Here is a 115,343-nt window from a genome sequence, read left to right as displayed (position 1 = left end):
GACAAGCTTGGTTTTGTATTTCCTTTTCCATTGCCTGCCTATGGAGTTGAAAATGCCTTTTGTAAGGTGCGAGTAAACAATGGGATGCACAAACAAGGTTAGGTTTTTGTGGGCATGGCTTACCAAATAGTTCAATCTTTTTTCTATTTCATCTTCCAGCAGCAGGCTGGCAGTTACTTTGCCGGTACCGTGGCAAACTGGGCAAACCTCCGATGTGTTGATATTCATTTCCGGCTTCATCCGTTGCCGGGTTATTTGCATCAGCCCAAACTTAGAAATAGGTAAAACAGCGTGTTTTGCACGGTCGTTGGCCATCAAGACTTCCGTAGCGTCCTGTAGTTTCTTTCTATTGTCTGGCAGCTTCATGTCTATAAAGTCCACCACTATGATGCCACCTATGTCCCTAAGCCTTAGCTGCCTAGCTATTTCCTCGGCAGCCTCTAGGTTTGTTTGCAACGCATTTTCTTCTTGGCTATTGCTAACACTTTTGTACCCACTATTCACGTCTATTACATGCAGGGCTTCTGTATGCTCTATTACCAAATAGGCACCGCTAGGCAGGTTTACTGTTTTGCCAAAGGCACTTTTTACCTGCTTTGTAATATTGTAGGTATCGAACAATGGCACGCCATTGGCATAGTGGCTTACAATCTCGGCTTTGTCTGGGGCTATGCGTTGAATATAGTTTTTGGTTTCTGTATAAATATTTTTATCGTTAATAACGATCTTGTTAAAATCGGCACTTAACAAATCACGCAGTATGCTGGTGGTCTTGTTTTCCTCGCTCAGTATTTTAATAGGGGCTTCGGCATTCCTTAGGCTTTGCTGAATCTGTTTCCAAGTTTCTTCTAGCGCCAGCAGGTCCTGGTGCAGCTCGGCTGTACTTTTACCTTCGGCAGCGGTACGCACTATTACACCAAAGCCCTTTGGTTTTATCGCTTCTATTATCTTGTGCAGCCTTTTCCTTTCCTCGCCAGAATGTATTTTTTTAGATACCGCAACAATCTCGTTAAACGGGGTAATTACTACAAAACGACCCGGCAGGCTTATTTCGCAACTTAACCTTGGGCCTTTTGCAGCTATGGGCTCTTTCAAAATCTGTACCAGCACATTGGGCTTGCCATTTAGTACTTCATTTATTTTACCAGTTTTTACAATTTCCGGCTCTATCTGAAAATTAGACAGGGCAAAACCACTGCCGTCTTTGTCGTTTATCGCTGTTTGTGTAAATTTAAGCAAAGACTTGGCATAAGGGGAAAGGTCTGTATAGTGCAAAAAAGCATCTTTTTCAAAGCCAACATCCACAAACGCTGCGTTTAACCCTGGTATCAATTTCTTTACCTTGCCCAAATACAAGTCGCCCACAGCAAAACTAGCATTGGTGCCTTCGTTGTGCAGTTCTACTAGCTTCTTGTCTTCCAACAAGGCTATTTCCACGCCATTTGGCGTAGCATTTATAATTAATTCTTTGTTCACAAAATTCGCAACTTTAAATAAACAACTAAAGCATCCTTTGTGAGGGATGTATTATCAAAATCAACATCAGTAATCTTGCCGCCCTCTGGCAAATGGCAGGAGGAAGTAGGAGGTAAAGTTGCAATAATGGGTGAAATATCGGTAGGCAACAAGGAATGATGTGTATTAAATGCTGCAACTGCCGATAGTTTTTTAGCAGTTGCAGCATTTTTTATAAAACCTAGTATAAACTATTTCTTTTTATGACGGTTTTTTCTTAATCGCTTTTTACGTTTGTGTGTAGCAATTTTATGACGTTTTCTTTTTTTACCACAAGGCATACCCGAGTTCTTTTCTTTTGTTAAAAAATAATTGTTTGTCTATCAAAATAGCTTTTTGCTATTGTTTCAATATATTTATCCTTTCTGCCAATTCTTTTTGGGCATTCGGATTTTTTATTTTAGCCATTACTACTTTGTACCATTTTATGGCATCTTGCTTGTTGCCTTTTAGGTCGTAACATTCTGCCAAATGCAAATCTACCTCTACATTTCCTAGGTCTTTATTGGCAATAATGGTAAAATGCTCAATTGCTTTATCAAACTGCCCACTTTTTTTGCCACCCAAGCCCAAAATATATTGGGCATATAGGTTATCAGGGTTTTTCTGTGCTATTTCCCGCACAGGCAGTATGCCTTGCATGGGGTTGTCAGAAATATTGCCCAAAATGTAGCAGGCACCCAAGCCAATTTTGCTGCTGTCATTTGCTGGATTTATTGCTAAAGCCTGCTCTAAAAGAACTTTTGCATTGGATGCCAACCAGTTTTGCATGGCTGGATCCCCCTCAACCATTAGCTTATCTAAAAATTGATGGGCGGCGAAGGTGAGGTTTTTTTCTGAACTTTCCAACTTTGCTGCTTCGGCATTGTAATATGCGTATGGTTCAAACAGGTGCATACTGTCTTTCCAGAAATTGGCAAGCTGTTTATATACTTGTAATTGCTGCTGTTTTATGTCGCCACGGGAAATACTATTTTCTAACCGGGAAAGTTTTTCAGCCTGCCCAGCAGTTAGCCGCTGCTTTGCTTTTGCCAGCAAATCGGCAAACTGTATCGTTGGCTTTGTATTGGCAGCAGCCATGGCGGTGGCTGGGGTATTTTTTTTGGGCGGTATAGTATTGCCATAGAAAAATAATACTGCCACCACTAGCAGCCCTGCTAAAGATAAAATAACTTGTTCACGCTTCACTAACTACTAATTTTTGGCAAAGTTAGCCTTTTGCTTTTTTGCATTTGGTTTTTACATCGCTCAAAAATTCTTTTGCTGGCCTAAAGTCGGGCAGGTACTGTTCGGGTATCACCACTGCAACATTCCTTTTGATGTCCCTGCCTACTTTGGCAGCTCGCTTCCTAGGGTAAAAAGTGCCAAAACCACGCAGGAAAACGCTTTCGCCCCCTATCATGGCCACTTTTAGTTCTTTTACTAACGTTTCTATAGTAAGCAGCACATCAATTTTTGGGATGCCTGTTTTATCAGCTATTTCAGAAACAAGGTCGGATTTAGTCATATTATTTTTTTTAAAAGAAATTATTCATAAGAACACTCAAGTTGAGTTTTGCAAAACAGTTTTGCTGCAAAGAAAGCCATAATAAAATTAATTTACAAAAAATACTCATTTGATTTATTGTTGCTATTTGCCAAAAAGGTTGTTTTATTGCCACAAAGGCGCAAAAACACAAAGAAGCACAAAGGAAAAGAAGTTTAAATGATATTTTTAACAGAACGCTTAGTTACCACTAAGTTTTTTTTACCACATAGTACATATAGGCACTCAGGGCAAAAAAAGCGTAAGCATTGTTTTCTAAATACATTTGATGGCGATGGTATCAGCCCAAACAAACAAATATTTTTATCCTAACAGTTAGCCTGAAACTAGTAAAGTTAAAACCTTTATGCAACCTCTTTTCTTGGGTGCATAAAAGTTTTTCGCTTTGTGGCGATATTCCTTAATCTTTAAAAACCTTATCTTTGTGCCAGAAATGCCCTTGCTAAAAACTAGGTTAAACACATTTTACAAGCTATCAACTAGTATTTGCATCAATATTCTTTTTTTATAATATTAAGATAGTTTTAGCTTAAAAAATTAGCCTTGTATTGATGGCTGTAAAATACGCAAAAATTACGCACAAAATGAGCATAAAATACGCAAAAAGTATGCAGGAATCACTCACAAAATATGCACAAAATAGGCACAAAATACGCATTAAAATTTGCCTTTATTGTTGATAATCAATGATTTAAAGGCGAGGGGACGTTTTTTCAAAAAATCGCAAATAGGAAAAAAAACCGAAAATTGTCAAAACTGAAACTATTTTAATAAAAAACCCAGAAAAAGTAATAGTATAGAAATTGTATAAGTGTCCTCGTTTTGCATCCCATCTTCTTGCTCCTGGGGGTTTTTGTTCCGGCTTTTTGGGATAAGTGGCGGCAGGGTTATAGTAGGGTATTTTTTCACCAAAAAGCGAAAAACTTTTATGCACCCTCTTTTCTTCCTCATTATTTCCTTTTAGTTACTTTGTGTTACTTTGTGCCTTTGTGGCGAAAATAATAGCTGAGTAGATACAAAATTTTTAATGGAAGAAATAACCACATCATTGCTCATGGGCTGGCATAGCCTGCACAATACAAGGCAAATGCCTTGGAAGGGCGAGAAAGACCCCTATAAAATATGGCTGAGCGAAATAATACTGCAACAAACTAGGGTAGAACAGGGCTTGGCGTACTATGAAAAATTTGTGAGCCTCTACCCTACTATACAAAACCTAGCAGCAGCCAAAGACGAGGTTGTTTTTAAGCTATGGGAGGGCTTGGGGTATTACAACCGTTGCAAAAACCTGCTTGCTACCGCCCGGTATATTACGGATGAACTAGGTGGCCTGTTCCCTAGCGAATATAAGGACATTGTTGCCCTTAAAGGCATTGGCCCATACACTGCAGCCGCTATTGCTTCTTTTGCGTTCAACAAGCCTTATGCAGTATTGGATGGCAATGTGTTCAGGGTACTATCCCGCTTGTTTGCCATCGACTCTCCTATTGACAGCACCATTGGTAAACATCAGTTTGCCACGCTGGCTCAAGAAGTATTGGACAAAGAACAGCCTGCTTTGTACAACCAGGCCATCATGGACTTTGGGGCAACCGTTTGCAAGCCTGTGAACCCCCAATGCCATGCCTGTTATTTGCAAAATGCCTGTGCCGCCTATAGCAAGGTTTTGGTGAATAAGCTGCCTGTAAAAGAAAAAGTGCTGTTGAAAAAAAACAGGTGGTTTTATTATTTTATCATCCAGCATCAGGGCACGGTTTGGGTACAAAAACGCACCACGAAAGATATATGGCAAAACCTATACGAGTTTTATTTGCTAGAAGCCAACGAGCAGCAAACCTGGACTGATGCGGCAGTGCAAGCATGGCTTTACCAGCAGCTTGGTATTTCAAATGCGCAACTGCTACAAGTATCGCCATTGCAAAAGCAGCAACTTACCCACCAGCAAATCAGGGGGCAGTTTATACGGGTAAATATTGAAGCTGTACCAGCGAATATGCTAGAGCATCAATGGCAACCGATTGACTCCCTCTCTCAATTGGCGCTCCCTAGGTTTATTAACCAGTATTTGGAGGCGAGTGTTTGGCAGGGGGATTTGTTTTAATTTCTGTTGCTTCTCAATATTTTGCCACAACGGCACGAAAACAAGAAGAAGCACAAATAAGGTGGGTTGCGAAAATTAATACTATAAAAGGCTTTTAAGCCAATGGCAAGAAAGGCACATAAAAGATTTTTCGCATTTTTTAGTTAATCCCAACCCCGACCTCACCCCAGCCCTCTCCGAAAGGAGAGGGAGCAAGAACAAAGGCGAGGGGCAAAGCGAAAAGCCTTTATCAACCTGCAATAATCATCAAAATCAGGCAAATCATTTAATCAGTGGCATAAATATGGATAAATATGTTTCTATAGTAATGTGTACTTACAACGGCAGCAAGTACCTGGCCGAGCAGCTGGAAAGCATTGTAAACCAAGATTATCGGCCCATTGAAATGGTAGTTGTAGACGATTGCTCTACAGACAATACTTGGCAAATACTGCAAGGCTGGCAAAGCAAGTACCCATTCTTTAGGATTTTTCAGAATGAATCAAACTTGGGTTACAATAAGAATTTTGAAAAAGCCATCCAACTAGCTACTGGTGAGTATATTGCCCTGAGCGACCAAGACGATATTTGGATGCCCGACAAAATAAGTTTGCTTGTTGCTGCAATGCAGGCTAAGCCTGATGCAGTTTTGGCACACAGCAAAAACGTGGCAATGGAAAATGGCATACTAAAATATAACCATGCCAATTTGAGGAATTTTTTCGAGGGCACTGACCTTCGGAAGCTATTTTTGCATAGCCAGTTCTCGGGCCACGCCATATTGTTTAAAACAAGCTTGGTGCCAAGCCTTGTGCCTTTCCCCGAAGGGATTATTTACGACTGGTGGATCTCGGTAAATGCATGTGCTGCTGGCAGTATTGTGTTTGTAGATAAAATATTGGTACACCATAGGGTACATGATTCAAATGCCACGAAACAGCTTTCTAAAACCAATTTAACCAGTTCGCTGGATATTGACCAAATTTTAGCATTGTTCCTCACTATAAATGATATGCAACCAACGCACAAGCTATTTTTGGAACAATTGATTGCGGTATTTAAAGCCCATGAACTTAAAAGTGTAGGCACCATAGATTGGGATTTTTTCTTTTTTTTCTTGAAAAACAGAAAAATTATTTATGCACACAAAAAAAGGAAATTGCCCATTATTTCGCAAGTAAAACATGCTTGCCGTTTGGCAAAGAAAAATTTTAGAGGGGCGGGCGGGGAAATTTAGGGCTATGCATTCTCTGTTGAGCAGGTCTCTTGGCTTGTTCCAAAGCTTTACTTGATTTAACCCGGATTTTGCAGTTGAAATCTATTGCAATATCCAACTACTTCAAACACAAGCATTTGCTTGATTTTTTGGCATTGCCATAGTACACTATGTTTTCGACCAAAAATTCGGCTCAAATACTTGTCTTTATTGCATTTAAGCCTTTCATAACGAAGTCAACTGCAAGATCCGGGTTTAAGTGCTTACAACCAAAAGCGAATGTCTAGTATTTCCAAAATTGGAACAGGACATGAGCCAGCTCTAGTGGCTTCATTGAAATAACAGATTGTTTTACCTTTTTCAATAAGGCTGAACTATTATATTTGTTATTTCATGTTATAACTAATTTAAAATAGAAGCAAGATTTATTTAACCATAAATGCAAAAATGAATCAAGAAATTAACTTCAGCGTCTGTTTGTTCGATCACCATAATAATCCATATCCAATTGCAGGTTATGGAGGTGTAGAAAGGTTTAATCAATTACTTTTTAATAAATTAGGATTTCTTGGAATAAAGGTAACTTTAATTTGTGTTGATACTTCAACTATAGAGCCTTCTTTTCCGAATCAATCAATTATAAAATTGTCGCACAGAGGCTTAAAACGAATAAGGTTTGGTAAAACACCCGTATCTAAATATACAAATGCAGAAATATTTCATTCGCATACTTCTTCCGAAAGACACAGCAATTTTAATTTTAAAAAATTTTATGGAAAATGGGTAGCCACATGCCATGGCGACCTAGAAAGAGCAGGCGCACCTTTTTTATGTTTTGTGAGTAGGCAACAAATGGAGCGGCATTTTGAGTTGGATTTGTTGGATGAAGCAATGATAAAAAAAACATTTATTACCCATGGGTGCGTAGAATCCACGCACTTAAAGTATGATGAAACGGGTATTCGCAATAAGATAGTTTGGTTTGCAAGGATTTGCAAAGCAAAAGGCATAAATAGGCTTATAGAGATTTCCAAACGGATAAACGAACCAATTTTGGTAGCAGGCACAATAGACGAAAAAGAGGTGTTTGATGAATTAATAAAACGTGGGAACATAGACTATTATGGCCCAATAAATACAGAGGAGGACAAAGGTATTTTTTTTGCTAAAGCAAAATTGGCATTACACACTAGTGAATTCTTCGATCCATTTCCCCTATCTATCATAGAAGCACAACAATGTGGCGTACCTGTTGCCACATGGGCAAACGGGAGCGTGCTTGAGTCAAATTTTGATACTTCAAACGTATTCCAAAATATTGAAGAAATTGTAGATTACATAAATGAAAAAAGGTTTATGAAATTTAATAACAAAGAAATTGAAAATTGGGCAAAAAATAAATTTTCTGGAGATAGCTTAGTAAATGATTACCTAGGAGTTTATCAATTCGCAAATAATTTCCCTAAAGATGAATATAAAAACCCAATTCATAGTGGCGTTTTTGGAAACATCATCAAAAAATCACTTCATTTGGTAAAAACAATTGATAACTAAATCAATAATATTCAAATGGTAAACATTATTTTTAGGACTTGCGATGTTGTCTTATCTGTGCATCAAGTACCACGGCCATTTGGGCTGGACAAGAAACAAACAATAGAAGTTTCGTTTAAAAGCCTAGTGGCCGCCCTTATCGGCATCCCACACACCATAACGGTATTGGGCGACAAATTATCAGAAGATATGCGGGCTTTTTTCTCAAAATATCCTGTTCTAATGGTTGAGGGTGATTTTGGGAACGATGCTTCTATCAGGAAATCAATAGAATTGGCTTGTGCCTTCCCCCCAGATGAATGGGTATATTTTTGCGAGGACGATTACCTGCACAGAAAAGAAACATTCCGCTACATTTTTAATTTCACGGACAATCTTTCAACCATTATCGCCCCCCCAACTCGAAAAAAACTTTTCAGGAAAGGAAATGAAGAAATAGCCAATGCCGATATTGTGGTTTTCCCACCGGATTATCCAGACAGGTATTCACCCGACAGGAGAAAACAGTCATATATCTTTGTTTCTAAGGATTGCCATTGGCGACAAGTAAACAGCACTACTTTTACTTTCCTGGCAAAATCAGGCTTCATAAACAAGAACAAAAGCGTATTTTTAACAGCATCAAAAAATGCCGATGATGGATATATGAGCCGTAAGTTGTTTGGGAAAAAAAGGTTCGGGAGTAAGTCTCTTTGTGTTTCGCCCATCCCTTCCTTGGCTTGCCACCTTCACACTACCAGCATGTCGGCACTAATTGATTGGGAACAAATAGCATTGGATTGCCTTAAATGAAGTATAAAATATTTGCTAGATCAGGCCTCTTTATTAGGCAGCTTATATTCAAACATCCTTGCAGCAGCCATCGCCTTTCTCAAATCAAATCCCTTCTGCCTTGCACAATATGCCCAATGCTGGCTCATCAACTGGTGGCTCAGGTATTCTTGTTCTGTTTGCCCGGGCGTTGGTATCAGTATCATTTTTTTTTGCAATGCCAGAAGCTCCATTACCGATGTGTAGCCGCTGCGCGCAATAATGTATTCAGAAGCCTCTATAGCCTCCTGTAGTTCTTGCCCATGCAAGTGGTTGTGTACAACAACATTGGGGAGGTTTATCCCTATTGGTGCTGCATTCGGCTTGCCCCTTACCAACAAGCAATCTTGGGTTATAATGGCAAGTTGGCCAAGTATTATATTTTCTAAAACCGTCCGCTGTGGCTCTGGGCCAGACAGAATGATACAGTACGAATAGTAGGTGGGCTTTGGCTCTATGCTTTTTTTAAACCTTGCCAATGGACCAATATACTGCACGGACACCTTAGGCATTTGCCTTGGGTGCGATAATAGGCCAGCAATGTTTTTTTCGCCAGCATAGTCTGGTACCCAACATTCGGTAAACTTGTTTATATAACTGTAATTGATGCGTTGCAGCAGGTATTCCAACCATGCAAACGGGGCTTTTATTGTAAGCTGGTGCGTTATAAAGATACTGGGAACTTTGGTGGAACAAAGCCCATACCGGTTATCGCTTATAACGACATCTATTTGGTGTTTTTCAATTGTTTTTTGCAGCCAATAATGCTCTTTTGCAATGGCAATGGCTATTTTGGGAAATTGTGCCATTAACTTAAAAGGGAGCAGCCATTGCGCTTCACTATACCTAATATTATAGCCTTCCAAAGGCAAAAACTTAATACCAGGAAATTCATTTGTTAATATTGACTTTTGGGCATTGTTACATGCAACTATTACAGAACACTCATTGTCTAATAAATGCCGTATGATTGAAATACACCTTGTCGTGTGTCCCAATCCCCAATCAAGCGGGGCAATCAATATTCTTTTTTTGTTAAATTTTTGCATAAACATTTTGTTCTAAATATAGTGGGCATGTTTGGTTGTAGCTTTATCACCCAATTTTTATTATGGACAAGCAAGTAAACCGTTTGGTTTTTATTTTGTTGATTATAATGGTTACTTCGGTTTCATGTAATGTTTTTTCAAAGTCGCAGGAAAAAAAACAATGTATGTGCCCCACAAGAAAGGTTATTGATTGAAAAAATGAAAATATAGTCTTAAACAATTTAAACAAAGTTACCCCCCTTTGTTATGAAAACAGGAAATCGCGATTTGCTTGTGCTTACCAAATATGAAGTACCAGACCCCATTGCCATGGAACATGAAGTAACGTTGCTGAACAACTTACTTTTTACAGTAGAAAACCTACATACCTTTTGCATCGTAAATGAAATTATAGATGTAAATAGGTATAAGATTATACAAAAGCCTTACCGCATCCAGCAAATGATCCGTGAAAGGAGCATTAAGCCTTTTGTTTTTATTTTTAATAAAAACTAAGACCAGCGTATTTTGCTAACCGATTTGCTTTGCATCCTAATTTTATGCCTCCCTATTTATAAAATAAACCACCACCACAATACATTGCTTGCCACGGAATGAACCCGTGGTTAATATTATTCAACGCATTGCAAGGTTTTTTGAAAAACCTTAATGGGGTGATGTATTCAAAGTGCGTATTGCATAAGCCCCTAGATGCAATTTTCCATTGCTGTATATTCCTTTGGGGGATGCAAAAAAGTATCCCTATAAGCAACTGATATTTTAACTAATAGCAACCTGTTTATATAAACCATTAATGCTATTAGTGCATAAATGGGATGCTTTTTTCGAAGGGCTATACCCATCGCTAGTTATATTCCACCCCTTCGGGGCTTTACTAACCCATTTACCATGAATATTGTTTGGCAGGAGTTTTTCAATAAACAATAGGCTTCTGTTAACGGTGAACGGTCAACTGTCAGCTTCCATCACCTTCTTCCACAATGCAGGTATTCTTTTTACCCATACATTTTCTTTTTGCTTGTCTTTGGCATTCATTACCGGCGTGCCCCAGTAGGTTTTATTGCCTTCTATGGTTTTGTTTACCCCAGCCTGTGCCAGCACCACTGCATTTTCGCCAATAGTAAGGGTTTTGCTTACGCCTACTTGGCCCCAGAGTGTTACGCCGTCTTCCAACGTAGTTACGCCTGCTATGCCCACCTGCGAGCCAATCAAACAGTTTTTACCTATCACTACTTCGTGGCCTAGCTGCACCATATTGTCTATAATAGTGCCTTTGCCCACAATGGTAGATGCGCTCACACCCCGGTCAATGGTGCAGCTGCAGCCTATTTCTACATTGTCTTCTATTATCACATTGCCACAGCTATTCATGCGTTTAAACCAAGCCTCCCTGTTCTTTTTGGTGTTGTAGTAAAAAGCATCGCCGCCTATTACCGTACCTGCCTGTATTACCACGTTGTTGCCAATGATGGTATAGTCTAATATGGTAACATTTGGGTAGATAACACAGTTTTTGCCAATATTTACATGGTTGCCAATATACACATGGGGCATAATGGTGGTGCCTTCGCCAATAATGGCACTATCGCTAATACTTTTGTTGGATGGCTGAAACGGCCGGAAATGATTGGTAATTGTTTGGTATGCCTCAAAAGGGGAATCAACCACTAGCAATGCCTTCCCTTCTGGAACAGTAACATCTTTTGTGTTGATAATAATAAAACTGGCTGCACTTTCTAGGCAGGTGATGTAATATTTAGGATGATCCACAAAAACAAGATCGCCTGCTTCTACTTTGTGTATTTCGTTGATGCCCGTTGCAGGTTTGTCTGTAGTGCCAACTAGCTCGGCGTTGATAAGTGTTGCAACCCATGACAAGGATACCGGTGCAGGAAATTTCATTGTACTTTTTTAGGATGCCAAAGTTGGAGGAAATTTTGAATTTTGAATTTTAAATTTTCCTTTTGCTCAACAAATAGGCACAATAGGTATATAGTTTTGAGAGAAGAAAAGAAAAAAACATAGCCTTTACTACAAATGGTATTGTTCTTTTATCTGCTGCATCGCTTTGGTAAGCACGGCCGCTACTTTTTCAACTATGGCAGGTGTTTCTTCCAGCTCAATTTGGTATTTACCATTTGCTTCAATTGTCCTGATGTCTGCCTTAATACTGGCTATCTGCAAGGTCTCAATATTGCTTTTGAGGCTGTGCGCTTCATCGCCCATGGTTTTCCAGTCTTTATTTTTGCAGGCTTCTACCATCGATTCCACAACAGGAGGTACGGAGGAAATGAAAGTTTCTGCCAGTTCTTTCATAAATGCCTCGTCGCCCATTGCCATGTCTTCAATCATCGAAAGGTCATACAAGCGTTCTTCTCCAGTGTTCATAGCATTTTTTTTCTTTTTTCTATTACAGTGGTAATCAAATTGTATAAATCTTCTTCCTTAAAAGGCTTGCTAAGGTAACCATCCATGCCCAATTCTAAATATTTATCATTAATACCCATTTGTGTATTGGCCGTTAGGGCAATTATAGGAAGGTTATTTTTGGCTTGGCTAGGCATTGCCCTTATGTCTTTAGTAGCAGTTATGCCATCCTTATTAGGCATTTGTATATCCATCAATACCAAGTCAAAATCATTGTTTTCCACTGCTATTACGGCTTCCGCACCGTCTGGGGCAAGCGTAGTGGTGAACCCCCAGCGCTTAAGCACAGTTTTAGCAATGAGCTTGTTAATCTCATTATCTTCAGCGATAAGCACTTTTAAAGGACCAAGTGTATTGTTTACCATAATCTTACTGATGCAATAGAGCATTTATAATAACGAAAAAACAGGCGTAGTATTGTGTAAATCATCAAAATTATACAGTTAATATTTATTTAATGCCCTTTTTTATAAAAAATGTTGGCTGCATAGTGTTTCTTGTAGTTGCATGTTTTTCAAAATTAGTTAATTTGTAAGAACATATCAGCAACGATTAATATTTTATTGTGTTTCTAAACATTTATAAAAGGCTTATTTTTCATTTAGCCATGAAAGCAAGTGGCTAGTAAACGCTGCAAATGGGTGCATTTCAAATCTTCGCTTTTTATTCCCCTTTTTTGTTTATCAACAACATACATAATTGATGGTAATAGCCGCATTTAAATCTCAACCTCTCCCCAGTTATCTCCGAAAGGAGATGGGGCAAGAACAAAAGATGGAATAATAAGAACTAAGCGAATATTTGAAATGGATTTTTTTCCTTTTTTCCGTGATTTATTTTTTTTAGAATCTATCTTTTTGCCTATAACTCATTGATATTCAATTGTTTATATTTTTTAAGCCTCTTTTTTTATTATAATTTAAGTGAATTTTATGATAGTTTATTGATAGTAAAATGATAGTTTATTGATAATGGAATGATAATTTATTGATAGTAAACTGATAAGATTTTGATGGCGGATTATCATTTTCCCTAGTGATATACCAGCTGGTGAAGGAGCTAAAGCTAATGTGGCTAGTTGCTGTTTTAATGTAAAGTTGGCATGGAAAAATATATAGCCCAAAATAAAAATCCTATATGGGGGAAATATGCCCCCATATAGGGGGAAATTTGGGATGCTCATGGGGGCATATTTCCCCATATAGGATTGCGCTTTTCAATATCCCGTAAATTATTCCCAGTTTTACAGTACATGGCGCTCTTTGTCACAGTCAGGCCCCCCCAAACGAACAAGTTGTGCTTGCATACGTCCTTAGCCTTGTGGCACTATTTTTAACATCAAAATAAAAAAGTTATAATATGTACATTTCCCATTCAAAAAAACACGAAAAACACTCACTTTTCACTCACAAAACACTCACAAATCACCCACAAATCACTCATTTTTCACTCATAAAACACTCACCAAACACTCACTTATAAAAAACATAAAATACTGTATTTCAATGAGTTATGTTCGCGAAAGGTCTAAAATTTAAAATCAGGGGCAAAATACCCTGCCAAACAAATGGTGGCAATGCCTCCAATAAGGGTAAAAAAAGATGCATCAGCTCCGTAGCTCTTCTAAGGGGGGGAAAGTAGGTATAGCTATTTTAGGATAAACAATTAGCGAAGTTTTGAAATGCACCCCTGCAAATAAATAATCACCCATTCTTCCAAAGGTTCATTTATTTTTGTTTGCATGGAAGTAACAATTGCACTAGTAGAAAAGCTTGCCAATTTGGCAAGACTGCATTTTACCGATGAGGAAATGAAAAGTTATACTGCCGACTTGCAAAACATGGTTTCATTTGTTGACCAGTTGAACAAGGTAAACACAACAGGCGTAGAACCCGTTTTGCACATGGGCGATGCCGTGAATGCCTTGAGGGACGATGTGGTGAAAGGCAGCGTAACTAGGGAAGAAGCGTTGCTAAATTCGCCTGTGCATGACGCACAGTTTTTTAAAGTGCCGAAAGTGATTAAAAAATAAGTAATTTATAGCCACAAAGGCACGAAAGCTCTAATTATCACTAAGAACGAAGAAAACAGTATTGCACCCTTTGTGTTTTTTCTTTCCCTTAAAAACTTTGTGCCACTTTGTGTTTTTGTGCCTTTATGGCTATGTATAAAACCCTATCAAAAGGCTTTAAAACAATTTGTTATGGCATCTGTTATCTTGTTGGAAAGCATAATGAAATCTTATTTCATGGGTTCGCAGGCTATACCTGTGCTGAAAGGTATATCCCTGAATATTGAAAAGAACGAATACGTGGCTTTGATGGGACCAAGTGGCAGTGGCAAAAGCACTTTGATGAATATTCTGGGATGCCTAGATTCGCCAACTGGGGGGACTTATATCCTCAATGGCAAAGATGTAAGCAAAATGCCTGATGACGACCTTGCAGAAGTACGGAACACAGAAATAGGGTTTGTGTTCCAACAATTTAATTTGTTGCCACGCCTATCTGCCGCCGAAAACGTGGCTTTACCCCTTATATATGCTGGGGTAAACAAGAAAGAACGCATGGAACGTGCCATGGAGGCCCTGAACAAAGTAGGGCTGGCCGACCGTAGCCACCACAAGAGCAACGAACTAAGTGGTGGGCAGATACAGCGTGTGGCCATTGCTAGGGCATTGGTCAACAACCCTTCCTTATTATTGGCGGATGAGCCGACCGGTAACTTGGATAGTAAAACCTCTATAGAAGTAATGGAAATATTTGGCAAAATACAAGAAGCAGGCAACACGGTAGTGCTAGTAACGCATGAAGAAGATATTGCTTCTTATGCCCATAGGGTTGTGAGGCTAAAAGATGGCTTGCTAGAAAGCGACAAGACACAAAAGGAATTTTTGGCAGGGAGGATGTGAGGAGTGAGTGGTGAGGAGTGAATACTAGAATTACTACAAAAGTTTTATTTCACCACACAGAAGCAAAGCAAGATAGTTTTAAGCAGAGGAAACATAGGGATTGGTACGCTTTAAAATTGCTCTACAAACAAGAAAATGTAAAAAATTAGAAACATCATATATTCTCTCCCTTTTTCCCGCTTATTTGGCTAAGTGCCTACTGTACCTGTGTGGTGAAAATTAATAAAAATAAATTATAATGGCTTTTAAGATATATACCAAAACAGGGGATCTTGGCAAAACCGCGCTGATAGGCGGTACCAAAGTGCCTAAAAGCCATATTAGGATAGATGCTTATGGCACTGTTGACGAATTAAACTCATATATAGGACTTGTAAGCGACTGCTGCGAAGACGCACTAAGCCGTAATACTTTGAAAGAAGTACAAGACAGGCTTTTCACCATAGGCTCGTCTCTCGCTTGCGACCCAGACAAAGAGCCGAAAATGAAAATACCAGATTTGCTGGAAACGGACATTGTGTTTCTGGAAAATGAAATAGACAGGATGGAATCAATATTGCCCGTAATGCAAAACTTTATTCTTCCGGGTGGGCATGTGGCTGTTTCCACGGCACATATAGCTCGCTGCATCTGCCGCCGGGCAGAGCGGTGCTGCGTGAACATGCAGGAACATCAGTTATTTGTAGATCCTTTGGTTATTAAATATATCAACCGCCTGAGCGATTATTTATTTGTATTGGCTAGGTACATTGGCCACCAACTGCAAGTACTTGAAGTAAAATGGCAGCCAAGGATTACGGTACAGCAAGGTGCGCAGCAGCAATAAGTTATCAGCCATCAATGGTATGTGGTCAGTAAGTAGTAAGTAAATAAAAGTGTTGCTTGTGTACGCCTGTTGCGAGTATGCTTCGCTTCGTCCTAAAACAGCCAGCCATCCAAACTTTGTTTTACCTTTCAGGCTTTATATTATTTTACTCTTGGGCAAGGAATCATATACTTATTTTATAAAACAAACAGCACAACGCTTGGGTTTTGACTATTGTGGCATAGCACGGGCAGGGATACTGGAGAATGATGCCCGCAGGCTGGAGCAATGGCTAAGCAATGGCATGAACGGCAGTATGGCGTACATGGCCAATCATTTTGATATGCGGATAGACCCCACCAAGCTGCTGCCTGGTGCCAAAAGCGTGATTACCCTGCTAAAAAATTATTCCCCATCTACCATTCAAAACCCAAGTGCTACTAAAATTGCCAAATATGCTTATGGCAAAGACTACCATGAAGTAATACGTGCACAATTAAAAAATTTGCTCTACGAACTAAACCAACACATTGGGGAAGTGGAAGGCAGGGGCTTTGTTGACTCTGCGCCTGTGCTAGAAAGAAGCTGGGCAGTAAAAAGCGGATTGGGCTGGGTTGGCAAAAATGGCAACTTGATAACCAAGCAGCAAGGCTCTTTCTTTTTTATTGCTACACTTATTGTGGATGTGGAACTGGTTTATGACGATGTATATGCAAAAGATTTCTGCGGCACCTGCACCAAATGTATTGATGCCTGCCCAACAGATGCCATCCTTCCAAACAAAGTGGTGGACGGCAGCAAATGCATTAGCTATTTTACCATTGAGCTGAAAGAGCAATTAATACCCGAAAAAATGAAAGGTCAGTTTGACGGATGGATGTTTGGCTGCGACACCTGCCAAGATGTTTGCCCTTGGAACCGCTTTAGCAAACCCCATCAGGAACCTGCATTCACGCCCCTTAACGAAGTATTGAACTACACCGCCACTGACTGGGAAATGCTTACTGAAGAAAGTTTTAAAAGCATATTTAAACACTCGCCGCTAAAGCGATCTAAGTTTCAGGGCATTATGCGGAACGTAAAGTTTATTGAGGGATGATGGGTATGAATTTTAATAATTAGCCACGCATACTTTTTTTATACATTTTATTTAAAACAAAAGAGCCATGGCAATTTAAATTGCCATGGCTCTTTTATATTATCAATCAATTTTTCTTATGCCATCTTTTCTACTTGTATATAGTTCAATTCTACTGGCGTACTTCTGCCAAATATTTTCACGCTTACTTTCAGTTTCTTTTTCTCGTCGTTTACTTCTTCTATCACACCATTAAAATCGTTGAAAGGGCCTTCTATAATCTTGATAATTTCACCAATTATAAACGGCTCATTAATGGTTACCCCTTGGTCGTTCATTTCATCTACCTTGCCCAGCATTTTGTTCACTTCGCTTTTCCTAAGCGAGATAATATTGCCCTTGCTGCCTTTGCCATCTGTGAGAAAGTGCATTACATTGGTTACATTGCTAATGTGCTGAACCAAGTCGTCCTGTAGCTTGCCATCAAATACCTCTAAGAAAATATAGCCAGGATAAAGGTTTTTTTCCCTCATCTGCTTTTTTCCGTTTAGTACTTTGTATATTTTTTCGGTTGGCAGGAATACTTGTTTTACAATAGTAGTCCATCCATTACGGCTAATATCCTTGTCTAAATATTCCTTTACGCTTCTTTCTTTGCCGCTTACAACCCTAAGTGCATAATATTTAGTATTATCAATGGGTGCTTCTACTACTGCTGTATTTGCTACTGGTGTTTCTGCCATTGTTATTACTTAAATAATGAGTAAATCAGTTTTAATAATTGATTACTACTAAAATCCATTACCCATACGATACCTGTGATTAATACGGTGGCAACCAATACAATAACTGTGCTTTGGCTTAGTTGAGCCGTTGTAGGCCAAGTTACTTTTTCTACCAACTCCTGGTAGCTATCTTTGAAATATGCCGAAATTTTGTTCATGGTAATCAATTTAATAAACCCAAACGAAAATGGATGAATCCATGTTTCAAAAAATTAGTTAGTGCAAACTAACCTGTTTGCACGGGCACTAGGATTCGAACCCAGATCAAAGGTTTTGGAGACCCGTATGCTACCATTGCACCATGCCCGTGTAAAGCTATAACCTTTGCAAAGAAAGGCATTAGAAGCTGAAAATGTAAAAAGAACTTTAAAAAGCAAAGTACCCAAGCTTTTCGCCTAAGGTACTTTGCAATGTATATAAACTTTTTCCTATTATTATTTCTCTATTCTTTTCCAATTCTCCTTTAGGAAATATTGGGGTGGGAATTTAGGGGTAGGGTTATTTGATAACTTCAGTAACCTGACCAGCACCAACTGTACGGCCACCTTCGCGGATAGCGAATTTAAGACCCTTTTCCATCGCAATTGGTTGGATTAGTTTAACAGTTAAGTTGATGTTATCACCAGGCATTACCATTTCAGTTCCTTCTGGAAGCGTACACTCACCAGTTACGTCTGTAGTACGGAAATAGAACTGAGGGCGGTATTTATTAAAGAATGGAGTATGACGGCCACCTTCATCTTTCGATAGAACGTAAACTTCACCTTTAAATTCAGTATGTGGTGTAATAGATTTTGGTTTGCAAATAACCATACCACGACGGATTTGGCTTTTTTCAATACCACGCAACAACAAACCTGCATTATCACCTGCTTGGCCTTCGTCCAACAATTTCTTGAACATTTCAACACCAGTTACAGTAGAGGTAAGTGCAGATTCCATTAAACCTACAATTTCAACACCTTCACCAACTTTGATAATACCACGCTCAATACGGCCAGTAGCAACTGTACCACGACCAGTGATAGAGAATACATCCTCAACACTCATCAGGAACGGTAAATCTACCGGGCGAGGAGGCAAAGGGATATAGCTATCTACCGCAGCCATCAATTCCTCAATTTTAGCAACCCATTGTGGGTCTTCAGCCATAGCACCTGTTGCAGAACCTTGTATGATTGGTGTGTTATCACCATCAAAACCATTTTTGGTAAGCAATTCGCGGATTTCCATTTCAACTAGTTCCAACAACTCAACGTCGTCAACCAAGTCAACTTTATTCATGAAAACAACCATGCTAGGCACACCTACCTGACGAGCCAACAAGATATGCTCACGGGTTTGTGGCATAGGGCCGTCTGTAGAAGCAACTACTAAAATTGCACCATCCATTTGTGCAGCACCCGTAATCATGTTTTTCACATAGTCAGCGTGACCTGGACAGTCAACGTGCGCATAGTGACGGTTAGCAGTTTGATATTCAACGTGTGCAGTATTGATGGTGATACCACGTTCCCTTTCTTCTGGGGCACCGTCAATTTCATCATATTTTTTAGCAACATTACCCATGCCTTTTTTAGACAAGATCATTGTAATGGCTGCTGTTAAAGTAGTTTTACCGTGATCCACGTGGCCAATAGTGCCGATGTTAACGTGAGGTTTATCCCTGTTGAAACTTTCTTTTGCCATTTTATTTGTTTTTTTATTTTGTTATTGTTTATTGATTAGTTTATCGGTTAATAAGGCCGGCAAACTGTTTTTTTATGCTTAACTATCCATGATAAACTCATGTATAACAAGTAATTTTTCTTAGGGTTTAAGTAGATATTATCTTCTAAACCAAAGAGCCGTTAGTGAGAATCGAACTCACGACCTCTTCCCTACCAAGGAAGTGCTCTACCCCTGAGCTACAACGGCTTAGAAACCGTTAACAGGTGATAGTGCAAAAATGGCAGGTAATCCATTTTAATATATTACCTGCCAGATATTGCTAATGAGCGAGAGACCAGGCTCGAACTGGCCACCTGAAGCTTGGAAGGCTACCGCTCTACCAAATGAGCTACTCTCGCAAAACAACCACACTAATGTGCCAATAAAAATATTAGCAGAACTAAAAAGCATAGCTATTGCTATGCACTGAACAAAGAACCTAATTGGCTATCTACAATCTAAATAAAACCAAAAACTGTGGGCAGAGTAGGGTTCGAACCTACGTACTCGTGAGAGAACAGATTTACAGTCTGTCGCCTTTAACCACTCGGCCATCTACCCGTACAAAAAGAGCCGAAAACTGGAGTCGAACCAGCGACCTACTGATTACAAATCAGTTGCTCTACCAACTGAGCTATTTCGGCTTTTATAATCCCTATCAATGACCTTCCCTTATTTTGGGATGGCAAAGGTAGTAGATTTTTTTATTTTACAAAATTTAAAAGCTTTTTTTCCAAAACTTTTTTTTCAAACCCTGCCTATTCTATAGTCCTGCAATTTTGTAAAACGCAACCCTGATTATTTTTTCTATCAGAAAATTTCTCGGTGGGTTGCAAATGTAATGGGTGTTTAGTTAAGGAAAGTCAAAGATTTAAAAAAAATCGCTTTTAAAATATTAATTTAAAAATCTTAGTGCTGCTTTGAGCCTTTGTTTCTTAGTGGCAAAATAAAAAAGCCCCCAATTGGGGGCTTCGCAATGTTTTAAGCGGCAAGCTTTTCTTTTTTTCGTTTTATTTGGTTAATGATCGATTCTAAGGCCTGATCGAAAGACTCCTCGAAAGATTTTGATGACGTTTTCACAAAAAACTCGTGCCGGGGTACTTTTACCTTAATTTCTACAATCTTGTCTTTTATCTTATGCACCACATTGTCTAGCTTTAAAAAAACATCTGCTTTCACTATATGGTCGTGAAACGTGTTTAGTTTAGAAACTTTGCGGGATACATACTCAACTAATTTTTCGTCCGCATCAAAATGCACTGTTTGAAGGTTAACATTCATAAAACTTAGTTTTAATTAAAAAAAATGAATAATAAAAAATCCAAGTATTAATGCTACATAGGCACCTGCTTTTATTTCAGAGTACTAATGTAAACCATATTTTTTATGAAAAAATCATTTTTTCTTTTTTTCTAAAAATTTTATGCTTTTGGGTGTGCTTTTTTAAAAACGTTTTTCAGGTTTTCGATGGTGTTGTGCGTATATACCTGTGTAGAGGCTAGGCTACTATGGCCCAGTAGCTCTTTTACTGCATTCAAATCTGCCCCATTATTCAATAAATGCGTGGCAAAACTGTGCCTAAGTATGTGCGGGCTGCGTTTTTGTATAGTGGTAACGGAGGACAGGTGTTTATGCACAAAAGTATAAACGTTTCTCGGTTGCAAGGCTGCGCCTTTTTCTGTGGTAAACAGGTTGTTAAACCCTTCTTTCCTTAGTGGCTTCTCGGCTATGTATATTTTCAACCCTGCAAGCAACTCGACCGATATAGGTATTATCCTTTCCTTGTTGCCCTTGCCCAATACTTTTACTTGGGCATTGTATGTGTCAATGTCATTTTCTTTTAGCCCAATCAGTTCGCTAAGCCTCATGCCTGTGCCATAAAACAAAGCCAGTACCAGCCGCTCGGTTTTACCTTGCCAATCATTGGTAAATTCCACATGGTTAAAAAGCGTGGCTATATGGTTTTCTTGTATAAATTCTGGCAGGCGCTTGCTAATCTTGGGGGTAGAAACGGTGGCCATAGGGTTTACCTCTATTGCTTCCAGCTTCAATTGGTACTTGAAAAATGACTGCAAGGTAGAGGCTTTCCTGTTGATGCTTTTGGCAGTGTTGCCAACGCTTTTTATTCCTGCCAGCCAAGTGCGTATAAATGTGGGAAGGATGGAAGGGATAGAAGGAGCTTCGTAATCCGATGCTAAAAAATTGAAAAACTGCTCCAAGTCGGTTTGGTATGCCGCAACGGTATGGTGCGAATACCTTTTTTCAAATTGAAGGTAATCAAGAAAAGGTTGTATTTGCGGGTATTGCTCGTAGATTGTAGGCATAAAAAAGTAGCCTAAGGTATTGCACCAAGGCTACTTGAATATATTTTGGGAATAAATACCAACGGCTTAGTCTAGTTTTCCACTAGCTAGTTGCTGCTTGTAGATTGCTTTCAACACTTGGCCACGGCGCACAACGCTGGGCTTGGTGAACGTTTGGCGTTCCCTAAGTTGCAACAAGGTTTTGCTTTTTTCGAATTTCTTCTTGTACTTCTTTAAAGCCTTGTCTATGTTTTCGCAATCTTTTGAGTCAATAATAAGCATGATATATATACCTCCTTTGGTGAAAAATGGAATGCAAATGTAGGGGAATAATTTAGATTACCAAAGGTGAATTATTTTTTGTTGTGAATAGTTTAAAATGACAATAAGGAGCAACCACAATTATGTACACATCTAATAAATTTTCTTTTGCCCTTTCCTTAATACCCATCTCCGCTTGCGGCAGCGCCTTTTACTATGGCTACGCCTGCACTGCAACCAAGGCGAGTAGCTCCTGCATCTACTAATTCTTTGGCAAAAGCATAGTCCCTGATACCGCCCGATGCTTTTATTTGCACATCCGCTGGCAGGTGCTTCCTGAATAGCTGCACGGCTGCTACGCTTGCCCCTTTCTCGGCATAACCTGTAGATGTTTTTAAATAATCAATGCCTGCAGCACCATATAGCTGGCAACATTTAATGATTTCGTCATCGGTAAGTATGCCGCTCTCGATGATAATTTTTACCGTTTTCAGGTTTTGCTTGATAACAGGCATCAAATGGTTTATTTCATTAGCCAGATAAGCCCAGTCGTTGTTTTTGATGGCAGAAATATTAATTACAATATCTAGTTCGTCAACGCCATCTACCAATGCAAGCACTATCTCAGCTAGTTTTGCCTCCACGGCACTATAGCCAAATGGGAAGCCAATAACCGTGGCTACTTTTACAGTGCTGCCAGCGGTATATTCCTTGGCTTTTTTAATAAAGTTTGGCGGTATGCACACTGCGGCAAACTGGTATTCTATTGCCTCGGCACAAACTTTTTCTATATCGCTGATAAGCACGGTTGGCTTTAGGATAGTATGGTCTATATATTGGTTAAGCTGCATGAAAAATATTTTTTTTAATAAATAATAAGCAAAAGTATTCGCTTTCGGCAAATGACTGCACTTGGTGCATAAATACTGTTTGCTAGGAAGTAAATTGAATTGGGTACATTAAAAATCTTCGCTTTTATTGCCCTTATTTTTATGAGCAACAAAATTGATCTTGATAGCCCCATACAAACCCTTCAACCTCACCCCAACCCTCACCTTTTGGAGAGGGAGCAAGACCAAAGGAGGAAAATTGAAGAACTAAACGAAGATTTGAAATAGGGTCATTTTTCTTCTTTTTCCGTGATTTATTTTTTTTGCTATTTCTCCTTTTTGCCTATAATTCATTGATATTCAGTTGTTTGTGTTTTTTAAGCTTCATTTTTTATTATAATTTGAGTGAATTTTATGATAATTAGTTAATAATGGAATGATAGTTTTTCTATAGTAAATTGATAATTTATTGATAAGAAACTGATAAGATTTTGATAGTGTATTATCATTTTTACCAGCCAACTAACATCAGATGCGAGAGGCAAGGGCAAGATGCCCGTAGTTCCCCCTTTCATGTAAAATTGGCATGAATAGGTATATAGTCCAAAATAAAAATCCTATATGGGGGAATTTTTGGATGCTTATGGGGGAAAAATGCCCCCATATAGGATTGTCCTTTTGAATATCTCGTACATTATTCCCAATTTTACAGTAAATGGCTCCTTTGTCCCCGATAGGCCAACCACTTCGGTTGCCCCAGCCACGAGGCACTATTTTTAATATAAAATAAAACATCTTAATATGTTCATCCCCCACGCAAAAAAACATGAAAAAGCACTTATATTTCACTCATTTACCACCCACAAATCACTCATTAATCACTCAAAAAACACTCACAAATCACTCATAAAACACTCACTCAAAAAAGTATAAAAACACTGTATTTCAATGAGTTATAATTAATGATAGCCTGAAATTTAAAATCATGGGCAAAACGCCCCGACAAACAAGTGTGTAAACACTTGTATTCCTTGCGTGGCAGAGTGAAAGCACAAGTGGCCTTCACCATCAGCGATGTTTCACATGGACTAGCTAGGTCTTGCAGAATGAAATGCCTACTGATTCTTCTAAATAAAAAAAAGACCAATAAAAAGCGAAGATTTGAAATGCAAGCCCCATAACAAAAAATCAATCGTAAAATCCCCTACTTTGCACCTGCATGAAATGGCAGCAACGTTTACAGCAGATACATCAGCAAGATACCAAGGCATTGGCCCGTTGCATTTCCTTGGTTGAAAACGAAGCTGCTGGCTACCAGCAGTTTTTAAGCCAGTTACCCGTTGGTCATGCACCTGTTATTGGCATTACCGGCCCGCCCGGAGCGGGCAAAAGCACATTGGTAGATGCCTTGATTGGCGAAATGGTAGCCAACGGCAAAAAAGTAGCTGTACTGTGTGTTGACCCTTCCTCGCCATTTAACCTAGGGGCATTATTGGGCGACAGGATACGCATGAGCGATTGGTATAGCCACCCCAGTGTGTTTATCCGTTCGCTGGCTACCCGAGGCAGCCTCGGTGGGCTGCACCCGCAAATTATTGCCATTACAAGCCTTTTGCAAGCCGCTTGGTTTGACTATATTATAGTAGAAACCGTGGGCGTTGGGCAAAGCGAAATAGAAATTGTAGGGCTGGCAGACACTACTATTGTTGTATTGGTGCCAGAGGCGGGCGACGAAGTGCAGACCATGAAAGCAGGGCTTATGGAAATTGCCGATATTTTTGTGGTGAACAAAAGCGACCGCCCCGATGCTGATTTATTTGTCCATCATTTAAAACAAATGCTTGCCCCCACCTTTTATACCAAGCAGCAAGAAGTACCAATTATTAAAACCACTGCCTCGCAGAAAAAGGGGATTGCGGAGCTATATACCGCCATTGCCCATTACCAGCCTCTAGCCCATAACCAACGTCATAGCCGCTTGCTTGCAGAAAAAGCCTACCAGCTTATCCAGCAAAAAAGGATGAAGGACATAGACAAGCAAGTGCTGATGGAGGAAATAGAACGGCTTTCTTTGGCGGGGGAGTTTAATTTGTATGGGTTTGTGGAAGGTTTTGGGTGCTAACATATAATGCATCTTTTCCAATGGGTGGAAACTTATCTGAAATATGAATAACAATATTTTACCCAATCATCTCTTTCAACACCCCCCTGAAATCATGTTTCATTTCTTCGGTCATGCTATCCTTGGGAATCAAAAAAAAAGATTTTTCGTCAAAATACAAATGGAAAAAATGCGGGCTTTCAAAATACTTGGTAAAAGCCGCCCAAGGCCATGCGATGCGTCCTTGTTCATTATCAATCTTTACATCTATGCTGCCGATAGTGATGTTGAATTTTTCTTTAAAAGTGCTTGATTTTCGGTAGATGCTATAAGGCAGTATGTACCAAATGCTTAGCATTAGGGTTACCCATATAAAACTACCTAGCAAGAATGGCTCTGGCCTTATCATCTTGGAATAGAATAAAACAGCCGCCACAATGGCAAACACGTTCACCACCACTATCATCACTTTTATTTCCTTGCGGGAAAAAAAGTGGTAGCGCAGTGCCTGGATGGTCTTGTTTTTATCGTAGCTAAAACTGAATTGAATCATAAGGGATAAGTAATAAGTGATAAGTCGTAAGTCAATACACTTTGCATATCAAAAGTAGCATGTAAAAGTAAAATCAGTTGCTGGTAAATTAAAATTGTAGATTTATTTGTTCCTTACTACCCTGCCACTTACGACTTATGACTTACGATTTACCCAACACATATATAACAGAACTGCATCGCTTATTATCTACTAGTGCTTTAAGGTTCGATAACAAACCAATAAACAATGCTTTGGCTAGGTTAGGCTTGCCATTTTTGTATTGCTCGCTTAGCATACTCACATACACACTGTCGAACCACATCGGTTTGTAAGCACTAATGGAAAAACTTTTTTGCTTTGCCAGCAAAGCCATGCTTTCGGGCGAAAAATGGTATAGATGCCTAGGCACATCATAAGCAGCCCAGTATTTACCGTAAGCTTGGGCATCGTGGCTGGTATAGTTAGGCACGGCAATAATGAGCTTACCCCTTGGTTTTAGTATCTTGTGGAATTGCTCCATGTAGCCGTGTAGATTGTGCACATGCTCCAGCACATGCCACATGGTAATGGCATCAAACTGCTCGTCGGGTAAAACAAATAGCTTTTCGGGGTCGCTAAGTACCAATCCAAATTTTTTAAGTGCCACTTGCCGGGCAGTGCTGTCTGGCTCCAGCCCCGTAACATGCCACCCTGCTTTTTCCATTGCGTTGGAAAATGCGCCAGTGCCAGCACCCACGTCAAGCAACATGCCAATGCTTTTGCCGGTGGCCTTTAGAATCAATTTCTTTTTCTGCCCAAGGGTTATGTTGCGAACCCGGTGATAGACTTTGTTTATCAAGCCCTCCTGCGTGTCTGAATGCGACACATAGCTGTCTGCCTGATAATATGGGCCAATACGCTCCTCGTCTGGCACATGCTGCGTAAACCTGAGGGTACAATCGCTGCAATGCCAAACCTCAAATACTTCATGGCTCACGGTGTAGTCTTCCGCTTGTAACTGTGGTGCTATATGTGTGCCGCCGCAAGCAGGGCAATGAGTATAAGTAATAGTTGATGCCATCAATTGAAAGTTTTTGCCTCAAAGGCACAAAAAAGATGATTTTGCCGCAAAGGCACGAAGACTCAAAGTAGTACGAAGGAAAGGAATAAAAGATAATCTGCCATTAAGACACGAAGACTCAAAGCAGCACAAAGGAAGGAAAGAAGAAAAAGAAAGTAAAAAGTAGGTACTTTATATTATACAATAGCTTTTAAGACTTTTTCTTTGTGTTTCTTCATGTTTTTGTGCCTTTGTGGCCACTATTAAATATAATAATACAGCAATGCGCCCACGCCCATCAAGGCAAGTATCAGGGCATATACCCACCAATAGTCTTCCTCTTTATTCCTTACAATCATTTCCAGTTTGTCGTCTTCCGTTTCTTCTGTAAGTATCAGGTTTTCGCCTGTACTGTACAGCTCTACTAGGTTGGCGCGGGAGTCGTTGGTATTGTTTAGCTTAATATCTGGCGATGAAGTAGTAGTGGCATCGCCTTCTGGCACAAAGAAAATATCGCTGTCGTAGCTTTTTTGCAGCTTGCCAATGCCTGGCAATTCCACGGCTTTGTGGTTTTCAATATTTTGTTTTAGCGACTCGGTAAATTCCTGGAACTTTTTGGCTACTTCCCATTCCTCCACCTTCATTTCTTTACCTAAGTAAATAAAAAGGTTTTTGTCAATATTGTTGCTGTACTTGTTGCTAAAACTAATTTTAGCCTGTGGCGCCCTCAAAACACCTTTTACAAAATCGAGGGAGGCGGGTGTTTCCTGCAAGGAAAAATCACCAAGCCCGGGGAGGCTCATTTTTTTATTTACTAGAAAGTACTTATACAATAATGGGTACATAAAAATGATATATTATCTGAACGAATATACAACTCCTGCCAATAATTGAAACCCTAATACTTGATATTGGTTCCAACGCTGGTAATGGTTGTTCAAAAGGTTATTGAATTGTACCCATGCGTTTAGGTGTTTCATCACGGGGAACTCGCCTCCTAAATTCACGTCAAACGCTGGGTTTAGCTTGCCCTTGCCAAGGGTTTGGGTGCGGTAGCTGCCGGCATCAAAAAAAGCAATATCACTTTTCAACGTAAGCTCGTTTAATACTTTCCACCGCAAAGCTCCGTTTATTTCCAACGGCAGCAAGCCGTAGGCTTTCTCATAGCCACTCACTTTGGTAAACTGGGTATAAGTTGCCCCTGCTAAAATAGCAACTTTTTCCTGCACGGCATAGCTTATTTCGCCTTTTATGCGCAATGCTTGTATGGTGGGTGCATTTACTACAAGAAAGTTTTGATTTTTTCCAGTTGTTGTATCGTTTACAAACAATGGCATATCGTCCAGTTGAACAAAGGAAAGCCTTGCATTTGCCGTTAAATGCTTGCCCAAACTACCTTTCAAGCCTATATATTCCTCTATTGTTTTGGTGCTGCCCAAGCTGGTTGGTGGCACAATGTATGGGTTGATACCTGCAAGGGTACGATAAGTGTTTTGCTGAAAACTGCCTACCCATCCTGCTTCTACTATCAATTTTTTGTCTTTTAGCAACCTGCCTTCGGCCGTGAAGTTGGGCAATAAAGAAAAATTGCTATTGGCCCAGCCGGGTACTAACCCTAGGTTCAGCTTAAAGTTGGGGGTATTGAACAACACGCTTGTATTGAAATAGAATAAATTGTTATTGATGTTGGTAGAGTCATTTGCCAAGTGGTAGGTATAATGGTTAAGGCTAACCGTTGGGGCTAGGGCCAATGTAAATAACTTGCCAAACATTTTGCTCAAAGGCAGCTTTAGCAGCAAGTTGGTTTCCTTGGTGTTGCTGGTGTTGCTAAAAACATTGAAATGTACTTGTGGGTGATACACGATGCCATAGCCAGTAGGCAATTTGTTTTCCAAGCCTAGTTCTACGCCTATGGTGTTGAACTTTTGCCTAAGGCTATCCTTGGTAAATTTTAAACTATCAGGCTGGTAGCCATACCTATATACTGTATTGTTGTCCCAAAAAAATTTGCCGGTTATCTCTTGGTTTGTTTTGGTGGTGTAAATGCCCAAAACATCTATGCCCGCTTTGCTGTATTGCTGAAAAGGCAAGCTACCTTTGGCTGCTGTGTATTTGCCATGGGCTGTTATCATGCTTTGCGTGCCATTGCCCAAGGAAGCACCTGCTTCTAAGTAGGGCGAAGCATAGTTGCCATAGCCAAGTTTCACATATTGGTCGTGGTTCCAGGCAAGGGCAGAGTCTGGTGCCAAGGCCAATGGCTTTAAAGGCACAGGCTCGTAAGAAAAGAAAAGGTTTTGAGAAGGGATATTATAGGTCAATTGCAATAAAGTGGTATCTAGCAAAGGTGTTGCAGCCGTGAAATTTATTTTAGCAGCATTCCGCAAGGATGGCTTGAAGGAAGACGTAATAACCACTTCATTTTGAGATGGAGCAGTGTCCACAGGGTTAGCAGTGGTGTCATTTATCAATGTTACTTTTACGGGTTCATCCTTCCCATTTGGGCTTTTTGGCCTTGGCAATAATACTATTGATTTAACCTTGCCATTGTAAGTGCCGCTCAGCGTGTCTTCTACTATCCTGCTGGTTGTAGTGCCTTTTCTATACCTTCCCCTGCTTCTTACTGGCTTTACTGCGGCAGCATGGCTAACAGATGTTTTGGTATGCGTAGCCTTTTTTTTCTTTTTGTGCTGCGCCAATAAAGAAGTTGTGGGCAGAGCCGCTACCAATATAATCAACAATATATTTTTACAATAATTCATTATTATTCAAATTTTTAGCCCTTATCCCGTAAAGGGAGAAGAGAAATTACTATTTCTTTATGCCTTACGACTGACCACTGACAACTCACTGCGGTGTCTCCACTTTATTTGTTTTATTCTTTTCTTCAATTACTTGAGCCAGTTTGCTGGCGGCTTCTTGTTTCAGGTCGGCAATAGTGCTGTTTTCCGACACGCTTTTAAACGTGGCTTCTGCATTAAACAAATCATGCTGCTTTAAATATAGGTCACCTAGCAGAATGTAGCTTTTCGTTACCCAAAACTCATACGACCCCTCTTTTTTAATTACTTCGAATGCGGCTTTTTCTACCAAGTCTAATTTATTTTGAAGGAACAATATTTCTGCTATCCGGTATTGTGCCTCTGCGCTGTATTCACTTTTGCCAAGGCTTGTTACGTTTTTATACGCTGCCGTGGCACTGTCTAGCTGGTTATCGGCCTGGAAGCTTTTTGCCACTATCATGCTGGCCATCATTTTATCGTCTGTGGCAGCACTGCTTTGTGCCAGCAATTCTTTTGCATTGGCAAGGCCTTCTTTAAATTGCTGCAGGCGGTATTGGCAGCGGAGCAGCCCACGCATGGCTTCTAGCTTATTTTCCTGCTGTGTGGCTAGGGCTTTTACCTGCGTGAAATATTTGCCCGCATTGGCATAATCTTTAAGGTTGTAATAATATATCCTGGCACTTTGCAATGCACTGCGTTCTGCATATTTGTTGGGTGCTTTTGCGGCAACGGCATTGTAAAAAGGCAATGCCTTGTTTGCATCTTTGTCCGTGATATACATTTCTGCCGAAAAATAATTGCTTTCTATGGCATTCTTGCCATCTGGGTATTTGCTTATATAATTTGCGAAACCTATTTTGGCACTGGCAAAGTCTTTTGCCTCGTAGCGCAGCAATGCGGCACGGTAGGTAAGCGAGTCTGCTTCCGATGTGCTGATGGGCTTGCCATTTTGCTGCATGAAACTTACAAACTCGTTTGGCTTTTGGTTTTCTACAAAAATGTTGCGTATGTATTCTATTGCCTCGTCGCTTTCTTGGCTATTGGGGTATTGTTTTACCAGTTTTGTAAAGCTGGCAAGTGCCTCGTCATTTTTATCGGTATTGAAATAAGAAACGCCCGTTTTCAACAATGCCCTAGGCCACAATGCGCTTGCATCCTTGTTGTTCAATATTTGCTGCAATGGTGCTAATGCCTCGGCATATTTTTCATCTGCTAAGAAGCTGTTGGCTAATTCTATGTTGGCATCGGCAGCCAACGGCGATTCGGGGTATTCCTTTACCAATGCCTGCATCAGGGTTATTTTGTCTGCCCTTTTATTCATGGCGCCAGCTATCACCGCTTTTTGGTACAAGGCATAGTCTGCGGTTTTTAGTTGGTGGGTGTATATATCGTCATATATTTTAAGTGCTTGTTTGTACTGCTTATTCATAAAATAGCAGTCTGCATTGCGTAGGTATGCATCTTGCCTCAATGGGGTAGCACTTGCGGTAAGGCTATTGGCCACCTGTTCAAAATGCTTTTGTGCTGCTTTGTAATCGCCTTTTTTCAAGTAGCAATACGCCAAGCTGTAACGGGCGTTGGTGCTGTTGATCTCGCCATTGTTCAATGGGTTTATTAGGTAACTGGCAAAGTAAGTAATGGCATCATCCAGCAAATCGGTACGGTAGGCTATCTCCCCTTTCCAAAACCAAGTGTATGCTATTTGCTGGTTGTTGTAGGGTGCTTTGGTAATGCGGGTCAGCAGCACATCGGCTTGTTGTATTTGCTGGTCGTTAATAAGTTCCACGGCCCTGCCATACAGTATTTTGGGGTAAATTTTCTTTACCATCTCGCCTTGCGATTTCAGGCTTTCAAACAAGGCAAGGGCTTCTTTATAATTGCTTGTATTGGATAATACCCCAACCAACAATTCTTTTGCTTCCAGTATATTATTGCTATTGGGATATTTTATGATGAATTTTTGTAGTTCGCTTAATGCAATATCAAGGTAGCCCAGCTCGTAAGAAAGCTTGGCATAGCTAAACGTAGAAATTTCCTGCTGGGTGGCATTGCTGGAATTGCTAGCGCAAAACAAAAACGCATTGCGGGCATTTATTTTTTGGTTGGTTTTTAAATAAGCATCTGCCAACAAATACATGCTGTTTTGTGCCAACGAATCTTCTTTCCCGCCCAATTGCTTAAAGCCTTCAATGGCATTCTCCCAACTACCCGCTTCGTAGTAGCAGTAGCTTAGTTGGTACAAGTCTTCCCGTGCTACTTTGGGTGTCTTGCTCACATATTCCTCCAAATAAGGCAATGCTTCCTTAAACCGCCTTTTGTCAAAATACAGCTTGCCAGCCAATTGCTTCAATTGCAAATCATAGTATTGGTTGTTTGTTTTTAGCAATTGCTCCACATAGCTAAGGGCTTTGTCCCTGTCGTTGTTGAAGTAATAGATTTCTGCAATGTAAAAAGGCACTACTTTGGCATAACTAGGCTCGTTCTCTGCCACTTTAAAAGCGATTAGTGCCTCTTTGTAGTTTTTTTCGCTGAAAGTGATAAAACCGTAATAATAATTTGCATCCACATAGTTAGAATCGGATGGTATTTGCCTGATGGCATTGAAGAGTGGCTTCGCCTCTTGGAATTGCTGCAAGGTGAAATAAGCGTAAGCCTTATGGAATTTTAGCTGGGCTATATCGGCATTGCTAAGATTATCGATGCCTGCTTTGTTGTAATAAGCAATGGCATCTGCAAAATTGTTTGCCCTGAAAAAATATTCTGCTAGGTCAAAGCAAAGCATCTGCACCCGGGGCAAATTGTATTCCAGCTCTATAAACTCAATGGCCTTGCTTTTCATGGTGGCATCGTTCAGCTTTAGGCCGCAGGAGATATAATAATACCTGCCTTCTATGGCAATATTGGCCGGATAGTTTGTTTTTTCAACGCCTGTGGTGTTGATGTTTTTAAAAATTGGGTAAGCAAGGCTATATTCCTCCTTGGCAAAATATTCCTTGGCAAGTTTGTAGTCAGCATCTACATCGGTAGTTATTAAAGTAGCTTGGCTGTATGTATAAGTGAAAGAAAAAAAGGCAACAATGCTGGTAAATATTTTAATACGTGCGTGCATACGGGAGTTTTAAATTTACGTCCGGGACTGTGAACCAAAATCAAACCTAGGGTTTAATAAAATTGCTGAACTTATTTTTAACAGTTTGCTAAAACTGTTTTTGCCAAAAAGACTCTAAGACTCAACGTGGCATGAAGAAAAGAAAGAAAAAAAACCAATCCCCGCCTCTGAGCACTTAAAAATGAAACGCCTTTCCTTGTTTTAGCGTTTCTGCCTTTGCACCTTCTCTGAGTTAATCGCTCTGCGGGTTCTGCGGTTAATTTTCTGTTGATAAATCGAAGTGCCTAAATTTTATAGCAACTACTATGAGATAAACTTATACTTGACTAGTAACTAACCATTTAGAACAGGCGAGCAAAATAATATAAAGGTAAATTTCAATAGTAAAAACAACCTATGTTGCATTTGTTTGTGGATAAACAAACCATAACAATAACTTTACCAACAGCAAAAAAGCAGTTTCATGTACGAGCACATAACAACAACTAGGGTAAGGTATGCCGAGACAGACAAAATGAACGTGGTGTACCATGGCAATTATGCCCAGTATTTTGAGATTGGCAGGACAGAAGCCATACGGGACTTAGGTTATACCTATAAAGACCTGGAAGATGAAGGAGTGATTATGCCTGTGGTAGAAATAAGTTCTAAATTCCTGCGACCAGCACACTATGACGACTTGCTTACCATAAAAACCATGCTAAAGGAATTGCCAACCAACCACAAAATGGAGTTCCTGCATGAAATTTACAATGCACAAGGCAAGCTACTAACCGTAGGCAGGGTAGTTTTGTATTTTATAAATGCAGCCACAAGAGAAAAAACAGCAATGCCTAAAGGATGGAACGAAAAACTGGCTGTTTATTTTGAAAACAAAGGGGATAGTTGAGGCACCTGCTTTTGTTTTAAGTTTTGTGTTTTAAGTTAAGATGGATTTCCTGACTCCCCAAACTTAGAACTTAAAACACAAAACTTAAAACAACTTTAAACCCTATGGTAATCAGCTCTCCAGCTTGCAATGGCGGTTTTGATAGCTTTTGGGACAAGCCCTTCTGCGGCAGCTTTGCTTGCCAATGCTACAAACTCTTCGTCCTCGGCAAACCTAAGTGCAATTATTTGCTGGATAGTTAGTTTGCTGTTTAGCAACTTGCCTGTTAATGCAAGGTGACGTAGGTTTTCTTCAGCCCTTATAGCCCTGTCCTGTGCTTTTAAAGCAAATGCCCGTGCAAACCAAAAAATAAATCCTAAAATAACAGCAATCAAGCAAATAAGGGAAGCAGAGTAAAGGTTTTCTTTAGCTGCGTGCACTAGGTTAATAATAGAGCCTATGAACAAGGCAAGAATGGCCAAGGAAGTAATATAATGCCAGCCAATTACAAACCTTGCGTGATTTTTGAAATGTTGATTTTCCATTTTTACTATAATATTATTTGCTCCTTTAAATTGCACTTATTTTATTAACAAACCAAGCTTTATTCCAAAGGTAAATGATATGCCAGGACTTCTCCCTATGCGGTCGTTGCAATAATTGAAAGCGGAGGTTGTTATATATTCAAAATAAGATGTGCTATAATATGTTTTATTATCTATCCCATAGCCTAGCCCCCAATAAAAATCTATCAGACCTTTGTTGGCTATTACCCATTGTTTGCCAAACTCCATTTGAAGGCATGCAAAAGTGGTATTCGGCTTTTCAAGCTGATATACATTGTTACCTTTAAAAGCTACCCTATTTTCCGAATACCTACCCACATACAGCGTTGGCTTTGCATAAGCGCCCTGCAAGATATGCGTGGGCTGAGTATGGCCAAATAACAGTATAGGCAGCTTGCTGAACTTGTACCCAACAGCTAAAAACAGCCCAATTTGGTTTTTTCGTGTGGTGGAAAACCGGGAACTGGTATCTGAATATTCCATCAGCTTGTCTGTACCAACACCAATCAGGCCTAGTGACAATTCATAGCCCCTCCCCTCTTGGGTAACTACCTCGTAGCTAATTTGCGTATATCCCCGGAAGGGCCCATATAAATCTATTTTTAAACCCCTTTGAGCCTCTTTGCCTGATTTGTCATTGTCGTCATTGTCATTTAAAATACTGGCTGGGGCTTTTACTTCCAGCTTTTGTACCTTGATTTTGCTTTCTACTTTTAGGGGAGGCAACTCACAAATATATGCAGTAGCCTGCTTTTCCAACCTTTGTCCTTTCGCTTGTTCTATAGTTACGTCCAAGTTATTTGCCGAATCATTCTGCATATATATACCTTGTGCGTATGCAGTACATATAGTACCCAAAAGTAGCACCAAGCATATAAATAGTTTAATCATTCATGCGTTTTATGATATGACTAACAATAAGGGTTAAACGTTGCGTACCCTTTTTGTTAAGTTTATGATTTAAACTTGATTGTCATCAAAAAAACTAGCTTTTCCCGACTAGCATTGGAACAAAAGAAAAATTGTGAAATGATTCTTCGGCTAAAGTACCATCAGGCTTTTTGGTAATGCGGAGCATACGTTGGAAGCCAGTTTCCTCATCGTCCAAAGGCAGTACCATCAAGCCGCCCGGCCGCAATTGCTCTATTAGCTTTGGTGGGATAAAAGGAGCTGCTGCCGTGATAAGTATTTTGTCGAAAGGGGCAAAACTAGGCTGTCCCTTGAACCCATCACCATAAAAAAATTTCATATTTAGGTAAACATCCTTAAAGAGATAATTTTCATGCTGCTTGTAGAGGTTCTTTTGCCTTTCTATGGTATAGACTTTGGCCCCCATCTCAGCAAGTATAGTTGACTGGTACATGCTACCAGTGCCAATTTCAAGTACTTTGTCATTTCTTTTTACTTGAAGCAATTCTGTTTGGAATGCAACAGTATAGGGCTGCGAGATGGTTTGCCCTTCGCCAATTGGGAAAGCTTTGTCTTCATAAGCAATTTTGTCAAATGCACTGTCGAGAAAAAAATGCCTAGGCACCGTATTTATGGCATTTAATACCCGCTGATCTGTTATGCCCTTTTCTTTCAATATATTGGTTAATTGAAGCCGCAGCCCCTTGTGCTGGTAGGTATCAATATGTTTTTTTGGCTCATGTTTCATAATCAGTACAAATTTAACAGAAGCAAACTGTTTTAAAATGCTTAGTGGAAAGAAAAAAAAATGTAAAGAATTACCCCCAAAAGAATACAAGAGAGTACAGCATAAATAATATAAGCATCTGAAATACTTGCGTTAATAAAATGTCTTTGCTAAAGGCCATATACCACGCCTGCTTGCTTTAGTATTTCTTCCAACAGCTTGCTCAAGGCAAGCGTTAATTGATGGGGCATTTTTGGGCTTTGTAAAAGCTTTTTATCAAGGCAGCACATTACTTCCTGTATTTCATGTTCAAAGCCATTGCACAAGTGGGGTATGCTAAAAGATTGTGTGTTGCCATCGTTTTTAACAACTGTAAAATTAGTGGCTTTGTACCAGGGGCTTTGGATGTAGATAGTTCCTTTTGTGCCAAAAACATTGGCTACAATTGGGGTTGCTACCGTAATGGCTGAAAATAAATGAGCTGTTGCCCCATTTGAGTACTGGATAATCATGTTTGCATATTCGTCTATCCCATCTTTCGATAATTTGGAAAGGGATTTTATTGCTGAAGGTTCACCTAATAATAAAGTGGCCAAAAAAATGGGGTAGATGCCAACATCCATAATAGAACCGCCACCCAGTGTTTTGTTAAAAAGCCTGCTTTCAGGGCTATAGGGAATAGAGAATCCAAAATCGGCTTGAACCAATTGTAATTCACCAATAATGCCAGCGGCAATTATTTCCTCTATTTTTTGGATAAAGGGCATACAAGTTGTCCACATCCCTTCCATCAGGAAAAGTTCGTTTTCAGTTGCCAGCTTTAGCATTTCATTTGTTTGCTGGTAGCTAAGGCTCATTGGTTTTTCGCAAAGCACATGTTTTTTATGCTGCAAGCACAGCATGGTATGCTCGTAATGAAAAGCATGAGGAGTAGCGATATAAATAATATCAACTTCATTGTCATTTACCAAGTCGAAATAATTGTTATAATAAATAGATGCCTTAAATTTTTCGGCAAAGGCTTTGCCAGTAACAGTATTACGGGATGCTACTGCATATACAGTTGCATTTTTGGTAAATGAAAGGGCGGTACAAAATTCATCAGCAATCTTCCCTGCGCCTAAAATACCCCATTTGTAATTTTTCATGGTTGTGTGTTGAAATGAAATAGGCTATCAAACCATAGATTACTCCTTTTAGAAAGGAATGCAGCCTTGGTTTGATAGCCTATTACTGATGTGCTTATTTCAAGTTCATATCTTCTATTATGCCTGCAATTTTTGCTTGCAGTTCGGCGAATTTCTCCTCAAATCCGTCCCTGCTTTGCAAGATAGTATGAACACTAAAATAAAACTTTATTTTAGGCTCGGTGCCGCTTGGGCGGGCAGATATTTTGCTGCCATCTTCTGTAATAAATTGTAAAACATTGCTTTTAGGCAAGGTGATGGGGTATGTTTCGCCTGTGATAAGGTTTTTGCCAACTTGCAACTGATAGTCTAGCAAAGTAACCACTTTGCTGCCATTGATGGTGGCAGGTGGGTTTTCACGGTAGCCAGTCATCATGTCGTCAATTTCCTTTTTGCCGTTCATGCCTTTTTTGGTAAGGCTAATCAGGTTTTCGTAATAGAAACCGTATTTAATGTATAGGTCTATTAATTTATCGAATAATGTCCTATCATTGGCTTTTTCATAAGCTGCCATCTCGCACATCAATGCTACTGAACTTACTGCGTCTTTATCCCGCACTTGGTTGCCAATCATTAGGCCAAAGCTTTCCTCTCCGCCAATAACATAGTTCTTGGCAGTGCCAAGCTCTTTTATTTTCTCGGCAATCCATTTAAAACCAGTGAGTACATTGTAGCAAGCCACATCGTTTTGGCGGGCTACTTCGTTTATCATTTCTGTAGTAACGATGGTGCTAATCACCATGTCGTTTGGCTGGGCAATGCCCTTGCTTTTGCGGGCTTCAATCATATAGGCAAATGCCAGTACTGCGGTTTGGTTGCCATTCATCAGCACCCACTCGCCTTTGTGGTTTTTCACGCCTACGCCCACCCTGTCTGCATCAGGGTCGGTACCGCAAAGAATATCTGCATCCAATGCTTTGGCTTTGGCTAGGCCAATACTCATGGTTTCTTTTTCTTCGGGGTTGGGGTATGCAACCGTAGGGAAGTTGCCATCTGGCGTGGCTTGTTCTTCTACAATGTTTACATTGGTAAAGCCAAATACTTCCAGCACTTTTGGCACCAGCGTAATGCCTGTGCCATGGATAGGGGTGTAAACAATTTTCAGGTCATGCTCCTTGGCAATCACGTCTGGGTAAACGCTCAAGCTTTTTACCATAGCAATATAGGCATCGTCCATGTCTTTGCCCAAAAGGCTGATATTGCTTTCACCACCTGTAAACTTAATATCGTCAACAGATTTTATGGCCATAACCTCGGTAATCACGTTTTTGTCGTGTGGTGGCACTAGCTGGCCGCCATCGTCCCAATAGGCTTTATAACCATTGTATTCCTTGGGGTTGTGGCTGGCAGTGCATACTACGCCCGCTTTGCAGCCCAAGGTCCTTATGGCAAAACTTAATTCTGGGGTAGGCCTTAGCGATTCAAACAAAAATACCTTGATGCCATTGGCGGCAAAAACACCTGCGGTTGTCTCAGCAAAAAAACGGCTGTTGTTGCGGCTATCGTGCGCAATGGCTACGCTAATTTCGCCAGTAACTTGTTTTTTCAAGTAATTTGAAAAACCTTGCGTAGCCATGCCTACAGTGTATTTGTTCATTCGGTTAGTGCCCACGCCCATAATGCCCCTAAGGCCACCCGTGCCAAACTCTAGGCTGGTATAAAAACTTTCTTCCAGCTCGCTAGGGTTTTCTGCCTCTAACTTTTTTATTGCGGTTTTTGTAGCATCGTCGTAGTTGCCGGCCAACCATTCGTTTACTTTATCTAAAGTAGCTGCGTTCATTCTTTCTTATTTTAAATTTTGTGTTTTAAATTTTAAATTAATGCGAAGATTTATTTTAAATTTTGGATTTTAAATTTTGAATTAGGTAGCATGACCTATATACAGATGAATCATCTTGTAGTACCTATTAATTCAAAATTTAAAATATACAATTCAAAATTAAGCAATGTAGGCACCCATTATCTCGCCATCTTTTACCTCTACAATGATATTATCTTCGTAAGTTGTAGCAATGGTAAGGCCTATATAATCTGATTTTATGGGGAAAAGCTTGTGCATCCGCTCTACCAGCACCAAGGTTTGTATATGCTTGGGTTGAAAATATAGCAATGGCCTTAATGCGTACAAAAGTGTTTTGCCACTGTTTACCACGTCGTCTATCACAATTACGTTCTTGTTGTTGAAATCGACTGTTGGGTCGCTAAAAAAGATGTCTTTGGGCGCATCTTTGTTTAAAATAACAGAAATAATTTTTACAGGCACAGCAAGGTGCTGGCGGAGCAAGCTGCCTATTTTATTAGCAATTGCTTTGCCGCTGTTCCTTACGCCCACTATTATTATTTCTGCTGGGTCGCCATCCAGTTTCTCTGCAATTTCCAAAGCCATGCGCTGCAATTTTTGCTCGGCAACTTCTTTCGTCAAAATATACTTTCTCTCAGCCATTAATAAGGTTTATCTAGTAGGGGTAAAAGTAAAAGAAATGTTGCATTAAGTAGCTATAAGGGCATATAAATATTTTGTTCATGGTTTTCTTGCGTTAGTACTTGGCGTTTCCTCACGGCTTATTGCGTGCGTATTTTTTTGTTGTTGGAGCATAGCGGACATAAATTTATGGTTAAAAAAATTGGCAAAACAGAGCGGTCTTAGTAGTTTTCTTGTAAGTAGGGCATGGAAAATGCTATATGCTATCCATATAAAATAAAATTTTATCTGTCAATATAGAAATTTGGACAACCGGATATAAACAGCTTTTGTTATATTGCACCTGTGCAGCTAAAGTTTTGCTTTTTGTATCTTTGTATATTAAGACAGCATTAAAAGAAAGATTAAAGGATAAAGACTTTTTCTGCATTTTTGCAACAATCACTTACATTCAATTGCATGAAGCAAGCATTGTATCAAACATTTATTGAAAAGAAAAAGCAAGGGAAGAAATCTTTCTCGGTCTTGATAGACCCAGACAAGGTGAATGCCCAAACGATTGATCAATTGGTGCAATTGGCTACTGATGCAATGGTTGATTATTTTTTTGTTGGAGGCAGCCTTGTAATATCTAACCATTTGGATGCGTGTATCCAACAAATAAAAGCCAACTGCGATATACCCGTGGTATTGTTTCCAGGCTCACCATCGCAGGTAAGCAGGTATGCAGATGCGTTGTTGTATTTGTCGCTAATTTCAGGGCGAAACCCTGAATTGCTTATTGGGCAGCATGTTATCTCTGCGCCTTTTGTAAAAAAGAGCGGGTTGGAAATAATGCCAACTGGGTATATGGTAATAGATGGGGGCGCACCAACTACGGTTTCTTATATTTCCAATGCAAGCCCAATACCTGCCGATAAAAATGAAATAGCCATGTGTACTGCCATGGCGGGTGAAATGCTGGGCATGAAACTAATTTACATGGATGCTGGTAGTGGTGCCAAAAAGCCAATAGCCGAAAGCATGATACAAATGGTATCTAGCTATATAGAAAGCCCACTTATTATTGGCGGGGGCATTACTACCCCAGAAAAAGCTTACTTAAACTGCAAAGCTGGTGCTGACGTAATTGTAATAGGCAATGCCATAGAAAAAGATAGTAGCCTGATTAAAGAAATGAGCGATGCTATAAAAAGCGTGCAAAAGGTGGGCGCTATTTAAGTGGTAGCAAACTGGCTTTTAAAATTTAATTGACATTACGCACTAAAGGCAAAAAAGTAACGTGTTTAAGTTTTTGTTACTGTTTATAAAATTCAAGATTGGTACTTTCTTCAAAATATTTATTTGAGATTGGCTAGCAAGCTTCTTCTTTTCGATCATCATTTCACTTATCAAAGTGGCATTTTCATTAACTGCTGTCATTGACTTAGTTTCTAAACAAATTTAAGGAAATTATTGAGTACTTTTTTTCATCCGGCAATCGTTAGGATATCTTTTTATTACTTTTTGCTAATTGCTACTTTGTGCCTTTTGGGACAACAAAGGAAGTTGCATTACATTTGCTTCATGTTTAAACAATCAATTGCAATACTATTCCTGCTTGCTTTTGTGGCACAGACTTTTAGTAAGGCAGTTATTGTTTGTAGTTTTTATGCCAACCAAAGCTATATTGCAAAAAACTTTTGCGAGAACAAGGCAAAACCCCGTAGCTGCTGCGCAGGTAAATGCCAGTTGAAAAAGAAACTGAACAAAGATACCAAAGAAGACAAGCAAAGCAATGAACGCAGAACGGGCAAGGATAGCGAAGTGCTTTCGTCAAAATCTTTTTTTACACACACGTCTCCATGTATCTCGCAAGAAATAGTTATTGCTTATACTAGCCATACTGCTGGCAAACCTATAAGGGTGCCTAGGGCTGTTTTTCACCCGCCAGATATTATCTAATAAACGACTATGTGCATTTGTCGGTAGCGTAAACCTAGAAAGTTATTAAAGCCTTCTAGGTAGGCTGTTCAGAACCGAGGGAGACTTTTTGGTACGATTTTTAGATACTCCATAGGGTTTTAACCCCGTGGAAACAATGGGTTGAAAGCCATTGAAAAGTGAACAAAGACATGCAAGCCTTTTGTGAAGAGTCTACCTTATAGGTTACAATTACCCGTATGCCATTCATTTGCCAGCATAAGGTTTGCCATTGGCAACAAACCATTTATTCCTCACATTTTATCAGTAAACGCATGGTACGCCAACAAGATTGGTACAACCAATCCGTAATTATGCGTGTACGCACCAGTATCTCCATTGTTTTATGGATAATACTCTTGTTTATAGTGTCTATCAATGATGCATAAATTATTGCCCTATTTAAAAAAATATTTTATTAATAATATTATTTATGAAAAAAAACATCCTAATACTTATTTGCATATTCATTTCCTTCAACAATTTCGCCTGCCCTATTTGTGGCTGTGGTGGCGGCAACTTGTATATGGGCTTGATGCCCGATTTCAAAAGCAAATTTTTAGGTTTTAGGTACCATTACGCAGGCTACCATACCCAATTGGCCGACGACCCCACGCAGTTTAGCACCAACCATTATAATATCGTTGAGCTATGGGGTGGATTCAACATCAATAAAAAACTAAGGTTGATGGCATTTGTGCCATATTATATCAACAGGCAAATAGACGATGATGGCATTGCCAATCCACATGGGTTTGGCGATATTACCATTATGGCACAGTATAATGTATGGGGAAGCAGCAAGTTGTTGAAAAACAATAAGGTTTTAAAACAACAATTATGGCTGGGCGGGGGCATCAAACTGCCTACTGGTTGTTTTAAGGTAAATACAGCTGACAGCAACACCACAGTTGCCGACATAAATGCCCAATTAGGCACGGGCAGTACCGATTTTATATTGAATGGATTGTATAGCCTTCAAGTGGGCAAAATAGGTGCAAACATTTCTGCAAACTATAAGTTGAACACGGTGAATAGCGACAATTACAAATATGGCAACAAGTTTACAGGCAATGTGATTACATTTTACCAGTTAAACAAAAAGCACTTGTATATTATACCCAACTTGGGCATAGGCTACGAAACCACGCATTTTAACGAACTGCAAAAAGCAACTGTGGCTTTTACAGGCAGCCGCTTGCTTACCTACATTGCTGGTGTAGAACTAAGTTATAAGTCAGTTGGGTTTGGCATCAATGCCCAGTTGCCTGCCAGCCAAGACTTTGCCGAGGGGCAAACAGATATGCGTTTTAAAGCGATGGCACATATATCTTATTCTTTTTAAAGCTTAAAACAGGCAATAGGCAAAGGTGCAAATAGGGGGATTTCCTCCTTGTTTGCACCTGTATTATTACTATGCAAAACTTTTAAAAAAACTGTTTCTACTAAAATAGCTTGAAACAAGCAAAGGGCAAAAGGAATTATACCTAATTTCATTTTTTGCAATTTCCATTTATAATCCGTACTTTCGCCGCCCATTTCCCAAAAGGTTCAACAAGCCCCCGTCTGTTCGGGGCACCTGTAGGGTATAATCTTCATAATAAAGATTATTTTATGCCTAAAGTTAAAACAAACTCAAGTGCCAAGAAGAGGTTCAAAGTAACCGGCACCGGCGAAATCACGTTTCAAAAGGCGTTCAAACGCCACATTTTAACCAAGAAATCTACCAAGCGCAAACGTGCCATGCGTATTAAAGGCACTGTTGGCGATGCCAACAAAGATTTTGTAATGCGCTTGTTGCGTTTAAAATAAGCCTTGTTTAATTTAAAATTCTAGATTTTGGATTTTAAATTATAAAATAAGCACTTCACAAAAAGAAACAATAAAACAATTTAAAAACATCTGTTAGCTGCTTCAAAGGCACTAACAACAAAATAAGTAATTATGCCACGTTCAGTAAATGCAGTTGCATCAAGAGCAAGGAGGAAAAGGATTCTCGACCAAGCCAAAGGTTATTATGGCAAACGTAAAAACGTATATACCGTAGCCAAGAACATTGTTGAAAAAGGCTTGACTTACAGCTATGTAGGCCGTAAATTGAAAAAAAGGGAATACCGCCAGTTGTGGATTGCCCGTATCAACGCAGGCGTACGTGCGGAAGGCCTTACCTACAGCCAATTTATACACAAATTATCTGAAAAAGGCATTGAATTGAACCGTAAGGTATTGGCAGACTTGGCCATGAACAACCCTGAAAGTTTCAAAACATTGATTGATTCTGTAAAATAGTATTTACCATACATAGAAAAAAAGCTGAAGCCACCATGCTTCAGCTTTTTTTATTCCCCCAATGTATTGCAAACAATTACTTTTGCTTTCTTTTTATTTATATATCACTCATTAAACCAAGTTCTTAGATGAACAATACCTACACCTCCTTGGTGAATCAAACCTTCCATTTCCCGCAGGAAGGTTATAAATTGAATAATGACGGTTATTTAATGTTTAATGATGTTGACGTAAAGGCATTGATTGACAAATATGGTACTCCCTTGAAAATTACCTATCTGCCCAAGATAGGGATGCAAATAAACAAGGCCAAGCAAATGTTTGCCAATGCGTTTAAGAAGCATAAGTACGAAGGCGATTATAACTATTGCTACTGTACCAAAAGCTCGCACTTTTCTTTTATAGTGGAGGAAACCTTGAAGCACCAAATACACTTGGAGACTTCTTATGCGTACGATATAGAAATTATCAACCAGCTTTTCCTGAAAAAGAAGATTAATAAAGAAACCTTTATTATTTGCAATGGCTACAAGCAAAAAGCCTATACCAACCGAATTGCAAAACTGATTAATACAGGTTTTAAAAATGTAATACCGATTTTAGATAATAAGGAGGAACTGGATGCTTATCGCAAGTCTGTAAAAGAACCTTTTAAACTGGGCATCAGGGTGGCTGCGGAAGAAGAACCTTCTTTCCCTTTCTATACTTCCCGTTTAGGCATTAGGCCAAGGGATATTTTGGAATTTTATGTGGATGAGATTGAAGGCTTTGAAGATAAGTTCCAGCTAAAAATGCTGCATATATTCCTGAACAAAGGCATTAAGGATGATATTTATTACTGGAGCGAACTGAACAAAGTAATAAACCTATACTGCCAATTAAAGAAAATTTGCCCAGAACTAGATTCTATCAATATCGGTGGCGGTTTCCCTATCAAGCACTCTTTGGGCTTTGATTATGACTACCAGTTCATGATAAATGAAATTGTTGGCAACATTAAACGTGCCTGCAAAAAAGCCAAAGTGGCCATGCCGCATATCTTTACCGAGTTTGGCAGCTTCACCGTTGGTGAAAGCATGGCGCATATTTACAGCGTGATAGGACAAAAAGTACAGAACGACCGTGAGTGCTGGTACATGATAGATTCTTCATTCATTACTACCCTGCCAGATACTTGGGGTATTGGCGAGAAATTCCTGATGCTGCCTGTGAATAAGTGGGACAATGAATATCACCGGGTGGTTTTGGGGGGCATTACCTGCGACAGCCATGATTATTACGACAGCGAGGAACATATAAATGAAGTATTCCTACCAAAGTTGACCAATAACTACAAAGGCGAGGAAGAAAGCAACAAAGAACCTTTGTATGTAGGTTTCTTCCATACAGGTGCTTACCAAGACCAGATTAGTGGCTATGGTGGCATTAAGCACTGCCTTATCCCTTCGCCCAAGCACATTATTATTGAACGCAACAAAGATGGCGAGCTTGAGGACTGGGTATATGCCAAGGAACAATCTGCTCAAAGTATGTTGAAGATATTGGGGTATATAAAATAAGTACAGTATTCTTCTACATAATAATTCGCTAGTTTTGTAATAAATAATAGCAACAATGAGTACATTGGAACTAAAGGTTTATGAAATATTCAAGTCAAAATTTTCCGAGCAGGAAGCTGCTACGGTTATAGAATATTTTGAAGCAAAATCTAAAGAAAAAATAGACGAAAAAACCCAGGTTTATCAAACACTACAGACAAAAGATTTAGAAAACCTTAGGAAGGAGATGCATACTGTATTTGCAACAAAAGAAGATTTTGCTAAAATGGATTCTAAACTAGAAACTAAGCTTGCGGAAACAAAAGTAGAAATATTGCGTTGGATGTTTGGTATTTTTCTTGCCATGATGATGGCTATAATAGGGTTGTATTTCAAGAAATAAAAACACATCAATACCCATACTTCCCCTTCCACCTGTCTTTTAAAAATTTACGCAGTTCATTTTCCCGTGCATTGTTCCCAGGCTGGTAAAATGGCGTGCCTGCAAGCGGCTGGGGCAGGTATTCCTGTTCTATAAAATTGCCTTCGCCCAAGTGAGAATACTGGTAGTTTTTGCCATACTCCATGTCTTTCATCAGCTTGGTGGGCGCATTGCGTATATGCAGCGGCACTGGCAGGTCCCCAGTTTGCTGCACAGCTCGTAGTGCTTTGCCAATGGCTTCATAAGCCGCATTGCTTTTGGCAGAAGATGCAAGGTAAGTGGCACATTGGGATAGTATAATCCGGCTTTCTGGGTAGCCAATTTTGCTTACTGCATCAAATGTGGCATTGGCCAATAGCAAGGCATTGGGGTTGGCATTGCCAATGTCTTCACTGGAAAAAATAAGCATCCTGCGGGCAATAAATTTTATGTCTTCCCCTCCTTCTATCATCCTTGCCAACCAATACACAGCCCCATTGGGGTCGCTGCCACGCATACTTTTAATAAAAGCCGAGATAATGTCGTAGTGCTGCTCGCCCTTTTTATCGTACAGGGCTATTTTCTGCTGGGCTATATTCATTACCCTGTCATCAGTTATGGCAAGGTCGCCAGTTGAAATGATGGTTTGTGATACCAGTTCCAGTAGGTTCAGCAGTTTACGGGCATCGCCACCGCTTATTTTTACCATTGCAGCAGTTTCTTTTAGTACTATTTTGTATTGCTTTAGCCATTCGTCTTTTATAAGTGCCTGGTGCAGCAAAGCTACCAAATCGGTTTCTTGCAATGGCCGTAACACATACACTTGGGCACGGCTAAGCAGTGCGCTGTTTACTTCAAAAGAGGGGTTCTCAGTAGTTGCACCAATCAAGGTAATAATACCTTTTTCTACAGCTCCCAGCAAGGCATCCTGCTGCCCTTTGTTGAAACGGTGTATCTCGTCAATAAAAAGGATGGCTTTTGAGGTATGCCTGGCCTGTTCTATCACTTCCCTTACCTCTTTTACGCCGCTGCTGATGGCGCTCAACTGGAAATAAGGGGCATTAATGGCTTGCGCTATAATATGGGCAATAGTGGTTTTGCCCACCCCTGGCGGCCCCCATAAAATAATGGAGGGAAGGTTTCCTTGCGTAATGGAAGAACGCAAAATGCTTCCTTTGCCTGTGAGGTGCTGCTGCCCTACTAGTTCATCTAACGTTTGGGGCCGCATCCTTTCTGCGAGTGGGATATTTTGAGACAATACTTTAAATTTAAGTTTTTACTATGTGGTAAAAAAGCCATTTTTTTTTAACCACTCCCTAAAATCTGCTATGGTATAAAAGAGTTCATCGGGCAAAAGCTAATTTATTTTCCATTGTATTTGATTAATCATGCTACAAAACATAAAAATAGGCAATCGTTTCCATTGCACATCCTAAAAGCAAGATATACTTATATATGGGTGGCAAAGTCTTTTTTGCTATATAAAAATTTGAAGCACTTTTAAGTGCTTCAAAAAAAGTGCTTCAAAAAATACTACTTAAAAAAAAATCCTCATTGCCTAAAATACTAAAAACACTGATAAAAATGGTTTGCTTTTTGCGATAGCTTACCTTTCAAACAAAATAAAAACACAAGATGAAAAACACCCTCCTCTTTTCCATCTTATTTATGGTTGTTGCGTGCTTTTTTAGCAGCAATGCTATTGCCGAGAAACCACACCCAGACACGGTGAAAACAGGCATATACATTACCAGCATACATGACATCGATTTTAAGCAAAACGAATACACGGCTATTTTTTGGCTATGGCTTACTTACAAGAAAAAAGAATTTGACTTTGCCCAAAACCTTGAAATACCACAGGCAAAAACCGTTACCAAGTCATTTTCGACAGTTGACTCCTCCAACGGGCAGATTTACTTACTGATGAAAATGCAATGCGTGATGAAGGACTCATGGCGCATAAACAATTTCCCGTTCGACCGCCAGAAACTACACTTATCTATAGAAAATTCTCAGTTTGATGCCAAGAGCCTTGTGTTTGTGGCAGATACGCTAGGTATGCACTACGACCCCAAGTTCACATTAAAGGGCTGGGACATAGATAGCTTCACTGTTTCAACAGGTAAAAAAGCCTACGAAACAGCTTTTGGTGATGCCAGCTATGCAAAACCCCATTCTGAATACGCAAATTTTAAAGTAAATATCGGCATCAGCAGGTCTGCAACAGAGTTATTCTGGAAAATGTTCTTGGGCATGTATGTGGCGTTCCTTATTTCTTATATCTGTTTTTATATACATGCCGACAATATCGACTCCCGTTTTGGCCTTAGTGTAGGCTCGCTATTTGCAGCTATAGGCAATAAGTATATTATTGACGCCTCGCTGCCCGACTCTACTTCACTCACATTGGTTGACACGCTTCATGCCATGACCCTGTTTTTTATTTTTGTGGTTATTGTTTCTTCTACCTATTCATTAACCATGCTCAAAAAAGGGAAAGTAAAACAGGCATACCTTTTCGATTCGATTGCAGCCAAAGTGGTATTGGTGTCCTACATCCTTTTAAATATTTACTATATTTCAAATGCTTTAAAGGGGTAATGCGCTAAAGAACGGTTTCAACTATATTCTTTTTTTGCATTAAAAAGCAGATATGCCAGTAGCACTAAATAATACCCAATTAGAAATACTAAAATTGATGTGTTTTTTATTTTTTTTCGAAGCTACAAAGACCTTCTTTTGGCTAGATTGATTTTTTTTCAGGAGCATAGCCCTTTTTAAGCACGACGGGCAAAAAATGCAAGCTGGTTATTACTTTATTTCCTTTGTGCTGCTTCGAGCCTTTGTGGCGAAAAAATACCTGATTAGTAACACAATGCTTTATTTTTGACACGATGGCAAAAGAAAATGTACATAAAACAGAGCAGCTTGCAGGCACAGACAAGGAATTTGAAAATACCATACGCCCTGCCGCCATCGACGATTTTAGCGGGCAGCCCCAATTGATAGAAAACCTGCTCATTTTCATTAAAGCGGCCAAAATAAGGGGGGAAGCACTAGACCATATATTGTTCCATGGCCCCCCAGGCTTGGGAAAAACAACCCTTAGCCGCATCGTGGCAAACGAACTAGGCGTGAACATAAAAGAAACAAGCGGGCCCGTGATAGAAAAACCGGGCGACCTTGCCGGGCTGCTTACCAACTTGCAACCGAATGATGTATTGTTTATTGATGAGATACATCGGCTTAGTACCGTTGTGGAAGAATACTTGTACGCCGCCATGGAAGATTTCAGGATAGACATAATGATAGACACAGGCCCCAACGCCCGTAGCATACAAATAAACCTGAACCCTTTTACATTGGTGGGAGCTACTACCCGTAGCGGTTTGCTGACAGCCCCCCTACTCTCAAGATTTGGCATTAAGAGCAGGCTGGAATATTACGATGCAGCCACGCTGAAAAAAATCATTAAGCGCAGTGCCATTATTTTAAACACCAGCATTAAAGACGATGCAGCGCACGAAATAGCCCGCCGCAGCCGTGGCACGCCCCGTATAGCCAATGGCTTGCTAAGAAGGGTAAGGGATTTTGCACAAGTGCTGAATGATGGGAAGATAGACCTTGGCATTACCCAACATGCCCTAAAAGCATTGAATGTGGATGAGCATGGCCTAGACGAAATGGACAACAGGATACTAGGGGCTATTATTGAAAAATTCAAAGGAGGTCCCGTTGGTCTTACAACCATTGCTACTGCCGTGGGCGAAGAGCCTGGTACTATTGAGGAGGTATATGAACCCTTCCTGATAAAAGAAGGCTTCCTGCAGCGCACACCAAGGGGCAGGGAAGCCACAGAAAAAGCATACACACACCTAGGGCTAAAGCCTTTTGCAGCAAAACACCCAAATCTTTTTAGCCAAGATCCAGCTTAACTGAATGATTGTAGCCATAAAAATACGAAGGAGCACAAAGAAAAGAGAAGTTTAAAGGTTACCAGATAATCCAAATAACCTCCTTTTTTCTTAGTGATACTTAAAATCTTTTTGGCAAAAAAAATCAAATGCAAAACATTACTTGTTCGCTTTGGGGCGGTTGCTAATAATGCTATTTATTATATTTCTTACTATGTGCCTATATTCCTATGTGGTAAACCAAAAGTTGTATCCGCAGCATCAATAGCTTTCTGCAGCCTTTGTTTATAATTGCCGCTAATGTCCACCCATGGTACAGGTTGGTTTTCGAGTATATGCTTGTAAATAGCGTGCAGTTCTATCCTTGGGCCCTCGTCTGGGTATTCGCGCAGTTCGTCTGCTACCCAGGGCAGGTCTATATTGCACAGCAGGTAAAGGTCGCATTGCTGTTTTTTTATGGCTTCTTCTATAAACGCATGGCACTGCCCAAATACAAACTCGCACCACACTTTCATCACGTGCATGTCTGTGTCAATAAATAAAAGACGGCTGCTCCCTTTCTTTTGTTCGGTATTTAGTACCAGGGTTTCGTATTCCTTCTGCAAAGCAAGTTGCCCTTTGGCAATGGTAAGCAAATCGTCAAAAGTATAATCTGTGCCATGCTCAAGCAGGTATTCCCTAGCATATTCAGGGCACCAAACAGTGTGGTAATGCTTTGCCAGCAGTTCGCTCAATGTGCTTTTGCCTGTTGATTCAGGACCAATAATTACTATTTTTTTAATCCCTTGCATACGGTGTTTTCTTTTTCCATTCAATTAATCCCATGATTGCCAATACGAGGAACACCACATATTGCAAGCTGGTAAAAACGGCTCCTTTGTAAAAGTAAAGGGGTATAGAGGCCGTGTTGGTTAATATCCACCAAATCCAGTTTTCTACTTTCTTTCTTGCCATTTGCCACATGCCCGTATATGCCGTTGCAGATGCAAAAGAATCGGCAAAAGGTACAGTGCTATTGGTATGGTTCTTTAGCACTACATACAAAATAACCCAAGAGGCAATAAAAAAGATGGCACAAATTGTCCAGTCTTTCCGTGTGTTGTAAGTGATGGGCAGTGTTTCGCCACTTTTTTTTTTGCTCCAAACATACCATCCGTACAGGCTCATGATGGTGTAGTAAAAATTGAGGCTGCCCTCGGCATAAAGGTTCCACCATGCAAAACAAAACCAAGTATAAAAAATGGTGCTGATAATGCCTGTGGGGTAAACTAGTATGTTTTCCTTCCGTGAATACAATACGCTTGCAATCCCAAAAAAAACGGCTGTATATTCTGGCCAAGTTGTTTGCTTGATGCCTATAACCAATGCCTGTACAAATGCTGATACACCCACTGTGCTGTTTTATGATTTGCCCAAAGATATAGCCACGATTTATTTGGTGGAAATCTATTCTACTTGATGGGGCGTAGAATTGTGAAAGATGGAATTTCATCAACGGTACAAATAGCCCAATTTTATTTAAATAAAATACCAATAATTCAACTAATTTTAGCAAATTATCAAGCAAATATTTTAGTAATGGCAGCTTGCTTAGCGAAGCCTCAAAATAACACAAATGAAAAAAACAGCTGCCATATTTTTGTTCACCATCATTGCTTGGCAATTGCCTGCACAGCAACGCATCATTGCCGAGTGTACACTTACCTACTCAATAGCTGCACCAGATGCCAGCATGGATGCTGCTTCGGCTTTTAAGGCTAGTAAGAAAACAGTATATATAAAAGGCAACGATTGCCGTACAGATTTAGTAAGTGCGGCTTTTTGCCAGACCATGTTTTACGACAAAACAACGGGAAACGCTACCATTTTGAGGGAGTTTGGCACAAACAAATTCATGACAAAGCTGGACAATGCCAAATGGATAAGCGAAAATAAAAAGTTTGAAGGCCTAACTATTAATTATGCTGAAGAACACAAAACAATTGCTGGCTACGATTGCAAAAAAGCCACCTTGCAGTTGAAGGATGGCAATAGTTATGTTTTGTATTATACCTCCGCCATTGTACCTTCTGTAAAAGAATTTGAATACCAGTTTAAAGATATACCGGGCTTGGTGCTAAGCTACGAAGCCATTGGCGAAAAAGGGGACAAGGTAAAATATACCGCCACAAGGGTAAACCTTAGCCCAGTGCCAAATAGTATTTTTATAATACCTACATCTGGTTACCGCATCTTGTAGGGGCTATTGCATAAGCCCTTCCGAATACTCCAAACAAGTTGGGGTAATATAAAGGTATCAATCCATTTCTTTGCTTGCTTCCCTTTGTGATGCTTTGAGTCTTCGTGCCTTTGTGGCTAATTTTTCTTTGCAAGCAGGGCGTATGCAATACGCTCCTACTCGTACCGCAAAGCCACAATTGGGTTTAGCCTTGCTGCTTTCATGGCTGGGTAAATGCCCGCTGCCAGCCCTACCAAGGAACAGATCACAATACCTGTAATTACCCATGCCCAAGGGATCACGAAACCTGTATGCAAAACTAGCCCAGCTATATTACCTACCAATACGCCCAGTAGGATACCAAAAAAAGCACCTAACATGCTAATAATAAGGCTCTCAAACAAAAACTGCTGTCTTACGTTTTTCCGTTTGCCGCCCAGTGCTTTTATTAGGCCTACCTCTTTGGTTCGCTCATTTACCGATACCAGCATAATATTCATCAATCCTATTGCGGCACCTATCAACGTAATCAACCCAATAGCCCCAGCACTGGCCGCAATACTGCTAAGGAACCCAATAAACAACTCTGCAAACTTGTCGCTTTTTTCTATTACAAAATTGTCCTGGTCTAGTGGCTGCAGCTTGCGTACGTTCCTGAAAAGAGCTGTTGTTTCGCCAATTGCTGCGTCTAGACCCTGCACTTTGCTTACCATGATAGCAATAGTGTAAGAAGTGCCAGCATTCCTAAACCTTGCACTGTTGTTGTAAGGCGTAAGTACTACCTCGTCCTGCCTTAAAAAAGCACTGCTTCCCTTGCTTTGCAGCAAGCCAATGACCCTGAATGAAATGCCGCCCACCTGTATTATTTTGTCGATGCTGTTTTCTGCCCCCTCGCCAAACAGCTTTGTGGCTGTGTTGTAGCCTATCAGGCAAACATTCCTGCCAGTTTCTATATCTAGGTTGCTAAAATTCCTGCCTGTTTGCAGGTTGTAGCCTGTTACGTTCAGGTAGTTTTCATCCACGCCCCATACCGTTGTTTGTGGGTTTGTTTTTTTGTCTTTGTACCTGCATTCTACGCTGTTGCCCAGCCTGAAATAAATACTTACGGAAGATGGGAATGCAAATATTTGTTTAAACCGTAGGGCTTCTTCTTTTTGTATAGGCTTGTCTAGGTTCGATTTCTTTTCCTTTTGCCCCCTTTTGGCAAGGGACAACGTTTCCTGATTCCCCCCCCCAAACCTTACCCTGCTTTCCTTGAAGCGTATGCTAAAGGCATTTGCCCCCATGGAAGAAAAACTTTCCCGCAGGCTTTGGTTCATCGATTGTATGGCGGTGATAATGCCAATCAATGCCATGATGCCAAAAGCAATAATAGCCACGGTAATACCCGTTCGCAATTTGTTGCTCTTCACTGTTTTAAAAGCCAATAAAAAAGAATCTGTAAGCGTCATGGAAATTAAAGGTAAATGAAATAGGCATTTATGGGTGCAAAAAACAATTGGTTATCCTAATTTTTTTGTGGAATTGTTTTTGCCACAAAGGTCACAAGGAATAAGAAACACAAAGCACACAAGGCGATAGGGGGCATATTAGGTACACAAAGAATTTGCAAAATCCCAAAAATCTATCAGTGTTTCCGCATAGCCTTGTGTACTTTAACTGTAACGTAATGCCAAAATTAAGATGTTTTTACTTAGCGTACTCTGTGTAACCCCCTTTGTGTAGTTTGTGGTTAAACACTCTTTATATTTTGAAAAAATCATTATTTTAGGAAAAAAATCCATGCTAGAAAAGAACAGCTATTTAGAAGCAAAGCGGTATATAAATAATGCCTGGGAAATATTAAGCACCAAAGCTGGCAAAAAAGGTAAATTTTATACAGATCCCAAATATGTAAAAATGGCCTTCAACACCGCCTATACAGATGTATTGGTAGTGCTGGACGATGTAATAAAGGTAAGGAAAAAGAAAGAGCGGCCTGATGTAGATAAATACCGGAAAGCCCTTTCGGTAGAAAATAAAAAAATATTGCAATACTTTAACAGTGCCTATAATTACCTGCATTTATTAGGTGGCTATGATGGGGATTTGAACGTACATACCTCCACGGAAGTCTTGGCTTTAGCCGAAGAAATTATTGAATGGACAGGCGGCAAATTGGAAAAGAACAAAGAAATTGCTGAAATATAATTTTTACTATCTTCAAAGCATGAATTATCTTGCCCATGCTTATTTGTCTTTTCAGCAGCCACCTATCGTGGTGGGCAATATGATAAGTGATTTTATAAAAGGCAAAAAGCAATACGATTACCCATTGGCTATTCAAAAAGGGATAAAGCTACACAGGGCTATTGATAATTTTACCGATACACATGCCATAACAAAGAAAGCCAAGCAGTTTTTCCGCCCAGCAGTAGGACCTTATTGTGGGGCATTCTTGGACATAGCTTATGATCATTTCCTAGCTACTGATACAAATGAATTTGCAACCCCCGCTAAACTTGCTGTTTTTGCAGATTTTACATACCAAGTATTGGAGGACAATGAAAATATATTGCCTGAAAGGTTTACAAAAATGCTGCCCCACATGAAGCAAAACAATTGGCTGAACAACTACCAACACAACTGGGGCATACAAAAAAGTTTTGCCAATATTGCTTACAAAGCTACTTACCTAACATCGGGTGATGAATGTTTTAGCCTGTTTGAGCAGCATTATGAAAACTTAAAACAATCCTATAAATTATTTTTTCCCGAATTGAAACTATATTCGGCACAATATTTAGAAACATTGCATCGTTTATAAAAGTTGTTTTTTATGAAAAATTATATTTTGTTTTCTGTTTGCTTGTGCATTGCTTTTGCTACATCTGCACAGCAAAAACCCACTGAGCTAGACAAAAGCCCAATGGACATGAGCTATTGGCCAGCTAATTACCCATTGCTAAAATTGAATGGCAAGGCAAAAGATGGCCCAGTAGCTAGAATAGTGTATAGCCGCCCTATAAAAAACAACAGGACTATTTTTGACAGCCTTGTAAAATACAACGAGGTTTGGCGGCTTGGTGCAAATGAAGCAACAGAAGTAGAATTTTTTAAACCCGTTAAAATTGGTGGCAAACCCGTTCCTAAAGGGAGGTACACCATTTTCTGCATACCCAACGAGGCTAGGTGGACCTTGATTATAAACAAAGACAATTATTGCTGGGGCAGTTTTATATACGATTCAAAAAAAGACCTGCTTCGTACAGACGTGCCTGCAGAACGGAACAGCGAGGTTGTAGAAGCTTTTACCATCTATTTTGAAGAAGTGAAAACAGGCGCAAATTTGATAGTACTTTGGGACAATTTGAAGGCGGCATTGCCCATTAGTTTATAAAAGGCTCAATTAATTTTGCAGTATGGACAAGCCCATTTTATTTTATTGTTACGATGCATATTGTGGCTGGTGCTATGGTTTTAGCAATGTGATTACACAAATTGATGCACAGTATAGCCAGTATTTGCAGATGGAAGTATTGAGCGGCGGCATGGTACTACCAGAAAAGCCAGTACATATTGGTGTTACTGCAGGCTATATACAAGAAGCATACAAAACAGTGGAAGAACATACAGGTGTAGTGTTTGGCGCAGATTATTTATGGCATATCGATAACCCAGATTTAAGCGATTGGTTCCCCAATAGCGAGAAGCCCGCAATAGCTTTGTGTATCTTTAAAGAATATTATCCCGAAAAGCAAATAGCTTTTGCGGCAGATTTGCAATATGCTCTCCATTTTGAAGGCAGGGATTTGACAGACAATGAGTCGTACAATCATTTAATAGAAAAATACAGCATACAGTCAGAAGCATTTCTTGCTAAATTGGCTAGTGAAGAATATAAAGAAAAAGCGTATTACGAGTTCCAATTGTGCAAGCAATTGCAGGTTACTGGCTTCCCTTGTGTGTTTTTGCAGACTGCTGAAAATAAATTTTATCAGCTTGCAAGGGGCTATACCGATTTCAATACGCTGAATGAACGGCTTTTAAATACCTTGAAAGAGGTAATAGCATAAAAAAGGCAACAGGGTTTAGATATTTAACCTATATCCTGTTGCCCTTAATTCAAAACTTAAAATTCAAAATAACCTAAACTACCAATTGTTCATGTGCTCGGGCACAATGCGTTCTACCGATTTTGGCTGGTGCAAATTCCAGTCTGTATCATAATCTACAAACCAGCTAATCCACAAACTCCTGCTAATGCGCATAAACAAAGGCTGTAGCAATAAAAGCACAAATGCGTTTAGGCCAAGCCACCAGAAAATCCGGTTGTCTTCCAGATTAAAGCCAATAGTAAAAAACCATGCTGCAAAAGAAAAGCCAGAGAAAGCAACGGTAAGTGCATAACTAACATAGCTAGTGCCATAGTAAAAGCCCACTTCCAGCTCTGTTGGCTGCCCACAAACAGGGCATTTCTCGTGCATTTTTACATTTTGGCCATTCTTTAAAGCATAAGCTTTATTACTTACAAATAAATCGCCTTCCCGGCAGCGGGGGCATTTGTTTGCAAGCAGGCTAAGCAGGTAAGATTTTTTTTTCTTTATATTTTCCATGGTATCCCTTGTGTATTAGAAAATATCAAGTATTACTAATACATATATTGTTTGTAAAGGTAATCATTCACTGCTGGGGGGAAAGGGTTAAATTTACTCATGCTTTAAAACTGACTACAAACTACTACCTAAATATTTATCAATTTCTCCATTTGCATACTGCGTGAGCCTTTGATGAGTAAATGGCTATTGGTAAATTGTTGTTTGTCAAGCCATTCCTTAGCCTCGAGTGATGAGCTAAAATAAAGGAATGGGTGCTGTATTTGACCAAAAGTGCCTCCTACAAGCACTACTTGTTCCCAGTTGTATTTACCCAGTAGTTTTATTATTTCTTCATGTTCGTGTATGCTCTCATCCCCCAATTCTGCCATTGCCCCAATTAGCACAATTTTTTTTTCGGCCTGCAATTGAGCAAAATTTTCAATGGCTGCTTTCATGCTGGTAGGGTTGGCATTGTAGGCATCTAAAATGATGGTGTTGCTATCTTTAATTAATAATTGTGAGCGGCTATTAGATGGGGTGTAATCTTCTATGGCTTTTTTTATATTAGCTTCTGTAATATTAAAATGCCTGCCCACTGCTACAGCACTTAAAACATTGGGTAGGTTATAATCGCCCACTAATTGCGTTTCAATTTCCAATACTCCTGTTTTACCCTGTACACCTACTTTTAGGAAAGGTTCATTTGCAATCAGGCTGCCTATTACTTCACCCTCGGTGCTGCCATATTTAATTATATTTTCAATACCCCTGCTCATGGTTTGCAAGTAACCGTAGTCCCAGTTTACAAAAGCTGTGTGTTTGTCCTGTCTTAAAAAATCATATAGTTCCCCTTTGCCTTTCCTTACGCCTTCTACACCTCCAAAACCTTCCAAGTGTGCTTTTCCGCAATTGGTAATCAGGCCATGAGTGGGCAAAGTATATTGGCAATAGCTTTCTATTTCTTTCAAATGGTTGGCTCCCATTTCCACCACGGCCATTTGTGCATCTTTTTTAATACTCAGCAATGTTAGTGGCACGCCAATATGGTTGTTCAAGTTCCCTTGGGTGGTATAAGTAATATATTGGGTAGATAAAACACTATTTATAAGCTCCTTTGTTGTGGTTTTTCCATTGCTACCAGTGATGGCTAGCACGGGGATATTTAGTTGCTGGCGGTGGTGCTTGGCAAGTGCCTGCAAAGCTTTTAGTGCATCTTCTACTTTAACTATCTTTTCATTGCTTATTCCTGTTTCTTCATCAACCACTACAAAAGCTGCCCCTAGCTCAATGGCTGTGGCTGCATATACATTGCCATTGAAATTAGGGCCTTTCAACGCAAAAAAAATATCCCCTTTTTGGAGTTTCCTTGTATCAGTTTGTACAGATGGATGTTGCAAGTATAAATGATATAATTCTTCTATAGTGTACACAGTATTCGTATTTTAATATGTATATATAAAATTTACAACTACGATTTGGAGTATAAAAAAAGCCACTCAATTATAAAATTAAGTGGCTCCAAAAATATTGAAATAAATCCTTTTATTTAAGGTATTATCTTCTTGCTTTCCTTTTAGGGAATATATTACCTGTACGTGTGTTTGCTTTCAAACCTTCTGATGGGCCATAATGTGTCATTGCACAACGGAAACCAATAGTGCTGCTGCTTTGGTCTTCCTCTAAGAATCTCCTAGTTCCTGGGCTTAACCAATAAGGCCTATCATTCCAGCTACCACCTTTTACAACACGCGATTTGTCTGAAACTAAAGAAGTAACACCATATCCATAGCCAACAGCACTTGCACTATCGCCATCCATATAATCTACAGCGTATGCTTTTTGGTAGTTTCTCCTGTCTTTCAAAACAGAGTCAGGTTGCAATTTCATTTTAATCCTACCCAAGCTATCCCTTAGGTTACCTGCTCCAGCACTATTGTCAACCACTTTAAATACGTTACCACGTATTGGGTTAAAGTCATCCGCTTCTATGCTGGTAAGCGGCCTGTACACGTCTGCAACCCACTCGCTCACATTACCACTCATATTATATAAACCAAATCCATTAGGAAGAAAAGTATTTACATCTGCGGTTATCGCTGCATTGTCATTCAAGCCACCTGCTACGCCCATATTGTCGCCATTGCCACGCTTAAAGTTTGCCAAGAATGCTCCTTGGTAGCCCCCTTGTTTTGTAGAACGTAGGCTAGAAAAGCCATCATCTTTCCAAGCATAAATACTTTTATTCATGATGTTTTCTTCCCCACGCTGGCGTTTGGAAGGTTTCTTTTGAGGGTTTTCAGTTACATAACCATAGGCAGCATATTCCCATTCAGCTTCAGTTGGCAAACGGTAGTCGGCAAACAAGATACCATCATCAAACCTAGGATTTCTTGGTTTTCCGTTCTCATCTTTTAATGGGTTTTTAGTCGATTTTGTTTTTGGTCCTGGTTTCATTTGATATTCACCCAGTAAATATGCCTTTGTATTAAAGTTATCGTCATTTTTGCCAAATTGAGTTTTGCCATCCTGCTTAGGGTCGGCATAGCCAGTTTTAATCAATTCAATCTGGTTAACACGGTCTGTACGCCACAAGCAAAAGTCATAAGCTTGCCTCCAGCTTACGCCTACCACAGGGTAATAGTTGTAAGAAGGATGGCGAAAGTAATACTCTACATAAGGCTCGTTATAAGAAAGCGCACTTCTCCAAACCAATGTGTCTGGGCGTGCACCGTTCAGCAAGGCGTTATACTTAGGTGTATCAGTAAACATTTTCTCCAACCAATACAAATACTCCCTATAGTGTACGTTTGCTACTTCGGTTTTATCAATAAAAAACGAGTTGACAGTAACCCTACGTGGGATATTGTTCCAATCAGACATTACATCTTCTTGGGTAGCACCCATTGTAAAAGTACCTCCTTGTACAAATACAAGACCTGGAGCTACTTTAACATCCTTTGGTTTGGCTACCGAAAAACCACCTGCTGTTTTATCGTTATAGGTCATACCTGTAACTGTGGATTTTTCTTTGTGTTTGCAGGCATATAAACCACTAAAAGCAGTTACTACCAAAACAAAATTTCTTACACCTGTTAATATTTGCATAAGTTATACTTTGAATTCTTATTGTATAAATTTTATAAAAAATAGTTTACCTGTTGCGAATATAGGAGAATTTCTATAAAACAATCAATTTCAATCGGCATTGTAAAAAGATGCTAACAAAAGAATTATTCTTTTTAACAATTAATTTCAAGATAAGCTTTAAAACCCTTACTTTTTTTCTTTTTTGGGTTAGTAATCTCAGTGAACTTGGAAAATAAAATGATATTAAATAAATAGTATTTGTTGAATGTAGGGTTAGTTAACCTCTAAATTTTTAGTATAAAGGTTCTTACAAAAAGATGTTAAGGAAAGATGAAAGAATAATATTTATGAGATAGGCTGGCAGCGAATAACTAAAATATGCTGTCTTAGAATAAAATTTGGTTGTATAATTGCATCTAAATTCTTACAAAAAAAACACTAGGCATCTTTAGCACAATTGTTGCATCTTAATACACTAAAAAAATTGATGGTTTATTTCTACGCTTAATTACGATTACCTCAAAAATTCCAGTTTTTGTTTTTTTGTAGTTTTCTTTCCTTTATTTGCAAACTAAAAATTTAAGTAGTAAGATGAAACATTCATCAGTTAAGCGTGTATTATTATCCTTTGTAGCAAGTGCTGGTGTGCTTTGCTCCAATGCCCAAACCAACTCCATTAACATTGTTACCACGGCAGTTCCTTTTTTACGCATTTCGCCCGATGCAAGGGCGGGTGGCATGGGCGATGTGGGCATTGCCACAACCCCAGATGCCAATTCTGCCTTTTGGAACCTGGCTAAAACCCCTTTTACCAAAAATAAAAGTGCCGTAAGCCTTACTTACACCCCTTGGCTGAAAGACTTGGGCTTGAATGATGTGTATCTGCTTTGTGCCTCTGGGTACTACAAACTAGACGATATTAATGCATTGTCGCTTTCCACCCGTTATTTTAGCCTTGGCACCATACAATTTACGGATGCCAATGGCAATGATTTGCAGAAGTCTAACCCCAAAGAATATAGTGCAGAGTTGGGTTATTCCCGCAAACTAGGTGAAAAGCTAGGCTTGGGTGTAACTCTGAAATATATTAATAGCAGCCTGATCTCGGGGAGTGCTGGAAGCGATGCAACTATTTATAAAGCAGGCACTTCTATTGCCGGCGATATTTCCTTGTTTAAAAATGCGCCGGGCGAAAATGGTGAAGGTTTAAGCTGGGGAGTTGCCTTGTCTAACTTGGGTACTAAGATTGGCTACACCAACGATGCACAAAACAAAGACTATATACCTGCCAACCTAGGGTTGGGCCTTGCGTACACAATTGTGCCTGATGAAGGTAATAGGTTTAGCTTTGCCTTGGACGTGAATAAATTGCTGGTGCCAGGTTTGAATAGCGACTCAACTATTGATGCTGCAACCCTAGCTGCATATAGGAGTAAAAGCGTGGTGAATAGCTGGTTCAGCTCGTTTAGCGACGGGGGCAATCAATTACAAAAGCTACAAGCATCCGTAGGTGCCGAATATACCTACGCCGATCAGTTCTCGTTGCGTACAGGATATTTTTACGAGAGCAATAGTCAAGGGGGCCGTAAGTATCTGACGTTTGGCGCAGGATTGAAATACAATGTAATTACCATCAATATTTCTTATCTAGCATCCTCAGGCAATGGGGTTACAAGAAACCCGCTGTCTAATACGTTGAGGTTTGGCGTTACATTCGATTTGGATGGTGGTTCTGCCGGAGCCGATGCCAGCTCGCTTTCAGGTAACTAAGAAAGTTTGACAGCAAAGACCGCAGACAAGTAGCATTAGAGAATAATATTAAAAAAGGAACTTTACCTGCTTTATGGTAAAGTTCCTTTTTTATTGAAATTTATATTTGTTTCAATTTTACGTTTTATTTAACCAGTATAATAAGATAATTTATGAGGATAGGATCTGGGGTTGATTTTCACCAAATGGTGGTAGGAAGGGATTTGTGGATTGGGGGCATTAAAATACCACATTCCAAGGGTGCGTTGGGGCATAGCGATGCTGATGTATTGCTACATGCGATATGCGATGCCTTGTTAGGCGCACTGTGCCTAGGCGATATTGGTGTGCATTTCCCTGACACTTCTGGCGAGTTTAAAAACATAGACAGCAAAATATTGCTAGAACGAGTTTATGCATTAATCACCTACGAAGGGTACAAGGTTATTAACATTGACACTACCCTGTGCCTACAAGCACCAAAAATAAAACCGTATATAGCCCAAATGCAAGAAGCGATAGCTGCTATACTGCATATTGGCATAAGAGATATTTCTATCAAAGCCACTACAACTGAGACAATGGGTTTTGTAGGGAGGGAAGAAGGGCTGATAGCTTATGCAACTGTTTTGCTTGCAAAGGCCGAGCAGCAATCGTTATAGGGAGCATATTTATGATATTCAGGTTAATCGCTTTTAAGAAAATTAAACTTATTGTCGGGTTTTGTGATCCAGAAGTGATGGTATTGTTATAGTAAATAATCCCAAATATTCCTTATACGACCCCTAAAGGAGTGAAATTGTCTATAATTTCACTCCTTTAGGGTTTTTGGAAAAATCAAAATATTCGATTTGTAATAACAATGCCATCCCTTCCGGATTAAGTAATTTTAAAAATGAGGAGCCTGAAAAAAGATCAACCATTTTGTCTATTACGCCGAATAATCATATCGTGCTCTTTCCTTAGATTGATCCTAATATATCAAATCGGAAAATAAATAGATGCAAATCCCACAAATAGTAAATTAAAGATATAAGCTAGAAAAAAAGTACCTATGTAATTTTATAAGGCTCATATTTAAAAGTTTTCAGCAAAAACAAAAACTCCCTTTTAAAATAGCTCGCTTTGCTAGCATTGCCGTCAATCAAAAAGAAATAATCTAAAAGACTAGATAACAAGAGCCGTGTGAAGGGAGACTTATACGCACGGTTCTGTGAGATGCTTGGGCTGAAATGCCTTTGCCTACTCGGCGCTTGTGTACTTCGCTCTAATAAATACGCCCCAATTAGCAGAAAGGCACTATTGGCAAAAAAAGAATTAGTCACTAGGTGAATAGAAGCCCTTTTATTTCCCAATTTCCTTTACTTTACAAATCTTTTAAAAAACTGCATTTGCGATACAACTGGCCGTATGCTTATTTCCATCATCATTGTCAATTATAATGTAAAGTATTTCCTGGAGCAGTGCTTATGCTCCGTGGAAAAAGCCATTGGCAGCATGGAGATAGAAGTAATAGTGGTTGACAATGATTCCAGCGACGATAGTATAGCCTACCTGCAACCCAAATTCCCTTTTGTAAAGTATATTTATAACAGCGACAATGTGGGCTTTGGCAAGGCCAATAACCAAGCATTGCCCTATTGCAAAGGCGATTATATCTTGTTCCTGAACCCCGATACCATATTGCCAGAGGATTGCTTTGCTAAATGTATTGATTTTTTTGAAAAACAACCCGACTGCGGTGCTTTGGGCATTAAAATGATTGATGGCAGCGGTACTTTTTTGCCCGAAAGCAAAAGGGGCTACCCATCGCCTATCGCTTCTTTTTTTAAATTAACGGGGCTTGCAGGCATATTCCCAAGGTCTCGCATTTTTAACCAATATGCACTGGGGCATCTAGATCCATTTGCCAACCATAAAATAGATGTGCTGGCTGGTGCCTTTATCATGGCAAGAAAAGAAGCTATAGCAGCAACCAATGGGTTTGACGAGGATTTTTTTATGTACGGGGAAGATATTGACCTTAGCTACAGGATTCAAAAAGCTGGCTTCAACAATTATTATTTTTCAGAAAGCACCATCCTCCATTTCAAAGGCGAAAGCACCAAGAAAGGCAGCCTGAACTACGTAAAAATGTTTTACAGCGCCATGAGCATTTTTGTGCAAAAACATTATTCTGGCAGCAAAGCCCGCGTGTTTTCACTGTTGATTCAATCTGCCATTTTTTTCAGGGCATCTATTTCGCTTTTAAAATCATTTGTTCTAAAAATTGGCCTCCCGCTAGTAGATGCGTTACTTATTTTTTGTTCACTATGGGGTATAAAAAACGAATGGACTGTTTTTTTTAGGGATGGGGAGCCTTTCTCGCAAGGCTATTTCCCACTTACTTTTTTTTCATTTGCAATTATTTTCCTTATCACTGGCGCACTTTCGGGCATGTACGACAAACTGGACAAGCCTTCCAAAACCTTCTCGGCAAGCATTTCGGGAATAGTGGTAATGATTGCTTCGTATTCTCTATTGCCCGAGCATTTACGGTTTTCGAGGGCTGTAGTTGTTTTTGGAGGCTTAGCGGCCGCAATTGCCATCACCATATTCAGGTGGGTATTGCTCCAGTTGGGATGGGTATTGCCTAGCGACGAGGAATACAAGTTCCAGCAGACAGCAGTGATAGGCTCACCGGAAGAATACGAACATGTGCATGGTATTTTTAAACATGCAGGCTTGGAAGAGAGGCTATTGGGCAGGATTAAAATAAATGGGGATGACGGCGAAGCTATTGGCGATATAAAAGAAGTAAAGCAATTGCTGAACACGCTAAACATCCGGGAGCTTATTTTTTGCGAGGGCTACCTGACTTACTACCACATTATCCAAATGATACAAACACTGCCACACAATATTAGCTATCGGTTTATTGGCCACAATACAGACAGCATTGTAGGCAGCGATAGCAAGGCCACAACTGGAGAAACCCTTGTGGCAGAAGGTTTTTACAGGATAAGCGAACCCTATAATAAACGGATGAAAAGGGCATTGGACATTGGCTTTTCTTCTTACCTGCTTATAACGTTCCCCATGCAAGCGTTTATTGTAAAAAAAAGGTGGGCTTTGTTTAAAAATATCTTTGCGGTTTTGAACAACCAGAAAACATGGGTAGGCTATATCATATTGGATATGCCATTGCCGCCTTTGAAACCCAATATTATTACTTGCTATGGGTTGCCATTGCACAAAATCCATCCCTTGAATAAAGAAGCCCTGCGCCACCTGAATATCCAGTATGCCAAGAATTATGATTTCTGGAGGGACTTGGGCATTCTTTTAAAAAACTACAAATATTTGGGTGGCTAAAATCGTTTTTCTATTATTCTAAATTTTGTCGGGGAGTTTTACCACAACGCCCACAAGGATAAGGAAACACAAGGTAAACAATGTAATAGGCATATAAATAGACACAAGGAATTGCAAAATCTCAGATATTGAACAAGGTTTCTGCATATCCTTGTGTTCTTTAAGTCTAACGTAATATCTACCAATTTAGTACATTTTCCCTAGTGTTCTTTGTGTAAACCCTTTGTGTCTTTTGTGGTTAATTTCCCACTTTTCTCATGCTAAATCCTGTACAAGATTTTTTGGGGATAGATAAAAATTTGCATGTTGGTTTATTGGTTTATTTTTGACCAGTTAACTGTAATTAAAAACCTGCAATTTACTCATAGCATATATTACTAAACCCTGTTGCTAACGATGGCGATAATAGATTTTAAAGTTCCTGCAAACATTAGCAAAGCATTAGGCCTGCCACCAAGCACGCCCAAGCGGATGCAACTGAAAGTGTTAAAGAAACTGCTAAGGAAAGCAAGGTTTACAGAATTTGGGCAGGCCTATCGTTTTGACGAGATTTTGCTAGGCAAACATATTGGCAAGGAATTCCAGCGGTTGGTGCCTACCTACAACTACAATAAGATTTACAAGGAATGGTGGCATAAAACACTAGAAGGCATACCAGATGTATGCTGGCCGGGCAAGGTAAAATATTATGCATTGTCGTCTGGCACATCAGAATCTTCCAGCAAATACATCCCCATTACCAACGATATACTCCGTGGCAATAAAATAGCCATGATAAAGCAGTTGTTAGGTTTGAGGAATTACGACGATATACCCGTGAAAGCATTGAGCAAGGGCTGGCTTACACTTGGTGGCAGCACAGAGCTGGAACGGTTTTCTGCTGGGTACTATGCGGGCGACCTAAGCGGCATTACTGCCAAAAAATCGCCATTTTGGTTCCAACCATTCTACAAGCCCGGCAAAAAAATTGCCAAGGAAAAAGACTGGAACAAGAAGCTGGAAGAAATAGTAGAAAAAGCACCAGAATGGGACATTAGTTTCCTAGTGGGCGTGCCTGCATGGATACAGATGTGCCTTGAGATGATTATCAAAAAGTACAACCTAAAAAACATCCATGAAATATGGCCCAACCTCACCTTTTTTGTGCATGGCGGCGTGAGTTTTGAGCCGTATAAAAAAGGATTTGAACAATTGCTGGGCAAACCACTTATTTACATAGAAACCTATTTGGCCAGCGAGGGATTTATTGCTTACCAAGACAGGAAGGATGCAAAAGGCATGAGGCTAATCATTAATGAGCATATTTTTTTTGAATTTGTGCCGTTTGACGATAAAAATTTTGACACAGAAGGCGAAATGGTAAGCAAGCCAGAAGCCCTGATGATACATGAAGTAGAAGAAGGCAAAGACTATGCCCTACTTATTAGCACTAGTGCAGGTACCTGGCGGTACTTGATTGGCGACACTATACGGTTTACCGACAAGGAAAAATGCGAAATTATCATCACAGGCCGCACCAAGCACTTTTTAAGCCTAGTAGGAGAGCATTTGAGTGTTGACAATATGAACAAAGCCATACAGGTAGCTAGTGAACAACTAAACATATCTATCCCTGAATTTACCGTGGCAGGTGTACCTTATGAAAGTTTTTTTGCGCACCAATGGTATGTGGCCTGCGACGATGCTGTTGACAAAGTTCAACTAGCAACACTTATAGACAATAAACTAAAAGAACTAAACGACGACTATGCCGTGGAACGCAAAAGTGCTTTGAAAGCCGTTTTTGTAGAGCCATTGCCTGAGGAAACCTTCATGCACTTCATGCACCAGCGTGGCAAAATAGGCGGGCAACATAAATTTCCCCGCGTGCTAAAGGGCAAGTTGCTGGCAGACTGGCAAGCCTATTTAAAAGAAATAGGAAGGTGAATTTTATTGTAACTATTCAGTTAGTATTTCAAGAAAAGCTATTTTATAAGTATCAGTTACTTTGCGGGAGGCTTCTACATAAGCAAAATGGGCTTACAATAGATTTCAACTGCAAAATCTGGGTTTAATAGGGCAGTATGTGGAAGGGATACTTTATCCCATTTGATGTTGATTTTTTTTGGGGTTAAGGCAAGGCTGAATACTGTAGCTGCATCCTTCACAAATTCCCAATTATTGTAGAACAATCTTGTTTGACTAATTTAAAATAATAAAGTTGTAAAAGTAGCTACATTACTTTGGCAGATACATATATTTTTATCCTAAAATAATAAAAGCCAATGATATTTTTAGTGCAACGCTGCTACAAGAAACTAATATTTAGTATGCTTTTTTCACTTGCTATTATTGTCTCAAAAGCCCAAGAGGTTAACCTGTTTGCTGATGCCAAGCCTCAAAACCAAGGATATATATTGTATGCAAGCAACAATGAAATATGCCCGGTTTCCATTTCCATTGGGTTAGACTTGAGCAATTTGCTTTTTTCAGAAGGGCAAAAAACCGTGTTTGTAATTCCAGCCAAGGCTGAAAAGTTTAGGATTGGTGATTTGGACATTGTAAAAACAGGCACGCAGATAAAGTACTCGTTTAAATACAAGGCTGTTTTGGGGGATGCCACCATAAAACTATATGATATAAACTATGCTTATGACTTGCCTTTTGAAAAAGGCAGGGGCTGCAAAGTAGATCAAGGGTACAATGGTAGTTTTTCCCATCAACATGAAAATGCAATTGACTTTAACATGCCAGAAGGCACGCCAATAGTTGCCGCACGCGAAGGGCTGGTAGTAAAGGTAGTGCAGCAAAATACAGAATCCTGCCCCCGGCAAGAATGCATAAAATATGCAAACTACGTGCGTATTTACCATGCAGATGGTACGTTTGCCGAGTATGCACACATCAAATACAATGGCTCAAGCGTAAAAGTGGGCGACACTGTGAAAAAGGGAGATGTAATTGCTTTTAGTGGCAAAACTGGCTGGACTACTGGACCACACCTGCATTTTATTTGTTTTTTGCCGGATTTTGCAACAAGGAATAGCCTCGAGACAAAATTCAGGGTGAACGATGGCAAAAGGATAGGCTTTTTGATAGAACAAGATACTTATGTAAAGCTGTATTAAAGGGGTTATAAAAGCTTCAGATGAGCAAATACTGATTTAGCCTCCAATTCTTTGCTTAGTCATTGATGGCGAATAAATTTTTTTCGTCAAGTTATTACTGCACCTCAACAAATTATTCCCTCCATATCCCCCTATCCCTTACCTTGCTTTCAGAAATGAAATATATACTCCTTATTCTCTTATCAGCAGCATGTAGCGAAGCAAGCGCACAGGGCGATTTTGTTTTGCTGCGTAAAAAAGGGATTGTAACACAATCTTACTTTGTAGGCACTTACATGCAATGCCAGTTAAGCAATGGACAATGGGTGGAAGGAAGGATAAAAAAAGTAAAAACCGATTCGCTATTTGTAGAACAGTTGGCCGTGCGGCAAGTGGGCAACTACTGGGGCGTGGCAACATTAGACACGGTACATTACGGCATGATGAAACTGGCATTGGCAGACATCCACGCTTTGCCGCTGAAAGAAAAGGGCATAGGCATGATAAAAGACGGCTCGTTGTTTTCTATTGGGGCTGCTGCTTATATAGGGCTGAATCTATTTAATGGGCTGGTGCTGAAAGGGCAGTCAATTGGCACTGCTCAAAACCTTACCAACCTCGGCATTGCCGGGGGCGTGTTCCTTGTAGGAAGAGTGCTGCATTGGACACACCCAACCTCTATTGTAATAGGAAAAAAATACACGCTTTCAACAACAGCACAAATACCATTGAATTAGTGCTTTTATTTGCAGTATGGGCAGCAAGCGTTCACCAGTTAAAAAAACTTCGTTCTTATGGCGGCTATGGCGTTTTACAAAAAGGGCTGTGCTGTTTATGTTCATTTCCTCGTTGCTGTATGTAATTATGTGCCGCTGGGTAATGCCCCCCATTACCATCACACAGTTGAGCAATGGCATTGTTTACGGCCTAAAAAGGGATTATGTAACCCATGCTGAAATATCGCCCAATGCTAGGCTTGCAGCCATAGCCAGCGAGGACCAGCGTTTTCCCGACCATTTTGGGATAGATATAGAAGCCATAGAAAAAAGCATGAAGCCCCGCAAGGGCAAAAAGAAAAACCGCCCTGCTGGAGCAGGTGCCAGCACCATTACGCAGCAAACAGCCAAGAATGTGTTTTTATGGCAAGGGGAAGGAGTATGGAAATATATACGCAAAGTGCCGGAAGTATATTTTACGCTATTGATTGAGCTAATCTGGGGCAAGCAAAGGATATTAGATGTTTACCTAAACGTGATAGAAACAGGGCAGGGTATATTTGGCATAGAAGCTGCCTCAGAGGCTTATTTTGGCAAGCCAGCCAAAAATCTAACCCGTCAAGAGGCGGCCATGATTATTGCTTGCCTGCCCAACCCCAAGAAATTTACTGTAAGGCCAGCAAGCACAAGGGTTTCGTGGCGCTACCCACAGATATTGAGGGAAATGCACAACATAGAAGACGATGAAGATTTGCAAAAATTAGTGCATTAATTTTTCGATTTAGGGCGGTAACTAATATTGCCATACATATCTATAAACATCCCGTTCCTCATGCCCATTTGCGAGCCATCTGGCTTGTTCACAAGGCCGTTTGTAAGCACATCAGTGCCATTGCGCATCTTTACATTTCGTGTCATCCGTTGCTGCTTACCATTTTTTTCCGTGTACAACTTACCCTCTTTCATCAAAACGTTGCTAGACCTACTTTCATTCCAAGTTCGATTGTTAGTGGCACTGCTTTTATTAATAGCTTTCATATTTTCTGCCATCATTGCATCATTCATTTTATCCTGCTGTGCATCTGTTTGTGCTTTAGCCCCTGTAACAAGGGCAACTAATAAAAAAGTTGAAATAATAATCGTTTTCATGCAAGCAATAAGTCTAATACCTTGCCAATGCATTTATTGTACAGTTTTGTATCGGTAATGGGGGTGATTATCAAAAAAGGTGCTTTCTGGGGTATGTTTAGGGGAATTAATGCACCATTAATTAGCTTTAAAGCATATATCAAATAAAAAAGGGTTGCAAACATTGAATGTTGCAACCCTTTTTACACTTTAAAAACCAAGTTCCTATTTTTGTATTATCAATTTGCTGTTAACCACATCCGTAGCTGTTAATACCCTCACCGTATAAGTGCCAGCGGCATAATTGCTTACAGGCAAAGTAATGCTGTTTGCATTGGGCTTGCCTGTGTACACCAGTTTACCATTCACGGCAAACAATTGTACCTGATGCATTTTTTCTGCCGATTGTATCAATACAGTGTTCCTTGCAGGGTTCGGGTATAGGCTTAGCTTGTGGTTGCTGCCAAACACTATGCTTAGCACTTGGCTATAAGTGCTAAGCCCATCTGCATCCACCTGCCTTATACGGTAATAAACAACACCTGTATTTGCTTCGGCATCGGTGTACATATACTCATTGAGGGTAGTGCTGGAAGCTGCACCTTTAATAGTACCAATGCTGCTATAAGAAACGCCATCGGCGCTTTTTTCTACTGAGAAATACTGGTTATTTTGCTCGTTTGCCGTTTTCCATTGCAGCAGCACAGTATTGTTGCTTTGCTTGATAGCAGTAAAAGACTGCCAGTTTACAGGCAATGCTACCAATGCCAAACGGCAAATCTGTAGCCCCCATGCGTTTAATTTGCCGCCATCGCCAGCATATTGGTCAAATACGCTTAGCTTCCACGTACCCACAGCAGGCTCGCCTTTAAAAATAGCCAAAGCATCTACAGGCTTCACCGTTACACCTGTGGTAGGCGGGCAAGGCACTGTGGTTATGGCAGCTTCGTCATCAAACGAAAGGTTCATGTTCTTCAAACTGTCGCATACATCCGAAACCAATACTGCCGTTGTTCCTTTAGGGCTAATCAGGCTTATTTTTAAGTCGCTAATATAGCTATGGGTAATATTTACGCCCACTACGTTTACATCTGTAACGGTGCCAATAGAATCTACTGGTACAACCAAGCTAGAAGTAATTGTTACTGATTTCGTTGTAGAAATAGTAACAGGCGTAGTGTTTTTTAACGTGAGGCAACGATCAAGCCCCGTTTTAAACCTGATGGTTGGGGTATATTGCCCTGTGATACCGCCGCACAACGAAGTTATTGGCCTTATTTTCCAGTAATACTCGGTAGACTGGTCTAATGTAATGGGCAATACATAAAAACTATCTGCTACAGATGCTGTTTTAATAACATTGGAAAACAGTGAGTCGGTAGCCAAGCTAAAATCGTAAGAAACTGCATTTGCATCACCTTTCCATATAAATGTTGGCTGCAAAGATTGACCAGTGGTGTTGGCGGCAGGCTGCACAGCACTTACAGCATAAGTAGTAATACTAACCACATTAAATGCAACCGTGCGTGTTTGCGTAATTGTGTCGCCTGTTATCTTAACCGTAAAACTATAACTTCCAGCAGTAAGACCACTTGTATTGGAGATGGTAAGCACTACGGTATCCTGTGCAGGGGTAAATGTATTTTTGCTAAACGCTACTGTTGTTGCGCCGGGCAACCCAGTTGCCGTAAGCGTAACAGGCGATTGAAAAGACCCAATTGCTGCTACATTCAGCGTAGTAGTGGCATCGTTACCAACACAAGTAGTTGGCGTTGTTGCATAGCCTGTACTAAAACTAGCTTTCGTGGCTAACTGTATGGTAAAATTGGTGTTGGAAATATCAAAGAAAATATTGCCCAATGCCCTTACCCTTATCCTTGCTGTTTTTGTAATGTTGATGGGCACGGTTATTTGCTGGCTGCCATCATTTGCGGTACTGTCAACCAAGGTAATAGGGTATGTATATCCACCATCAATAGACAATTCTATTGCCACGGCTGTGCATTTTATGGGTGCTACGTTGGTACCGCTAACATTCCATGTAACATTTTGAAATTCACCCACTGTCCATGTAGTTGCCAGCGTAGGGTAAGTAACAGCAAAAGGCGTTGCAGTTTTAATTACATTGACATTCATTACATCGTAACAAACGCCGCCACCGTTGTTGCGGTTGTCCCGTGCTGTAAGCCTAAATTCCAGCGTACGGGCATAAGCAGGCAAACGCTCGCCAATAGTTGTCTTGTTGCCTACTATATCGCTTATTACAGGAAATGTACGGGCTGGGGTAGCAACAGGCAAAAAAGAACGGAATATTGGAGCATTGCCCGCAGGTGCAGTCCAGTTGCCAAAAGCGCCGCCTGTATTGGTTTGTTCCCAGCAATAGGTTAATGAGTCGCCATCCGGGTCTGTAGCAGCACCCATTAGCGTAAATGGCGTATTGAACGGGATTGTATAATCTGACCCAGCATTTACTACTGGAGGGTTATTGCCCGTATTGGTAATAACTGCACATGTATTGCCATCGCTAAGGTTGGTGTAGTTGGTAATTTCATCATAACTAACCGCATGGAAAATAGCAATGCTATGCGGTGCCAAGTCGTTTGTTGTGCCACAAATGCCTGCATACGCCATGATGGTAACACCGCTGCCCGGCTCGGCATTGGTAGTACTGGAGCCATTACCGCTGCAACTACCCGTGTTGGCATTAAATGTATGATCGCCGCCAAATTCATGCCCTATTTCGTGGGCTACATAGTCCACGTCATACGCATCGCCTACGGGGTCAGGGCTACCAGTAATGCCACTGGCTTTGTAAGCATCTTGGCAAACGCAGCCCACTTGTGCCAGCCCACCGCCACCTGTGCTAAAAGTATGTCCAATATCAAAATTTGCCGAGCCAATATATTTGGTAATAACAGTTTGGCTTTCGTCAATTAGGGTATTGGCATCGTTGTTTCCTTTAAATGGGTCGGTTAATGTGTCTGTAAATACAACTAAATCTTCATTTGCCACTAGCTGCATACGAACAGCAACTTCTTTCTCATAAATACCAGTTACCCTATTTGCACTTGTAACAATGGCCGACAAGGTTTGGGCTACGGTAGGCTTTGCTAGGCCAGTAGCAGCTATTGCATACTCGCCAGTACAGGCTATGGCTAGCCTATACGTCCGCAATTCTGTGCCAACGCATTTGCCAGCCGGTGGTTTTGCAGCAGTAGTAAGCCTGCCCTCACTTGCTTTTACGAGTGTCCTTCTTACGTCCTCTACAAAAGTTTGGTTTTTTTTTAAGTCTTTTTTATAATAAGAGAGATAAATAAGGTTGTTGTTTTTATACGCAGGGTCGATAAAGTAGTTACCGGTAATGTCACTCATTACCATGGCATGAAAACCTAGCTCTGTAAAGTCTATCTTAATTGCGGCAGTAGGGTCGTCAATACCTTGGCCGCCATAAGTCTTGATATTCGGGAACTTGGCTGCCAGTTCCGGTGCCATTGTTTGCACGGCTTCAATTTTAAATTTAGCCATCTTCCCGTCTGGCATTGGAAGGGACAAGATTAATGGGGCTGCTTTTGCAGCAGCCTTAAACTCTTGTGGCGCTTTTGCCAAAGCAGCCCTCATCTGCACCGTGTCTAGTTGCATCAGGTGATATTGGCTAGGCTTTATGCGCAATGCGGGAGTTGACGTGCCACGCTCCGCAGCTTTTGGCATGGCCCAACAATTGATAGGCTCCTTTGTTTGTGCAAAACACAAAGAGGTAATTAATAATGAACCCAGCAAGCCTTGGATAATCCTAGTAAAAAAATTCATAAACATCTTAGTTGGTAATAAATATATAGATAAAAAACATACTTGCTTCGGTCGAGTATGCTTTGCAAAATAAGTACAAATATTTTAGAAAATTGGCTGAAAAATAAAAATAAAGTTGATACCGACCGATTATTTGATATTATCATACATACGATGGATGCAAAATAAAAATAGCAAGGCTTTGTCAGTAGCAAGTTCCCATGTTGCTAGCCGTTTTGTCTGCGGGGTGCCCCATTTTGTGTTTTATAGAACCCAGCCTGTTTCCACCTGTAAACGGATTTTGTTAACCAAAGATCTGTGTCCAGATGTGAACGACCTTAGTAAAGCTAGAACAGTCATGTGAAAGTAACATCTTTTGTTAGCCTAAAGCCTGCTATACATCCACTTTTGCGCTCTTTCAGGGTTGTTTTTAAATTTTCAAATTTTTCAGTTTGCACATTTGGTGTAACTCATTGATATACAGTTGTTTTATTTATTATTGACGAAGGTTTTACAGTGACTTAATGGTGATTTATTGTGGATTTAATGATGATTTATTGTGTATCAATGTGTATTAATCGTGTATCAATGATGATTTATCATGTATTAAAAATGATTCTTTTTATGTTGCCAAGTCTGCCTATAGATAAATCGCTGTAAACTTAGTAAAGTTGTGAGAGTAGTCCAAAAGAGGAATCCTATATGGGGGCATATTTCCCCCATGAGTAGCCCAATTTTCCCCCATATAGGTTGGGGACAGGGGAAGCGGCAGGGACTTTGTTAAGCTACAAGCACTTGATTGAATTTTTGGATTTATTTATTTCACTGATTACTTCCCCCCTAATTTAAGGGGTTGTTTAGGGGGGTATTTCACTGCATTTTTGTGGCATGGTTTAGGATTATTTTTTTGTATAAGGTTAAAAAAACTATAGCAAAAGCAATAAATCAAAGTTTTAAACGTTTATAAGTATTGGCATCGTACTTAAAAAAGCATAAAACACATTGAATTGCAATCGTTTCCGATGGTTAATTTAAGGTTTTTTATATATAAATGAAATAGGTTGTGTATATTCGTCGACATTTTTAAATATTGTTCACATTTGTTAATAACATAAAACGGTCATATATGAAGTATCTTGTTTACGTTTTGTTTCTTATTGTTTGCATAGCAACACATGCCAATGCACAAACAGCAAAAATTAGTTTGTCTGACAAGGACAAGGCGAACAGTTCGCTTTTCCAATCTCAAAAAGGAAAAGACCGCTTAGCAACTTACAAACAATTGCAAAGCCTTATCCGTGTGAAAGATGCAAGTGCTGATGTGCTTGCTAGTACAAGAATGGGTGCTAAAACAACGACTATATCTGAAGTTGTGGCACTATTAGGTGAGCCAGATAAAAGAATACAACAAACTTTGTTGGAATATAACTTAAAGAATGATGAGTCTTCTAAATTAGTGATAGGTATCAACAAATTTGGCGAAGTACAGTTCTGCACCGTTAAAAATAGCAATTAGTAAACCCCATATCATACAACTTTAAATAAACAGCACGTGTTAAACATTTCTACTTTCACCAACGATTTCTGCCGTAAATCAGTATCATTCTTACTGAATGTGAAAACGCTCCTAGCAGCGGCTTTTTTGTTGATAGCCACTGCTGGTTCAGCACAGGTAACTTTGGCTATTCACCAAGGAGTAAACACGCCAACTATAAATACGGGCGATCAATTTATCGACACTGTAAATTATGCATGCTCCAGCTTTACAAGCAATGGGCAAAATGTGGTAGCGACTTTGGCACTTCCACAAAACTTAGTACCTTATGTAATTAGCCCGTTTGCTAATTCAGTAGCTTACGACGAAAGCCAAGTAGCTTCTGTTACTTACACGGCGGCTACCAATTCCATTAAAATTACTTTTGTAAATCCTTTGCCAGCGGGTAGTACTGGGCAGGTACAGATTAAGTTTAAGTACATTAACGGTACTACCCCTAATGGATATGACCCAATTATTGTTGCCTCTATGAATGGGGACAATTTTGTTGATGCAGGTAACCATCCTTTAGGGCCAGTTTTTGATACTACACATGTAACTGCTATTGCAGCTAACCACTACACTGTAGGCAAAAGCTTGAAAGCTGGAGGTGCCATTAACGATTTGGCTATATATACCTTGAACATCAATTCAAACAATGCAAGCAGCGGAAGCCTTAATTTAAGCGACCCTATATTTATTGACACCTTGCCTGCTGGTGCTATTTTTGCACAAGCAACCCCATTCAGCGGTTCTAATGCTCCGGTTTACAATGCAACAGATAATACTGTAACATGGACTTGGCCTGCTGGCACTTCACTTTCAGGATATGGTTCTTCGGCATTTGTAAGCGTAAAATATCCTTCGCCAACTTTTTCTCTTGGTCAAAACGTATGTAACTATGGTAATTTAAGTGGCAGTATCCCTGTTTTACCAGGTATTGGTACTTACGGTTCTACTTCCGCTTCTGGAAATACATGTTTTGCCCTTTCAGCTCCTGCTGCACAAGCCAATTGTAATGGTGGCGGTATTACTGCTGCTACAGCTTATTGGTTAGACCATCATATCTTAGCTGGTACAAATTGTAACCGGTTTAGCAATGGTTGGTACAATGCAGGTAATACTTCTTTAGACGAAGTTGACCTTACTTATACGATTGACAAGAGCATCAACATGAATACCATCAAGGTAAACCCTGTACACGATGGTTTTGATTCTGCTGCTCCTGCAACAATCTTAGTAAAATATGCTACTAACTTAAATCCTTCATTCACTACTTTAGGTACTTATCAATCTTTGGATATTGCAAATGGCATTACTCCGGTAGACCACACACCTTCTTTGGCTGCTGGGGAATACCTGACCCAGGTAAGTTTTCAAGTAACAGGTAACTTGCCAATTGGTGGTTATGAAGACCTAAGCTATTGCGGTGATAGCCGTACTGCTGCTACAGGTGCAAAAGATGGTACACCTATTGTTGAGGGAACTTATAACCCTGCAAGTGCAATAGGTGATGACGGTACAGTAGTACACAATATTTCTACTGGTACTTATTCTTACAACGGTGTACAAACTAGCTACTCAGCTTGTTCTGACAGTGCAGAAATTATTTTTGCACAACCTGCTTTCCACGATAGCTATAAATCTATCACTAATTCAGACAACAACTTTAAAGCAAGCGATACTGTAGGTTACCAATTCCATACTTACTTGGGTGGTAATGATGCAGCAACTACTGTAGTTGTTTCTGATACATTGGATACTAAATTAAACTATGTACCAGGTTCTTCTACCTACACGGTAGGTGGTGGTAGTGCTGCTGCAATCACACCTGTTGTTTCAACAGTTGGTGGTAAAACAGTGCTTACGTATAACTTGGGTACATTAACCCCTGGTAAAGATTACTATGTTAATTTCAATGCAGTTATAACACCAGGTACATTGCCTCAAACTATTCCTAATAGGTTTACTTTGACTAGTAATAATGCCTTGTTTACTACAATTACTGATCCTGTTAATATCAATATTATCAGCGCAGTAGCATTAAGGGCTTATAAAGGACAAAGTGGTTGCGACCCAACTATTGTTTACTATCCTACAGTGGCCATTGCACAAGAAGGTGGCCCGGTTGATTATAAAATTACCCTTAAAAATTTGGGTAATGTAGTAGCTAAGAATTTAGTATTGGTAGATGTGTTCCCTTTCATTAGCGACTACCGTGGTAGCCAATGGTATGCAAACCTTACTGGCCCAATTACTACAAGCGATGCTTCTACAACTGTTTATTATACTACTGTTACCAACCCTTGTTACAGCGACTTTTCGCCAGCTACCAATCCAGGAGGTTGCAACACGCCAAGTTGGTCAACAACGCCTCCAGTTGACATTACTACTGTAAGGGCTATTAAAATTACAAGGTCTGCTGATTTGCCAGTGTTGGATAGTATTACCTTATCATGGCCTATGCGTGCACCAGTTGGTGTTCCAGCAGGTTTGTTGATGAATAACTCTATCAAGTATCAAGTAAGCCGTGCCGATAATGGCCAACAATTGCTGCCTGCTGTGCCAAACAAAGTAGGTATGACTACCAATTGTACACCTGTATTGGGATCTATAGGTAACTATGCTTGGTTGGATACTAATAAAAATGGTTTGCAAGACGAACCAGCAAGCCTTGGCTTGAATGGTGTAAAAGTTTACCTATACGGTGCTGGTGCTGATGGTGTAATTGGTGGTGGCGATGATGTGTTATTGGATTCAAGCGTTACATCGAACGATTGGAGCGGTAACCCAGGCTACTATAAATTTGTAGAAATACCTTCTGGCAAATACTATGTTCAGTTCCCTACCAATTATAGCCACTATAAAATAACGCCTACTGTTACCCAAACGCAACAAACAGATTTCAATTCTGATGCTGATGTTACAACAGGTTTGAGTGAAGTAGTTACCATCAATGCTTCTGGTACTGGTCAGGATAAAGACAATACTACTATAGATGCTGGTTTTTACCCTACAGGTTCTTTGGGTAACTATGTATGGCACGATATTAACCAAGATGGCCTTCAAAATGAAGCTGCCAGCCAAGGTATCAATGGCGTAAAAGTATATTTGTATGAGCAGCAAGGTGGCGCAGCTGGTCCTTACGTTCTAAAAGATTCTACTGTTACAGCTAATAAGGGCAGCAACCCTGGCTATTATAATTTTAACCTTGATCAAAGTGCTAATTACAAAGTATTGTTCCCAACTACAATTGGCAACGAAGTTGTAACTACGCAAACAACTACCATTAAAACAGATGGCAACAGCGATGCTGATACTGTTACAGGCTTTAGCCCGGTAATTGCCATGAACTTGTTAAGTTCAGGATTAAACAGGGTAAACCCTACAATAGATGCTGGTTACCACTTATTGGGTAGCTTAGGCAACTATGTATGGTACGATGTAAATGACAATGGTTTACAAGACGAAGCGGCTAGCTTTGGTATAAATGGCGTAAAAGTTTATTTGTACAAAGAATTGACAGCTGGTAACTATGTAAAAGTAGATAGCACTGTTACTGCAAATGACGCTTCAAGCAATCCTGGTTACTATAACTTCCCTAACCTGTACAATGGTAACTACAAAGTGTTGTTCCCAACTGCAGTAGGTAACTATCCAATTAGCGATGTAAACGTTGCTACTGTAAAAACAGATGGTAACAACGATGCTAACCAAGCAACTGGCTTTAGCGCAATAGCTACTATTACTGCTGGTAACGGTGGTTTAGATAAAGACAACCCAACAATAGATGCTGGTTACAAAACAAATATTGGTAGCCTTGGCAACTATGTTTGGTACGACGATAACAACAACGGTTTACAAGATGAGCCAGCCAGCAATGGTGTGAACGGTGTAAAAGTTTACTTGTATAAAGAAACTACACCAGGTACATATACTGTTTTCGATAGCACTGTTACAGCAAACGATGCTTCAAGCAAGCCAGGTTACTACAACTTCCCAGGTTTGCACGATGGTAACTACAAAGTGTTGTTCCCTACCAAAGTAGGTAACTACCCACTAAGCGATGTAACAAATGCTGCTCCTCAAACAGATGGCAACAACGATGCTGACAAAGCAACTGGCTTTAGCGGTATTGTAAACATCAATACATCTAGTGTTACTGCATTGGATGTAAACAACCCAACAATTGATGCTGGTTATAGGACCAATATTGGTAGCCTTGGTAACTATGTTTGGTATGATGGCAACATTGATGGCAAGCAAAATGAATTGGCTGCAAATGGTATAAACGGCGTGAAAGTGTATTTGTACAAAGACAATGGTTCTGGAACTTATGCTGTAGTTGACTCTGCGGTTACTGCAAACAATGCTTCTGGCAACCCTGGTTATTACAACTTCCCTGATTTGTTAACGGGTAACTACAAAGTATCTTTCCCTGTGAAAGTGAACGGTACACCATTAACAGTAGCTACTACCACTGCACAAACAGATGGTAACAGCGACGCGGATGTAAACACAGGCTTTAGCCCAATCACCCCAATCATTACTTATAGCAGCAATCCTTTGGATGTAAATAACCCAACCATTGATGCGGGTTACAAACCATTGGGCAGCTTAGGTAATTATGTATGGTACGATCACAATAACGATGGTTTGCAAAACGAAGCGGATAGTGATGGTATCAACGGTATCAAAGTTTATTTGTATAAAGAAACAGCTCCAGGTTCTGGCTCTTATGCCAAATTTGATAGCACAATTACTGCCAACGATACATTAGGGAGGCCGGGTTATTATAATTTCCCTTATTTACAAGGTGCAAACTATAAAGTACAGTTCCCTACACATATTGGTAACTATCCAATAAGCGATGTAATAATTGCTGGTACACAAATAGATGGTAACAACGATGCTATTAAAGCAACAGGATTTAGCAATGTAGTAACCATCAACCCAATATTGGGCGGTTTGGATAGGGATAACCCAACTATAGATGCTGGTTACAGGACAAACATAGGTAGCCTAGGCAACTATGTATGGCAAGATACCAATGGTGATGGCATCAACAACGAATCTACCACCAACGGGATGAACAACGTTCCTGTTCAGTTGTACGAAAAAAATGCTTCAGGCACATTTGTATTGGTAGCTAGTACTTTAACTGGGTACAATGGCACCAACCCAGGATATTATAGTTTCCCTAATTTGAACAGCGGTGAATACCAAGTTCATTTCCCTACAACCATGTGGGGCGGTAATATCACTTTGCAAAACCCAGCTATTAAAACAGATAACAATAGCGATGCAAATGCTACAACTGGTATCACACCAACTGTAGTTATCAATACAGCAAGCACAACCGATGCGTTGGATATCAACAACCCAACCATTGATGCAGGTTATGTAAACGTAACACCTCCGGTTTGTAATATGACAGCAAGCATTGGTGTTAACCAATTGACACAATGTTTTTCTGGTAACAGCTATGTGTTCACTGGTAATTTCTCTGGTGGTACGGCTCCATACACTTACCTGTGGGATTTCAACGATGGTACGTATGGTTACACACAAAATGCTACACACACTTACTTAACAGCAGGTGACCATGATGTAACATTGATTGTAAAAGACACAAGGGGTTGCGAAGCACATGCATCTACAGTTCAGATACATGTAGTGGCTAAACCAGTTGCTTCGTTTAACCTTAGTGCAAATACAGGTACAGGCAATGGCTATACATTCGTAAGCACAAGTGCTGGTGCAACATCTTATAGCTGGAATTTAGGAAACGGTACTACATCGACTTTAGTTAACCCAGGCCCTATCTACTATGCACCGGGTACTTATACCATAACATTGGTGGCAACAAGTGCATCTGGTTGTAGCGATACAATCTCTAAAACAATTGTTACTAATCCTATTAGTGTACCATCTTGCCCTACTGCTGCTTTTGCTTATACTACAACAACGGTTGCCAACAGCCCTTGTTTAAGCAACAACAAAGCAAGCTTTACCAATAGTAGTGTAGGTGCTACAACATATGCTTGGTACTTTGATGGTGTATTAGTTTCTACATCTGCTACCCCTGCCGACACAATATTTACTGTAGCAAATACTTATAATGTGAAATTGGTAGTATCTAATGGCACTTGCAAAGACAGTATTACGCAGCAACTATACATCTATTCTTGCTCAGTTAGTTCTGGTGCTGGAGGTGGTGTAGAAAGTAAAAGCTTGGGTGATGTGATAGGCAAACGTAACTATGGCATGTACAAAAAAGGCAACAATGGCCTTGCTGAATACTCAAAAGCTACATTGATTGCCGCTCCTACAAGAGGTACAATAGCTACTGCTGGCGTAACAAATACAAGTTCTTTGGCAGCCATCATGCCTTACCAAGTAGATGCTTCTTATACTCAGTACGACCAAACAGCGGCTGTAACCGATTTGGAAACATTCACCAATGCGATTGATGTGCGTGCGGTTGACTTTACGCTAGACAATGTAAACAAAGCAGTTGCTTTTGCAACCAAGACATTGGGCGGCGTTTATACCCACACTAAACCAATCTGTGATAGGTTGCGTGGTGCACAATTGTTGAAAGTAGAAACAGTACAAATACAATCATATACGTTTGTACGCTATACCTTGAAACAAGAAGATGGTAGCACAGAATATGCCATCAGCTTCTCCGCAGGTAAAAAAGCAGCAAGGGCTAGTTATTCTATACAAAGCAACTGGATGACGCAGGATTATATTGGCGAAGACACATTGGTAAACTATCAATTGTGGGCTGCCTCCCCTGCTAACGTAACTACCATGGTTACAGAAGTACTAAGCAGGCTACAAGCACAACAGCCTTTGCAGCAGTTTGCAAGTGCTTATGATTTGCCAAGTGCTTATGTTTCTGCTGGCACAAGGAAGGCAACAAACCTTAGCCTGACTGTGAATAACAAGACAGCCTATACTTCTGGTTATTTTGAAATGACTGAAAGTGCCAATGAAAACAGCAAGCCAGTGGTAAGGGTGGTTCCATTCACGGTGCCTGCAAATGCTTCATCTGTAATAAACATACCAGTTAGCGATAACTACCAAGCAGATGTTAAAATGTATATGAACAACAAATTGCAAGATTTGGTTTACATGGCAGATGGTATCTGGGGCAATAGCTATGACGCTGCAAAAACAAATGTATCTAGTTTCACTGTTGCAAACGACCAATCTAGGCAGTACAATGCCGCTGAATATTCTTTGCTAAGGAATGTACAGGTACAAGCTACCACGTCAAATTATGTATCTATCTACAAATTTTTAAGAGGTGGTGGTGCAGCGCAAGATTTAAGTGCATACAAATCATTTAAATTTACTGCAAACAGCAATACTGCTGGGCTTAACTTGAGGGTTACATTTACCAAACAAAGCCTTACTGGCTGGGATAAGCAATACAGCTACCTTGTTACTGGCTTGGAAGATGGGAAAGGGTATCAAATTGGTTTGAGCGAGTTTAAATCTACCGATAGCAACAGCCCTGCCGTGATTGATGCTTCTGATATTACTTCTGTGGTATTCTCGGTAGAAGTGCCTTCTGGCCAAAATACCAGCTTTGCTACCGGCCTAAACAACCTTAGCTTTAGCAAGGAAGACATTGTAGAAGAAAGGGCATTGCAAGTGAAAACAGTAGGCATAACGCCTAACCCTAACAATGGTACATTTAAGGTAAGTTTTGTTAGCCCAACAACTGCTACGCTTCGCCTTAAAATTGTTGACATTGCAGGAAGGACAATTAGTACCAAGGTTGTAAATGCATTAAAAGGCAATAACCAAGTATCAGTTCAGTTAAATACTGGTGTAAAAAGTAGCTTATACTTTATATCACTCGAAGGAGACGATGCTAAGTACAATACACAAAGGTTTATGATTACTAACAAGTAAACTCCTTTTATAGATTACCTTTTGAAGCAGCCACAAAATTGTGGCTGCTTTTTTTTGTAACTACTCACCACAAATACTTCATTCATATTGAATTAGCGATTTGTATAAAGTGGTAATTTTCGGCAATGCTTTGTGAACAATATATATATATTACCTTCCAGCTTAGTCTTTGCCGCATAAAAATACCTAAGTAGTAGCGTAGTTTTTAAATCACTATTTGCTCTAAATTTTTTAAATAAGCTGGATCTACATCTGCACCTATGCCAATGGCATCGCTAATTTCCAGCTTCATGCCGTTGTAGGTGCAGCCACTAATAACTGGGTCGGCTAAATGCCCAAGCAAGCAGGTGTCTAAATCGTAAAACTGGATATTGCTGCAGGCCATGGCCACATGCACCTTGGCAGTGAGTGCAACCCGGCTTTCTAACATACCGCCAAGCATACAGGGGATATTGTTTTTGGCTGCTACTTCATTTATCAATAGCGATTCGTGTATGCCGCCGGCCTTGGAAAACTTAATGTTGATATATGCAGCTGCTTTGTTTTCTATAATCCGTTCAGCATCGTGGTGGGTAAAAACACTTTCATCTGCCATGATAGGGATGGGCGACAAGGCACAAAGGCTAGGTAGCCGCCCATCGTTCCACTTGCGCATGGGCTGCTCGCAAAACTGGATATTATATGGCGCAAGGCCAGTAAGTGCTTGTAAGGATTCGTCGTAACTCCAGCCTTGGTTGGCATCAATACGCAGTATTGCACTATTGCCAATGGCTGCACGTATTTGCTTGATGCGTTCGATGTCTTCGTTGGGTTGCTTGCCCAGTTTTACTTTTATCATCGTCACGCCTTTGGCAACAAATTCCACGGCCGTTGCAGCCATTGCCTCGGGGCTGCCAATGCCAATGGTAAGGTCGCTTTCGATTTCTTTCTTGCTGCCCCCTAAAAAGGCATATAGCGGCAGGCCAGCCTGTTTTGCGGCAATATCGTACAAAGCCATGTCGAAAGCACTTTTGATGGTATAGTTGCCTGCTACTGCCGCATGAAGCTCATTCATCCTAGCGGGGATGTCCAAAGGGTTTTTGCCTTTCCAAATTTGGGCAAAATCTTTTGCTAGTTCATAGCAAGTGCCCTGTGTTTCGCCCACGATCATAGGAAAAGCCGAACACTCGCCAATGCCTGTAATATCGCTATCTGTATGTACCCTTAGCAATATGTTCTGTGCAAAGTGCATGGTGCCTGTAGCGATGGTAAAAGGCACCATGGGGATTGAATATTTATAAATTTCAAAACGGGTAAGACGCATGGGCGATGGGATAAATGGTGAAATAATACTATAAAGTGAAAGCTAGGTAGTAAATGTAATATTTGATTGGTGTTTTCTCACTGGGTCCTGAATATTGGCTTAATAAATGAGTAGTAAATATTAATTGCTATCCCAAAAAACAAATAAAAGCAATTCTGATACTATATATTGTTTTTTTTAATTTCAATTTTAATGAATTGTTGCAACATTATTTATCTTTAACGCTTTCAACAACGCTTGATTGGATTATGGCTTTTTTTGCAGACATCAATACCACGCAATTATTCCCAACTATTACCCTTGCCGATACGTCCGCTGATAGCAAGGCAGAGATATATTCGTTTGGAGCATTGCTGAACAGCTTTGAAATTAAAACAGCTGAAACATTCCTTAATATAGTAGATGGCTTTGTAAGCCCGCAAGCGGCTTTGCAGGAAATGACACCTGCCTTTAAAAGTGCTTTCCTTAGCCCTTTTACGTGCAGAATGAATGAAGGGAAGTACCATTTTGCCGATACGGCCTATCAGGTGGAAAAGTTTTTCTTGCCGCCACATGCCATACACGGGTTGGTGTATGATGCTATTTTTACGGTTGAAAAAACGGAAGCAACCGACACTTATGCTGCTGTGCAGTTGTCTTACACTTATAACAAAGAAGATGTGGGCTACCCTTTTGCATATACCATTGTGCATAACTGGAAACTGGAAGCAGGCAACAAGCTTACCGTGGCTACCACGGTTACGCACGCAAATGCTACTGCCATACCTTATGCACAGGGCTGGCACCCATATTTTACATTGGGGGGCAGTATAGACAGTTGCAAACTTCAATTTAGTAGTGGCAACAGGGTGGTTTTTGATGACACTTTATTGCCCACTGGCCACTTGGAACCAGAAGAAGGTTTTGCAGAAGGGGTAAGTTTGAAAGGAATTTTTTTAGATAATTGTTTTCAGTTGACACCATCGGATGCACCTGCTTGCATATTATCAAACGATAAATTGAAGCTAAGCATTTCGCCATCAAGCACATATCCCTATTTACAAATATATACGCCGCCGCATAGGAACAGCATTGCTATAGAGAATTTAAGCGGAGCGCCAGATTGTTTTAACAATGGGCTGGGGTTGTTGTTATTAGAACCCAATATACCTGCATTTTTTTCAACAACCTATACGGTTACACCGCTTTAAAAAATTATGTATTCTCCACAGCAAGTATTAGCAAATTACAGACAGCAGTTTGGCGAAGGCGCTAGGGTTTTCTTTTCTCCCGGCAGGGTAAATTTATTGGGCGAGCATGTGGACTATAATGGTGGCTTTGTGCTGCCAGCAGCTATTGACAAGGGGATTTGGTTTGCCATTGCTGTGAATAATACCAATACTGCCAACTTTGTGGCATCGGATATTGAGGAATCTTTTTCAGTAAACCTGCATGAAGTAAGAAAGCAAACGGGCTGGCACAATTATGTGCTGGGCATACTGTATATACTGCAAAAGAAAAGATACATTATTGGCGGGTTCAATTGCCTGTTTGGTGGCAATTTGCCACAAGGGGCAGGCTTATCTTCCTCGGCAGCGTTGGAAGCGGGGCTGGTGTTTGCCTTAAATGAATTGTTTGCCCTAGGGCTAAGCAGGCAGCAGATGGCATTGATAGCACAAGAGGCAGAGCATAGCTTTCCGGGTACTAAATGCGGCATCATGGATATGTTTGCCAGCCTGCATGGCAAGCGAGGCAACTGCATGATGCTGGACTGCATTAGCTTGGAATATGAATATTTGCCTTTGGCAAATGATGAGTATGAGTTGGTATTAATCAATTCAAAAGTAAGCCACCAGTTAACGGATGGTGGCTACAACAACCGTTACGATGAGGCGATGGAAGGGCTAAGCCTTTTCCAAACCGTGAATAAAAAAATTACCTCTTTCAGGGCCGTGAGTACTGAGGTGGTGGAACAGTTTAGCTATATGCTTAGCGACGAAGGGCATAAACGATGCTTGTATATTACCCAGGAAATAGAACGCACACGGGAAGCTGCCCAGTGCCTGAAAGCAAATGATATGATTGGTTTTGGCAAGCTGATGTACCAAACGCACAAAGGGCTTAAAGGCTTGTACGAAGTAAGTTGCAGCGAGTTGGATTTTCTAGTGGATCAGGCCAAGATGAACTATGATGTTATCGGTTCTCGGATGATGGGCGGTGGCTTTGGGGGCTGCACCATTAACCTAATTACCAAAAACAAGAGGGATGCTGCTGTTACGGATATTGTATCGTCGTACGAAAGCGTATATGGCATACAGCCAGAAGTGTATGTAGTAGAAACGGGTGATGGAACGAGGGAAGTTATGAATGATGAATTATGATTTATGAGGGAAAAGCCAATCTTTGTCTAATTCTTTTTTGGATTTGCTGATAGTTGTGAAATTATCAATGCTCCAAACCCCGAAGGAGTTGAACAATAGTAGCCACGGGCGCAACTCGTGGTAAGGAATAGCAATTGGGGATACCCAAGAAAGTGTTGAACTGTTTACGGCCTCATTTTAGGCTGCTATACAATATAAGGTGAGGGTAAGTTAACCTCTTTTAGGGTTGGTTGCCTCTTCAAGCCTACCAAAGGTTTCACTCATGGCTACTATTGTTTAACCCTTTCAGGGTTATTAGTAAAAGCATCAAGATCTCAAAAAAAGAATTAACCCAATCTTTAAAATAAAAAGCCAATAATGTTCTTTAGAACAATATTGGCTTTTTATTTCTTCGTACTAATTAGAGCATTAGTGCATTTGCGGCTAAGTTTTATTTATGCGCAATCAACAATGGCACTTTGCTGTGAAAAGCAAGTTTTTTTGTATGGTCGTTGAACAATGTTTCTATCAGGCTATGGTATTCTGGCACCACAATTAATATATCCACATCATTTTCTGCCGTAAAATCTATAATATCATCTGTATAGTGACCACTTTCCTTATACTTAAATTGTGGGGCATACTCTTTAAAAAGCGTTTCCAGTTTTTGCTTTTCGGGATGGTTGTTGTCAATTTCTTCATCGTAAGATAAAAGGTGAAGTATGGACAATTCTAAAAAGCCATGCTCTAAAAACACTTTTATTTTATTAACTGGCACACTACCTTCAACATTCTTGAAATCGCTTAACAAAGTAACTTTCTCCAACTTGTTAAAAGTAGCACTAGCTGGCACAATTAGCACCGGCGTAGAAACATGCTTTGCAACAGAAAGTGCATGGCTGCCCAGAAAAGTTTCTTTGAAAAGGCCACCTGGTGCTATGCCCATCACAATTAAATCGGCAGCAACAATTGCTGCAACTTCTACAACGCCTTCGTTTACCGAGCCTGCCCCTTGATAAGATTCTATTTCAATCCTTTCCGGAATGGTGCCAAGCGAATCGATAAAGGCGTCTAGTTCTGCAATACTTTTTTCCCTGTTTGGTTCAATACTGGCAACCTCGTCTAGCTCGCCTGCCGGGGTATATATCAATTTGGTTTCATAAAAATGGTAAAACACGATTTTTGGGATGCCAATGGTGGCTGCCATGTCAATGGCATAAAGGCTTGCATTTTTAGATGTTGCAGAAAAGTCAGTGGGTATCAAAATCGTTTTCATAAAGGCGTTTTTAATTTAGTATAAAGTTAACAATATTTTAGTGATTAAATAAATTCTTTGGAAAAAAAATATTAGGAAGTTGCCTCAGTTGCAATAAACGCCAATACTTCTGCCAATGACTTTTTAAGGCTAACAGTAGCTGGCAGTTTCTTTTTATATGCAAACACAAGTTGGCCAGAAACTACTATCCTGCTATTGGGCAAACAATTGCTTAGCTGAAGCAAAAAATGCTCAAGGCTAAAATTATTGGCTACTGCGGTAAGGTGCGTATAAAGAAAAGTAGGTTTAGCAGTCTTTGCTAAATATTCTATGTCTTTTAATGGCACATTGGCACCTACGTACAAAACTTTAATCCCTTTTGCTTTAAACAAATAGTGCATGAACAACAACCCAACCTCATGGTACTCGGCTTCTGGAAGAAATAGCAACGCTGTTGTGTTTGCCTTTACAATACTAGTGGCTTTTTCAATGCCCATTATCAACTTTTGCCGTATAATATTGCTAATCAAATGCTCTTGTGCAGGGTTGATGTGATTTGTTTGCCAAAGTAGCCCTATTTTTTCAAGAAAAGTAAAAACAATGCTAATAATTGTTTTTTCAAGGCCTTTTTCTTGGATATGGCTATCCAGGAGGTTTTCAAATTCATCAATTTTCAAGTCTATCATATACTGGATAAGTAGGTTGATAGTACGTTCTTGGTGTGCTTCATTTTGTGAAAGAGATAGTATCTTACTGCTCATCTCGGTGGCACTCATCCTGTCAATATGCGATATTTTAAACCCATATTTATTGAGCAGCGATATATTCAGTACCGTTTTAAGCTCTTCGTTCGTATAGTACCTGATGTTGGTATCGGTACGCTGTGGTTTCAGCAAAGCATAGCGTTGCTCCCAAATGCGTATGGTGTGTGCTTTTATGCCAGAAAGCTTTTCAAGGTCTTTTATAGTAAACACATTCATTTTGCAAAAAACAAAAAAAACAAAAAAAAGTTTTGATGCAACAATTTTGGGAAGCATAGTTTCTTTGTACGCATTCTATTTCTTATATTCGTATACCCATGGCAGATGAACAAACGATACAGGCAGTAACTAGTCAGGATAAATATACGCTTTCGCCCGAACAGGAAAAAAAGGAAATATTGCGGCAGTACCGTGCTTTACTGAAAACCCTACGACCCAAGCTTAAAAAAGGGGACGAGGAGTTGCTACGTTCGGCATTTGAAATAGCTGTAGAGGCACACAAGACCATGCGCCGAAAAAGTGGGGAGCCATATATACTACACCCGTTGGCCGTGGCCATGATATGCGTGGAAGAAATAGGCCTAGGAGTAAGGAGCACTATTTGTGCTTTGCTGCACGACACGGTAGAAGACACGGATATAACACTGGAAGACGTACAGGCAGAATTTGGCCCAGAAATAGCCAAGATTGTAGATGGCCTTACCAAGATTTCCAGCGTGATGGGGACAAACACTAGCGTGCAGGCCGAGAATTTTAAGAAAATACTGCTTACCCTTACAGACGACCCAAGGGTGATACTGATAAAACTTGCCGACCGCCTGCACAACATGCGCACCATGGACAGCATGAAAAAGGAGAAGCAGCTGAAAATTTCTTCTGAAACGGTGTGGGTATATGCCCCTTTGGCACACAGGATGGGCTTGTACAACATTAAAACAGAACTGGAAGACCTGGCTATGAAGTACCTTGAGCCAGAAGCCTATAAAGATATTGCCAAAAAACTCGCAGAAACAAAAAGGGAAAGGACAAGGTACATTAATGAATTTATACGTCCGCTAAAAGAAAAGCTGGAAGCCACTGGTTTTAATTTCGAGATTTATGGAAGGCCCAAAAGCATACACTCAATCTGGAACAAGATAAAAAAGAAAGCTGTTTCTTTTGACGAAGTATATGACTTGTTTGCTATCCGTATTATACTAGATGCCCCTCCTGAAAAAGAGAAGGAGCAGTGCTGGAAAGTATATTCCATGATCACAGACGAGTATAACCCTAGCCCCGAACGTTTGAGAGACTGGCTGAGCAACCCCAAAAGCAACGGCTACGAAGCCTTGCATACCACTGTGATGGGGCCACAGGGCAAATGGGTAGAAGTACAGATACGCACCAAGCGGATGAACGAAATAGCCGAGCGTGGGCTTGCTGCACACTACAAATACAAAGAGGGCAGCAGCGATGAAGATCGTTTTGACAAATGGTTTGGGCAAATAAGGGAAGTATTGTCGCAAGAAAACAGCGACAGCATCGACTTTTTGCAAGATTTCAAGACCTCTTTCCTTGCCGAGGAAATTTATGTTTATACCCCCAAGGGGCAGGTGAAAATGCTGCCCAAGGGAAGCACAGCCCTTGATTTTGCTTTTGCTGTGCATAGCGAGGTGGGTAGCCATTGCATTGGTGCCAAGGTGCACCACAAGCTGGTGCCTATTAGCCACAAGCTACGCAGCGGCGACCAGATAGAGATTATTACCAGCACCAAGCAAAAGCCCACCGAAGATTGGTTGGGCATGGTGGTAACAGCCAAGGCAAGGAGCAAGATTAAAGACAGCCTGAAAGAAGACAAGCGGAAGATAGCAGAAGACGGCAAATATATACTACAGAGAAAACTGGAGGGCATGGGGGCTGGTTATACCCAGCCAAATATTGAGGAAGTGATGGCGTTTTATAAGCTTTCATCCCACCTCGATTTGTTTTATTCCATTGCCGTGAAGTCAATTGACTTGAAGGAACTAAAGGAATTTAATGTTTTGGGCGATAAGCTGGAACAGCCCAAGCCCAAAACTACCATTACCGAAATTGCAGTTGATCAACCAAAGCAATACAGCAAAAAAGACAGCGAGCTAATTATATTTGGCGAGAGCAGCGACAAAATAATGTACACCCTTGCCAAATGCTGTAACCCCATACCGGGGGATGCCGTGTTTGGCTTTGTAAGCACTGGCAAAGGCTTAACCATCCATCGCACCAATTGCCCCAATGCAACGCAATTAATGGCCAACTATGGCCACAGGATTGTGAAAACCAAGTGGGCTAAAAACAAAGAAATTTCGTTCCTCTCGGGCGTGAAAATAGTGGGGGTAGATGATGTGGGTGTGGTGAATAAAATAACCAATATCATCAGCGGCGAACTGAAAATAAATATATCTGCCCTTACCATAGAAAGCGGCGATGGTATTTTCCAAGGCACCATTAAAGTATTTGTGCACGACAAAGAAGAACTGGAAGAACTGGTAGGCCGCTTAAAAAGCCTGAATGGCCTGCAAACAGTGGAGCGGTTGGATATGGAGATAAAAGGGTAATGTGGGAAAGGATATAATGATTTCAGGCTTATATATCAATGTAAGTTAAAATAAATTAATTATTTAACCTTCAGGATAAGTATTTCTTATTGCATTATGTGCATCTTCCATCGTAACTGCCCCACTATTGCGGCTTTTTATAACAATTGCAATTAGCTCATCTGCAGTAAGCGGCTTACCTGGCAGATAATAGTTATCAGTTGAACTTTCTAAAACGGATAACTCCATGTCATTTTTTTTTTGCAAAGGCAATTAATTTCTCACTGTTTCCGCTATTGGTTTGCTGAAGTTGTAAAAGCATAGGTAATTACTTTTTAGGTATCAAAATAATAAGAGGTGCATAAACAATGCTTGTTTGCTATAAATAAAAAAGACAGTCAAGTAGAAACCAAGTTCTTACGGGCTTAAAAAGTCAGGCCTCTCGACTGTTACTTGTAAAGTAAATTAATTTTTTATAAATATTCCTTTTTGGCTAACTCTTTTTTTGACGTGCAGGTGAGCTACAACCTATCATTTTACACAAACTGATAGGGGCAAATAAAAAACTTATAGCCATTTTGAGGGTGGTATCCGCTTGTTTTGACTGACTTTTGTTACCCTAAATTTAGTTTTGAGCCTTTTTTTGCATCTTAACTCATTGAAATACAATGTTTTATGGTTTTAAAGAGTGAGTGTTTTATGCGTATTTTGTGCGTATAAAATGAGTGATTTGTGCGTATTTTGTGCGTGATTTTCGCGGAAAGGTGCGTACTTTTTCAGTGTTTTTTGAGTATGGATGTAAACTATCATGACGTTTTATTTTGTATATTAAAAATAAGCCCCACGGGAGAGCGAGCTAAGGTTAGGCTAACCACAGGGATTGTGCTAACGCAAATAAAGTTCCATATACTACAAAGTTGGGATTGATTTTGGCACCATGCAAAAGTACAATCCTATATGGGGGAAATATGCCCCCATGAGTATCCCAAAATGCCCCCATGGTGGGGGAATTTTGAATTATGAATTATGGAATCAGCGGCAGAACGTAGCGAAAGGTACGCACCATAGGCAGCGCACCAGCAAAACTATTTTTGGCGTGGACTAGCGGGGAAATTAGAATTATGAATTATGAGTTATGGAATCAGCGACAGAACGTAGCGAAAGGTATGCGCCATAGGCAGCGCATAAGCAACACTATTTTTGGCATGGACTAGGGGCATGGAAAAAATACATGCAAATTCATCTGTTCCTAAAAAGAACACGAAAAATAGGAGGCTTACAAAAGAAGAAAGGAAACGGAACAGAGAAATCGCAATAGAAAGGATGCCCATTGAACATATCAACAGGGACTTGAAATATTCAGGATAATAGCTGAACGCTATAGGAACAGGCGCAAAAGATTCGGCTTTAGGTTCAACCTAATCGCAGCTTATCATAATAGGGCTATAACGCTAGGCATAAAATGAATTTCCGAAGAGGTCTATTTTTCAGCGTAGTTTTTCATTTTGTTAGTTGCCCAGAACCAAATTGCTAGTAATGATATATCCATTTTAAAAAACAAGTCAAAAAAATGAATTTTCAGTATAGCAATCAGTCCAATAAAAGAAAAATTCTTTTCTCTAAGAAAGGCTATGAATATGCCATAAATCGATAATAGGAAGGATATTGAAATGGCATATTTAATAGCGATTAACAAGCTATCTTTTTTATCAATTATTATTTCTTTGCCAGCTCTTCCACCTAATAAATAAGTTGTTCCAAAAAGGATAGAAAAGATTGCAATGCAATGAATGTTAAGTAATGCAGACATGAAAAACAAAAGACCATTTGCAAAATCCCCTTTTACTTGTCCAATAAATAATAACAACACGAGTATTATGAAAACTATCACCGTTGCTATTAGTACTTTAGTTCTTCCAAATTTTTGGGCTTCTATTGTAGTCATATAATTAGCGGTTAGTATGGATAACTATTTTATTAGCAGCTTTAAATATAATGATATGGTTGTTTAAAAGCAATTGACTTATTTGATTTGACTTCTCCTGCGTTACAATGAAACCTCTGCAACACATTGATTAATAGGGGATTATAAATTTAAAATAATTATTATGAATTTAAACAATCCCGAACCTAGTGAACGTCATTGCGAGGCAAGAAGCAATCTAAACACCGATAATCAAGCCGTCTAAATTTTTAGGGCAGGTTGCTTCGTGCCTCGCAATGACGGGGATGCAGAAAGCGAGTTGGGGGCTGCTTAACATATTGTCATTCCGATTTTTTTTTGGGCTCGCCCAATGGAATATTCGAAATGACGAAAAACATAGGTTACAAGCCACCCAAAACCAGCAACTTGTAACCTGCATTTTATATCAAACTATATCTTCCCCCTCTTTATTTCATCCACTACCCCAGGATCAAGTAATGTGCTGGTATCCCCTAAGTTTTCGGTTTCGCCCTCGGCTATTTTGCGGAGGATGCGGCGCATGATTTTGCCGCTGCGGGTTTTGGGCAGGCCGCTTACAAACTGTATTTTATCGGGCTTGGCTATGGGACCAATGATGCGGGTAACGGTTTGCAGTATGTCTTTACGGGTAAGGGTTTCGTCGCCATGGGTATTGCCAAAAACAACGTAGGCGTAAATACCTTGCCCTTTTATGTCGTGTGGGTAGCCCACCACGGCACTTTCCACCACGCCTGAGTGCATATTGATGGCGTTTTCTACCTCGGCAGTGCCTATGCGGTGGCCGCTTACGTTTAGTACATCATCAACCCGGCCAGTGATGCGGTAAAAACCTTCCTTGCTACGCAAAGCACCATCGCCAGTAAAATACAGGTTGGGGTAAGTGGCAAAATAGTTGGTGCGGCAACGCTCATGGTCGCCATAAGTAGTACGCAAAATAGACGGCCAAGGGAACTTGATGCACAGGTTGCCACCAACGGTGTCGCTTCCTTCTTCATCCAAAACCTCATTCCCTTTTTCATCTACTAGTACCATCTGCACGCCCGGCAAAGGCAGGGTAGCCCAGCTAGGCTTGGCAGGGGTGATACCCGCTAGGTTGCTGATTAAAATGCCGCCAGTTTCTGTTTGCCACCAAGTATCTACAATGGGGCATTGTTTTTTGCCAACATATTCATCGTACCAATGCCATGCTTCTTCGTTGATAGGTTCACCAACAGTTCCGAGTACTTTTAAGGAAGATAAATCTTTGCCTTGCAAAGGCCCTAAGCCAAAGCCCATCAGGCTGCGGATGGCAGTGGGGGCAGTATAGAGGATGTTTACTTTGTATTTGTCCACAATATCCCAGAAACGCCCAGCATTGGGGTAGGTAGGCACGCCTTCAAAAATAAGGCTTGTGGCCCCAGCACTAAGCGGGCCATATAAAATATAAGAGTGCCCGGTTATCCAGCCAATATCGGCCGTGCAAAAATGCACTTGCGATGGCTGGTACTGGAACACATTGATAAATGTATAGTTGGTATAAACCATATACCCGCCGCAGGCATGTACTACCCCTTTTGGCTTGCCCGTGCTGCCAGAAGTGTAGAGGATAAACAAGGGATCCTCGGCATCCATAGGCTCGGCTTCTATAAAAGTGATGCCTTGTTCTTCCACATGCTTCATCTCGTCTTCATACCATACATCCCTGCCTTTCAGCATACTGATTGGGGTGCGGGTGCGGGTGCAAACGATTACTTTTTTGATGGTGTGGTTGCCAATAAGGGCATCGTCAATCACGTTTTTAAGCGGAATGTCTTTTGCGCCACGAAAAGCCCCATCGCAGGTTACAATAAACTCGGCCTGTGCATCGTATAAGCGGTCGGCAATGCTTTGGGCAGAAAAGCCACCGAAGATAACAGAATGTATAGCCCCAATCCTTGCGCAAGCCAGCGTAGCCACGGCCAGTTCTGGCACCATGCCCATGTAAATACAAACCCTGTCGCCTTTTTTTACACCATTGTTTTTTAGCACCTGCCCAAACTGGCAAACCTTCTCCAGCAGTTTTTTATAGGTAAGCAAGCGGTTTTTTTCATCTGGGGCATTGGGCTCCCAGATAATGGCTGGGGCATTGCCATGTGCTTCAATATGCCTGTCTAAGCAATTCTCGGTAATGTTCAACTTTGCACCCTTGAACCATTCTATTTTAGGCTCGGTAAAATTCCATTCTAGGACTTTGTCCCATTTCTTTTTCCATGTAAAATTTTCGGCTACGCCGCCCCAGAACTGCTCTGGGTTTTCAATACTTTGTTTATACGCTTCTTTGTAGGCTTCGTAAGAAGTAATCTGATAGGGATATGACATGCTCGTTATTAATTGACTTTTATGTGGTTTATAAATGATTTGAGGGGATGAAGATAAATTGTAGCGGTGGATTTTAAAATGATTTTTTTGGTACTCCAATAATTTTGGATTTATTCCCAATCACTACCGTAACTTATGATATCAACTTTTTACAATGAAAGTATTATTAGATATTGAAAATGACAATGCAGTGCATTTAATGGAAGTACTTAAAAGCCTGCCTTATATGAAAACAACAACTTTACCTGATGAGAAAGCCTTGCTAATAGCAGAAGTGAAAGAAGCGGTAGAAAACCTGAAACTAGTGCGGCAAGGAAAAATAAAAGCTAGGCCAGCAAAAGATTTATTGAATGAGTTATAGTGTACTTTCCATAAGTGGTTTCTTATAAATAAACGATACTTTAAACATCCCCGCCTCTGAAATCGCAACAATCTCCGCTTTATTGCCCCCTTTAGGGGGGTTGGGGCAAGTGAAACATACTGCCTTTTTTTAGAGTCTTTCCTTTGCGCCCTCTCTGCGTTGAATAGCTTGTCGGCCTTTGCGGTTAATTTTTTGCAGCAACCTTCCACCAATTGCAAACAAATTTCCCCAGCAAAGCACAAATAGGCATACTAGTTGCGTATTGAGATACAAAAACACCTAAAATGAAACTTTTTAAATGCACCAATTGTGGCAATACGGTTTATTTTGAAAACACGTCCTGTGGCAATTGCGGATTTTTAATAGGGTTTGATGCCGAACAAATGACCTTATTAGCCCTAAAGCAGGAACAAAACGGGCAGCTAACAGCCACTGTGAACAATGTTGCAACGCATTATAAGTACTGCGCAAACCAAATGCAAAATGGTTGCAACTGGCTAATGCCCGAAAACAATGAATCGGCTTTTTGCAAAGCTTGCGATTTGAACAAAGTGATCCCAGACCTACGCAACCCCGAATATGTAGAAGCATGGCAAAAAATAGAAACAGCCAAGCGTCGCCTTGTTTATGGTTTGTTGCGGATGAAACTGCCCATTGTAAGCAAAACAAAAGATGAAAAAGGGGGACTTGCATTTGCTTTTATGGCCGACACGGGGACTGATGAAAAGGATAAAGTATTTACTGGGCATGATGAAGGCTTGATAACCATCAACGTTGCTGAAGCAAACGATATAGACAGGGAAATGGCCAGACAATCGATGCACGAGGTTTACAGGACTTTGCTGGGTCATTTCAGGCACGAAATAGGCCATTATTATTGGGACAGGCTGATAGACAACACACCGAACATTGACAAATGCAGGCAATTGTTTGGTGATGACAGGCAAGATTATGAAGAGGCATTGCAAAAACATTATGCCCAAGGCACGCCACCAAATTGGAACAATAATTTCATAAGCCCTTATGCTAGCACCCACCCCTGGGAAGACTGGGCAGAAACATGGGCCCATTACATGCACATTGTAGATACGCTAGAAACGGCCTATTCATTTGGGCTAAGCGTGGATCCAAAAATTGCACACAATGATGAAAAGCTAAGCTCAAAAATAAAAACAGATCCTTATAGCCTGAAAGATTTTGAAACCATCATCAAGCTTTGGCTGCCGCTTACTTTTGCCATGAACAGCCTAAATAGGAGTATGGGACTACAGGATATTTACCCTTTTGTAATTACCAATCCTGTGCAAGAAAAATTGAAATTTATTCATGAAGTAGTATTGGGCAATGCGGGAGCAAAGGAACATGGCTGACTGCCCCGGTTGAAAAACATTTTCAGGCATTAGTATGCAATAAAAAGTGGGTTACTACGCAGGTGCAAGTTTGGTTAATTTGCCACGAAGGCACGAAGACACAGAGAGGCACAAAGTTTTAAGGGAAGAAAAAGAAAAGAAAAACAAGATTTATGTTATCAATACTGTTTAACCCGGATTTTGCAGTTGAAATCTATTGCAAGCCACAAATATTTCAAACACAAGCATTTGCTTGATTTTTTTGCCTTGCCATAGTACACTATGTTTTCGACCAAAAATTCGGCTCAAATACTTGTCTTTATTGCATTTGAGCCTTTCTTAACGAAGTCAACTGCAAAATCCGGGTTTAACCTTCTTTTTTTTAGTACTTCTTCGTTTTTTTGTGCCTTTGTGGCTAAAAAGCATGTAATGTGGCAAAAATTCCTTTAGAATTTGCTTTTGGGGAAGCCTATTGTAAATGCTGTGCCTTTGTTTACTTCCGACTCTATTTCCACCGTTGCATTGTGCGAGCGAAGTATGGCCATTGCCGATGACAGGCCAAGCCCCACCCCAGTTTTTTTGGTTGTAAAATAAGGCTCGAATAGTCGTTGCTGCTGCGATTCGTCCATGCCGCACCCATTGTCTCTTATGATTAAATCAATAGTGCTTTGCTTCTCTACTACGGTTATCAGTAAAATACCTTTATTTTCTTCCATGGCTTCAATGGCATTTACAAAAAAATTAACCAAAGCCAGTTTTAGCCTTTCTTCATCGGCTTTAATGGTTACCAATTCGTTTATTTGCTTTTTCATTACCACGCCTTTTAGCGTAAGCCTGTCGTAAATAGAAACCAAAGCATCCTGTATCAGGTCTTTAAAGTTTACCCTCTCCAGCTCTATGTCAACGATTTTAAATGATTCTAATAGTTTACCTATCAAATCGTTGATACGCAAACTATTCCTTTTTACAATGTCTATGTAAACATCTTTGTTGGAGTAATCGAAAGTGTTCAGGTTGTCGATAGACAATAAAATATTATTTAGTGGGTTCCTTATTTCATGCGCCAGCATTTTTACAAAACGCTGGGTGGCTTCAAATTTTTCTGCCAGCAAGTTTGACTGTTCTGCTTTCTTTAGTTCTGTAATGTCGTGGAATACGCCTTGGTAATATCTTTTTGCCTCTGCATCTTTCTCGCAGGTAAGGGTTAACAATCCTTGGCGTTCGTTGCCATCTAAAATTTGCAACATTATTTCTTCGTCTATCAATTCGTTGTATTCATCCACTTCTAATAAAATTTCTTTTATTTCAATTTCGTTTTTGAATAGTTTGTAAAAAGCCTCGCCTGTAACCTGTGTTTTTTCTAGCCCAATAATGGTTATGGCAACATCGTTTATGTCAACAACTTCCAGTTTTTCATTTAAGGTAAACATGGCATCTTTCGAGTTCTCGAACATTGCCCGGTATTTGTTCTCGCTTTTTTGAACTGCTTTCAGGCTTTTATAGCGTGTGAAGGCATAGCGAATACTTCTTTCTAGCGATTGTGGGTTGATGTCAGATTTTAGCAAATAATCGTAGGCCCCCCTGTCCATTGCATTTTTGTCTATTTCTACATTCCCTTTGCCCGTTAAAAGGATAATGGGTATGTCTATGCCATTTTGTATGGCTTCTTCTATTAGATCGGCACCAGTTTTGCCGCCAAGGCGATAGTCGGCCAGGACCAAGTTGTACAAATTGGTTTGTAATTGCGCTAATGCCCCTTTGTAAGAGGGGCACCAAGAAACTTTAAAGTCATATTCGCTCACTTCTGCCAGCAGGCTAGAGGTAATGAAAAAATCGTCCTCATCGTCATCCACAACAAGGATATTAAATGTTTGCCCAGCGGTTACAAGCATTGGTGGTAATAATAAAAAGGTTCAAAAAAGTGTTGCTACTCAAGTGCATTTCGCCATAAAGACACGAAAGCTCGAAGTAGCAAGAAGGGAAGAAAGGAAGAAAAAAAGAAAGTTAAAAGGTATTGATAACATGATTTTTCTTCTTTTTTCTTTTCTTCTTCCCTTAAAACTTTGTGCCTCTTTGTGTCTTCGTGACTTCATGGCAGATTAAACAAACTTGCACCTGAATAGCAATAAAAAATATTATTCAAAGCTCAGCAGCTTGTATTCTTCCATCTTGTTGTAAAGTGTTTTCCTGTCTATGTTCAAAATACGGGCAGCTTTGCTTTTATTGTAATTTGCTTGTTTCAACGCTTCTACTATCATGTTGTACTCGGCATTAAGGCCAGCCGCTTTAAGGCTTTTTTCGTTCACCAATATTTTTTCTGGGAAATGGCCATTTGAAGCGGGAGCTGAAGTATGAGATGGCGTGTTAAAGTTAAAGGCAGAATGTGCATCTTCCTTCCGACTCTCATCAGGCACATACATTTGCTGTGTAGGTTCCTTATAAACATGCTCGTCAAACTGGAGCTTGCTATAATTAACCATTTCAAAGGGCAATACATTAATGTCTATTGTGTCGGTATCGGTTAGCAAAGCACTTCGCTTAATGATATTTTTTAGTTCCCTGAGGTTGCCGGGCCATGAATATTTAAGGAAAACTTCCTCCACTTTTGGAGATAAGCTTGTTACATTCTTTTCCAGTTCCTGTGAGGTGCTTTTCAAGAAATGCTTAGCAAATAAAAGTATATCGTTGCCCCTTTCGCGCAACGGCGGCACATCGATGCTAAATTCGTTGAACCGGTGGAAAAGGTCTTCCCGGAACTTGCCTTTTTTGGCAGCATCCATTAGTTTTTCATTGCTGGCTACAATAATGCGCACATCTATCTCAATATCTTTTACGCCCCCTACCCTTCTTATTTTTCTTTCCTGCACCACCCGCAGCAGGCTTACTTGTATGTCGTAAGACAAATTTACTATTTCATCCAAAAAAATAGTGCCTCCATTTGCCAGTTCCAAGCTCCCTACTTTTTGGTTGATTGCACCAGTAAAAGCCCCTTTTTCGTGGCCAAACAATTCGCTGCCCGACAATTCTTTGCCCAAGGCCCCGCAATCGATGGCTATAAAAGGTGCATTTGCCCTTTTGCTGTTTTTATGGATGGTTTGGGCAATTACTTCCTTGCCGCACCCACTCTCGCCATATAAAATAACACTAAAATTAGTAGGGGCTACCCTTTTTACCTGAGTAATAATGTTGTTGAAAACGGGGCTATTGCCAAAAATATAATCGTTGTTGGCTAATTTTATTTCTGTTGTTGTATCTGTTGTTTTTTTATTGCTGCCATCGCCTGCACTATCTGTTTTAGGGCTGCTTTTATCTAGCGATTTTTTAATGGTCAGCAAAATCTCGTCTGGCAATAAAGGCTTTGTAACGTAATCGTAAGCACCCATCTTGGTTACTTCTACAGCCGCTTTCACGTCGGAATAGCCGGTAATAATAATCACGGGTATATTTGGCCTTATTGCTTTGATGCCTGCCAGCACCTGCCTGCCGTCCATGTCTTCCAGCCTATAATCGCACAGGGCTGCGTCTGCCCCATTTTGGCTGATATAGGCCAATGCAGCTTTGCCACTGTACACTTCCACTACCTCAAAGCCATTCCTTGTAAGGAACCGGTTTAGCAACATGCACATTTCCCTGTCATCGTCAATAACCAATATTCTTTTCATTGTATGGTATTAGTAATAAATTACAAACTATTTCGTTTGCACAAAAAAAGATCTAATATATTTAAAGATATTGCCAACTTTAGTTCCAAACTTTACATTAGCTTTATATTCTTGGTAAGTATATACGTTTTTCACTGTAAATTGATTAAAAAGCAATTTATTCATTTTGCATATACGAAAAATTGTAAATTGTTGTAGAATATTTTCCCCACTACTATGAAGAAATACATTTGGTTATATATAAGCTGCATTGTTGGGATAATTGTTTTTTTGCAGGCGGGCTTCAAATTTAATAACCAGTTGTATGCATTAAAAAAATCAGAAGACTTAACCAGCCATACCTATCAAGTCATTAACCAGTTGCTACTCATAGACAATATGATGACAAAGGCAGAAACTGGCCAAAGGGGCTTTTTGCTTACAAAAGATTCCTTTTATTTGAAACCATATTTTGCTGCGAGGGACAATATATATAAATCGCTTGATTCGCTTAGGGACTTGGTAAAAGACAACCAAAGTCAAGTTAACAATATTACCCTATTAAAGGCAACTGTGGCTATACGCTTTCAATATTTGTTTGAAACCCTGGAAAAGAAAAGGCTAGATGACAACAATGGGATACTTGAAAAATTGGCGTTAGGGAAAAATGCCCGACAGAATTACAGGCAGGCCATGGAAAATGCCCGCAATGTTGAGATAGCCTTGCTTGCAAAAAGAAAAACCGAAAAACAGGCACATGAAAAACTAACGCCCGCCACGTTTAGGCTCATTTTTATTGCATCGGGCATCCTTATCATCATCACCATGTTGGCGATGATTAACGAGATGCGGCGAAGGCTGCGCTACCAAAAAGAACTGGAACAAAAAATAGCAGAATTGAACATTAGCAACGACGAGCTGGAGCAATATGCTTTTGTGGCTTCGCATAGCCTGCAGGAGCCGTTGAGAAAAATACGGACTTTTGGCACATTACTTTTGCACAAGCAAAAAGGCACGCTGGACGAAGCAGAAAACCATATTATAGGCAGGATGGAAGCTGCCACTGCCAAGATGCAGGAACTGCTGGACGACCTTGTATTTTTTACAAACCTAGTACAGAAAAAAAATGTGCTTGCACCGCTACATTTAAAAGAACTTGTGACCGCTACTATACACAAAATGCAATCGGAACATGAAGGATTAACAGGTATTGCCGTTGGTGAACTTCCTGTGGTGATGGGTTCAAAGGAAGACTTAGAAATAATATTTACTCAATTGTTCAACAATAGCATCAAGTTCAAATCGCCTGAGCGGCAAATGGCAATTTCCATTACTTTGGAAACAGAAAAAAAACCAATAGCAAAATATAAAGATTATTATAAAATATCCTTTGAAGACAATGGGGTTGGCTTTGAAAATGCCTATAAAAACAAAATGTTCCAACTTTTTCAAAAGCTAAACAACAGCCCGACTTTGGGAGGAAAAGGCATTGGGCTAACCATTTGTAAAAAAATAATGCTGAACCACCACGGGTTTATTGATGCGGAAGGCGCCATAGGAAAAGGAAGTGCCGTTTATTTATTTTTTCCTAAACCGTAAATTTTTAATTAGCTTAAACAACGTTTAACCCTTAAAGAAAAAAATGGTTTAGTGGATTTGTTAGTATATCTTTATTTCTTATTCAATAGAAATAGCCATGGATATCAAGCCTTTTATTTTAGTTGCGGAGGATGATATTGACGATAAATTTTTGTTCAAAACGGTGTTTGAAGAAGGTTGCAGCACCATTGGGCTAGAGTTTGTGGGAAATGGGGTAGAACTTTTAAATTACTTGGACAAGATAAAAACTAGCGAAATTGCTACCCCCTACCCAAAGCTTATACTGTTGGATTTGAATATGCCCAAAATGAACGGAAAGGAAGCCTTGAAAAAAATAAAAAGCGAGCCTTCTTTCAGCAAAATACCAGTTATCATTTTTTCTACTACTAAAAATGAAAAAGAAATTAAGAACTGCTACGACCTAGGTGCAGATTCTTACCTTGTAAAACCATCTTCCTACGACAGTTTTTTGAGTACCATTGAAACCATTAAAGATTATTGCTTCAACTTTTTTAAAATGAAGCATAAAACTTTGGTGCTTGAATAAATACCTTTAAACCAATCACTTAGGCAGTTCAGAAACACGCAACATTTATAGTACAATTTAGATGGAAGAATTACTTGATAATTTTGAGGATTGAGGATTTTCTATTTTATAGGCTTTTATCTCTTTATTTCAAAGTTTCTCATTGCCAAATTAATTCATTCTTTGTATAGTATCTTGCTTCCAATATTCATAGTGAAAACCGATCCACTAATGGCTTGCCTACTATTTAACTTTATTTTTGTTTTAATCTCCCAAAATACAACCCAATAATACCTGAGCCTATTTGACAGGTGTACTGTGGCACACATTAAATACTTAGTCCTTTATTTCTTCAAAATCAATGTATTCCTCATTAATACTGGCAGTGGTGGATGCTTTCTGAGGCTGCGGCTTTGAAGCTGTTTGTTGCTGGGGCTGTTGTTGCTGAAAAGGCTGCTGCCCCTGCATTTTCGACACGGTTTGCCTCATTTTAATAACCGTCCTAGCTACAGGTATAACCAATTCAAACACCAAGCGGTACAATAAATAAATGACCAAGCACCAAATTAAATCTTTAAGCATAAGTATACAAAGATAATATTACCCATTAATAAATAGCTGTTTTTAGCAAGTAGTTAACGCTGCTTACACTATTTCATGCAAAAAATAGGAAGCAAAAGCCACTTAAAAAAATTAACCCCTAATATTTCAAATTATTCATACCTTGTAGTTTCAAAAAATTGCTACCATTATGATTAAGTTTCAAGACATCCAAATTGGCGATTATGTAAATGCCGAATATGAAGGTCAACTATGGGAAGGTGAAGTAGTAGGCCTGCAAAAAGACCAGCACTTAGTGCAAGTATTAACAGACGTGCAGGAGTTTTGGTTTGAGCCTGAACACCTATACCCCATACCACTTAACTACCAAGCCCTGCGCAACCTCAATTTTGAAGCAAGGGTAAATGAGGACGGGTCTGTAAAGTATATGAAGGGTGCTTTTAGGATTGTAACCCCAAAAGCTGGCGACTTTTCTAAGATGGAAATCTGGTATAGGGAAGACAAGCGTCACAACCCACACATTCAATATATACATGAATTGCAGAACCAATACCACGACATGACAAAGGTACACCTGACAAAAGAACTGGTTTAACCCTATTTGTTGCTACTGGCTTTTTTAGCCACAAAGGCAGACTTGAATAGTAACGAAAATATACTAAACAAAATTTTGGAATATAAAAAAGCCATTGGCACTATCACTAGTACCAATGGCTTTTTTAATTTCATCAACGAGTAATTATTTATTACTCAAAACCCTCACAGGTTGTAATTTTTTACTGCTTTGCTGCTTTATAGCGAATAACCAAAAACCACTACCTAACAGCGCAACACTCATTCCGCCCATCCAAAAGTACAATTGATTTACCGTGGCAGCCTGTGCCATTTTTAAACCAATCACCAGCAGCAATACAAACCCTACTATTGTTGCTTTCTTTGTTAATGCCTGCATAGCTATTGTGTTTTTTGCCCCCAGCCCATCCATTAAAAAGGCTGGGGGCATGATGAAATGAATTTATACCGTTGATTAAATGATTTTACTAAAGCCTTCAACCAAACTCCCTTACTCTACACTTAGACTTGCTTGGTAAGTTGCTGCGCCGCTTGCGTTATGCACGCTTACTGTGTAAACACCGCTTGCAAGTGCCTTGCCCAAACCAATGCTGTAAGTAGCGCTTCCACCTTGGTGCTGCACTGTTTTATTGCTTACTTTTTGGCCTAAGCTGTTGTACAGGCTTACTGTGTAAACACCTTTTTCCACGTTGCCCAATTGCAGGTTCACCATTTTGCTCGTTACCGGGTTAGGATAGAACGAGTAGCTTACTGCTAAAGCGCCTTTCTTTATAACCGATACCGCACTGTATGCAACTTCACCAGTGGCACTTAGTGCCTTGATGCGGTAGTAGTTGCTGCCTGTGGCTACTGATGCGTCGCTATAGCTGTATGCAGCAGTGCTGGCTTTTGCAGCTACTGTTGCCACCTTGGCAAAACCAGTGCCTGTAAGCGATTTCTCCACGTCGAAACTAACTACGCCTGCCATGCCTATCGTACTCCAGTCAACTGAAACCACATCGTTTTTCAAGGCTGTGTTCAGCACTATGTTGCTTATAGGCAATATAGTAGGCTTGAAGATGATGCTGAACCTATTTGCATAGCTAGCTGCAATGGTATTATCTGCCATAAAAGATACAGCGTTCAACTCATTTTTCAACAGTGTAGTTGTTTTCAGGTAATTGTCATACAAGTATGCAGATACCGCACCGCCATTGAAATTGGTACCATCAAGCTGCAACTGGTAGTTTGCTTTCGAGAAGCTGCTCAACAATAGATTGATCGTGTCATCCTTTGTTGGGGCTTTCCTTGCGTTGATGCTAAGGCTTGAATTGCCAACCTTAATGGCCAGGTTGTCGCTGCTGCCAGCAAACTTAGGCGCATTGCTATAGGTGGTATCGAAAATAATAGTGGCTTCGTCCATTTCATGGTAGCTGGTGTCGCCACCGCCTACCTGCCTCCACAAAGAGAGTGGCATGTAGCTGGTGCTGCTGCCGCCAAAAATAGAAGTGTGCGTAGAACTAGGGTCTTTTGCAGCTTCCGTGAACGTGATGCTTGAGTTCACTCGACCGCTGCCGATTACGTTCTGCACAAAGAATGCCTGGCCTGCTTGTATATCAGGGTATGTAAGCGATGTTGCCGCAACATAAACACCTGTTGCACCCGCAGTAGATTTTAAGAAATAGTAATTACCCGTAACCAAGTTGCTTTTTGTGAGCGCTGACCAAGCAACTGGGCACACATAAGGGTTGGCAACCAAGCTAAAGCCCGAGTCGGCAGGGTTCATACGTACAGTTGTATTGAAGGGCGAACCGCTTACAGGCGTGTGAGTAACTCCAGTGGTATCGTATTTAACAGTACCTGTAACTAATGAGCCTTTAGCACGCAACGTAGTGGCATTGTACATCAACAAACCAAGTGGCGTGTTGTCTATAGATGTTCCATAAAGATTGAAACTCCTGTCGCCTCTAATTAGCATACGGTGTCCTTGGAATGGATCCAAGTACTGGTCTGTGTTAGGAATAGTGTCCCAAACGCCTGCTATATAGGTATATGCTGTTTTCACACCATTTTGGCTTACGTCAAAATGGGTTGTTGGGTCAATGCTGTTAGGCGTAGCGGTTGTTCCAGAAACGCCCGCACCACCTGTTATAAACATGCCATAGCCATTGTTGGCATAACTACCGCCTTCCATCCATTGGTTGTAAATGGTATTGGTCAATTTGTAAACGCTAGGCACTATATCGCGGTAACTACGGTAGCCTTTAGGTATGTAGCGCTCCACAGTTACATCGCCTGTTATGCTTGCACCTGATGCCGGAATTGCAGCTACAGTACCCGAAGTAGCGATACTAGTTGATTTCATAGTAAGTAAGCCAGCTGTGGCAAATGTGCCTGCATTTACACTTAGCACGCCATAGATACCTAATGGGCTTGCAAGTGTAATAGTACCGCCAGTATAATTAAGCGTAAAGTCCTTTATGGTATTAGACCCTGGAGTAAGTGGCAAGGCGGTAATTGCAGTACCTGTTGTTTTAAATATGCTCCAGTTTGAAGTGGATGAGCTAGTTATTGTACCAGAACCTGTGAATGTAGCACCTCCAGCACTAGAAGCATTTACAAAGGTTATGTCGTTACCATTCAGGTTCAAAATAGAGCCTGTAGCCAAATTAGTACCACCACCAGAAGCATTGCCTAAAGACAAATTCAAGTTTGTTGAACCTGTTTTAGATAATACAATTGTATTTGCATTATTTGTCTTTAAAGAAAACCAACGCACTAGTGCAACACCATCACCACTAATAGTTTGTGTTGACCCAGCGATACCTGTTAAAGATAATGTTACTGAAAGTGCATCGCTAGGTGGGGTAACTGTACCCGTGTATGAGATATTACCACCAATGGCAAGGGTACTAAATGATGCATTGCCTTGTAATACAGTATTACTTAAGGTCAAATTGCCACTAATTGTTGTAGAACCACTAGCAAATGTTTTCATACCTGCACCACTTATTTTCAAATTATTATATGCTGTTGCGGGTGAAGGTGCAGAAGGCACAGAATAAGCAATTGTTTGAGCGTATTCAATAGTACTTCCTACAGCTTGAGTACCATAAGTTTGTGTCATTGCTGTGTCTTGCAATTTCAATGTGCTATTATTGGCCAAATCAATAGTACTAATAATTTTAGAACCCTGTGGTACTGTTAAACTAACAGTATTAGTACCGTTTCCTAGAACAACTTTAGAGCCTCCACCTGAAACTGTCCATGCAGTAGATGCCGCCACGGCAACATTTCCATTGTTAACATGGAATGTTTGCCCAGCCGCTGTGAAGCTAGATGGTGCAGTACCACCAATACCATTTGTATTAGTACTCCAACTTGAAAGGCTACTAACAATACCACCAGCTACATTATAGTAGTCAATTGTCCTAGTACCCGTTACAGCCACATTACCAGTTATTGCCCCTGTACTTGTATTAGTAACATTTCCAGCAATTGTTCCAAGTGTTGAAGTATTTAACCGTACATAAATGATAACTGGTTCCTGAAATATATTTCCGCTATCAGAACCACTACCACCCACCCTATTAAGGGTAAGGCTGCTTGCAAAACCTGCAGTAGCCGAAGTACTAGATATTTGATACCCAATTGGTGCTGTTACCGTTACATTATTATCAAGGTAATCAGCAGAAACCGTATAAGACTGTGTTGCAGAAGGTATACCTGTAACCGTTTGGGTAAAGGATGTTGGCAATGTTGTTACAGAAGTATAAATAATAGGTGCTGGGTCAAATGTTATAATACCATTTGCACTAACATCATCTACACGCCAGTTAGCATTACCCGCAGAAGCACCACCCGCACCATTGTAACCATAGATACGATAAGTAACCGCTGTGCCAATTACACTGGTAATAGGCGTACTATCAATAGGTGTAAATTTTACCCATGTACTAGTATTTGTCATTGTTCCAATGGCAAGGTCTGCCGTGTAATTATCCAAACTACTTCTTAATGTAAATGCCTGTGGTCCTGTACTTGTAGAAATTGAACCGAACGAAACACTAGTTAAGGAGAATTTATAGCTACGTGTAGGATAAATAGTGAATTGGAAATAGGTATTCGCAGGAGAAGAAGGAGCAGTAAGTGCTCCTGTAATAGTAGCCGAAGAAGCATTATTGCTTCCTGATGCACCAGCATAAGTAGTAGATGGAGATGTGCTACCTATAAAAGGTGATGGAGCAGTTGCACCTAATTGATTACCTGCAGAAAATAGTGCTGAATCAATTTTACTATTCTTAAAGGAAGCCGTACCATCTGTTGCATTATCAAAACTCCATGTTACCAAGTTGATTATATTATTGAATTTAGTTGATGTAGCACTCGTAACACCAGCAGCAGCAGCCGTTAAGGTATTATTGATACTCGTATCATTGTGCGTAATGCTGCTAAACGTTGCAAGCCCCGATGAAGCTGCTACAACGATGTTGCCGCTACTTAATGTACCAGTAGAACTGATAGTTACATTTGAAATAAAATCTAAATCCACATTGCTGCTGTCATCTACTGCACGTACTGTAACAGCAGAAGCCATAGCCGTATGTGAAACAGTATTAACTGGTGGCTGGGCAACAAAAATTAATTTAGTTGCGGTAACTTCTAACCTATTAATATTACTTGTGGTAGAAGAAACAGCACCACCTGCATTTGTAGCAGCAAATCCAGAACCTGCAGGGTCAGAACTAGCAGCAGTAACCGTAAATGTAATTTGCTGGTTATCTGTTACATTTTTTAAGAACGTTACCCTTAATTCAAAGTTCTTTGTTCCACCATCTGGCGCAGTTAAGCCTGAAATACTTGGGAAACTAATGGTGGTAGCACCATTTACTGCAACTTCAGCAATATTTGTAGAACCACTAAATAAAGCCGCAGAACGTATTGCGGTAGAACCTCCTGTTGAGAAAGTAAGTGACGTAAGGTCTGTACCAAATACATCTGTATCTGTTAATGTAGAACCACCATCCCTTATAGTTAACCCCTGTACACTAATAGTGTTAGCCGTTGTTAACCCAGTTGCAGCCTGCTTGGTCATATAGGCCAAGTTTTGTGTGTAGGTATAGCCGCTTGTATTTACAATGTCAGATGTAGCAGACAATGAGCCAGTACCTGTAACCGTATAGGTATAAGGGTTTTTGCCAGTAACATTGTTTCCAATGCTTATAGTGGCTGTTTTAGCACCTAGGCTGCTAGGTGTAAATGTAACAGTATATGTAGTGGTGCCACCTGCAGGAACAGTAGCACTTGTTCCAGTTTGGTTAACACTAAAGTCAGATGCATTTGTGCCACTTACCGTGATAGCAGGTGAACCACTTAAACTTAAAGCAGATGTACCTGGGTTGCTCACTGTGAACGTAACAGCAGAAGAACTACCAGGGTATGTAATGTTACCAAATGTGTAACTGCCAGAACCTGAGGTTAATGTACTAGCACCTTGCAGCACAGTAATATCTGGTGCAGTGGCCGTACCAGTAACAATTAAATCATTATAAGTACTGCTTGTTGCGAAACCATTAATGTACCAAGTACCAGTACTAGATGCACCAAATGGTATAACCCTAAAGGTAACGGTAGTACCAGCAGCTAAATTTTGCAAAGCACTAATACCCGTAAGTGATATAGCGGGTTGAAGGTTACCAGTACCACTTGTTACACCACCCCAAGTAATGGTAGTACCTATATCTGTAAACGCACCAGCGCCTATTTGATATTGCCATTGACCAGAAGTAGGGCCAGTTGCCGACCTCCTAATATTATAAGCTGCTATAGATGATAATGATGCAGTATAATTTGAAGCTACTGCTACACTAAATGTTGCGAAGTTATTGGCAGCCAATGCTAATGCAGCTGTTGTAAGGCCACCACCAGCTGTTGCAGTACCACCCCACGCATTACCAGCACCTGTACCCGTTGTACCAAAACCACTTCCTCGTGTAAGCCCCCCAACCGTGATACCAGAAGCTGAAGTATTAGCAGTTAAAGGTGAGGTACCATAAGAATTGACTCCACCAGCTTGACCACTAACATCAAAACCAGCTAGTGTTTTTAACACATTTAGCGTTTGTGGTACATCTGGTGCGGCATTATAATTGGTAGTCCCCGACTGTGAAGCTGTAATAGTAGTAGTACCCACCCCAACTATAGTAACAGTTGTACCTGAAACAGTAGCTACTGCCGTGTTAGAACTAGCAAATGTTACCGCTCCAGCAGAACTAGCGGTTGCACTAATACTAAATGTTGGAATATCTGTATTGGTCCTATCTACAAGTGCGCCAAAAGTTATTGTTTGGCTTGCCTTCACAATATTACCTGTTAGGCTAGGCTGGGTAACTGTATAATAAGACGCGTTGGCCCCACCAAGTGTATAGCCTGCTAAAGTAACAGTTATACCATTGGCAACAGCAGAAGATGCAAAAGTGGCAGTAATAGTTCCACCTACCGTTACTACATCGCTATTAATAACACCACTTAAAGTAGCAGTACCAGTTACAGAACCCGTTGTTGTTCCATCGTAAGTTTTATCAGGTATTGAAATACCCGTAACTGTTAACGCTTTTGTAGAAACAGCATTACCAGAAGCAGCCGTAACAATATTTACGCTTGTGGCCCCAGTACTGGAAAGCACAATATTTTGAGAATCAAAAGTACCTCCTGGCACAGCAGTTGTACTTAACCGTATAGACAATGTACCACTAGCACTTCCAGATGTTTGTGTAAACGTAGCAGTACTACCATAAGTAGTACCATCGCTAGAAACTTCAAAACCTGTTGGAGCAGTTGCTACCAAATTGGCAGTAAGGTTTGCACCAGAAACACTAAAGGTTTGTGCGGTAGAAACCGTGCCATAAGTAGTAGTAAATGCGGTTGCAGTAGCTGCACCCGTAATTGTTGGGGAAGGTGCTGCTGTAATATTTGCCGTTAAGCCTGTAGGTTGTGTAAGGCTGTAGTTTGTAGATGGTGCAGTGTAACCCGAAACAGTTACAGGAATATTGTTAGCTACCGCCGAACTTGTAAAGACAGCAGTTGGAGAACCCGTTACTGAAAACGACTCCCCATTTACTAAACCGCTATATGCAGCAGTGCCTGCAATGGTAGCACCCGTTGTATTATCAAATACTTTATTATTAATTGTTATACCTGTTATGGTTAGTGCAGCTTTCGTTACTGTGCTAGAAGCCGTAGCTACATTAACTGTACTTGCACCAGAACTGGTACAAACCACATTGCCACTATAAGGTGAGCCAGCAAAAGTAGCTGCTGCTGCCAACCGTACATAAACAGTTGTTGAAGCAATTGTACCAGAACTACCTACCGTGATAGCATTACCACTACCTGCATAACCAGATGCACCACCAACAGTTTGAGAAACCTCAAAACCAGATGGCGGGGTAACTGTAATACCAGCTGTCATACTTGCACCAGAAACAGAAAAACTAGTAGGTGTTGTAGTTGCCGTACCGTAAGTAGTAGAAACTGCAGAAAGTGTACCTGTTGTTGAAATGGTTGGGGTACCTCCACCAGTTGTAGTACCATTTGTCGCTAATTCAGCAGAATAATTAAATGCTTTATCTACTGCATATATTTTATAATAATAAGTAGTTCCGGATGTCAAACTAGCGTCTGTAAATCCTGCCGTTGTACCTACATAGACAATAGTACCCACCAAACTACCAGTACCATTTGTTGTTGTATTTCCAACAGCATATATACCATTTTGATTTGGTGTATTATCGGAATTTGGAGAGGTCGCATACCTAACCACTACATACCCACCACCATCAACACCACCAGTAGGTGCTGTCCAGGTTAAAGGGATAGTACTTGAAGTAACAGTTCCCACAACTGCTGATGTAGCCGCATTAGGAGCAGTTACGTCTGCAGAAGCACCTGCATAAATTACAGCGTCATCTATATCAAAAGTGCTTATTGCCGATGTTCTACCTAAAATCAATATACCGGCAGAAGTCACTGCGGTTGAGGCTGAAGTTACCGCAATTGTTTTCTTCGTCCAACTTGCATTTGCACCGGGATCAGAAGTAATATAGTTTGTATTAGAAGTACCATTTGTATTAACACTTGCTTGATATGTAGACATAGCAGATGCATTTTTAATAAAAAATTGCACTATGTAAGCAGTACTTGCCGCAGGCCCATTGGCTGGAGTTGCATCTTGAGGGGATTGAAGCCCCCTTGTTGCAGTAGCAACATTTGAAACGGTAGCATACTTGGAACCAGAACGCGGAGTAGTTGTTACTATTGAACTAGTAGAGCCCGCAACAGACTGCCTACTCCACGCACTAGAACTTACTGAAGTACCTAACGTACCAGCAGTTTGTGCTTCAAAGCCACCATCCATAACTGGGAAAGAACCAATCACTTGTTGCCCAATACTTATACTTGGCAACGCCGCCAAAAACGTCAATACCGCTAAAAAGCTTTTCACTGTAGCCGAAACAGAGGAAAATTTACGCATAACTGTGTTGTTTATATTTTAAAATTTAACAGGCAACAACAGGCATATACCTGCTATTGCTTATACTAAGTTTATGTAACCAAACTATTTTCATGCCGCATTTAAGCAGCCATTTTTCCTACTTGTTTTATCTTATTTTGCTGGGGTGTGGGGCACCTTTTTGTAGCATAGAGATACCGAAATTACTTGTTTTTCATTACCCATTCGTAAAATATTACGCACAATATTTTTAGACATGGGGCAAGCTATGTAAAAAAGTTCATCTTTTTTTATCTTGAAAAGATTTTTTTATAAAAAATGCAGAAAAAAGGCGGTTATTTATAAAATATATACCGCTAGCCTTGCAAAAGCAGCTTTTTTATACATGGGGTTTATTTTTAGGTGGTGGTTTAGCGCAAGGTTTTAATATTAAAAATAAAACGATTTGTAAAAACGCATGCAGTTCCTTTATTTTTAAAATGTTATGCCTTGATAAATATCTTATTTAAATTAATTATATACAATTTATTCTGCTTTTTACAAGGGTCATACTTCTGAAACATTTCAACTCACATCCCTTCCGCTTTTCCAAAAAGGCAAACGGTTTTCAATTTGATTTTCAGTTTGTATATTTGTTTTATGTACTTAGATAACGCAGCAATAGAAACGATAAAAGCTTATTTCAAGCACCGCCCAGTATTGCGGGCATATCTGTTTGGTTCCTATGTTCATGGCAGTGCAGACAAGGAAAGCGATATTGATATATTGGTTGATCTGGATTATTCCCAAACTATTGGGTTGCAATTCGTTCAAATGAAAATAGACCTTGAAAGATTGCTGCAGAATAAAGTTGATTTAGTTTCATCCAATGGCATTTCTAAATATATTAAACCTATTGTGGATAGAGAAAAGAGCTTGATTTATGCGAAATAAGCTAGGCGATAAAATCAGGCTACAGCATATGCTTGATGCAATTGAAGAAATAGAAAAATATTTAATAAACGTAGATTTCGCCATCTTTATCGAAAACTCAATGATGAGGTTTGCCTGCATAAAGCAAATGGAAATTATTGGCGAAGCAAGTAACCATATATTGGCACAAAAAAACCTCCACAAGGGAGGTTTTTATAAAAAAAGCAATATAAATTATTTCTTTTTGTCTTCTTTTGCCGCGGCAGCTTCTTCTTGTTTCAACTGACGGGTCATTACTACTGATGCCAAGGGGATACGTGGCGAGTTCATGATTTCCATATTTGGTGCTACTATATCTTGTACCCTTACGTTTTCATTCAGTTCTAAGTTGGTTATGTCCACCTCAATAAACTCTTTCAAGTACTCGGGCAAGGTTTTTACCTTCACGCTTTTCATTTTTACTACCAACTTGCCGCCTTCTTTCACACCTTTAGATGCGCCTACATATTTCAAAGGCAGGTCGGCTACTATTTTCTTGTCGCCCACTAGTTCCAACAGGTCAACGTGTATTAGCACATCGCTCACGGTATCAAACTGCAAGTCTTTCAAAATACATTTGTAGTTTTTGCCATCTACTTTTACTTCAGCAAATTGAAATTCGCCAGTATATACCAATGGTTTAAACGCTTTTGCAGGAGCTGCAAAACTAATCTCGGTGGCCCCACCGTAAATTACACCAGGCACCAGTTCTTGAGAGCGCAATTGGCGGGCTGCTTTTTTGCCAACTTCGGTCCTCAATTGTCCTTCGATTGTAACTGTATTCATTTTATTTTAAATTTTAGGCGGCAAAAGTAGGGTTTTGTTTTGAGTTTTGAGTTTTAAGTTTTGTGTTAAGAACCTCCCTACAAAATAACGACCACAGGAGGGGTTTATTTTGAGTTTTGTGTGTTAAGTTTTAAGTTATGCTCCACATACCTTGATAGCAAAACTTAAAACACAAAAATCAAAACTTAAAACAACCTACTGCCTCTCCCTGTTCCGCAACTGCGAATGGATAAACAGGCTGGTGATGCTCTTGTTCTCATAGGCATTGCGTATGGCAATGGCAAACAAATCGGCCACGGAAAGCACTTTTATCTTGGGGGTTTCAAAGCGCAGTGGTATGGTGTCGCAAACTACTAGTTCTTCCAAGGCACTGTTTTCTATATTTTCCCGGGCTTTGCCGCTTAGGATGGCGTGGGTACACAATGCCCTCACGCTCACCGCCCCTTTTTCTATTAGCAAACCAGCGGCTTTGGCTAGTGTTCCGCCTGTGTCGCAAATATCATCTATCAATACAATGTCTTTACCCACCACATCGCCTATTACTACCATGCTGGCTATTTCGTTTGCACGCTTGCGGTGCTTGTCGCAAATAACCATTTCAGTGTTAAAATAGCTTGCTATTTCCCTTACCCTGTTGGTGCTGCCAACATCTGGTGCTGCAAAACACAGGTTTTTTAGCTTCATTTGTTCTATATATGGTATAAAAATAGCCGAGCTGTCTAAATGGTCCACAGGCACATCAAAAAAAGCTTGTATCTGTGGCGCGTGTAAGTCCATTGTTATTACCCTGTCTGCCCCGGCCGCTTCCAGCAAAGTGGCTATCAGCTTAGACCCTATGGCTACCCTTGGTTTGTCTTTCCTGTCTTGCCGTGCATAGCCATAATAAGGAAGAACTGCAACTATTTTATAGGCACTTGCCCTTTTTGCTGCGTCTATCATCAGCAACAGCTCCATCAAGTTATCGGTTGGGGCATAAGTGCTTTGGATTAAGAAAACATAATCGCCCCGGATGCTTTCTAAAAAAATAGGCTGAAATTCGCCATCACTAAACTTTTGAATATTTACTTTGCCCAATGGTGCCCCAAACCGCTGCGCTATTTTAGTAGCCAAGTGTTGGGAACCAGTACCGGAAAATATTTTGACAGAAGGGTTCATACAATAAATATTGCAGCGAAGATAAATTACCAATTTTTAAAAACAGTTTTATTTGTAGTTTTATGTAAAATGGTTTCAAGAAAAAGGCAGGGCTGGCTTATTCTACTGGGTGCATAAAACTTTTGGCTTTATCCTGATATCCCCCAATCTATAAAAACCTTATCTTTGTGCTAGAAATGCACTTGATACAAACTACTTACAAAACTAGTGTCTTGGCATCCTAATCGTAGCTCTTTTTTTACTAATATTAATATAGTTGTAGTCCCAAAATTTGGCCTTGTTTTTATGGTTGTAAAATACCCAAAAATCACTTACAAATCACCCATAAATCACTCACAAATCACTCACAAATCACTCAAAAAATACGCACAAATCACTCACGAATCACTCACAAAAATTTGATGTTATTGTTGATAATCAATA

94 protein-coding genes and 5 tRNA genes (1 of these 99 only partly in view) are annotated in these 115,343 nt (G+C 40.1%); 47 read left to right on the top strand and 52 right to left on the bottom strand.

Annotated features, from left to right (window positions below):
* The 3 genes from ACHFIY_RS05470 to ACHFIY_RS05460 all read right to left on the bottom strand — a co-directional run.
* Positions 1-1,476: the 5' portion of an Rne/Rng family ribonuclease gene (locus ACHFIY_RS05470; RefSeq protein ID WP_410845057.1), read on the bottom strand. 75 nt of this gene lie to the left of the window's left edge; 1,476 of the gene's 1,551 nt are visible here — the first part of the coding sequence; its start codon is at positions 1,474-1,476; the stop codon falls past the left edge of the window.
* Positions 1,477-1,854: 378 nt separating this feature from the next.
* Complete coding sequence (locus tag ACHFIY_RS05465) at positions 1,855-2,703, bottom strand: tetratricopeptide repeat protein (protein WP_410845056.1); 849 nt, start codon at positions 2,701-2,703, stop codon at positions 1,855-1,857.
* Positions 2,704-2,725: 22 nt separating this feature from the next.
* Positions 2,726-3,022, bottom strand: a complete 297-nt coding sequence (locus ACHFIY_RS05460; RefSeq protein WP_489685636.1) for an HU family DNA-binding protein — start codon at positions 3,020-3,022, stop codon at positions 2,726-2,728.
* A gap of 1,066 nt (positions 3,023-4,088) precedes the next feature.
* On the opposite strand from ACHFIY_RS05460, the gene mutY reads away from it, so the two are divergent.
* The 4 genes from mutY to ACHFIY_RS05440 all read left to right on the top strand — a co-directional run bounded on the left by mutY (position 4,089) and on the right by ACHFIY_RS05440 (position 8,703).
* A complete protein-coding gene (gene mutY, locus ACHFIY_RS05455; protein ID WP_410845055.1) occupies positions 4,089-5,162 on the top strand; it encodes an A/G-specific adenine glycosylase in 1,074 nt (357 codons plus the stop codon).
* A 283-nt stretch (positions 5,163-5,445) separates the two neighbouring features.
* A complete protein-coding gene (locus ACHFIY_RS05450) occupies positions 5,446-6,378 on the top strand; it encodes a glycosyltransferase family 2 protein (protein ID WP_410845054.1) in 933 nt (310 codons plus the stop codon).
* Between the two features lie 426 nt (positions 6,379-6,804).
* The gene (locus ACHFIY_RS05445; protein WP_410845053.1) at positions 6,805-7,911 is read left to right on the top strand and encodes a glycosyltransferase; all 1,107 of its coding nucleotides are present in this window, start codon (positions 6,805-6,807) and stop codon (positions 7,909-7,911) included.
* Positions 7,912-7,926: 15 nt separating this feature from the next.
* Positions 7,927-8,703 (top strand): hypothetical protein, encoded by a 777-nt coding sequence (locus ACHFIY_RS05440; RefSeq protein ID WP_410845052.1) that lies wholly within the window; start codon positions 7,927-7,929, stop codon positions 8,701-8,703.
* A gap of 20 nt (positions 8,704-8,723) precedes the next feature.
* Here ACHFIY_RS05440 and ACHFIY_RS05435 read toward each other — a convergent pair whose 3' ends face one another.
* Positions 8,724-9,770 (bottom strand): glycosyltransferase, encoded by a 1,047-nt coding sequence (locus tag ACHFIY_RS05435; protein WP_410845051.1) that lies wholly within the window; start codon positions 9,768-9,770, stop codon positions 8,724-8,726.
* Positions 9,771-10,016: 246 nt separating this feature from the next.
* Between ACHFIY_RS05435 and ACHFIY_RS05430 the strand changes: the two genes are divergently transcribed.
* Positions 10,017-10,265 (top strand): hypothetical protein, encoded by a 249-nt coding sequence (locus ACHFIY_RS05430; protein WP_410845050.1) that lies wholly within the window; start codon positions 10,017-10,019, stop codon positions 10,263-10,265.
* A gap of 453 nt (positions 10,266-10,718) precedes the next feature.
* Here the strand turns inward: ACHFIY_RS05430 and ACHFIY_RS05425 are convergent, their stop codons facing one another.
* The 3 genes from ACHFIY_RS05425 to ACHFIY_RS05415 all read right to left on the bottom strand — a co-directional run bounded on the left by ACHFIY_RS05425 (position 10,719) and on the right by ACHFIY_RS05415 (position 12,562).
* A complete protein-coding gene (locus ACHFIY_RS05425) occupies positions 10,719-11,672 on the bottom strand; it encodes a UDP-3-O-(3-hydroxymyristoyl)glucosamine N-acyltransferase (RefSeq protein ID WP_410845049.1) in 954 nt (317 codons plus the stop codon).
* 129 nt (positions 11,673-11,801) lie between these two features.
* Entirely contained in the window at positions 11,802-12,158 is a 357-nt protein-coding gene (locus tag ACHFIY_RS05420) for an Hpt domain-containing protein (RefSeq protein WP_410845048.1), read from the bottom strand.
* A complete protein-coding gene (locus ACHFIY_RS05415; RefSeq protein WP_410845047.1) occupies positions 12,155-12,562 on the bottom strand; it encodes a response regulator in 408 nt (135 codons plus the stop codon). Before ACHFIY_RS05415 ends, ACHFIY_RS05420 begins: the two co-directional genes overlap by 4 nt.
* Positions 12,563-13,938: 1,376 nt before the next feature.
* On the opposite strand from ACHFIY_RS05415, the gene gatC reads away from it, so the two are divergent.
* From gatC to queG, 4 genes are all read left to right on the top strand, one after another.
* Positions 13,939-14,229, top strand: coding sequence for an Asp-tRNA(Asn)/Glu-tRNA(Gln) amidotransferase subunit GatC (gatC, locus tag ACHFIY_RS05410; protein ID WP_410845046.1), 291 nt, complete (start codon positions 13,939-13,941; stop codon positions 14,227-14,229).
* A 171-nt stretch (positions 14,230-14,400) separates the two neighbouring features.
* Complete coding sequence (locus ACHFIY_RS05405) at positions 14,401-15,108, top strand: ABC transporter ATP-binding protein (RefSeq protein WP_410845045.1); 708 nt, start codon at positions 14,401-14,403, stop codon at positions 15,106-15,108.
* A 238-nt stretch (positions 15,109-15,346) separates the two neighbouring features.
* The gene (locus tag ACHFIY_RS05400) at positions 15,347-15,934 is read left to right on the top strand and encodes a cob(I)yrinic acid a,c-diamide adenosyltransferase (protein ID WP_410845044.1); all 588 of its coding nucleotides are present in this window, start codon (positions 15,347-15,349) and stop codon (positions 15,932-15,934) included.
* Between the two features lie 58 nt (positions 15,935-15,992).
* On the top strand, positions 15,993-17,012 hold the full coding sequence (gene queG / locus ACHFIY_RS05395) for a tRNA epoxyqueuosine(34) reductase QueG (RefSeq protein ID WP_410845043.1): 1,020 nt from the start codon (positions 15,993-15,995) through the stop codon (positions 17,010-17,012).
* Between the two features lie 116 nt (positions 17,013-17,128).
* Here queG and nusG read toward each other — a convergent pair whose 3' ends face one another.
* The 12 genes from nusG to deoC form a co-directional block, all read right to left on the bottom strand.
* The gene (gene nusG, locus ACHFIY_RS05390; protein ID WP_410845042.1) at positions 17,129-17,734 is read right to left on the bottom strand and encodes a transcription termination/antitermination protein NusG; all 606 of its coding nucleotides are present in this window, start codon (positions 17,732-17,734) and stop codon (positions 17,129-17,131) included.
* A 5-nt stretch (positions 17,735-17,739) separates the two neighbouring features.
* Complete coding sequence (secE, locus tag ACHFIY_RS05385; RefSeq protein ID WP_410845041.1) at positions 17,740-17,934, bottom strand: preprotein translocase subunit SecE; 195 nt, start codon at positions 17,932-17,934, stop codon at positions 17,740-17,742.
* Between the two features lie 80 nt (positions 17,935-18,014).
* Positions 18,015-18,085 (bottom strand) — tRNA-Trp (locus tag ACHFIY_RS05380).
* A 189-nt stretch (positions 18,086-18,274) separates the two neighbouring features.
* Entirely contained in the window at positions 18,275-19,465 is a 1,191-nt protein-coding gene (gene tuf, locus ACHFIY_RS05375; protein WP_410845040.1) for an elongation factor Tu, read from the bottom strand.
* Positions 19,466-19,621: 156 nt separating this feature from the next.
* Positions 19,622-19,693, bottom strand: a tRNA-Thr gene (locus tag ACHFIY_RS05370).
* 79 nt (positions 19,694-19,772) lie between these two features.
* Positions 19,773-19,845 (bottom strand) — tRNA-Gly (locus ACHFIY_RS05365).
* Positions 19,846-19,964: 119 nt separating this feature from the next.
* Positions 19,965-20,047 (bottom strand) — tRNA-Tyr (locus ACHFIY_RS05360).
* A 10-nt stretch (positions 20,048-20,057) separates the two neighbouring features.
* Positions 20,058-20,130: transfer RNA gene (locus ACHFIY_RS05355), tRNA-Thr, on the bottom strand.
* A gap of 337 nt (positions 20,131-20,467) precedes the next feature.
* On the bottom strand, positions 20,468-20,767 hold the full coding sequence (locus ACHFIY_RS05350) for an HPF/RaiA family ribosome-associated protein (protein WP_410845039.1): 300 nt from the start codon (positions 20,765-20,767) through the stop codon (positions 20,468-20,470).
* A gap of 140 nt (positions 20,768-20,907) precedes the next feature.
* Entirely contained in the window at positions 20,908-21,810 is a 903-nt protein-coding gene (locus tag ACHFIY_RS05345) for a tyrosine-type recombinase/integrase (protein WP_410845038.1), read from the bottom strand.
* 66 nt (positions 21,811-21,876) lie between these two features.
* On the bottom strand, positions 21,877-22,071 hold the full coding sequence (gene rpsU, locus ACHFIY_RS05340) for a 30S ribosomal protein S21 (RefSeq protein ID WP_410845037.1): 195 nt from the start codon (positions 22,069-22,071) through the stop codon (positions 21,877-21,879).
* 158 nt (positions 22,072-22,229) lie between these two features.
* A complete protein-coding gene (gene deoC, locus ACHFIY_RS05335) occupies positions 22,230-22,901 on the bottom strand; it encodes a deoxyribose-phosphate aldolase (RefSeq protein WP_410845036.1) in 672 nt (223 codons plus the stop codon).
* Positions 22,902-23,042: 141 nt separating this feature from the next.
* Between deoC and ACHFIY_RS05330 the strand changes: the two genes are divergently transcribed.
* A complete protein-coding gene (locus ACHFIY_RS05330) occupies positions 23,043-23,168 on the top strand; it encodes a hypothetical protein (RefSeq protein WP_410845035.1) in 126 nt (41 codons plus the stop codon).
* Positions 23,169-24,099: 931 nt separating this feature from the next.
* Positions 24,100-25,002, top strand: a complete 903-nt coding sequence (gene meaB / locus ACHFIY_RS05325; protein WP_410845034.1) for a methylmalonyl Co-A mutase-associated GTPase MeaB — start codon at positions 24,100-24,102, stop codon at positions 25,000-25,002.
* A gap of 58 nt (positions 25,003-25,060) precedes the next feature.
* On the opposite strand, the gene ACHFIY_RS05320 is transcribed toward meaB, so the two are convergent.
* The 5 genes from ACHFIY_RS05320 to ACHFIY_RS05300 form a co-directional block, all read right to left on the bottom strand.
* The gene (locus ACHFIY_RS05320; RefSeq protein WP_410845033.1) at positions 25,061-25,534 is read right to left on the bottom strand and encodes a YcxB family protein; all 474 of its coding nucleotides are present in this window, start codon (positions 25,532-25,534) and stop codon (positions 25,061-25,063) included.
* A gap of 142 nt (positions 25,535-25,676) precedes the next feature.
* Positions 25,677-26,576 carry a class I SAM-dependent methyltransferase gene (locus ACHFIY_RS05315; protein ID WP_410845032.1) on the bottom strand — a complete coding sequence of 300 codons (900 nt, stop codon included), beginning with the start codon at positions 26,574-26,576 and terminating at the stop codon, positions 25,677-25,679.
* A 242-nt stretch (positions 26,577-26,818) separates the two neighbouring features.
* Positions 26,819-27,400 (bottom strand): hypothetical protein, encoded by a 582-nt coding sequence (locus ACHFIY_RS05310; protein WP_410845031.1) that lies wholly within the window; start codon positions 27,398-27,400, stop codon positions 26,819-26,821.
* 12 nt (positions 27,401-27,412) lie between these two features.
* Positions 27,413-29,314, bottom strand: a complete 1,902-nt coding sequence (locus ACHFIY_RS05305) for a TonB-dependent receptor (RefSeq protein WP_410845030.1) — start codon at positions 29,312-29,314, stop codon at positions 27,413-27,415.
* Between the two features lie 85 nt (positions 29,315-29,399).
* Positions 29,400-32,444, bottom strand: coding sequence for a tetratricopeptide repeat protein (locus ACHFIY_RS05300; protein WP_410845029.1), 3,045 nt, complete (start codon positions 32,442-32,444; stop codon positions 29,400-29,402).
* A 463-nt stretch (positions 32,445-32,907) separates the two neighbouring features.
* Between ACHFIY_RS05300 and ACHFIY_RS05295 the strand changes: the two genes are divergently transcribed.
* The gene (locus ACHFIY_RS05295) at positions 32,908-33,333 is read left to right on the top strand and encodes an acyl-CoA thioesterase (protein ID WP_410845028.1); all 426 of its coding nucleotides are present in this window, start codon (positions 32,908-32,910) and stop codon (positions 33,331-33,333) included.
* Positions 33,334-33,428: 95 nt separating this feature from the next.
* Here ACHFIY_RS05295 and ACHFIY_RS05290 read toward each other — a convergent pair whose 3' ends face one another.
* From ACHFIY_RS05290 to ACHFIY_RS05265, 6 genes are all read right to left on the bottom strand, one after another.
* Positions 33,429-33,857 (bottom strand): DUF6526 family protein, encoded by a 429-nt coding sequence (locus ACHFIY_RS05290; RefSeq protein WP_410845027.1) that lies wholly within the window; start codon positions 33,855-33,857, stop codon positions 33,429-33,431.
* Between the two features lie 36 nt (positions 33,858-33,893).
* Positions 33,894-34,769: a hypothetical protein gene (locus ACHFIY_RS05285; RefSeq protein ID WP_410845026.1), complete on the bottom strand. Its 876-nt coding sequence runs from the start codon at positions 34,767-34,769 to the stop codon at positions 33,894-33,896.
* A 94-nt stretch (positions 34,770-34,863) separates the two neighbouring features.
* Positions 34,864-35,535, bottom strand: a complete 672-nt coding sequence (locus tag ACHFIY_RS05280) for a protein-L-isoaspartate(D-aspartate) O-methyltransferase (protein WP_410845025.1) — start codon at positions 35,533-35,535, stop codon at positions 34,864-34,866.
* Between the two features lie 149 nt (positions 35,536-35,684).
* Positions 35,685-36,662, bottom strand: a complete 978-nt coding sequence (locus ACHFIY_RS05275; protein ID WP_410845024.1) for a Gfo/Idh/MocA family protein — start codon at positions 36,660-36,662, stop codon at positions 35,685-35,687.
* 94 nt (positions 36,663-36,756) lie between these two features.
* Complete coding sequence (locus ACHFIY_RS05270) at positions 36,757-38,481, bottom strand: phospho-sugar mutase (RefSeq protein WP_410845023.1); 1,725 nt, start codon at positions 38,479-38,481, stop codon at positions 36,757-36,759.
* Positions 38,482-38,640: 159 nt separating this feature from the next.
* A complete protein-coding gene (locus ACHFIY_RS05265; RefSeq protein WP_410845022.1) occupies positions 38,641-39,144 on the bottom strand; it encodes a phosphoribosyltransferase family protein in 504 nt (167 codons plus the stop codon).
* 438 nt (positions 39,145-39,582) lie between these two features.
* Between ACHFIY_RS05265 and ACHFIY_RS05260 the strand changes: the two genes are divergently transcribed.
* The 8 genes from ACHFIY_RS05260 (at position 39,583) to ACHFIY_RS05225 (ending at position 45,315) form a co-directional block, all read left to right on the top strand.
* Positions 39,583-40,344, top strand: coding sequence for a phosphoglycerol geranylgeranyltransferase (locus tag ACHFIY_RS05260; protein ID WP_410845021.1), 762 nt, complete (start codon positions 39,583-39,585; stop codon positions 40,342-40,344).
* 345 nt (positions 40,345-40,689) lie between these two features.
* Positions 40,690-41,067, top strand: coding sequence for a hypothetical protein (locus ACHFIY_RS05255; RefSeq protein WP_410845020.1), 378 nt, complete (start codon positions 40,690-40,692; stop codon positions 41,065-41,067).
* A gap of 218 nt (positions 41,068-41,285) precedes the next feature.
* Positions 41,286-41,474 (top strand): hypothetical protein, encoded by a 189-nt coding sequence (locus ACHFIY_RS05250; RefSeq protein ID WP_410845019.1) that lies wholly within the window; start codon positions 41,286-41,288, stop codon positions 41,472-41,474.
* A gap of 44 nt (positions 41,475-41,518) precedes the next feature.
* A complete protein-coding gene (locus ACHFIY_RS05245; protein ID WP_410845018.1) occupies positions 41,519-42,430 on the top strand; it encodes a transporter family protein in 912 nt (303 codons plus the stop codon).
* A gap of 269 nt (positions 42,431-42,699) precedes the next feature.
* Complete coding sequence (gene rpmI, locus ACHFIY_RS05240; RefSeq protein ID WP_410845017.1) at positions 42,700-42,897, top strand: 50S ribosomal protein L35; 198 nt, start codon at positions 42,700-42,702, stop codon at positions 42,895-42,897.
* Between the two features lie 132 nt (positions 42,898-43,029).
* Entirely contained in the window at positions 43,030-43,374 is a 345-nt protein-coding gene (gene rplT / locus ACHFIY_RS05235; protein WP_410845016.1) for a 50S ribosomal protein L20, read from the top strand.
* A 128-nt stretch (positions 43,375-43,502) separates the two neighbouring features.
* Entirely contained in the window at positions 43,503-44,933 is a 1,431-nt protein-coding gene (locus tag ACHFIY_RS05230) for a type III PLP-dependent enzyme domain-containing protein (protein ID WP_410845015.1), read from the top strand.
* A gap of 55 nt (positions 44,934-44,988) precedes the next feature.
* On the top strand, positions 44,989-45,315 hold the full coding sequence (locus ACHFIY_RS05225) for a hypothetical protein (RefSeq protein WP_410845014.1): 327 nt from the start codon (positions 44,989-44,991) through the stop codon (positions 45,313-45,315).
* A 7-nt stretch (positions 45,316-45,322) separates the two neighbouring features.
* Here the strand turns inward: ACHFIY_RS05225 and ACHFIY_RS05220 are convergent, their stop codons facing one another.
* A complete protein-coding gene (locus tag ACHFIY_RS05220; RefSeq protein ID WP_410845013.1) occupies positions 45,323-46,591 on the bottom strand; it encodes a replication-associated recombination protein A in 1,269 nt (422 codons plus the stop codon).
* 377 nt (positions 46,592-46,968) lie between these two features.
* On the opposite strand from ACHFIY_RS05220, the gene ACHFIY_RS05215 reads away from it, so the two are divergent.
* Together ACHFIY_RS05215 and ruvB are read left to right on the top strand one after the other, a co-directional pair.
* Positions 46,969-47,937 carry a ligand-gated ion channel gene (locus ACHFIY_RS05215; protein WP_410845012.1) on the top strand — a complete coding sequence of 323 codons (969 nt, stop codon included), beginning with the start codon at positions 46,969-46,971 and terminating at the stop codon, positions 47,935-47,937.
* Positions 47,938-48,230: 293 nt separating this feature from the next.
* Positions 48,231-49,271: a Holliday junction branch migration DNA helicase RuvB gene (ruvB, locus tag ACHFIY_RS05210; protein ID WP_410845011.1), complete on the top strand. Its 1,041-nt coding sequence runs from the start codon at positions 48,231-48,233 to the stop codon at positions 49,269-49,271.
* Between the two features lie 191 nt (positions 49,272-49,462).
* On the opposite strand, the gene ACHFIY_RS05205 is transcribed toward ruvB, so the two are convergent.
* On the bottom strand, positions 49,463-50,041 hold the full coding sequence (locus tag ACHFIY_RS05205) for an AAA family ATPase (protein ID WP_410845010.1): 579 nt from the start codon (positions 50,039-50,041) through the stop codon (positions 49,463-49,465).
* The gene (gene pnuC, locus ACHFIY_RS05200; RefSeq protein WP_410845009.1) at positions 50,028-50,642 is read right to left on the bottom strand and encodes a nicotinamide riboside transporter PnuC; all 615 of its coding nucleotides are present in this window, start codon (positions 50,640-50,642) and stop codon (positions 50,028-50,030) included. Before pnuC ends, ACHFIY_RS05205 begins: the two co-directional genes overlap by 14 nt.
* A 223-nt stretch (positions 50,643-50,865) precedes the next feature.
* Between pnuC and ACHFIY_RS05195 the strand changes: the two genes are divergently transcribed.
* A complete protein-coding gene (locus ACHFIY_RS05195; protein ID WP_410845008.1) occupies positions 50,866-51,489 on the top strand; it encodes a hypothetical protein in 624 nt (207 codons plus the stop codon).
* Positions 51,490-51,644: 155 nt separating this feature from the next.
* Here the strand turns inward: ACHFIY_RS05195 and ACHFIY_RS05190 are convergent, their stop codons facing one another.
* Positions 51,645-52,919: an ABC transporter permease gene (locus tag ACHFIY_RS05190; RefSeq protein ID WP_410845007.1), complete on the bottom strand. Its 1,275-nt coding sequence runs from the start codon at positions 52,917-52,919 to the stop codon at positions 51,645-51,647.
* Between the two features lie 331 nt (positions 52,920-53,250).
* Here ACHFIY_RS05190 and ACHFIY_RS05185 point away from each other — a divergent pair, with 331 nt between their 5' ends.
* Genes ACHFIY_RS05185 through ACHFIY_RS05170 form a run of 4 tightly spaced genes read left to right on the top strand, consistent with a single transcriptional unit; the run spans position 53,251 to position 55,523 of the window.
* Positions 53,251-53,658, top strand: coding sequence for a DUF5618 family protein (locus ACHFIY_RS05185; protein WP_410845006.1), 408 nt, complete (start codon positions 53,251-53,253; stop codon positions 53,656-53,658).
* A gap of 19 nt (positions 53,659-53,677) precedes the next feature.
* Positions 53,678-54,274, top strand: a complete 597-nt coding sequence (locus tag ACHFIY_RS05180; RefSeq protein ID WP_410845005.1) for an acyl carrier protein phosphodiesterase — start codon at positions 53,678-53,680, stop codon at positions 54,272-54,274.
* A gap of 12 nt (positions 54,275-54,286) precedes the next feature.
* Entirely contained in the window at positions 54,287-54,847 is a 561-nt protein-coding gene (locus ACHFIY_RS05175; protein ID WP_410845004.1) for a DUF2911 domain-containing protein, read from the top strand.
* Between the two features lie 22 nt (positions 54,848-54,869).
* The gene (locus ACHFIY_RS05170) at positions 54,870-55,523 is read left to right on the top strand and encodes a DsbA family protein (protein ID WP_410845003.1); all 654 of its coding nucleotides are present in this window, start codon (positions 54,870-54,872) and stop codon (positions 55,521-55,523) included.
* 78 nt (positions 55,524-55,601) lie between these two features.
* Here ACHFIY_RS05170 and ACHFIY_RS05165 read toward each other — a convergent pair whose 3' ends face one another.
* The 3 genes from ACHFIY_RS05165 to ACHFIY_RS05155 form a co-directional block, all read right to left on the bottom strand.
* Positions 55,602-56,063 (bottom strand): DUF983 domain-containing protein, encoded by a 462-nt coding sequence (locus ACHFIY_RS05165; protein ID WP_410845002.1) that lies wholly within the window; start codon positions 56,061-56,063, stop codon positions 55,602-55,604.
* A gap of 128 nt (positions 56,064-56,191) precedes the next feature.
* Positions 56,192-57,475, bottom strand: coding sequence for a UDP-N-acetylmuramoyl-tripeptide--D-alanyl-D-alanine ligase (locus tag ACHFIY_RS05160; RefSeq protein WP_410845001.1), 1,284 nt, complete (start codon positions 57,473-57,475; stop codon positions 56,192-56,194).
* Positions 57,476-57,599: 124 nt separating this feature from the next.
* Positions 57,600-59,150, bottom strand: coding sequence for an SUMF1/EgtB/PvdO family nonheme iron enzyme (locus tag ACHFIY_RS05155; RefSeq protein WP_410845000.1), 1,551 nt, complete (start codon positions 59,148-59,150; stop codon positions 57,600-57,602).
* Positions 59,151-59,723: 573 nt separating this feature from the next.
* Here ACHFIY_RS05155 and porV point away from each other — a divergent pair.
* The 7 genes from porV to mtgA all read left to right on the top strand — a co-directional run bounded on the left by porV (position 59,724) and on the right by mtgA (position 68,809).
* Positions 59,724-60,902, top strand: a complete 1,179-nt coding sequence (gene porV / locus ACHFIY_RS05150) for a type IX secretion system outer membrane channel protein PorV (RefSeq protein WP_410844999.1) — start codon at positions 59,724-59,726, stop codon at positions 60,900-60,902.
* Positions 60,903-61,054: 152 nt separating this feature from the next.
* Positions 61,055-61,543, top strand: a complete 489-nt coding sequence (gene ispF / locus ACHFIY_RS05145) for a 2-C-methyl-D-erythritol 2,4-cyclodiphosphate synthase (protein WP_410844998.1) — start codon at positions 61,055-61,057, stop codon at positions 61,541-61,543.
* A gap of 748 nt (positions 61,544-62,291) precedes the next feature.
* Complete coding sequence (locus tag ACHFIY_RS05140) at positions 62,292-64,235, top strand: glycosyltransferase family 2 protein (RefSeq protein ID WP_410844997.1); 1,944 nt, start codon at positions 62,292-62,294, stop codon at positions 64,233-64,235.
* Positions 64,236-64,631: 396 nt separating this feature from the next.
* Positions 64,632-66,161: a GH3 family acyl-acid amido synthetase gene (locus tag ACHFIY_RS05135; protein ID WP_410844996.1), complete on the top strand. Its 1,530-nt coding sequence runs from the start codon at positions 64,632-64,634 to the stop codon at positions 66,159-66,161.
* A gap of 383 nt (positions 66,162-66,544) precedes the next feature.
* Positions 66,545-67,342 (top strand): M23 family metallopeptidase, encoded by a 798-nt coding sequence (locus ACHFIY_RS05130; RefSeq protein WP_410844995.1) that lies wholly within the window; start codon positions 66,545-66,547, stop codon positions 67,340-67,342.
* A gap of 155 nt (positions 67,343-67,497) precedes the next feature.
* The gene (locus ACHFIY_RS05125) at positions 67,498-68,058 is read left to right on the top strand and encodes a hypothetical protein (protein ID WP_410844994.1); all 561 of its coding nucleotides are present in this window, start codon (positions 67,498-67,500) and stop codon (positions 68,056-68,058) included.
* A gap of 16 nt (positions 68,059-68,074) precedes the next feature.
* Entirely contained in the window at positions 68,075-68,809 is a 735-nt protein-coding gene (gene mtgA, locus ACHFIY_RS05120) for a monofunctional biosynthetic peptidoglycan transglycosylase (protein ID WP_410844993.1), read from the top strand.
* On the opposite strand, the gene ACHFIY_RS05115 is transcribed toward mtgA, so the two are convergent.
* Positions 68,806-69,186: a DUF6799 domain-containing protein gene (locus ACHFIY_RS05115; RefSeq protein WP_410844992.1), complete on the bottom strand. Its 381-nt coding sequence runs from the start codon at positions 69,184-69,186 to the stop codon at positions 68,806-68,808. The two genes, mtgA and ACHFIY_RS05115, sit on opposite strands and share 4 nt — an antisense overlap.
* 204 nt (positions 69,187-69,390) lie before the next feature.
* Positions 69,391-72,972 carry a reprolysin-like metallopeptidase gene (locus ACHFIY_RS05110; protein WP_410844991.1) on the bottom strand — a complete coding sequence of 1,194 codons (3,582 nt, stop codon included), beginning with the start codon at positions 72,970-72,972 and terminating at the stop codon, positions 69,391-69,393.
* 1,105 nt (positions 72,973-74,077) lie between these two features.
* Here ACHFIY_RS05110 and ACHFIY_RS05105 point away from each other — a divergent pair.
* Both ACHFIY_RS05105 and ACHFIY_RS05100 read left to right on the top strand, forming a co-directional pair.
* Positions 74,078-74,467, top strand: coding sequence for a hypothetical protein (locus ACHFIY_RS05105; protein ID WP_410844990.1), 390 nt, complete (start codon positions 74,078-74,080; stop codon positions 74,465-74,467).
* A gap of 99 nt (positions 74,468-74,566) precedes the next feature.
* Complete coding sequence (locus ACHFIY_RS05100; protein ID WP_410844989.1) at positions 74,567-82,417, top strand: SdrD B-like domain-containing protein; 7,851 nt, start codon at positions 74,567-74,569, stop codon at positions 82,415-82,417.
* Positions 82,418-82,622: 205 nt separating this feature from the next.
* Here ACHFIY_RS05100 and ACHFIY_RS05095 read toward each other — a convergent pair whose 3' ends face one another.
* A complete protein-coding gene (locus tag ACHFIY_RS05095) occupies positions 82,623-83,720 on the bottom strand; it encodes a mandelate racemase/muconate lactonizing enzyme family protein (protein WP_410844988.1) in 1,098 nt (365 codons plus the stop codon).
* Positions 83,721-83,968: 248 nt separating this feature from the next.
* Here ACHFIY_RS05095 and ACHFIY_RS05090 point away from each other — a divergent pair, with 248 nt between their 5' ends.
* The gene (locus ACHFIY_RS05090; protein WP_410844987.1) at positions 83,969-84,910 is read left to right on the top strand and encodes an aldose 1-epimerase; all 942 of its coding nucleotides are present in this window, start codon (positions 83,969-83,971) and stop codon (positions 84,908-84,910) included.
* 6 nt (positions 84,911-84,916) lie between these two features.
* On the top strand, positions 84,917-86,080 hold the full coding sequence (galK, locus tag ACHFIY_RS05085) for a galactokinase (protein ID WP_410844986.1): 1,164 nt from the start codon (positions 84,917-84,919) through the stop codon (positions 86,078-86,080).
* A gap of 430 nt (positions 86,081-86,510) precedes the next feature.
* Here galK and ACHFIY_RS05080 read toward each other — a convergent pair whose 3' ends face one another.
* Together ACHFIY_RS05080 and ACHFIY_RS05075 are read right to left on the bottom strand one after the other, a co-directional pair.
* Entirely contained in the window at positions 86,511-87,335 is an 825-nt protein-coding gene (locus ACHFIY_RS05080) for a universal stress protein (RefSeq protein WP_410844985.1), read from the bottom strand.
* A 71-nt stretch (positions 87,336-87,406) separates the two neighbouring features.
* On the bottom strand, positions 87,407-88,294 hold the full coding sequence (locus tag ACHFIY_RS05075) for a MerR family transcriptional regulator (RefSeq protein ID WP_410844984.1): 888 nt from the start codon (positions 88,292-88,294) through the stop codon (positions 87,407-87,409).
* Positions 88,295-88,392: 98 nt separating this feature from the next.
* Here ACHFIY_RS05075 and ACHFIY_RS05070 point away from each other — a divergent pair, with 98 nt between their 5' ends.
* Positions 88,393-90,648 (top strand): RelA/SpoT family protein, encoded by a 2,256-nt coding sequence (locus ACHFIY_RS05070; RefSeq protein ID WP_410844983.1) that lies wholly within the window; start codon positions 88,393-88,395, stop codon positions 90,646-90,648.
* Positions 90,649-90,711: 63 nt separating this feature from the next.
* Here ACHFIY_RS05070 and ACHFIY_RS05065 read toward each other — a convergent pair whose 3' ends face one another.
* Positions 90,712-90,876: a hypothetical protein gene (locus ACHFIY_RS05065; protein ID WP_410844982.1), complete on the bottom strand. Its 165-nt coding sequence runs from the start codon at positions 90,874-90,876 to the stop codon at positions 90,712-90,714.
* 969 nt (positions 90,877-91,845) lie between these two features.
* Between ACHFIY_RS05065 and ACHFIY_RS05060 the strand changes: the two genes are divergently transcribed.
* Entirely contained in the window at positions 91,846-91,995 is a 150-nt protein-coding gene (locus tag ACHFIY_RS05060) for a hypothetical protein (protein ID WP_410844981.1), read from the top strand.
* 112 nt (positions 91,996-92,107) lie between these two features.
* On the opposite strand, the gene ACHFIY_RS05055 is transcribed toward ACHFIY_RS05060, so the two are convergent.
* A complete protein-coding gene (locus tag ACHFIY_RS05055; RefSeq protein WP_410844980.1) occupies positions 92,108-92,572 on the bottom strand; it encodes a hypothetical protein in 465 nt (154 codons plus the stop codon).
* 429 nt (positions 92,573-93,001) lie between these two features.
* Positions 93,002-94,927 carry an acetate--CoA ligase gene (gene acs / locus ACHFIY_RS05050; protein ID WP_410844979.1) on the bottom strand — a complete coding sequence of 642 codons (1,926 nt, stop codon included), beginning with the start codon at positions 94,925-94,927 and terminating at the stop codon, positions 93,002-93,004.
* 154 nt (positions 94,928-95,081) lie between these two features.
* Here acs and ACHFIY_RS05045 point away from each other — a divergent pair, with 154 nt between their 5' ends.
* Together ACHFIY_RS05045 and ACHFIY_RS05040 are read left to right on the top strand one after the other, a co-directional pair.
* Entirely contained in the window at positions 95,082-95,288 is a 207-nt protein-coding gene (locus tag ACHFIY_RS05045; RefSeq protein WP_410844978.1) for a hypothetical protein, read from the top strand.
* 284 nt (positions 95,289-95,572) lie between these two features.
* Positions 95,573-96,658 carry a zinc-binding metallopeptidase family protein gene (locus tag ACHFIY_RS05040; RefSeq protein ID WP_410844977.1) on the top strand — a complete coding sequence of 362 codons (1,086 nt, stop codon included), beginning with the start codon at positions 95,573-95,575 and terminating at the stop codon, positions 96,656-96,658.
* A gap of 425 nt (positions 96,659-97,083) precedes the next feature.
* Here the strand turns inward: ACHFIY_RS05040 and ACHFIY_RS05035 are convergent, their stop codons facing one another.
* Together ACHFIY_RS05035 and ACHFIY_RS05030 are read right to left on the bottom strand one after the other, a co-directional pair.
* Complete coding sequence (locus tag ACHFIY_RS05035) at positions 97,084-98,529, bottom strand: hybrid sensor histidine kinase/response regulator (protein ID WP_410844976.1); 1,446 nt, start codon at positions 98,527-98,529, stop codon at positions 97,084-97,086.
* Positions 98,530-98,772: 243 nt separating this feature from the next.
* Positions 98,773-100,299 carry a sigma-54-dependent transcriptional regulator gene (locus ACHFIY_RS05030; RefSeq protein ID WP_410844975.1) on the bottom strand — a complete coding sequence of 509 codons (1,527 nt, stop codon included), beginning with the start codon at positions 100,297-100,299 and terminating at the stop codon, positions 98,773-98,775.
* Between the two features lie 216 nt (positions 100,300-100,515).
* Here ACHFIY_RS05030 and ACHFIY_RS05025 point away from each other — a divergent pair, with 216 nt between their 5' ends.
* Together ACHFIY_RS05025 and ACHFIY_RS05020 are read left to right on the top strand one after the other, a co-directional pair.
* Positions 100,516-101,877, top strand: coding sequence for a sensor histidine kinase (locus ACHFIY_RS05025; protein ID WP_410844974.1), 1,362 nt, complete (start codon positions 100,516-100,518; stop codon positions 101,875-101,877).
* 97 nt (positions 101,878-101,974) lie between these two features.
* On the top strand, positions 101,975-102,424 hold the full coding sequence (locus ACHFIY_RS05020; protein ID WP_410844973.1) for a response regulator: 450 nt from the start codon (positions 101,975-101,977) through the stop codon (positions 102,422-102,424).
* A 315-nt stretch (positions 102,425-102,739) separates the two neighbouring features.
* Here the strand turns inward: ACHFIY_RS05020 and ACHFIY_RS05015 are convergent, their stop codons facing one another.
* Positions 102,740-102,985 (bottom strand): hypothetical protein, encoded by a 246-nt coding sequence (locus ACHFIY_RS05015; protein WP_410844972.1) that lies wholly within the window; start codon positions 102,983-102,985, stop codon positions 102,740-102,742.
* A gap of 169 nt (positions 102,986-103,154) precedes the next feature.
* On the opposite strand from ACHFIY_RS05015, the gene ACHFIY_RS05010 reads away from it, so the two are divergent.
* Complete coding sequence (locus ACHFIY_RS05010) at positions 103,155-103,559, top strand: hypothetical protein (protein WP_410844971.1); 405 nt, start codon at positions 103,155-103,157, stop codon at positions 103,557-103,559.
* 144 nt (positions 103,560-103,703) lie between these two features.
* Here the strand turns inward: ACHFIY_RS05010 and ACHFIY_RS05005 are convergent, their stop codons facing one another.
* Together ACHFIY_RS05005 and ACHFIY_RS05000 are read right to left on the bottom strand one after the other, a co-directional pair.
* A complete protein-coding gene (locus tag ACHFIY_RS05005) occupies positions 103,704-103,967 on the bottom strand; it encodes a hypothetical protein (RefSeq protein WP_410844970.1) in 264 nt (87 codons plus the stop codon).
* 60 nt (positions 103,968-104,027) lie between these two features.
* Positions 104,028-112,049 carry a YDG domain-containing protein gene (locus ACHFIY_RS05000; RefSeq protein WP_410844969.1) on the bottom strand — a complete coding sequence of 2,674 codons (8,022 nt, stop codon included), beginning with the start codon at positions 112,047-112,049 and terminating at the stop codon, positions 104,028-104,030.
* A 618-nt stretch (positions 112,050-112,667) separates the two neighbouring features.
* On the opposite strand from ACHFIY_RS05000, the gene ACHFIY_RS04995 reads away from it, so the two are divergent.
* On the top strand, positions 112,668-112,961 hold the full coding sequence (locus ACHFIY_RS04995; RefSeq protein WP_410844968.1) for a nucleotidyltransferase family protein: 294 nt from the start codon (positions 112,668-112,670) through the stop codon (positions 112,959-112,961).
* Positions 112,951-113,226, top strand: coding sequence for a HepT-like ribonuclease domain-containing protein (locus ACHFIY_RS04990; RefSeq protein ID WP_410844967.1), 276 nt, complete (start codon positions 112,951-112,953; stop codon positions 113,224-113,226). Before ACHFIY_RS04995 ends, ACHFIY_RS04990 begins: the two co-directional genes overlap by 11 nt.
* Here ACHFIY_RS04990 and ACHFIY_RS04985 read toward each other — a convergent pair.
* Entirely contained in the window at positions 113,175-113,765 is a 591-nt protein-coding gene (locus tag ACHFIY_RS04985; RefSeq protein WP_410844966.1) for a 50S ribosomal protein L25, read from the bottom strand. The two genes, ACHFIY_RS04990 and ACHFIY_RS04985, sit on opposite strands and share 52 nt — an antisense overlap.
* A 195-nt stretch (positions 113,766-113,960) precedes the next feature.
* Positions 113,961-114,920, bottom strand: a complete 960-nt coding sequence (locus tag ACHFIY_RS04980) for a ribose-phosphate pyrophosphokinase (protein WP_410844965.1) — start codon at positions 114,918-114,920, stop codon at positions 113,961-113,963.
* Between the last annotated feature and the right edge of the window lie 423 nt (positions 114,921-115,343).

This window comes from Parasediminibacterium schistidii (genome assembly GCF_046546515.1).
Lineage (GTDB): Bacteria > Bacteroidota > Bacteroidia > Chitinophagales > Chitinophagaceae > Parasediminibacterium.
This window is presented reverse-complemented; position numbering and strand designations above follow the sequence as displayed.

Bases quoted from the DNA above. Each gene is read 5' to 3' on its own strand.
- ACHFIY_RS05460 (WP_489685636.1), bottom strand. From the start codon at position 3,022: ATGACTAAATCCGACCTTGTTTCTGAAATAGCTGATAAAACAGGCATC.
- mutY (WP_410845055.1), top strand. From the start codon at position 4,089: ATGGAAGAAATAACCACATCATTGCTCATGGGCTGGCATAGCCTGCAC.
- ACHFIY_RS05450 (WP_410845054.1), top strand. From the start codon at position 5,446: ATGGATAAATATGTTTCTATAGTAATGTGTACTTACAACGGCAGCAAG.
- ACHFIY_RS05445 (WP_410845053.1), top strand. From the start codon at position 6,805: ATGAATCAAGAAATTAACTTCAGCGTCTGTTTGTTCGATCACCATAAT.
- ACHFIY_RS05440 (WP_410845052.1), top strand. From the start codon at position 7,927: ATGGTAAACATTATTTTTAGGACTTGCGATGTTGTCTTATCTGTGCAT.
- ACHFIY_RS05435 (WP_410845051.1), bottom strand. From the start codon at position 9,770: ATGCAAAAATTTAACAAAAAAAGAATATTGATTGCCCCGCTTGATTGG.
- ACHFIY_RS05430 (WP_410845050.1), top strand. From the start codon at position 10,017: ATGAAAACAGGAAATCGCGATTTGCTTGTGCTTACCAAATATGAAGTA.
- ACHFIY_RS05425 (WP_410845049.1), bottom strand. From the start codon at position 11,672: ATGAAATTTCCTGCACCGGTATCCTTGTCATGGGTTGCAACACTTATC.
- ACHFIY_RS05420 (WP_410845048.1), bottom strand. From the start codon at position 12,158: ATGAACACTGGAGAAGAACGCTTGTATGACCTTTCGATGATTGAAGAC.
- ACHFIY_RS05415 (WP_410845047.1), bottom strand. From the start codon at position 12,562: ATGGTAAACAATACACTTGGTCCTTTAAAAGTGCTTATCGCTGAAGAT.
- gatC (WP_410845046.1), top strand. From the start codon at position 13,939: ATGGAAGTAACAATTGCACTAGTAGAAAAGCTTGCCAATTTGGCAAGA.
- ACHFIY_RS05405 (WP_410845045.1), top strand. From the start codon at position 14,401: ATGGCATCTGTTATCTTGTTGGAAAGCATAATGAAATCTTATTTCATG.
- ACHFIY_RS05400 (WP_410845044.1), top strand. From the start codon at position 15,347: ATGGCTTTTAAGATATATACCAAAACAGGGGATCTTGGCAAAACCGCG.
- nusG (WP_410845042.1), bottom strand. From the start codon at position 17,734: ATGGCAGAAACACCAGTAGCAAATACAGCAGTAGTAGAAGCACCCATT.
- secE (WP_410845041.1), bottom strand. From the start codon at position 17,934: ATGAACAAAATTTCGGCATATTTCAAAGATAGCTACCAGGAGTTGGTA.
- tuf (WP_410845040.1), bottom strand. From the start codon at position 19,465: ATGGCAAAAGAAAGTTTCAACAGGGATAAACCTCACGTTAACATCGGC.
- ACHFIY_RS05350 (WP_410845039.1), bottom strand. From the start codon at position 20,767: ATGAATGTTAACCTTCAAACAGTGCATTTTGATGCGGACGAAAAATTA.
- ACHFIY_RS05345 (WP_410845038.1), bottom strand. From the start codon at position 21,810: ATGCCTACAATCTACGAGCAATACCCGCAAATACAACCTTTTCTTGAT.
- rpsU (WP_410845037.1), bottom strand. From the start codon at position 22,071: ATGCTTATTATTGACTCAAAAGATTGCGAAAACATAGACAAGGCTTTA.
- deoC (WP_410845036.1), bottom strand. From the start codon at position 22,901: ATGCAGCTTAACCAATATATAGACCATACTATCCTAAAGCCAACCGTG.
- ACHFIY_RS05330 (WP_410845035.1), top strand. From the start codon at position 23,043: ATGAGCAACAAAATTGATCTTGATAGCCCCATACAAACCCTTCAACCT.
- meaB (WP_410845034.1), top strand. From the start codon at position 24,100: ATGAAATGGCAGCAACGTTTACAGCAGATACATCAGCAAGATACCAAG.
- ACHFIY_RS05320 (WP_410845033.1), bottom strand. From the start codon at position 25,534: ATGATTCAATTCAGTTTTAGCTACGATAAAAACAAGACCATCCAGGCA.
- ACHFIY_RS05315 (WP_410845032.1), bottom strand. From the start codon at position 26,576: ATGGCATCAACTATTACTTATACTCATTGCCCTGCTTGCGGCGGCACA.
- ACHFIY_RS05310 (WP_410845031.1), bottom strand. From the start codon at position 27,400: ATGTACCCATTATTGTATAAGTACTTTCTAGTAAATAAAAAAATGAGC.
- ACHFIY_RS05305 (WP_410845030.1), bottom strand. From the start codon at position 29,314: ATGAATTATTGTAAAAATATATTGTTGATTATATTGGTAGCGGCTCTG.
- ACHFIY_RS05300 (WP_410845029.1), bottom strand. From the start codon at position 32,444: ATGCACGCACGTATTAAAATATTTACCAGCATTGTTGCCTTTTTTTCT.
- ACHFIY_RS05295 (WP_410845028.1), top strand. From the start codon at position 32,908: ATGTACGAGCACATAACAACAACTAGGGTAAGGTATGCCGAGACAGAC.
- ACHFIY_RS05290 (WP_410845027.1), bottom strand. From the start codon at position 33,857: ATGGAAAATCAACATTTCAAAAATCACGCAAGGTTTGTAATTGGCTGG.
- ACHFIY_RS05285 (WP_410845026.1), bottom strand. From the start codon at position 34,769: ATGATTAAACTATTTATATGCTTGGTGCTACTTTTGGGTACTATATGT.
- ACHFIY_RS05280 (WP_410845025.1), bottom strand. From the start codon at position 35,535: ATGAAACATGAGCCAAAAAAACATATTGATACCTACCAGCACAAGGGG.
- ACHFIY_RS05275 (WP_410845024.1), bottom strand. From the start codon at position 36,662: ATGAAAAATTACAAATGGGGTATTTTAGGCGCAGGGAAGATTGCTGAT.
- ACHFIY_RS05270 (WP_410845023.1), bottom strand. From the start codon at position 38,481: ATGAACGCAGCTACTTTAGATAAAGTAAACGAATGGTTGGCCGGCAAC.
- ACHFIY_RS05265 (WP_410845022.1), bottom strand. From the start codon at position 39,144: ATGGCTGAGAGAAAGTATATTTTGACGAAAGAAGTTGCCGAGCAAAAA.
- ACHFIY_RS05260 (WP_410845021.1), top strand. From the start codon at position 39,583: ATGAAGCAAGCATTGTATCAAACATTTATTGAAAAGAAAAAGCAAGGG.
- ACHFIY_RS05255 (WP_410845020.1), top strand. From the start codon at position 40,690: ATGTTTAAACAATCAATTGCAATACTATTCCTGCTTGCTTTTGTGGCA.
- ACHFIY_RS05250 (WP_410845019.1), top strand. From the start codon at position 41,286: ATGCCATTCATTTGCCAGCATAAGGTTTGCCATTGGCAACAAACCATT.
- ACHFIY_RS05245 (WP_410845018.1), top strand. From the start codon at position 41,519: ATGAAAAAAAACATCCTAATACTTATTTGCATATTCATTTCCTTCAAC.
- rpmI (WP_410845017.1), top strand. From the start codon at position 42,700: ATGCCTAAAGTTAAAACAAACTCAAGTGCCAAGAAGAGGTTCAAAGTA.
- rplT (WP_410845016.1), top strand. From the start codon at position 43,030: ATGCCACGTTCAGTAAATGCAGTTGCATCAAGAGCAAGGAGGAAAAGG.
- ACHFIY_RS05230 (WP_410845015.1), top strand. From the start codon at position 43,503: ATGAACAATACCTACACCTCCTTGGTGAATCAAACCTTCCATTTCCCG.
- ACHFIY_RS05225 (WP_410845014.1), top strand. From the start codon at position 44,989: ATGAGTACATTGGAACTAAAGGTTTATGAAATATTCAAGTCAAAATTT.
- ACHFIY_RS05215 (WP_410845012.1), top strand. From the start codon at position 46,969: ATGAAAAACACCCTCCTCTTTTCCATCTTATTTATGGTTGTTGCGTGC.
- ruvB (WP_410845011.1), top strand. From the start codon at position 48,231: ATGGCAAAAGAAAATGTACATAAAACAGAGCAGCTTGCAGGCACAGAC.
- ACHFIY_RS05205 (WP_410845010.1), bottom strand. From the start codon at position 50,041: ATGCAAGGGATTAAAAAAATAGTAATTATTGGTCCTGAATCAACAGGC.
- ACHFIY_RS05195 (WP_410845008.1), top strand. From the start codon at position 50,866: ATGAAAAAAACAGCTGCCATATTTTTGTTCACCATCATTGCTTGGCAA.
- ACHFIY_RS05190 (WP_410845007.1), bottom strand. From the start codon at position 52,919: ATGACGCTTACAGATTCTTTTTTATTGGCTTTTAAAACAGTGAAGAGC.
- ACHFIY_RS05185 (WP_410845006.1), top strand. From the start codon at position 53,251: ATGCTAGAAAAGAACAGCTATTTAGAAGCAAAGCGGTATATAAATAAT.
- ACHFIY_RS05180 (WP_410845005.1), top strand. From the start codon at position 53,678: ATGAATTATCTTGCCCATGCTTATTTGTCTTTTCAGCAGCCACCTATC.
- ACHFIY_RS05175 (WP_410845004.1), top strand. From the start codon at position 54,287: ATGAAAAATTATATTTTGTTTTCTGTTTGCTTGTGCATTGCTTTTGCT.
- ACHFIY_RS05170 (WP_410845003.1), top strand. From the start codon at position 54,870: ATGGACAAGCCCATTTTATTTTATTGTTACGATGCATATTGTGGCTGG.
- ACHFIY_RS05165 (WP_410845002.1), bottom strand. From the start codon at position 56,063: ATGGAAAATATAAAGAAAAAAAAATCTTACCTGCTTAGCCTGCTTGCA.
- ACHFIY_RS05155 (WP_410845000.1), bottom strand. From the start codon at position 59,150: ATGCAAATATTAACAGGTGTAAGAAATTTTGTTTTGGTAGTAACTGCT.
- porV (WP_410844999.1), top strand. From the start codon at position 59,724: ATGAAACATTCATCAGTTAAGCGTGTATTATTATCCTTTGTAGCAAGT.
- ispF (WP_410844998.1), top strand. From the start codon at position 61,055: ATGAGGATAGGATCTGGGGTTGATTTTCACCAAATGGTGGTAGGAAGG.
- ACHFIY_RS05140 (WP_410844997.1), top strand. From the start codon at position 62,292: ATGCTTATTTCCATCATCATTGTCAATTATAATGTAAAGTATTTCCTG.
- ACHFIY_RS05135 (WP_410844996.1), top strand. From the start codon at position 64,632: ATGGCGATAATAGATTTTAAAGTTCCTGCAAACATTAGCAAAGCATTA.
- ACHFIY_RS05130 (WP_410844995.1), top strand. From the start codon at position 66,545: ATGCTTTTTTCACTTGCTATTATTGTCTCAAAAGCCCAAGAGGTTAAC.
- ACHFIY_RS05125 (WP_410844994.1), top strand. From the start codon at position 67,498: ATGAAATATATACTCCTTATTCTCTTATCAGCAGCATGTAGCGAAGCA.
- mtgA (WP_410844993.1), top strand. From the start codon at position 68,075: ATGGGCAGCAAGCGTTCACCAGTTAAAAAAACTTCGTTCTTATGGCGG.
- ACHFIY_RS05115 (WP_410844992.1), bottom strand. From the start codon at position 69,186: ATGAAAACGATTATTATTTCAACTTTTTTATTAGTTGCCCTTGTTACA.
- ACHFIY_RS05110 (WP_410844991.1), bottom strand. From the start codon at position 72,972: ATGAATTTTTTTACTAGGATTATCCAAGGCTTGCTGGGTTCATTATTA.
- ACHFIY_RS05105 (WP_410844990.1), top strand. From the start codon at position 74,078: ATGAAGTATCTTGTTTACGTTTTGTTTCTTATTGTTTGCATAGCAACA.
- ACHFIY_RS05095 (WP_410844988.1), bottom strand. From the start codon at position 83,720: ATGCGTCTTACCCGTTTTGAAATTTATAAATATTCAATCCCCATGGTG.
- ACHFIY_RS05090 (WP_410844987.1), top strand. From the start codon at position 83,969: ATGGCTTTTTTTGCAGACATCAATACCACGCAATTATTCCCAACTATT.
- galK (WP_410844986.1), top strand. From the start codon at position 84,917: ATGTATTCTCCACAGCAAGTATTAGCAAATTACAGACAGCAGTTTGGC.
- ACHFIY_RS05080 (WP_410844985.1), bottom strand. From the start codon at position 87,335: ATGAAAACGATTTTGATACCCACTGACTTTTCTGCAACATCTAAAAAT.
- ACHFIY_RS05075 (WP_410844984.1), bottom strand. From the start codon at position 88,294: ATGAATGTGTTTACTATAAAAGACCTTGAAAAGCTTTCTGGCATAAAA.
- ACHFIY_RS05070 (WP_410844983.1), top strand. From the start codon at position 88,393: ATGGCAGATGAACAAACGATACAGGCAGTAACTAGTCAGGATAAATAT.
- ACHFIY_RS05065 (WP_410844982.1), bottom strand. From the start codon at position 90,876: ATGGAGTTATCCGTTTTAGAAAGTTCAACTGATAACTATTATCTGCCA.
- ACHFIY_RS05060 (WP_410844981.1), top strand. From the start codon at position 91,846: ATGGAAAAAATACATGCAAATTCATCTGTTCCTAAAAAGAACACGAAA.
- ACHFIY_RS05055 (WP_410844980.1), bottom strand. From the start codon at position 92,572: ATGACTACAATAGAAGCCCAAAAATTTGGAAGAACTAAAGTACTAATA.
- acs (WP_410844979.1), bottom strand. From the start codon at position 94,927: ATGTCATATCCCTATCAGATTACTTCTTACGAAGCCTACAAAGAAGCG.
- ACHFIY_RS05045 (WP_410844978.1), top strand. From the start codon at position 95,082: ATGAAAGTATTATTAGATATTGAAAATGACAATGCAGTGCATTTAATG.
- ACHFIY_RS05040 (WP_410844977.1), top strand. From the start codon at position 95,573: ATGAAACTTTTTAAATGCACCAATTGTGGCAATACGGTTTATTTTGAA.
- ACHFIY_RS05035 (WP_410844976.1), bottom strand. From the start codon at position 98,529: ATGCTTGTAACCGCTGGGCAAACATTTAATATCCTTGTTGTGGATGAC.
- ACHFIY_RS05030 (WP_410844975.1), bottom strand. From the start codon at position 100,299: ATGAAAAGAATATTGGTTATTGACGATGACAGGGAAATGTGCATGTTG.
- ACHFIY_RS05025 (WP_410844974.1), top strand. From the start codon at position 100,516: ATGAAGAAATACATTTGGTTATATATAAGCTGCATTGTTGGGATAATT.
- ACHFIY_RS05020 (WP_410844973.1), top strand. From the start codon at position 101,975: ATGGATATCAAGCCTTTTATTTTAGTTGCGGAGGATGATATTGACGAT.
- ACHFIY_RS05015 (WP_410844972.1), bottom strand. From the start codon at position 102,985: ATGCTTAAAGATTTAATTTGGTGCTTGGTCATTTATTTATTGTACCGC.
- ACHFIY_RS05010 (WP_410844971.1), top strand. From the start codon at position 103,155: ATGATTAAGTTTCAAGACATCCAAATTGGCGATTATGTAAATGCCGAA.
- ACHFIY_RS05005 (WP_410844970.1), bottom strand. From the start codon at position 103,967: ATGCCCCCAGCCTTTTTAATGGATGGGCTGGGGGCAAAAAACACAATA.
- ACHFIY_RS05000 (WP_410844969.1), bottom strand. From the start codon at position 112,049: ATGCGTAAATTTTCCTCTGTTTCGGCTACAGTGAAAAGCTTTTTAGCG.
- ACHFIY_RS04995 (WP_410844968.1), top strand. From the start codon at position 112,668: ATGTACTTAGATAACGCAGCAATAGAAACGATAAAAGCTTATTTCAAG.
- ACHFIY_RS04990 (WP_410844967.1), top strand. From the start codon at position 112,951: ATGCGAAATAAGCTAGGCGATAAAATCAGGCTACAGCATATGCTTGAT.
- ACHFIY_RS04985 (WP_410844966.1), bottom strand. From the start codon at position 113,765: ATGAATACAGTTACAATCGAAGGACAATTGAGGACCGAAGTTGGCAAA.
- ACHFIY_RS04980 (WP_410844965.1), bottom strand. From the start codon at position 114,920: ATGAACCCTTCTGTCAAAATATTTTCCGGTACTGGTTCCCAACACTTG.